The sequence below is a fragment of the Treponema sp. OMZ 906 genome (genome assembly GCF_024181185.1).
GTDB lineage: Bacteria > Spirochaetota > Spirochaetia > Treponematales > Treponemataceae > Treponema.
On the sequence record NZ_CP051196.1, the window covers coordinates 2,652,889 to 2,768,231 of the forward strand.

At 44.3% G+C, this 115,343-nt stretch carries 91 protein-coding genes, 3 tRNA genes and 1 pseudogene (2 of these 95 only partly in view); 48 read left to right on the forward strand and 47 right to left on the reverse strand.

Annotated elements, in window-relative coordinates; translation table 11 throughout:
• The 7 genes from E4N69_RS11990 to E4N69_RS12020 all read right to left on the reverse strand — a co-directional run.
• Positions 1 to 1,772: the 5' portion of a helicase-related protein gene (locus tag E4N69_RS11990; protein ID WP_253823973.1), read on the reverse strand. The gene continues 976 nt to the left of window position 1, outside the view; only the first 1,772 of its 2,748 coding nucleotides appear in the window; its start codon is at positions 1,770 to 1,772; its stop codon lies off the left edge, out of view.
• Positions 1,773 to 1,814: 42 nt separating this feature from the next.
• Positions 1,815 to 3,101: a UDP-N-acetylglucosamine 1-carboxyvinyltransferase gene (gene murA / locus E4N69_RS11995; protein WP_162664538.1), complete on the reverse strand. Its 1,287-nt coding sequence runs from the start codon at positions 3,099 to 3,101 to the stop codon at positions 1,815 to 1,817.
• A gap of 144 nt (positions 3,102 to 3,245) precedes the next feature.
• Positions 3,246 to 3,509 carry a hypothetical protein gene (locus tag E4N69_RS12000; RefSeq protein ID WP_044013914.1) on the reverse strand — a complete coding sequence of 88 codons (264 nt, stop codon included), beginning with the start codon at positions 3,507 to 3,509 and terminating at the stop codon, positions 3,246 to 3,248.
• A 15-nt stretch (positions 3,510 to 3,524) separates the two neighbouring features.
• Positions 3,525 to 4,118: a hypothetical protein gene (locus E4N69_RS12005; RefSeq protein ID WP_253823974.1), complete on the reverse strand. Its 594-nt coding sequence runs from the start codon at positions 4,116 to 4,118 to the stop codon at positions 3,525 to 3,527.
• 60 nt (positions 4,119 to 4,178) lie between these two features.
• Positions 4,179 to 6,158, reverse strand: coding sequence for a flagellar filament capping protein FliD (fliD, locus tag E4N69_RS12010; protein WP_253823975.1), 1,980 nt, complete (start codon positions 6,156 to 6,158; stop codon positions 4,179 to 4,181).
• A 288-nt stretch (positions 6,159 to 6,446) separates the two neighbouring features.
• On the reverse strand, positions 6,447 to 7,304 hold the full coding sequence (locus tag E4N69_RS12015; protein ID WP_162664541.1) for a flagellin N-terminal helical domain-containing protein: 858 nt from the start codon (positions 7,302 to 7,304) through the stop codon (positions 6,447 to 6,449).
• Between the two features lie 281 nt (positions 7,305 to 7,585).
• On the reverse strand, positions 7,586 to 8,446 hold the full coding sequence (locus E4N69_RS12020) for a flagellin N-terminal helical domain-containing protein (RefSeq protein WP_162664542.1): 861 nt from the start codon (positions 8,444 to 8,446) through the stop codon (positions 7,586 to 7,588).
• Between the two features lie 396 nt (positions 8,447 to 8,842).
• Here E4N69_RS12020 and E4N69_RS12025 point away from each other — a divergent pair, with 396 nt between their 5' ends.
• From E4N69_RS12025 to E4N69_RS12055, 7 genes are all read left to right on the forward strand, one after another.
• Entirely contained in the window at positions 8,843 to 9,949 is a 1,107-nt protein-coding gene (locus E4N69_RS12025) for a tyrosine-protein phosphatase (protein WP_253714612.1), read from the forward strand.
• 24 nt (positions 9,950 to 9,973) lie between these two features.
• The gene (locus E4N69_RS12030; RefSeq protein WP_253823976.1) at positions 9,974 to 12,868 is read left to right on the forward strand and encodes a VCBS repeat-containing protein; all 2,895 of its coding nucleotides are present in this window, start codon (positions 9,974 to 9,976) and stop codon (positions 12,866 to 12,868) included.
• 250 nt (positions 12,869 to 13,118) lie between these two features.
• Positions 13,119 to 14,753, forward strand: a complete 1,635-nt coding sequence (gene groL, locus E4N69_RS12035) for a chaperonin GroEL (protein ID WP_162664545.1) — start codon at positions 13,119 to 13,121, stop codon at positions 14,751 to 14,753.
• Between the two features lie 317 nt (positions 14,754 to 15,070).
• The gene (gene hcp, locus E4N69_RS12040) at positions 15,071 to 16,702 is read left to right on the forward strand and encodes a hydroxylamine reductase (RefSeq protein WP_253823977.1); all 1,632 of its coding nucleotides are present in this window, start codon (positions 15,071 to 15,073) and stop codon (positions 16,700 to 16,702) included.
• 221 nt (positions 16,703 to 16,923) lie between these two features.
• Entirely contained in the window at positions 16,924 to 17,190 is a 267-nt protein-coding gene (locus tag E4N69_RS12045) for an RNA-binding regulator (protein ID WP_253823978.1), read from the forward strand.
• Positions 17,191 to 17,396: 206 nt separating this feature from the next.
• Positions 17,397 to 18,548 (forward strand): tetratricopeptide repeat protein, encoded by a 1,152-nt coding sequence (locus E4N69_RS12050; RefSeq protein WP_253823979.1) that lies wholly within the window; start codon positions 17,397 to 17,399, stop codon positions 18,546 to 18,548.
• A gap of 181 nt (positions 18,549 to 18,729) precedes the next feature.
• Entirely contained in the window at positions 18,730 to 19,254 is a 525-nt protein-coding gene (locus E4N69_RS12055; RefSeq protein WP_162664597.1) for a hypothetical protein, read from the forward strand.
• Positions 19,255 to 19,401: 147 nt separating this feature from the next.
• Here E4N69_RS12055 and pta read toward each other — a convergent pair whose 3' ends face one another.
• Positions 19,402 to 20,409, reverse strand: coding sequence for a phosphate acetyltransferase (gene pta / locus E4N69_RS12060; RefSeq protein WP_253714617.1), 1,008 nt, complete (start codon positions 20,407 to 20,409; stop codon positions 19,402 to 19,404).
• A 108-nt stretch (positions 20,410 to 20,517) separates the two neighbouring features.
• Here pta and trxB point away from each other — a divergent pair, with 108 nt between their 5' ends.
• The 3 genes from trxB to thyX are packed head-to-tail and all read left to right on the forward strand — an operon-like array spanning position 20,518 to position 24,007.
• Complete coding sequence (trxB, locus tag E4N69_RS12065; RefSeq protein ID WP_253823980.1) at positions 20,518 to 21,444, forward strand: thioredoxin-disulfide reductase; 927 nt, start codon at positions 20,518 to 20,520, stop codon at positions 21,442 to 21,444.
• A 5-nt stretch (positions 21,445 to 21,449) separates the two neighbouring features.
• A complete protein-coding gene (locus tag E4N69_RS12070) occupies positions 21,450 to 23,138 on the forward strand; it encodes a glycoside hydrolase family 3 protein (RefSeq protein ID WP_253823981.1) in 1,689 nt (562 codons plus the stop codon).
• A 32-nt stretch (positions 23,139 to 23,170) separates the two neighbouring features.
• Positions 23,171 to 24,007 carry an FAD-dependent thymidylate synthase gene (gene thyX, locus E4N69_RS12075; RefSeq protein WP_253823982.1) on the forward strand — a complete coding sequence of 279 codons (837 nt, stop codon included), beginning with the start codon at positions 23,171 to 23,173 and terminating at the stop codon, positions 24,005 to 24,007.
• A gap of 185 nt (positions 24,008 to 24,192) precedes the next feature.
• Here the strand turns inward: thyX and E4N69_RS12080 are convergent, their stop codons facing one another.
• The 9 genes from E4N69_RS12080 to coaD form a co-directional block, all read right to left on the reverse strand.
• Positions 24,193 to 25,029, reverse strand: a complete 837-nt coding sequence (locus tag E4N69_RS12080; RefSeq protein WP_253823983.1) for an SPOR domain-containing protein — start codon at positions 25,027 to 25,029, stop codon at positions 24,193 to 24,195.
• Positions 25,030 to 25,037: 8 nt separating this feature from the next.
• Positions 25,038 to 25,670, reverse strand: a complete 633-nt coding sequence (gene coaE, locus E4N69_RS12085; protein ID WP_253823984.1) for a dephospho-CoA kinase — start codon at positions 25,668 to 25,670, stop codon at positions 25,038 to 25,040.
• 6 nt (positions 25,671 to 25,676) lie between these two features.
• Positions 25,677 to 29,744 (reverse strand): FlgD immunoglobulin-like domain containing protein, encoded by a 4,068-nt coding sequence (locus E4N69_RS12090; RefSeq protein ID WP_253823985.1) that lies wholly within the window; start codon positions 29,742 to 29,744, stop codon positions 25,677 to 25,679.
• Positions 29,745 to 29,819: 75 nt separating this feature from the next.
• A complete protein-coding gene (locus E4N69_RS12095) occupies positions 29,820 to 30,977 on the reverse strand; it encodes a peptidoglycan DD-metalloendopeptidase family protein (protein WP_253823986.1) in 1,158 nt (385 codons plus the stop codon).
• A gap of 54 nt (positions 30,978 to 31,031) precedes the next feature.
• On the reverse strand, positions 31,032 to 32,540 hold the full coding sequence (locus E4N69_RS12100; RefSeq protein ID WP_253714624.1) for a flotillin family protein: 1,509 nt from the start codon (positions 32,538 to 32,540) through the stop codon (positions 31,032 to 31,034).
• Positions 32,541 to 32,575: 35 nt separating this feature from the next.
• Positions 32,576 to 33,904, reverse strand: coding sequence for a branched-chain amino acid transport system II carrier protein (gene brnQ, locus E4N69_RS12105; protein WP_253823987.1), 1,329 nt, complete (start codon positions 33,902 to 33,904; stop codon positions 32,576 to 32,578).
• Between the two features lie 23 nt (positions 33,905 to 33,927).
• Positions 33,928 to 35,592 carry a formate--tetrahydrofolate ligase gene (locus tag E4N69_RS12110; protein WP_253823988.1) on the reverse strand — a complete coding sequence of 555 codons (1,665 nt, stop codon included), beginning with the start codon at positions 35,590 to 35,592 and terminating at the stop codon, positions 33,928 to 33,930.
• A 353-nt stretch (positions 35,593 to 35,945) separates the two neighbouring features.
• Positions 35,946 to 36,998, reverse strand: coding sequence for an IS110 family RNA-guided transposase (locus E4N69_RS12115; protein ID WP_253823989.1), 1,053 nt, complete (start codon positions 36,996 to 36,998; stop codon positions 35,946 to 35,948).
• A gap of 301 nt (positions 36,999 to 37,299) precedes the next feature.
• On the reverse strand, positions 37,300 to 37,785 hold the full coding sequence (gene coaD / locus E4N69_RS12120; protein ID WP_162664606.1) for a pantetheine-phosphate adenylyltransferase: 486 nt from the start codon (positions 37,783 to 37,785) through the stop codon (positions 37,300 to 37,302).
• A 232-nt stretch (positions 37,786 to 38,017) separates the two neighbouring features.
• Here coaD and E4N69_RS12125 point away from each other — a divergent pair, with 232 nt between their 5' ends.
• Positions 38,018 to 39,052 (forward strand): hypothetical protein, encoded by a 1,035-nt coding sequence (locus tag E4N69_RS12125; RefSeq protein ID WP_253823990.1) that lies wholly within the window; start codon positions 38,018 to 38,020, stop codon positions 39,050 to 39,052.
• Positions 39,053 to 39,060: 8 nt separating this feature from the next.
• Here the strand turns inward: E4N69_RS12125 and E4N69_RS12130 are convergent, their stop codons facing one another.
• A complete protein-coding gene (locus E4N69_RS12130; protein WP_253714628.1) occupies positions 39,061 to 40,092 on the reverse strand; it encodes a PTS sugar transporter subunit IIC in 1,032 nt (343 codons plus the stop codon).
• 470 nt (positions 40,093 to 40,562) lie between these two features.
• Between E4N69_RS12130 and E4N69_RS12135 the strand changes: the two genes are divergently transcribed.
• Complete coding sequence (locus E4N69_RS12135) at positions 40,563 to 42,293, forward strand: malolactic enzyme (RefSeq protein WP_253823991.1); 1,731 nt, start codon at positions 40,563 to 40,565, stop codon at positions 42,291 to 42,293.
• Between the two features lie 172 nt (positions 42,294 to 42,465).
• On the opposite strand, the gene E4N69_RS12140 is transcribed toward E4N69_RS12135, so the two are convergent.
• From E4N69_RS12140 to E4N69_RS12170, 7 genes are all read right to left on the reverse strand, one after another.
• Entirely contained in the window at positions 42,466 to 43,215 is a 750-nt protein-coding gene (locus E4N69_RS12140; RefSeq protein WP_253823992.1) for a YfcE family phosphodiesterase, read from the reverse strand.
• On the reverse strand, positions 43,212 to 44,096 hold the full coding sequence (locus E4N69_RS12145; protein WP_253823993.1) for a hypothetical protein: 885 nt from the start codon (positions 44,094 to 44,096) through the stop codon (positions 43,212 to 43,214). Before E4N69_RS12145 ends, E4N69_RS12140 begins: the two co-directional genes overlap by 4 nt.
• Positions 44,097 to 44,113: 17 nt before the next feature.
• Positions 44,114 to 45,046: an ABC transporter permease gene (locus E4N69_RS12150; protein ID WP_253714631.1), complete on the reverse strand. Its 933-nt coding sequence runs from the start codon at positions 45,044 to 45,046 to the stop codon at positions 44,114 to 44,116.
• A gap of 182 nt (positions 45,047 to 45,228) precedes the next feature.
• Positions 45,229 to 46,092: a hypothetical protein gene (locus E4N69_RS12155; RefSeq protein ID WP_253823994.1), complete on the reverse strand. Its 864-nt coding sequence runs from the start codon at positions 46,090 to 46,092 to the stop codon at positions 45,229 to 45,231.
• A gap of 102 nt (positions 46,093 to 46,194) precedes the next feature.
• Positions 46,195 to 46,764, reverse strand: coding sequence for a hypothetical protein (locus E4N69_RS12160; RefSeq protein ID WP_253823995.1), 570 nt, complete (start codon positions 46,762 to 46,764; stop codon positions 46,195 to 46,197).
• Positions 46,765 to 46,830: 66 nt separating this feature from the next.
• Entirely contained in the window at positions 46,831 to 47,796 is a 966-nt protein-coding gene (locus E4N69_RS12165; protein WP_253823996.1) for a DUF5018 domain-containing protein, read from the reverse strand.
• A 102-nt stretch (positions 47,797 to 47,898) separates the two neighbouring features.
• The gene (locus tag E4N69_RS12170; protein WP_253823997.1) at positions 47,899 to 49,080 is read right to left on the reverse strand and encodes a cadherin-like beta sandwich domain-containing protein; all 1,182 of its coding nucleotides are present in this window, start codon (positions 49,078 to 49,080) and stop codon (positions 47,899 to 47,901) included.
• Between the two features lie 128 nt (positions 49,081 to 49,208).
• On the opposite strand from E4N69_RS12170, the gene E4N69_RS12175 reads away from it, so the two are divergent.
• The 10 genes and pseudogenes from E4N69_RS12175 (at position 49,209) to E4N69_RS12220 (ending at position 57,238) form a co-directional block, all read left to right on the forward strand.
• Entirely contained in the window at positions 49,209 to 49,424 is a 216-nt protein-coding gene (locus tag E4N69_RS12175) for a hypothetical protein (RefSeq protein WP_253714634.1), read from the forward strand.
• A 63-nt stretch (positions 49,425 to 49,487) separates the two neighbouring features.
• Positions 49,488 to 49,725 (forward strand): annotated as a pseudogene (locus E4N69_RS12180) (hypothetical protein); the annotation flags it as partial.
• A gap of 378 nt (positions 49,726 to 50,103) precedes the next feature.
• Positions 50,104 to 50,325: a hypothetical protein gene (locus E4N69_RS12185; RefSeq protein ID WP_253714635.1), complete on the forward strand. Its 222-nt coding sequence runs from the start codon at positions 50,104 to 50,106 to the stop codon at positions 50,323 to 50,325.
• 96 nt (positions 50,326 to 50,421) lie between these two features.
• A complete protein-coding gene (locus E4N69_RS12190; protein ID WP_253714636.1) occupies positions 50,422 to 50,976 on the forward strand; it encodes a MotA/TolQ/ExbB proton channel family protein in 555 nt (184 codons plus the stop codon).
• Positions 50,969 to 51,373, forward strand: a complete 405-nt coding sequence (locus E4N69_RS12195) for an ExbD/TolR family protein (RefSeq protein ID WP_253823998.1) — start codon at positions 50,969 to 50,971, stop codon at positions 51,371 to 51,373. The genes E4N69_RS12190 and E4N69_RS12195 overlap by 8 nt, the downstream gene beginning before the upstream one ends.
• Positions 51,357 to 52,031 carry an energy transducer TonB gene (locus E4N69_RS12200; RefSeq protein ID WP_253823999.1) on the forward strand — a complete coding sequence of 225 codons (675 nt, stop codon included), beginning with the start codon at positions 51,357 to 51,359 and terminating at the stop codon, positions 52,029 to 52,031. Before E4N69_RS12195 ends, E4N69_RS12200 begins: the two co-directional genes overlap by 17 nt.
• Before the next feature lie 178 nt (positions 52,032 to 52,209).
• Positions 52,210 to 54,261: a TonB-dependent receptor plug domain-containing protein gene (locus tag E4N69_RS12205; protein ID WP_253824000.1), complete on the forward strand. Its 2,052-nt coding sequence runs from the start codon at positions 52,210 to 52,212 to the stop codon at positions 54,259 to 54,261.
• A 38-nt stretch (positions 54,262 to 54,299) separates the two neighbouring features.
• Positions 54,300 to 55,316: a hypothetical protein gene (locus E4N69_RS12210; RefSeq protein WP_253824001.1), complete on the forward strand. Its 1,017-nt coding sequence runs from the start codon at positions 54,300 to 54,302 to the stop codon at positions 55,314 to 55,316.
• Between the two features lie 18 nt (positions 55,317 to 55,334).
• Entirely contained in the window at positions 55,335 to 55,994 is a 660-nt protein-coding gene (locus tag E4N69_RS12215) for a hypothetical protein (protein ID WP_253824002.1), read from the forward strand.
• A 146-nt stretch (positions 55,995 to 56,140) separates the two neighbouring features.
• Positions 56,141 to 57,238 carry a formylglycine-generating enzyme family protein gene (locus E4N69_RS12220; RefSeq protein ID WP_253824003.1) on the forward strand — a complete coding sequence of 366 codons (1,098 nt, stop codon included), beginning with the start codon at positions 56,141 to 56,143 and terminating at the stop codon, positions 57,236 to 57,238.
• 1 nt (position 57,239) lies between these two features.
• Here the strand turns inward: E4N69_RS12220 and E4N69_RS12225 are convergent, their stop codons facing one another.
• Positions 57,240 to 58,097, reverse strand: coding sequence for an ABC transporter permease (locus tag E4N69_RS12225; protein WP_253824004.1), 858 nt, complete (start codon positions 58,095 to 58,097; stop codon positions 57,240 to 57,242).
• 14 nt (positions 58,098 to 58,111) lie between these two features.
• A complete protein-coding gene (locus tag E4N69_RS12230; protein WP_162664611.1) occupies positions 58,112 to 59,233 on the reverse strand; it encodes an ABC transporter ATP-binding protein in 1,122 nt (373 codons plus the stop codon).
• A 175-nt stretch (positions 59,234 to 59,408) separates the two neighbouring features.
• Between E4N69_RS12230 and E4N69_RS12235 the strand changes: the two genes are divergently transcribed.
• Together E4N69_RS12235 and E4N69_RS12240 are read left to right on the forward strand one after the other, a co-directional pair.
• Entirely contained in the window at positions 59,409 to 60,599 is a 1,191-nt protein-coding gene (locus E4N69_RS12235; RefSeq protein WP_253824005.1) for a THUMP domain-containing class I SAM-dependent RNA methyltransferase, read from the forward strand.
• 11 nt (positions 60,600 to 60,610) lie between these two features.
• Positions 60,611 to 61,621 (forward strand): permease, encoded by a 1,011-nt coding sequence (locus E4N69_RS12240; RefSeq protein ID WP_253824006.1) that lies wholly within the window; start codon positions 60,611 to 60,613, stop codon positions 61,619 to 61,621.
• A gap of 536 nt (positions 61,622 to 62,157) precedes the next feature.
• On the opposite strand, the gene E4N69_RS12245 is transcribed toward E4N69_RS12240, so the two are convergent.
• Positions 62,158 to 63,450, reverse strand: coding sequence for a type II restriction enzyme (locus E4N69_RS12245; protein ID WP_253824007.1), 1,293 nt, complete (start codon positions 63,448 to 63,450; stop codon positions 62,158 to 62,160).
• Complete coding sequence (locus E4N69_RS12250; RefSeq protein WP_253824008.1) at positions 63,440 to 64,279, reverse strand: DNA adenine methylase; 840 nt, start codon at positions 64,277 to 64,279, stop codon at positions 63,440 to 63,442. Before E4N69_RS12250 ends, E4N69_RS12245 begins: the two co-directional genes overlap by 11 nt.
• 240 nt (positions 64,280 to 64,519) lie before the next feature.
• Here E4N69_RS12250 and E4N69_RS12255 point away from each other — a divergent pair.
• The 7 genes from E4N69_RS12255 to E4N69_RS12285 all read left to right on the forward strand — a co-directional run bounded on the left by E4N69_RS12255 (position 64,520) and on the right by E4N69_RS12285 (position 69,570).
• Positions 64,520 to 64,594, forward strand: a tRNA-Asp gene (locus E4N69_RS12255).
• A 64-nt stretch (positions 64,595 to 64,658) separates the two neighbouring features.
• Positions 64,659 to 64,730: transfer RNA gene (locus E4N69_RS12260), tRNA-Pro, on the forward strand.
• A 106-nt stretch (positions 64,731 to 64,836) separates the two neighbouring features.
• Complete coding sequence (locus E4N69_RS12265) at positions 64,837 to 65,859, forward strand: omptin family outer membrane protease (RefSeq protein ID WP_253824009.1); 1,023 nt, start codon at positions 64,837 to 64,839, stop codon at positions 65,857 to 65,859.
• 2 nt (positions 65,860 to 65,861) lie between these two features.
• The gene (gene rpoN / locus E4N69_RS12270) at positions 65,862 to 67,355 is read left to right on the forward strand and encodes an RNA polymerase factor sigma-54 (RefSeq protein WP_253824010.1); all 1,494 of its coding nucleotides are present in this window, start codon (positions 65,862 to 65,864) and stop codon (positions 67,353 to 67,355) included.
• Positions 67,356 to 67,503: 148 nt separating this feature from the next.
• The gene (locus E4N69_RS12275; RefSeq protein ID WP_253824011.1) at positions 67,504 to 68,373 is read left to right on the forward strand and encodes a hypothetical protein; all 870 of its coding nucleotides are present in this window, start codon (positions 67,504 to 67,506) and stop codon (positions 68,371 to 68,373) included.
• Between the two features lie 79 nt (positions 68,374 to 68,452).
• The gene (locus tag E4N69_RS12280; protein ID WP_162664616.1) at positions 68,453 to 69,103 is read left to right on the forward strand and encodes a master DNA invertase Mpi family serine-type recombinase; all 651 of its coding nucleotides are present in this window, start codon (positions 68,453 to 68,455) and stop codon (positions 69,101 to 69,103) included.
• A 152-nt stretch (positions 69,104 to 69,255) separates the two neighbouring features.
• Positions 69,256 to 69,570, forward strand: a complete 315-nt coding sequence (locus tag E4N69_RS12285) for a hypothetical protein (protein WP_253714651.1) — start codon at positions 69,256 to 69,258, stop codon at positions 69,568 to 69,570.
• Here the strand turns inward: E4N69_RS12285 and E4N69_RS12290 are convergent.
• Together E4N69_RS12290 and E4N69_RS12295 are read right to left on the reverse strand one after the other, a co-directional pair.
• Positions 69,556 to 73,173 carry an Eco57I restriction-modification methylase domain-containing protein gene (locus E4N69_RS12290; RefSeq protein WP_253824012.1) on the reverse strand — a complete coding sequence of 1,206 codons (3,618 nt, stop codon included), beginning with the start codon at positions 73,171 to 73,173 and terminating at the stop codon, positions 69,556 to 69,558. The two genes, E4N69_RS12285 and E4N69_RS12290, sit on opposite strands and share 15 nt — an antisense overlap.
• Before the next feature lie 18 nt (positions 73,174 to 73,191).
• A complete protein-coding gene (locus E4N69_RS12295) occupies positions 73,192 to 76,773 on the reverse strand; it encodes a helicase-related protein (protein WP_253824013.1) in 3,582 nt (1,193 codons plus the stop codon).
• Between the two features lie 164 nt (positions 76,774 to 76,937).
• On the opposite strand from E4N69_RS12295, the gene E4N69_RS12300 reads away from it, so the two are divergent.
• Positions 76,938 to 77,993 (forward strand): lipoprotein TP_1001-related protein, encoded by a 1,056-nt coding sequence (locus E4N69_RS12300; RefSeq protein WP_253824014.1) that lies wholly within the window; start codon positions 76,938 to 76,940, stop codon positions 77,991 to 77,993.
• A 45-nt stretch (positions 77,994 to 78,038) separates the two neighbouring features.
• Here the strand turns inward: E4N69_RS12300 and ychF are convergent, their stop codons facing one another.
• Positions 78,039 to 79,145, reverse strand: a complete 1,107-nt coding sequence (ychF, locus tag E4N69_RS12305) for a redox-regulated ATPase YchF (protein WP_162664620.1) — start codon at positions 79,143 to 79,145, stop codon at positions 78,039 to 78,041.
• A 318-nt stretch (positions 79,146 to 79,463) separates the two neighbouring features.
• On the opposite strand from ychF, the gene dinB reads away from it, so the two are divergent.
• A complete protein-coding gene (dinB, locus tag E4N69_RS12310) occupies positions 79,464 to 80,630 on the forward strand; it encodes a DNA polymerase IV (RefSeq protein ID WP_253824902.1) in 1,167 nt (388 codons plus the stop codon).
• 134 nt (positions 80,631 to 80,764) lie between these two features.
• Here the strand turns inward: dinB and E4N69_RS12315 are convergent, their stop codons facing one another.
• Both E4N69_RS12315 and E4N69_RS12320 read right to left on the reverse strand, forming a co-directional pair.
• A complete protein-coding gene (locus tag E4N69_RS12315; protein WP_253714656.1) occupies positions 80,765 to 81,235 on the reverse strand; it encodes a hypothetical protein in 471 nt (156 codons plus the stop codon).
• A gap of 328 nt (positions 81,236 to 81,563) precedes the next feature.
• On the reverse strand, positions 81,564 to 82,007 hold the full coding sequence (locus E4N69_RS12320) for an Hsp20/alpha crystallin family protein (RefSeq protein ID WP_162664622.1): 444 nt from the start codon (positions 82,005 to 82,007) through the stop codon (positions 81,564 to 81,566).
• Positions 82,008 to 82,511: 504 nt separating this feature from the next.
• Here E4N69_RS12320 and E4N69_RS12325 point away from each other — a divergent pair.
• A complete protein-coding gene (locus E4N69_RS12325) occupies positions 82,512 to 83,681 on the forward strand; it encodes a type III PLP-dependent enzyme (protein ID WP_162664623.1) in 1,170 nt (389 codons plus the stop codon).
• Between the two features lie 52 nt (positions 83,682 to 83,733).
• Here E4N69_RS12325 and E4N69_RS12330 read toward each other — a convergent pair whose 3' ends face one another.
• Positions 83,734 to 84,159: a flavodoxin gene (locus E4N69_RS12330; protein ID WP_162664624.1), complete on the reverse strand. Its 426-nt coding sequence runs from the start codon at positions 84,157 to 84,159 to the stop codon at positions 83,734 to 83,736.
• A gap of 51 nt (positions 84,160 to 84,210) precedes the next feature.
• A complete protein-coding gene (locus tag E4N69_RS12335; RefSeq protein WP_253824015.1) occupies positions 84,211 to 84,795 on the reverse strand; it encodes a DUF3793 family protein in 585 nt (194 codons plus the stop codon).
• Between the two features lie 263 nt (positions 84,796 to 85,058).
• Between E4N69_RS12335 and E4N69_RS12340 the strand changes: the two genes are divergently transcribed.
• The 6 genes from E4N69_RS12340 to E4N69_RS12365 all read left to right on the forward strand — a co-directional run bounded on the left by E4N69_RS12340 (position 85,059) and on the right by E4N69_RS12365 (position 91,355).
• Positions 85,059 to 85,496, forward strand: coding sequence for a GAF domain-containing protein (locus E4N69_RS12340; protein WP_253824016.1), 438 nt, complete (start codon positions 85,059 to 85,061; stop codon positions 85,494 to 85,496).
• Between the two features lie 67 nt (positions 85,497 to 85,563).
• A complete protein-coding gene (locus tag E4N69_RS12345) occupies positions 85,564 to 87,012 on the forward strand; it encodes a TolC family protein (protein ID WP_253824017.1) in 1,449 nt (482 codons plus the stop codon).
• Between the two features lie 25 nt (positions 87,013 to 87,037).
• Complete coding sequence (locus E4N69_RS12350; protein ID WP_162664628.1) at positions 87,038 to 88,036, forward strand: efflux RND transporter periplasmic adaptor subunit; 999 nt, start codon at positions 87,038 to 87,040, stop codon at positions 88,034 to 88,036.
• Positions 88,037 to 88,058: 22 nt separating this feature from the next.
• Entirely contained in the window at positions 88,059 to 88,808 is a 750-nt protein-coding gene (locus tag E4N69_RS12355) for an ABC transporter ATP-binding protein (RefSeq protein ID WP_253824903.1), read from the forward strand.
• Complete coding sequence (locus tag E4N69_RS12360) at positions 88,801 to 90,024, forward strand: ABC transporter permease (protein ID WP_253714661.1); 1,224 nt, start codon at positions 88,801 to 88,803, stop codon at positions 90,022 to 90,024. The genes E4N69_RS12355 and E4N69_RS12360 overlap by 8 nt, the downstream gene beginning before the upstream one ends.
• Positions 90,025 to 90,131: 107 nt before the next feature.
• Positions 90,132 to 91,355 (forward strand): ABC transporter permease, encoded by a 1,224-nt coding sequence (locus E4N69_RS12365; protein ID WP_253824018.1) that lies wholly within the window; start codon positions 90,132 to 90,134, stop codon positions 91,353 to 91,355.
• 2 nt (positions 91,356 to 91,357) lie between these two features.
• On the opposite strand, the gene E4N69_RS12370 is transcribed toward E4N69_RS12365, so the two are convergent.
• A complete protein-coding gene (locus E4N69_RS12370; RefSeq protein ID WP_253824019.1) occupies positions 91,358 to 93,487 on the reverse strand; it encodes a methyl-accepting chemotaxis protein in 2,130 nt (709 codons plus the stop codon).
• Positions 93,488 to 93,696: 209 nt separating this feature from the next.
• On the opposite strand from E4N69_RS12370, the gene gltX reads away from it, so the two are divergent.
• The 3 genes from gltX to E4N69_RS12385 all read left to right on the forward strand — a co-directional run bounded on the left by gltX (position 93,697) and on the right by E4N69_RS12385 (position 97,763).
• Positions 93,697 to 95,229, forward strand: a complete 1,533-nt coding sequence (gltX, locus tag E4N69_RS12375) for a glutamate--tRNA ligase (RefSeq protein WP_253824020.1) — start codon at positions 93,697 to 93,699, stop codon at positions 95,227 to 95,229.
• Positions 95,230 to 95,297: 68 nt separating this feature from the next.
• Positions 95,298 to 96,650: a glycine--tRNA ligase gene (locus E4N69_RS12380; protein WP_253824021.1), complete on the forward strand. Its 1,353-nt coding sequence runs from the start codon at positions 95,298 to 95,300 to the stop codon at positions 96,648 to 96,650.
• 90 nt (positions 96,651 to 96,740) lie between these two features.
• Positions 96,741 to 97,763 carry a CDP-alcohol phosphatidyltransferase family protein gene (locus E4N69_RS12385; RefSeq protein WP_253824022.1) on the forward strand — a complete coding sequence of 341 codons (1,023 nt, stop codon included), beginning with the start codon at positions 96,741 to 96,743 and terminating at the stop codon, positions 97,761 to 97,763.
• Here the strand turns inward: E4N69_RS12385 and E4N69_RS12390 are convergent.
• The 3 genes from E4N69_RS12390 to E4N69_RS12400 form a co-directional block, all read right to left on the reverse strand.
• Entirely contained in the window at positions 97,723 to 98,478 is a 756-nt protein-coding gene (locus tag E4N69_RS12390; RefSeq protein ID WP_253824023.1) for a glycerophosphodiester phosphodiesterase, read from the reverse strand. The two genes, E4N69_RS12385 and E4N69_RS12390, sit on opposite strands and share 41 nt — an antisense overlap.
• Positions 98,479 to 98,554: 76 nt before the next feature.
• Complete coding sequence (locus E4N69_RS12395; protein ID WP_253824024.1) at positions 98,555 to 100,063, reverse strand: NAD(P)H-hydrate epimerase; 1,509 nt, start codon at positions 100,061 to 100,063, stop codon at positions 98,555 to 98,557.
• 92 nt (positions 100,064 to 100,155) lie between these two features.
• Positions 100,156 to 101,691, reverse strand: a complete 1,536-nt coding sequence (locus E4N69_RS12400; RefSeq protein WP_253714667.1) for a DUF5312 family protein — start codon at positions 101,689 to 101,691, stop codon at positions 100,156 to 100,158.
• A gap of 179 nt (positions 101,692 to 101,870) precedes the next feature.
• Here E4N69_RS12400 and E4N69_RS12405 point away from each other — a divergent pair, with 179 nt between their 5' ends.
• The gene (locus E4N69_RS12405) at positions 101,871 to 103,238 is read left to right on the forward strand and encodes an ATP-dependent 6-phosphofructokinase (protein ID WP_253714668.1); all 1,368 of its coding nucleotides are present in this window, start codon (positions 101,871 to 101,873) and stop codon (positions 103,236 to 103,238) included.
• Positions 103,239 to 103,387: 149 nt separating this feature from the next.
• Here E4N69_RS12405 and E4N69_RS12410 read toward each other — a convergent pair whose 3' ends face one another.
• From E4N69_RS12410 to E4N69_RS12420, 3 genes are all read right to left on the reverse strand, one after another.
• Positions 103,388 to 104,893: an IMP dehydrogenase gene (locus E4N69_RS12410; protein ID WP_162664643.1), complete on the reverse strand. Its 1,506-nt coding sequence runs from the start codon at positions 104,891 to 104,893 to the stop codon at positions 103,388 to 103,390.
• A 313-nt stretch (positions 104,894 to 105,206) separates the two neighbouring features.
• Positions 105,207 to 105,764, reverse strand: coding sequence for an STAS domain-containing protein (locus E4N69_RS12415; protein WP_162664644.1), 558 nt, complete (start codon positions 105,762 to 105,764; stop codon positions 105,207 to 105,209).
• A gap of 82 nt (positions 105,765 to 105,846) precedes the next feature.
• Positions 105,847 to 106,563 (reverse strand): SDR family NAD(P)-dependent oxidoreductase, encoded by a 717-nt coding sequence (locus tag E4N69_RS12420; RefSeq protein WP_162664645.1) that lies wholly within the window; start codon positions 106,561 to 106,563, stop codon positions 105,847 to 105,849.
• A gap of 106 nt (positions 106,564 to 106,669) precedes the next feature.
• Here E4N69_RS12420 and E4N69_RS12425 point away from each other — a divergent pair, with 106 nt between their 5' ends.
• Positions 106,670 to 107,470 carry an RNA methyltransferase gene (locus E4N69_RS12425; RefSeq protein WP_253824025.1) on the forward strand — a complete coding sequence of 267 codons (801 nt, stop codon included), beginning with the start codon at positions 106,670 to 106,672 and terminating at the stop codon, positions 107,468 to 107,470.
• On the opposite strand, the gene E4N69_RS12430 is transcribed toward E4N69_RS12425, so the two are convergent.
• A complete protein-coding gene (locus tag E4N69_RS12430; RefSeq protein ID WP_212565719.1) occupies positions 107,397 to 108,530 on the reverse strand; it encodes a sigma 54-interacting transcriptional regulator in 1,134 nt (377 codons plus the stop codon). The genes E4N69_RS12425 and E4N69_RS12430 overlap by 74 nt on opposite strands.
• A gap of 22 nt (positions 108,531 to 108,552) precedes the next feature.
• A tRNA-Sec gene (locus E4N69_RS12435) sits at positions 108,553 to 108,641 on the reverse strand.
• Positions 108,642 to 108,941: 300 nt separating this feature from the next.
• Between E4N69_RS12435 and E4N69_RS12440 the strand changes: the two genes are divergently transcribed.
• A complete protein-coding gene (locus E4N69_RS12440) occupies positions 108,942 to 109,841 on the forward strand; it encodes a Fic family protein (protein ID WP_253824026.1) in 900 nt (299 codons plus the stop codon).
• Positions 109,842 to 109,903: 62 nt separating this feature from the next.
• On the opposite strand, the gene E4N69_RS12445 is transcribed toward E4N69_RS12440, so the two are convergent.
• Complete coding sequence (locus E4N69_RS12445) at positions 109,904 to 110,887, reverse strand: M28 family peptidase (RefSeq protein WP_253824027.1); 984 nt, start codon at positions 110,885 to 110,887, stop codon at positions 109,904 to 109,906.
• Between the two features lie 18 nt (positions 110,888 to 110,905).
• The gene (pepF, locus tag E4N69_RS12450; protein ID WP_253824028.1) at positions 110,906 to 112,738 is read right to left on the reverse strand and encodes an oligoendopeptidase F; all 1,833 of its coding nucleotides are present in this window, start codon (positions 112,736 to 112,738) and stop codon (positions 110,906 to 110,908) included.
• A gap of 23 nt (positions 112,739 to 112,761) precedes the next feature.
• Between pepF and E4N69_RS12455 the strand changes: the two genes are divergently transcribed.
• Together E4N69_RS12455 and E4N69_RS12460 are read left to right on the forward strand one after the other, a co-directional pair.
• A complete protein-coding gene (locus tag E4N69_RS12455) occupies positions 112,762 to 115,017 on the forward strand; it encodes an MFS transporter (RefSeq protein WP_371922388.1) in 2,256 nt (751 codons plus the stop codon).
• A gap of 12 nt (positions 115,018 to 115,029) precedes the next feature.
• Positions 115,030 to 115,343 carry the 5' portion of a hypothetical protein gene (locus E4N69_RS12460; RefSeq protein WP_253824030.1) on the forward strand. 1,282 nt of this gene lie beyond the right edge of the window, so the window shows 314 of its 1,596 coding nt (coding positions 1-314); its start codon is at positions 115,030 to 115,032; its stop codon lies beyond the right edge, outside the window.

Consider the following 115,343-nt stretch of genomic DNA (forward strand, 5'->3'; position numbering starts at 1 on the left):
TGATGCTCCTTATACATACAGGAACCCGGATGGATGGAAATCTTTTCGGTGGTAAGGCTGCGGTACACATCCCGCCCCTGCGCAGCGCACACAAATTGGATCATGCCGCGGGCAACCGCCGTCAAATAATCTGCCGGTTTTCCGCCGGAGAGGATCGGCACGCCCATATCGGAGACAATCAGCTCCAGCTGCTCTTTGATGTTGGCAATTTCCGCCATAATCCGCTCGTCGAGGTAAAAGCGGTCGCAAAACTTCTTTTGGTTTTCCGCTTGCATGTACTGCCGGTAGACCTTGAGGAAGGACACAAAGTCTCCGAGCGGATCGCGGAATGCTGCATGAGCTTTTCTCGCTTCAAGCTCTTGTCCGTCGGGAAAGAGGAAGGGGCTGCGCGCCGATAAAAAGCCCGCGGCAATCAATACATCCTCAATCGATTCGGGATAATAGAGTACCGCCTCTACAATCATACGGGATTGACGCGGGCTAAGCGGGAAGAGGCACATCATCTGCCCGATTTTACTCAGGCTGTTATCGCTCTCCAACGCGCCGAGCATATTGAGCGTATCCACCGCACCGATAATGCCCTTCTTGCCGGGCGGGGAAATAAAATCGAAGTTCGCAAAGTCGTAGATACCCAGCTCCGCCATCCGCATCACCACCTCCGAGAGGTCGGTGCGGTAAATTTCTTCCGTGGTGTACATAACGCGGGTTTCAAAATCCTTGCGGGTGTAGAGGCGGTAGCATACCCCTTCCTGCGTCCGCCCGGCGCGTCCCCGCCGTTGATTACACGAAGCCTTCGACACCGGCGCTTCGTCCAAGCTTGAGGTGTAGGTGAAGGGATTGTAAAAATTCAGCTTTGACAAGCCTGAGTCGATGACGGCGGCAATATCATTGATAGTGATAGAGGTTTCGGCAATATTTGTTGCGATAACAATCTTCTTTTTCCCGAACGGCGGGGACTTAAACACCCGCTCCTGCTCTTCCTTGCTCAAGCGCCCGTACAGCGGCAGCGGATAGAGCTTGCGGAACCACGACTCATGCGAGAGCCGCTCGATACAGTTCTTAATCGCTCGTTCACCGGGGAGGAACACAAGGATTGCTCCGGGGCGACCCTCGCTTAAAATCCGCCCGACAATCACCGCGATTTTATCGAGCAGTGCGGTTTCGGCGGCAAGCGTTTCCGTAGAGGCGGTGATGGCAGGAGGATCAAAGATGAGCGTAACCGGATAGGTCATCGCATCGATTTTAATAACCGGACACTCGTTAAAATACATCGAAAACATATCGGTGTTGATAGTTGCCGACGAGATAATCACCTTAAAATCATGCCGCTCCTGCAAAATCCGCTTGAGCAGCCCAAGGATAAAATCGATATTCAAACTGCGCTCATGCGCCTCATCTACCATAATAACGGAATACTTGCTAAGCCATGGGTCGAGCTTAAGCTCCTGCAAGAGAATCCCGTCGGTCATAATCTTTATCTTAGTGCTCGGCGAGGTATGATCTTCAAACCGCATCTTGTAGCCAACCGTATCGCCGAGCGGAACCTTCAGCTGATGTGCAATAAATTCGCTGACGGAAAGAGCTGCAATCCGCCGCGGCTGGGTAACGCCGATCATACCGGTTTGCGTATAGCCCGCCTCGTGTAAAATCACCGGCAGCTGGGTCGTTTTCCCCGATCCGGTAGGGCTTTCAACGACAATAACCTGATGGCGTTCCAAGCTCTCTAAAATACGTGCCTTTTGTTCATAAACAGGCAGCTGTGTATACTTCATAATCGGGGAAAGTATAGCAAAGGTACCATTTGTATGCAATTGTTATACGCAGACCGGCTTTCGCTCGATGTGTACGCCGAGCGCCCTGAACCGGTCAACGAGGTGTTCATAGCCGCGTTCGATTTGGTACACATTCCGGATGAGGCTTTCGCCGCGGGCACAGCAGGCAGCAATGACGAGTGCCATTCCCGCACGCACATCGGGAGAAACCAGCTCCGAACCGTGCAAAGTGCTTGGGCCGGTAACAACAGCACGGTGCGGGTCGCAAAGCGTAATGCGGGCACCCATGCCGATAAGTTTGTCGACGAAAAACATACGAGATTCAAACATCTTTTCGTGGATAAGCACCGTGCCATCCACCTGCGTAGCGATAACAGCCATTATGCTGGTAAGATCTGCAGGAAACCCCGGCCACGGTGCGTCATCGATTTTTGGAATCATGCCGCCGAGGTCACAGTTTACTTTTAAGCTCTGTTGTGCAGGAACGGTAAGACTTGTTCCGTCGATTTCCCAACGGATACCCAGCTTGTTAAATGCAAGTTTTATCGGCCGCATATCAGGCGGGTTGATATCGGTGATGGTAAGCGAGCCGTGTGTTACCGCCGCAAGCCCGATAAACGAGCCAACTTCCATGTAATCGGCACCAATGCGATATTCAGCGCCGTGCAGCTGCCGCACACCATGTATGGTCAGAATATTTGAGCCGATACCGCTAATCTTTGCCCCCATCGCGTTCAACAGCTTGCAGAGGTCTTGAATATGCGGCTCGCTTGCCGCGTTGGTGATAACGGTTTCGCCCTCGGCGGTTACTGCAGCCATCACCGCGTTTTCGGTCGCGGTTACGGATGCTTCATCCAAAAAGATATCCTGCCCGATAAGCTTATTTGCCGTAAATAAAAAGTGCCCGTTTATTTTTACCTGCGCGCCTAGTTCAGTTAGCGCTAAAAAGTGTGTATCCAACCGCCGCCGCCCGATAACGTCGCCGCCGGGCGGAGTCATCATAACTTTTCCATAGCGAGCCAGCAGCGGGCCGGCAAACAAAATGGAAGCTCGTATTTTTTGAGCCAGAGGCACCGGGACTTCATAATCGGTTACGGTTTTTAATTGCAGCGTATATTCATTTTGAGTAAGTTTAACAATTGTCCCACCGAACGATTTAAAGATTTCGAACATCACGGAAACATCCTCAATTTCGGGGATATTCTTTAACGTAACAGGCTGATCAGTAAGAACGGCGGCAGCGATACAGGGGAGCGCGGCATTTTTATTTCCGCTTGCTTTAACAGTACCCTTTACGGGAAAACCGCCTTCGATATAATATTCATCCATGGTCTGCTCCAAACCTAACAAGGCTTTACTAAAAAAAGTCTTTTAGAAATACCCCGATATTACTCACATTCATCGTCCGACAGCAATACCGCTTCCAACAGTAGATCTTAGAAATATGTTGCACTTTCAGCGTTTCTTATCTTTCTAAAGCGGCAGAGCGGCAGAATCAATCAAATGCTGTATTTTTTCTTTTAATGCAAGACGAATAGGCAACACAGGGTAATCCGGTTTATCGATAAGCTGTACGAAGAGTTGTTTTTGACCGATAGGATTAACTTCAATTAAAAAGTCTATTTTCCCTTTTTGTTCTCTTTCCAGAATATTGTAAACAGCGGTAGCCTCAAATTCTTCCCGATAATAGATGAGAGAATTCTTTTTTTCAATATCGATAATATCTTCTACAAGCACTACTTTCCTCTCCATCTAATTTAGGGTTAATGATACCCCATTTATCAAAGTTTTGACAAGAGGAGCCAATTCATATTCTGCTAAATCACCAACTTGAATAATATCTTTTTCTTCAATACTCGATACGATATCGCGCAATAGCGCTGTTATTTCTTTCTGATACTCATGGACTGATTTCCCTTCAATTTGTATATCGAAAGGGAGTTCCGTTACATCAGATAAAAGTAATGACCGGTACAGTTCATTCAATTTTTCTGAAAACACTCCAAGCAATTTAAGTGCCTGCATATCTTTCCCTGTTTGCATATATACAGGAATCTGCTCAAAGTCATCTGCACATTTTGACAACTCTTGCGTCAAACCTTTCATGTAATTACGAATTTCCGCTCCGGAGAATGTTGAAAGTTCAATAGTGATATCTGCATCGACGGGCTGTTTAAATAGCAAATCAAGCTCATGGGAACTCAACTCTTTCCCATCAACCGCTACTTGTACGATTGTCTCATGTTCACGACAACAGGCCTCCTCAATACTGCCTAATACCTCGCCAACGGTCTTTTCATTTTCCAGTGTGTATGAAAGTTCTTCGCCATTAATTTTTATTATCATTTATAGCCATACTCCTCGACTATCATCTTCCCGGCAACCATATGAATAATTCACTGTATCCTAGTTGTCAGAACTGCCTTTATTTTGTCTACTGAAATTATTGATCATATCCGACTGTTTTTGCAAATTCCGTAAAGCCCCATCCATATTCCCATATTTTTGCCGTAACTCCAGCTCTTTTTTTTCAAGCGCCTTGTCGTACCGTGCAATTTTATCCTTACTCGTTTTAATTTGAGCTGCCAGTCCATTTGCCCGGGTAGAAAAAATTCCACCCCGCTGAACGTATGGATCTATCTGTTTAAACACCTGAAACGCAACACCATCATCAATTAGCACATCATTATCGGTATCATATCCGAAAAGGTAACGGACATCTTCCATCGAATCTTTTAAGGCTTCATCAAGTTTCTTTTCATCGATTTCCAAATATCCGCGAAGCCGCGCTTCGTTAAGGCCTGAGCTTACGTCAGACTTTGTCGATATGCCGATCTGAGATAACGTCCTTATCGGGGTATCGGCGTTCTTTCGATAGACATTTGCAACAATCTGGCGTAGATTATTCTTTAAAGAAGACAGCGTCGTATCTCCGAAAAGAGCACCAAGGTTTTCTTTCGCCGTTTTGCGTTCGTCATCAGTAAAATATTCGATCTCGTCGATAACGTTCTGCTGATTACTCGTTACGATATTGATTTCCGCCAAAAGCCGATTGTACTTTGCAACAAATTCAATGATGGCGTTCTTTGCTGCTTCCATGTCGGGTTTAATACTGATACTTTCTTTTTTATCCGTTTTATCCTCAAGCTTTAATGTTACGCCCGGAATAAGATCGTCAATCTTATTTGTACTCCGTTTTACAGGAATACCTTCAAACGTAAGCACTGCTTCTTGCGCCTGTGAAACGGGATTAACCGGTATGTATTCACCGGTCGCTTTAGGGTCATATACTTTGATCTGAGCTATCGATACGGTCTTATCGGTGTTGTTATTGTGCACGGCGATGCCGGTAATATCGCCGTATTCGCTCAGGGGGATACTGAAGGTTTGAAGTTCGGTCGTATCAGCCAATGCAGGTAACGGAATAAGCGTTCCACGCGGTGAAACTAAAGACAGCACACCGTAGTCTTCCACAGGTGCAGTAGGTTTTGTATTAAGTCCGAGCGTTTCAGACGCAATACCTGAATCACTCGGCGCATTGGTTACGGTTACCCCCTTATACGACACGGAACCAACTTGCCCGTAAATAGCTTCTTCGCTTGAGAGAGGAGTGGCCCCGGATGCGGAAAGCGGAGCGGCCGCCTCAGCGTCGCTTTGCAAAGATACAGTGTATTCCAACACATAGTGTTGCGAACTGCGTACCGGGTTTGAAAACGCAATACGTTCCGTTGTTTGGGCGGGGATTACCGCCTCCGTTTTTTCGGCGTCAACGGCAGGACGGTCATTTTTTTTTATCAGCCCGGTTTCAAGCGCAAAGGATAGTGCGTCATCGGAAAATTCCAGTTTATTAGCTTCCCCTGTCAGCTGTGATTCAAAAAGTAGCGAAATGGCACTGGGCGAAGTCTTTATTTCCGAAATCCTGATAATATCTTTCCCTTTTTTATTAACAGCATCGATAAAACTCCGGTATTTTCCACCTTGCCAATTTAGTGAAAATTTTTTTTCACCGACGGTAAAGGTGTATACACCTTTTGGAACTTGAAAGTCTTTCGATACCTCTTGTGATAAAAAAGAATCCGCTTGTGCAATTTGATTGATGGATATTTTAAAAGTTTGTTCGCGGGCATCTCGCGATGCGGTTGCCGTTATTGCCCGTTCATTAGAAGAAGTAACAGTCTTTTCTATAAAAGGATTATTAAATGAATAGAGCTCCCGCGTTTTTTCACGAATTTCGGTAGAAAACTGGTTTATCTTTCGCCAAATAGCATTTTGCTGTTCGTATTTTTTTAAATCTTCAGCAGCTGAATCGCGCGGGGCACGCTCTTTTTTCATCAGCGTTTCAATGAGATTATCATATTTACCGGCTCCTATGCCGGGAATATTCATATCGGACACTTCAACCCCTTTACCGTTAAGCCGGATAAACCTTTTCCATTACATTTTCGGCTGTAATAGCTATAATCTTTACGAAGTCAAATTAGTTACGTGATCTGCAAAATAAATTTACGGATTCCAACCGTTTGAAGATTTTTAGATAAAAAAAAGGAAGAAGAAGGGCGCGGCTTCTTCTTCCTTTTAAATCATGGGGAAAAGAGATAACATCCAGAAATCTCTTTTACTCAAACCTTCACTGTTGATTTAGGTTTGCGTATTCTCTCCCAATTCTCCTGAGCGCTATTGAAGGAGGCGGATAACCGATTGGGGTTGTGTGTTCGCCTGTGCAAGCATTGCCGTACCTGACTGCATCAAGATCTGATTCTTGGTGTACTCAACGATCTGCTTTGCCATATCAGCATCGCGGATACGTGATTCAGCAGCCTGCAGGTTTTCAGCAGCAATTGCAACACCATTGTATGCAAGTTCAAAACGGTTCTGGTATGCACCGAGGTCTGCTCTCTGCTTGTTAATCTGCTTCAATGCATTGTCGATAGTACCGATTGCCATATTAGCACCTTCTACAGAGGAGATGGTGATCATATCGCCTTCGCCGCCCTGCATACCGCCGGTAAGACCGAGAGCCAAAGCTGTCATCGTACCAACAAAGAGCTTTTCAGACTGATCCATGTTTGCACCGACATGCAACTGCAACTGATTGTCAGCAGCCTCTCTTGCGAAGCGTCCGGTAAGCAGGTTCATACCATTAAACTGAGCATGGCTTGCAATGCGGTCTACTTCATCCACAAGTTGAGAAACTTCAACCTGAATTTGCATGCGGTCTTCTGCGGAGTAAATACCGTTAGCAGCCTGAACTGCTAACTCGCGTAAGCGCTGCATGATATCGGTGGTTTCAGCTAAATACCCTTCTGTTGCTTGGATAAAGGAAACACCGTTCTGTATGTTCTGGCCTGCTTGATTTAAACCGCGGATCTGGCTTCTCATTTTTTCGGAAACTGCAAGACCGGAAGCATCATCACCTGCGCGGTTAATGCGCATACCGCTGGAAAGCTTTTCTATGTCTTTTACGATTCTGGTTTCGACGATGCCTGTGTTGCGCTGTGAATACATAGCGCTCATGTTGTGGTTAATAATCATATAACCCTCCTTGAAGTCTACATCCGGCATCCATGCCGGGAATGGTCACTGTATAAAAACGTCACGGAAATTGGTTGCGCCTTTCCTCTCTGTTTTTTACACAGTATTATTGGCTTTCGATGTACCAACCGAAGACCAATAATACTGCTATACAGGGCTTCTTAAGGGTGTTTTTCAAAGATCATGTTAACGGGACACCGGAAGTATCCCGCCGGTTCTCGTTATTACGTTAGCTAGTATACTCCCTTGTCGAAAAAAAGACAAGAGAGTTACAGCCAAAATTAACGCAATAATGAGAGTACAAGCTGGGTATTGGAATTCGCCTGCGCCAACATTGCCGTACCGGACTGGTTGAGTATTTGATTTCTCGTATACTCGACCATCTGCTTTGCCATATCGGCATCGCGGATGCGTGATTCGGATGCTTGCAAATTCTCTGCAGCAATGTCTATTCCGACAACGGCCATTTCCAGTCTGTTCTGGTATGCGCCGAGGTCTGCCCGCTGCTTGTTGATTTTCTTTAACGCCTCATCGATTGTACCGATGCTGTGGTTCGCATCCTCCGCAGTTTCGATGGTCATCGTACGGTTATCGCTCAAATCGCGTACGCCGAGGGCATGCGCAGTCATGGTACCGATGTACACGCGGATACGCTGATCCATGTTAGCCCCGATATGGAACCACATCGAGCCTGTTACGGCATTTTCTCCGCCCTCACGCGCAAAGCGTCCGGTCAGCATATTCATGCCGTTAAATTGAGCGGAACTCGCAATGCGATCGACTTCGGCAACAAGCTGAGAAACTTCGACCTGAATTTGCATACGGTCTTCCGCAGAATAGATACCGTTTGATGCCTGTACCGCGAGTTCGCGGATACGCTGCATAATGTCGGTCGTTTCCTGTAGATACGCTTCGGCAACTTGAATAAAGCTGATTCCGTTCGATGCGTTTGCCGAAGCTTGGTTTAAACCTCGGATTTGAGCGCGCATTTTTTCGGAAACCGCAAGTCCGGAAGCATCATCGCCTGCGCGATTGATGCGCATACCGCTGGACAGCTTTTCGATGTCCTTACCGATACGTACATCGGTAACACCCAATGTACGCTGTGCAAACATTGCACTCATGTTGTGGTTGATAACCATAGCATTTCCTCCATGAAATGTGGTGTTGAAAAGCATCCGTGCTTTTCAGGAAAAATAGAGAATCTCTAAAAACCTTACCCGGTTTTTAGAGATTCCGAATAGAATATCTCCATATCTTTTATCGGCGGTATAAGCTGAAAACTTTAGTCTTTGTACAAATTTTTTTTAATTTAGTGAAATCAACAACCCCGACGCAGAGCGTTCGTGGAACAACCGCCATCCGTGGCAGAAAAGATACGTTGATCATTTATTCCAGCGTAGCGACAAGGCAAAGGCATCGCATATTTTCAAAAGTCCTTGTTTATCACCCTATTAGCATATATACTACTATCAAATATATTAAAGAAACGAAGCTTCTGTAGTTTTCTGCACGAGGCTTTAATGTTGGGAGGTTTTATGATTCACAAACGTTTTATGCATCTATCAATTGCATTATTGTTCAGCCTTTCCGTGCTGATGTCATGCGCTACTACGGGCGGCGCACGTGCGCAAGAACCGGTCTATGAGCCGCTGCAAGGAACCGTTTCGTCGGTTGACAAGTACGGCAATCTTACAACGGACATTACCGAAGCTGCATTAAAAGAAAAAGGCTACGAGCTCGGCGATGTATTGCTTGCAAAACTTGGTGACAAGACCGTAACGGCTCCCTTTGTTGCAACTTACAGCGACGTTAACAGAGGAGATTACCTGATTAGGATTTCACATGGATTCACTGCTATCGCAATGAGCTACGATAACTGCAGCGGCAAAACCGGCGCAGTCGAGGGAACTCCGGTAACGCTGGCACTTTCCCAAAAAGGTGCATATTTACAGGAATATGAGATGCGCCACTTGGTTAAATCCGAGAAACGTGAAGATTATGCTTCCGACGCAATATTCGCAAACTTCCGTGCCGTTCAAGCGGGTTCCATTGCAGCCAATCGGCTGTACAGAGGATGCAATCCGGTACTCGGCGATGCCCGCGCTCCGTATGCCGCTAAGCTCGTCGAAGAGGCAAAAATCGTAACCGTTATCAATCTTGCAGACAGTGCCGAAAGTATGGCGCCCCATCTTGCTGCAGCGCCTTACTATGAGCGGTTGGTAAAAAACGGACAGGTTATCACTCTTAATATGGGAATTGACTTTAGCGACCCTGCATTTATCGCGAAGCTAAAGGATGGACTGATCTTTATGGGACAGCACAAGGGGCCGTTCTATGTCCATTGCAATGAAGGAAAAGACCGCGCAGGTATGGTTGCCGCTGTTCTGGAAGCCTTGATGGGCGCCACAGTGCAGCAGGTCGCCGACGACTATATGCTGTCATACATGAATTACTTTAACGTCAAGAAAACCGATGCGCGGTATCCGGTTATTGCGAAGATTATCACCGATATGTTCGTAAAGATGAACGGCGGCAAAGCTGTTACCGATGCTAATTTAAAAGCCGTTGCGGAAACCTATCTGACTAAGACCGTTGGGCTGACTGCCCAGCAAATCAGCGCACTCAAACAAAAACTACAATAATGAATTAAAGAATAAGGAATTCCTATGGATACCGGCGATTTAAATACCAATGAACACATTCACCCAGCAGAAGGACACGATATGCCGCCCGCTCCGGACATCGATATGGAAACAAGTCCGGACGCTACGGTAAGCGGTACTGTCGAAATACCGCCTGATACGCAGACCATTGAAAACGCTGATACGGCAGAGCGGCAGACGGCGGCACAGGACACCGATACGATACATGCCCCTCCGCATCCGCCCACGAAAAAAAAGCGGAAGAAAAGCGGATTTTTCAAAAAAGCCGGTATCTTCCTCCTTGTCCTTATTTTGATTATTCTCATTCCGCTTGCAGGGTTAATCGGATATTCATTGATAAACCGGACGAATCCTGCGCGGCATATTGCCGACGGATATTATGCTGCGGTTACTATTCGCTCTGCAAGCGATACGCTGCAAAAAGGACTGTACCTCAGCGCCGTCGATTCGCTTCTTTCTTCTCCCGAAACGGCAGCTTTACAGGGGAATCTCCGTGCATTGCGGTCTAACACAACGCTCCAATCCGACTGGTTTAAGCGGCTGTTGAACGTTCCTATTAATATCGCTGTTTATGAGGGCGATAATGCAGCGCTTGTTGCGGATATCGGCGTCCGTTCCGCTGCGGTTCAGCTGCTGCCTCTTATTACCGCCGTAAAACCGGAACTGCTTGACTCAGTGCCAAACCTTTCGAAAACTGAATTTAACATAAACGGCGATACGCAAAAAGGCTTTCTTTTTGAGCTAACTAAAGATCAGACACTATACGTCTGTCTTTATAAAAATCTTATTGTCGCCGCAACCTCGAAAGACTTGCTCTATTCCTGTTTAGCCGAAAACTCCGAAGCAAGCGGTAAACGACTGACTGCACTGCTGCGTGCCCCAAACCGCGGAGCAGTCAGCGTATATGCGGAACCGTCGTATTTTCTTTCCGGTATTGCTGCAAAGCGAGATATCGTCGGGAATATGGTACGCGAACTTGCATTCCCCGAACCGGCGGCACTCGACGTCAACTTTGATGAAAACACGGTTTCTTTTCATAGCATCATCAATTGGATTTCGGAACAAAGCGAAGTAAGTACGATACTGCAACGTCGCTCGACACTACCGGCTATTCTATCCCGCCTGCCGGAGGGAACAGCCTATTTAACACTACTCAATCTCGGCGATCCTCAATTCCTCTACGAAAATACCAAAGCTTTTTTTCCTCCGGAGCTTACAAAGACATTCAATTCAACGAATAAAAATAGTAAGTTCTTTTTTAACAAAGATTTGAACCAGCTTGTTTTTGAATGGGTGGGCAGTGAAATCGGCGTATTCGCTCATCGGGATTCTCAAACACCTGTTTTCTTCCTTTCATTAAAAGATGAGGCAAAGTGCCGCCATCTGCTGGAAGATCTGTTTAATACGATATTCATCGATCGCAGTACCGCTGCAGTGGTTGATGACAACCGTATCCCGCGTATTGTATTCCCCTCGTGGCTGTTGGGACTGCTGCGTGCTTTCCACATCGACTTGCCGGAACCATTTTATATGATACAAGATGGTTATTTATATCTCTCTAATAGTGCAGAAGCACTCGGTATGTGCAAAAAGGAAACCGACACAGGTAAACTCTTGGTAAAAACCGATGAATGGAAGAAAATTGCAAAGGCCGTTTCCGCCGAAACGTCTTTTTTAGTATACTATTCTCTGGATCGGAGTATCCCGTTCTTCTTGGAACAAAATACACTGCTTAAAACCGCCTTTAAGAATTACGGTAAAGGCATATTATCGCTTCGTTTTGCGGCCGGACGTCAAGTCCATTTGGATTTCTATACGCAAAAAACCGATGCACGTAAATTGGAAGAAATTCCTTCCTTCCCGCGTTCTCTTTCACAGCGACCGGAAACCGATATTATCTGTGCAAAGACTGCGGACAATATTCCCTACGTCTTTTGGACAAACAGCTCAAATGTGCAGAGTATGAATCTTTTAAATGGCAGCGAATCAACACTTTCACTTGATGGAAAGGCGGGAATTGCCGCCGAAATAAAACACTCAAAGCTTCAATCACTGTGGGCGGTTTCGGCTCGCGGTTCTATCTATCGGACAAACGAAAACTTGGAACCCTTTGCAGGCTATCCCGTATTGACGGCAGAAAAACTCCTTCCTAACCCGGTTGCTTTTAACGGCAGCATAGCGGTACCGCTTTCTTCCGACTCGGCACTACTCCTTGCCAGTACAACCGATAATTGGTCTACTTCCGACACAATGAATGCAAAACTGCGGGCTGCCCCTGTTATATTTAAAGACGGTATTGCAGCGCTTCCGCGCTCGTTTGAAAGCAGTTTGTACCTGTTCAATAAAGAAGGAAAAATCGTTGAAGGGTATCCCATTGAACTTGAAGGGATCTTTGCTGCAGCGCCGGTATTCTTTGAAGAAACAAAAGGAAACTATGCCGCTGCTTTTGTAAGTGAAGACGGTCGGTTTTCTATCCGCAGCTTGTCGAAGGATTATGCGGAGACCGCTTCGTGTGATCTTAATACCGTGTGTAAGGCGGATTTGGCGTATTCTGCATCGTTGCGAGCGTTCTTTGTCGTTTCGCAAGACGGACATCTGTTTAAATTCAACACTGAAGGCGCGATAACGGACTCGTTACCGTTAAAGACAGGTACTGCGGATGATTACCGTATCACATTGCTCGATGTAACCGGTGACGGAAAAGATGAGATATTTATTTCGGGAGGAGGAAACGCTCTTTACGGATATACCTCCGGATTGGCTCCGCTGGACGGCTTTCCGCTCGCCGGTACGGGCACCCCATATTTACTCGACATTGATGGAGATTCGATTCCTGAACTGATTACGCATGGTATCGATTCAAAAGTCCATGCATATCGAGGCGCGGCACTCAGGTAAAGCCAATTTGCATATAACAAGGCATTCCTAAAATTCAGCGGGCAGCTCTAAAAACTCGGGTAGATTTTTAGAACTGTCCGTTTATTTTATAACTGGTTTCTTAAATCACTTGCCGGTTTATCTTTTTTTTTGTATTTTACTATCATATCTTTTTGAACGTTTACGAGTTTTTTGACACAGTGAGCGTTCTATCGTTAAAAACTACAGTACGTAGCATAATTTCAGTTATAATGATGAAGGAGTTCATAAGATGGCAAAACAACTGCTGTTTAATGAAGAAGCACGGAAAAAGCTGCTTTCCGGTGTTGAACAAATTTCAAGTGCGGTAAAAGTTACATTAGGCCCCAAAGGTCGCAATGTCTTACTCGATAAGAGTTTCGGCGCTCCGACCGTTACCAAAGACGGTGTTTCGGTTGCCCGTGAAGTTGAATTGGAAGATCCGTTTGAGAATATGGGAGCGCAGCTCTTAAAAGAAGTTGCCACAAAAACCAACGATGTTGCCGGTGACGGAACCACAACCGCGACTGTTTTGGCTTATTCTATGGTACGCGAAGGCTTAAAAGCCGTTGCCGCCGGTATGACCCCGCTTGAATTAAAGCGCGGTATGGATAAGGCTGTCGCAATCGCCGTAGACGACATTCAGAAAAACGCAAAAGAAATTAAGGGTTCCGAAGAAGTTGCTCATGTTGCTTCCGTTTCCGCGAACAACGATCAGGAAATCGGTAAAATCCTTGCCGATGCCATTGCCCGCGTAGGAAAAGACGGCGTTATCGATGTTGGTGAAGCGCAGACGATGGAAACCGTTACCGAATATGTTGAAGGTATGCAGTTTGACCGCGGCTATATTTCTTCCTATTTCGTAACCGACCGTGACCGCATGGAGACCGTGTACGACAATCCGTATATTTTAATTCACGACAAGACCATTTCTACGATGAAAGACCTGCTACCTTTGTTGGAAAAAGTTGCACAGTCCGGCCGCCCGCTTTTGATTATCGCTGAAGATGTTGAAGGCGAAGCATTGGCAACCTTAGTTGTAAACAGCCTCCGCGGCGCCTTAAAGACCTGTGCGGTAAAGGCTCCCGGTTTCGGCGACCGCCGCAAGGAAATGCTCGAAGATATCGCTATTTTGACCGGCGGACAGGTTATCTCCGAAGAATTGGGCTTAAAGCTGGAGACAGCCGATATCAGCCAACTCGGTCAGGCCAAGAGCGTTAAAATCGATAAAGAGAACACCACTATTATCGACGGTGCAGGTGAGAAAAAGCACATCAACGATCGCGTTGCCCAGATTAAGAAGCAAATTGAAAATTCTTCTTCCGAATACGACACCGAAAAGCTCAAGGAGCGCCTTGCAAAACTTGCAGGCGGTGTTGCGGTTATTAAGATCGGCGCCGTTACCGAAGTTGAGATGAAGGAAAAGAAGCACCGCGTAGAGGATGCCTTGAATGCAACCCGTGCCGCTATCGAAGAAGGTATTGTACCGGGCGGCGGTCTTGCGTTGATTCAGGCTGCGGACGCGCTCAACAAGGCTGATCTTTCCAAGCTGACCGAAGATGAAAAAATCGGCTTTAAGATTGTAAAACGTGCACTTGAAGAGCCAATCCGCCAGATTGCGGAAAATGCCGGTGTCGACGGTGCTGTCGTTGCAGAAAAAGCAAAAGAGAAGCGTGGTATCGGCTTTGACGCTGCAAAAATGGAATGGGTAGATATGATGAAGGTCGGAATTATCGACCCTGCCAAGGTAACCCGCTCTGCATTGCAAAACGCAGCTTCCATTGCGAGCCTCCTGCTGACCACCGAGTGTGCTATCACTAACCTCCCTGAAAAGCACGCTCCGGCGGCTCCCGCTCCCGACATGGGCGGTATGGGCGGAATGTATTAATCAGCACCCCCGACGCAGCGTGTAGACGAAGAGCGTAGACGAACATCATCGGGGGATTAAACTCTCCGCACACATCAATTCTGTGCATAACACAAAGGCTTACGTACGAAAGTGCGTAAGCCTTTTTTTTTATTTCTATAAATTAAAATATCGGCCATCCGTAACCAATGTTACCGATCGGCATGACGCCTTACGATACAATGACTCCAGAGTATGGGATTAAAGTCGAGATTGTTGTAGACGGTCTGTAAAAAGCCGAAATTACAGAAGCTTACCTTTAATCCGTGTCATTCAGAATTTCACACAAGGAGTTATGTATGGATTCGATGTTTTGTTTTCAATGTCAGGAGACGTTTAAGAATACCGGCTGTATAAAAGTCGGTGTTTGCGGAAAGAATCCCGTTGTCGCAGGACTACAGGATTTCCTTATCTGGGCAACAAAGAAACTCTCCATTGTTACCACCTCTATGCGCGAGCATGGGATGAAGGTGACAAAAGAGGTGAACCACCTTGTAACTACTAATCTCTTTGTTACAATTACCAATGCTAACTTTGATCCCGATGCGATTGAGAAAAAGAATACGCTTACCCTCGAAACAATTGCAGCTTTGCGAAAAGAAGCAAAACTTGAAGCGGACGCCGAAATCGATGCTCTTATCGGTGCCGATACCTCTGCACGGCTTGCAAAGGCGTTGACAATCGGCATTTTACAAACCAAGGATGAAGATAAGCGGGCTCTTAAAGAGTTGATTATCTACGGGCTTAAAGGACTTTGTGCGTATATGAAGCACGCCAATATCCTAAAGCATGAGAATGAAGAAGTCGATGTGTTTATCCAAAAAACGCTTTCCGTATTAATCGACGAAGCGCTTTCCGTTGATGAGTTGGTTGCGCTCACACTGAAAACGGGAGAATTCGGTGTAGAGGGAATGGCTTTACTGGACAGTGCCAATAGCGGAACCTACGGCAACCCCGAAATGACGGAGGTTTCTATCGGGGTACGGAAGAATCCCGGTATATTGGTTTCCGGTCATGATCTGCGCGATATTGAAATGCTCCTTGAGCAAACCGAAGGCCAAGACGTAGACGTTTATACACATTCCGAAATGCTTCCCGCGCATTATTATCCCAAGCTCAAAAAGTACAAGCATCTGGCAGGAAACTACGGCGGTTCATGGGCACGCCAAACTTCCGACTTTGCGAGTTTTAACGGCCCCATCCTAATGACAACCAACTGTATCATTCCGACGAAAGCCTCCTACGTAACAAGAATGTACACGACAAATGCGGCAGGACATCCCGGCTGTGTACATATCGAAGCCGATAAGGACGGACACAAGGATTTCTCCGCTATTATTGCACAAGCGAAAACGTGTCCGCCGCCTCAAGAAATAGAAACAGGGAAAATCATTGGCGGTTTTGCCCATGCACAAGTGTTTGCCCTCGCCGATAAAGTTGTCGAAGCGGTGAAGAGCGGTGCTATTAAAAAATTTATCGTTATGGGCGGCTGCGACGGACGGCAGGGAGCGCGGTCATATTATACCGACTTCGCGAAAGCCCTTCCGAAAGATACGGTTATTTTAACGGCGGGTTGCGCTAAGTATCGCTATAACAAGCTTAATCTCGGCGATATAAACGGTATACCGCGTGTATTGGATGCAGGACAGTGTAACGACAGCTACTCACTCGCGCTCATTGCCTTAAAGCTTAAGGAGATTTTCGGATTGAACGATATCAACGATTTACCGATTATCTTCAATATCGCGTGGTATGAACAAAAGGCCGTTATTGTTCTTTTAGCGCTTTTATCCCTCGGGGTAAAAAATATCCACCTCGGTCCGACGCTCCCGGGCTTCCTATCAAAAAATGTAGCGGGAGTCTTGGTTAGCAAGTTTGGCCTTGCGGGAATTACTTCTGTGGACGAAGACCTCAAACGCTTTTTTGCATAATACAAAGGCTTACACTAAAAACGGTGTAAGCCTTTTTTTATGTATGCATTGGTTAGTTGACCGTTTATCGTAACTGTGTTACAGTAGTTTATCTACGTGATCGTTGTTTCTGTTAATGATAGAGCCGAAAGTTCAGCTTACATAATCAAATAAAGGTCTCATAGAAATTGTTTCCGTATGGATTCAATATTTAGTACCGCAAAAGGTAAAAGGATTTGAGTATGGCTCAGAAAATCTATGTAGGAAATTTAAACTACGCAACCACGGAAGAAGGTTTGTCAACCTTGTTTGGAACTTACGGCGAAGTCGTTTCGGCAGTCGTAATTAAAGACAAGTTCACCAACCGTTCAAAGGGTTTCGGATTTGTTGAAATGGCTGATGAAGGAGCAGCGCAGAATGCTATCGCAGAATTAAACGAAAAGGAATTCGAAGGGCGTCGTCTCCGCGTTAATGTTGCTCAGGAGAAACCCCGCCGTACCTATCCCTAATCGATTTATATACAGGATAGAAAGTATCTCTAATTAGAGATTTCTTAATTGCTGCCGATACAACGGCAGCAGCATAAAACGGCAACGGTGCGTTCCACATCGCTGCCGTTCATTATTCATAATAAAAATTAATCAACATCCCCGTTTCGTCCTTTTCAGATACACTTTGCCGTGGAGTCTGCTATTATATAGAAAGGAGCCGAGCAATGTATAATTATAACATTCAATTTTTTCGAAATCGGATTGCCACCCCAATCGCTATGCCGAAGTGTAAGGCGTGGCGAACCGTGCTTATTTTTTCAATTATGAGTATCGCGTTTTTTTATTGCGTTTTATGCAGCACCTCATGCGCTTCGGTACAAACGGATATTCGTTATTCCGGTGATGCAGGCGCTATGCGCGAAAAGACACTTGAAACGCTTGAGGCCACTATTGTTTCGCAGAGGATACAATATAGTTCTGAACAAGTTAAACGAATACAAGCAGATATTGAAGCCTTGTTGCGGGAACCTTCTACCGATTCTTCATATTTGGCACGGCTATATGCTTTTTCTGCAGACGTATACTTATTACAACGGCAACCTAACGAAGCGCGTAAGCAGTTAGCTGCGGCCAAGCAACAAAATGAATATGATGAATATGTGCAATTGGTTTCAGCTCGTCTTATTTCCGATCCGGAAAAACGGAGAGCATATTTGGAAGAGCGACTCGTACAAAATCCTACCTATTATCGGCTGAAGGCGGAGCTCGGAGGACTTTATTTCGCAGCACAGGATTATCGGAATGCACTCGCAGCCTTTGACGCTTCTCTTTCATTTTTACCCGAAGGGTACCGACAGCTTTACGGCAAACAGCGAGAGCAGAGTTTACAGCTCTATACAATAGACGGAGCTTCCATTCGGAAATCTTCTGAAAAGATATTACAAACTCCTCAACTTTCATTAGTAGAAATGGCAACGCTTACGCAAGATTCTACGAATGCACTGGATTTTATAACCGGTACGGCGGAATGGAAACCACCGCTACTCGCCGAATATCTGCAAAAAGATGGGTGGTACCATCCGGAGCGTAATGTTTTGAAGGATCTTGCGTCGAAAAAAGATGCCGCACTGTTTTTATGGCACTTGATTGTCGGTAATGATGAAAGTCGGTTGAAGAGATACACGCGCTATTATACCAGTAAACGGCGGCTCCCCATCCCCGATGTGATGATGGACGGGGTTTATTTTGACGCGATAGTCGGTACGGTAGAAGAAGACGTCGTGCCGCTTACAGACGGCAAAAACTTTGAACCCAACAAACCGGTTAGCGGCATGGAGTTTTATCGCTGGCTTTTAAAAGCTGATGCCCTCCGCTGAATACCAGGGCGGTCGAATCAGAAACTTCTTATATCTTTTCTCTTAGAACCATCGCTTTCTGTGACAGTTCTAACTCGACTGCCCGTCTTTCCTAAAAAAGTACAAAATTTCATTTAAAAAAATTGTACACAAAAAGAAGATAGACTGGTTTTTTATTATTTTTTCGGTTATACTGAAAACCATGGAAGCCATGGATATTTTAAAGCCGCTTTTAGAAAAAGGACTGTTAAAGGAAAGCCTTACTTTGGCAGAAAGCGAAGGTAAAGAACTAAGCAAAATTAGCCATGAAGGGCTTAATTTTGTAACAGCCTCTATATTAGCTGATGTCCCATCTGTTGAAAAGACCGAACTGATTAGAAAAACCGGCGCTTTTTTCTCTGCCGAGGATTATTGCAATTTATTAAATGAAAAGGTATTTACCATTCACCCCGTAACTCGCGACCGGTTAAAAGATCAGGGGGTATTATTAACTGATGAAAATATGAAGCAATACTATGCATGGTATAATATTTTTGACATTGCCTTCCCGTGGCTTCCATTATCGGTATTTGAAGACCTGGTAGTTTATCTACGGGATGAAAAGAGGCTTGTTTTAGATAAAGAAACGCGAGAGCTAGTAAAAGAAAATTTTCTAAATTCCAAACGCTACTCCGAACGGGAGCTAGATCGTTTATTCGAATCACCTATCTTTGATAATGAATTTTAATCCGGGTAGCGGTATAAACACATCAGATGCTATTCTACGATATTGATGTAGTAGCCATCTGATGTGGAAATCCTTCTCCTAAAATCGATATTTCCCGACTCAGAGCGTTGGGGGCGTAAACCATCTGCACGAACGGGCAGCTCAGATTTATTTTTTACCAGCCTGTACGAGTGTTACCACTGCCGTTACAATAATATCTTCGGTCGAACAGCCACGGGATAGATCCGATAAGGGTTTTGCGAATCCCTGCATAAAGGGGCCATAAGCATCGGCTTTTGCAAAGCGCTGAACCAACTTATATCCGATATTTCCGGAATTAAGCTCGGGGAATATCAACGTATTTACCTTATCGCGGATAGGGCTACCGGGCGCTTTTCTATCAGTGACTTCCGGTATGAGTGCGGCATCAAGTTGCAACTCACCGTCATAGCAGAAATTTACCTTTCGCTCATCCAACAACTTAACAGCTTCACGTACTTTAATGAGGCTCTCATCTTTATCGCCGCCTGAACCCTTCGTCGAATATGAAAGAAGCGCAACAACAGGCTCATGCCCGACAAAAGCACGATAACTTTCAGCAGCCGCAGTTGCGATATCCGCTAACTGTTCGGCGGTGGGGTTAGGAATAACTGCGGAATCCGAGAAAATCAATACCCCGTTCGTTCCCCATTCGGTACTTTTGGTATCCACGATAAAGCAAGAGGAGGCGGTCTTAACCCCTTTCTTTACTCCGACAATGGTAAGTCCTGCACGCAGTACATTTGCCGTTGTATTCTCCGCACCGGCAACCATTGCATCGGCTTTATCCTGTGCCAGCATCATTGCCGCAAACCGTAAGGGATCGTGCATCTCCTTTTTTGCTTCTTCAGGGGTCATTCCCTTAGCCTTCCGCTTTTCGTATAACGCTGCAGCAAAATCTTCCGTCCATTCGGAATGCTCCGGATCGATAATAGTAAACCCATTGGTTAACACACCTAACTTTTTACAAGCCCCCTCGACCTCAGCCTTCTTTCCAACTAAAAATAATTCCGCGGGAATCTGCATATCAACCAGCGCACGAGCCGCACGTAGGGTACGAGATTCCGTCGCTTCAGGCAAAACCAAGCGATTGTGATATTCTTTCGCTTTGTCTTTCATTATTTGAACAAACCGCATAATAAACCTCCAAGTCACAAATGTAGGCTCGAGTGTACTATTTTACCGCCTTTTCTGCAAGGCGCGCGTTCAATTGACCAAGAGTTTCTTTTTTCGTACATTATAACAGTGAATACAAATTATGACATTATCGTTATCGGTGCCGGCGCGGCGGGTATGGCTGCGGCGCAATATGCGTGCCGATCAAACTTAAAAGTATTGGTGCTGGAAGAAAAAGCGCCGGGCGGACAGGCTGTTTTAATCGATTCGCTCGAAAATTATCCCGGATACGCGGAACCGGTTAACGGCTTCGACTTTGCTGAAAATATGCGTAAACAAGCGATAGGCTTCGGTGCAGAGTTTGCGTCCGATAAGGCGGAAGCCGTTACAAAAAACGGAGATAAAACTTTTACCGTGCGAACCGCCGGGACAACCTACACGGCGCTTGCCGTCATCCTTGCGACGGGGGCGGAGCATCGCAGCCTCGGTGTAAAGGGAGAAAAAGAACTGCAAGGCAAAGGTGTTTCGTACTGCGCTACCTGCGACGGCCCCTTCTTTCGGAACAAACATATCGTTGTAGTCGGCGGAGGGGATGCCGCTTGCGATGAAGCGCTCTTTCTTGCCAATCTGACGGATACCGTTACGATGGTGCACCGCCGTGACACCTTCCGTGCGCAAAAAGTGCTCGTTACCCGAACATTGAACAATCCTCATATAACCGCGGTATTTGATACGACCGTCACGGAGATTAAAGGAACCGATAAGGTAACGGACGTTGTACTGCGGAACGTAAAAACGCAGGAGGAGCGGGAACTTGCCTGTGATGCAGTCTTCTTTTTTGTCGGCATGAATCCCAGAACGGAATTATTCCCCGACGCAACAAAGGATGCAACAGGATATATCGTTACCGATGAGGATATGCGTACCTCTATCGAAGGGCTTTATGCGGCGGGCGATGTGCGCGCAAAGTCTTTCCGGCAGGTAGTTACCGCAGTTGCGGACGGCGCGATTGCCGCTCATACGGCTGCAGCTTACATCGATACCCTGCGCAGTTAACCGCTTTGCATCGTAAACATCTTTTTGCCGCAGTCCTATTCGGCGTCGCGCTGCTGGTAGTACCGCAGTTCAACACTCAACTGAATGCTCAAACTCAAGTCGCCGGTCTTAAACCCCTGCCTGACTTTTACGACCCCGTACCCGCCGCGGAACTGGCCGGCCGGATTACGGAGGCAATGACCGACGAAGAGCTGCTGTCCCAAACGTTCATGTTCGGATGGGCGGGGCAGGCGCCGACCGACCTTTTAATGAGCTGGATTACCGAGCGGAGTCTCGGCAGTATCAAAATATTCGGCTGGAATACTGAGGACAGCGTTGAACTTGCGAAGGCAATCAGCCTTTTACAAAAAAAAGCCAATAGTACCCGCTTCCGTATCCCGCTCTTTGTTGCAACCGATCAGGAAGGCGGCTGGATACGCCACGTTAAAGGACGTACGTCGGAAACACCAGGCAATCTCGCCATCGGCGCCTCCGGTTATCCGATAGACGCCTACTACGAAGGTTTTTATATTGCCCGAGAGCTTTCAGCGCTTGGCATCAATCTCAATTTTGCACCGACGGTAGACCTCTATACCAACCATGAATCTTCCATTATAGGGCCGCGCTCCTTCGGACAATCGCCGGAGGCGGCGGGAATTTTAGCACGCGCCTTTGTGCAGGGGAGTAAAAAAGCAGGCGTACTGACAACCGCCAAGCATTTTCCCGGACATGGAGACACCGCGCTTGACAGCCACGGCAAGCTACCGAGTATTGCCATCTCCAAAGAGACCTTTTACAACCGCGAACTGGTTCCGTTTCAGTACCTTATCGAAGCGGAGGTACCGGCAATTATGACCGGACATTTACACTTTCCCGCCGTATCCGAACACGGAGAGCCTGCCTCATTCTCTCAGTATTTACTGCAAACCGTGCTGCGCGGCCAGCTCGGGTTTAAAGGTTTGGTTATCACCGACGATATGATGATGCACGGAGCCATCCGCTATGCCGGTACGGTTGCCAAAGCAGTACAACTTGCGCTTGAGGCCGGAAACGATATTATCGAATCTTCTACCACGCCGCGCCTCTACGATGCATTTTGGACGGAAAATTTACAGCGGATGCAAACCAACGAAGCATTCAGGCTGCGAGTTAAAGATGCGGCGCGCAGAATTATCGAAACCAAACTCCGGTATTTTAAAAACGGCAATGCGGTACCGCTGTATCCCGATGTGTATGCTATTCCCGAAAAACTGCCCGATGCCGAAGGACAGGCATTCTTTCTTTCTCTTGCCGCACGGGCGATTACCGTTGTTCGCGGCAAATACATTCCGTATACAATAAAACCGGGCGAAAAGATATTACTTGCCGGTTCGTATTCCGCTTTTTTACAGGCAGGCTTAAAACGCTTTCCCGCCGCCAAAACGAGTAATCTGTCGGACGGCATTTTTACCAAGGCGGCTGCAAGTGATACTGTCATCTTCTGCCTTGCAAACGATTCATCGCTCCAAGTATTACAGCAGCTCTATAAAGCCTATCCTAACAAACGATATATTATTTTCTCCTGCCTTTCGCCGGTGTTTCTATCCGGTATCCCGGAGATACCCACGGCGATTGCTCTTTACAGCTACGCGCCGGTCTCGTTTACCGCGGGTTTCGGAGCATTGCTCGGCGATTTTAAACCGCAGGGGCATCTCCCGCTTGACGGTATCAATTAAGTACGCAACAGAAAAATACCGATATATGAGATATGGCTCATTGTATTGTTCCCACAGCGGAAGAAATTCTTGATAAAGAATATAAGGTGTTGGACAAAGGCTTTGTCCGGTTGGTTGATTATCTCGGCGGAGATGCGCGTATTGTACAAGCGGCACGGGTGTCGTATGGAGATGGCACGAAAAGCGTTCGCGAAGATGCGGGGCTGATTGATTACCTGTTACGGCATCAGCATACGTCCCCATTTGAGCAGGTTGTGCTGACCTTCCATATAAAAATGCCGATTTTTGTTGCGCGGCAATGGGTGCGACACCGTACGGCACGGCTCAACGAAATTTCCGGGCGGTATTCGATTATGCGGGATGAATGTTATCTGCCTGCGTCCGAGGATATCGCGTTCCAAAGTACGGATAACCGGCAGGGACGTATGAGCGAACCCGCTCCGCTTGAGGTGAGAACCCAGATACGGGATACCCTGCAGGCACAGCAGGAGACCGCCTATCGTGAATACAGTGCCCTTATCGATACAAAACTGGCGCGGGAACTTGCCCGTATCAATTTACCCCTTTCAGCATACACGGAAATGTATTGGCAAATCGATTTACACAACCTCTTTCACTTCTTAAAGCTCCGTTGTGATAGCCATGCTCAAAAGGAAATCCGTGATTACGCCTTTGTGCTGCTGGAGATTTGCCGAAGCGTGGCTCCACTTGCAACAAAATCTTTTGAAAAGCATATCTTAACCGGTGTGCATCTTTCCGGCTCCGAATTGGAAGCCGTGCGCAATCTGCTGCAAGGCAAAGAAAGTGGGCTTAAAGGCAAAGAGCTCGAGCGCTTTGAAGAGAAAATCCGTTCTGGCGAACAGTTATAAGAGAAACAGGATAATCGCATTAGACTATTTTTTTAATCTTGTAGGATAAACGCCCCCTGCGCAGAGCGCTAGGGTATTAACTCCTCCACACATGAATAAAGAGGCGCTTTTGATATAAAAAGAAAAAGGGAGCCGGTTTTACTTACAAACGCGGCTCCCTTTCCTCACTTACCCTATAGTTGTATTTAATTATTCTTCTTTACCTTCTCTTCCGTAACATAGCTTTTTTCGAAACCTTCAATTTTCTTGATACTATTCAGCCAATAATTTGCTTCGGTGTTATTGGTAAATGGGCCGACTCTTACACGGTGTGTTAATCCGGAAGGTGTCTCTTTAGTAAAGATTTCGACCTTCATGTGCTGCGCAGCAAGTTTATCCCGTGCACGTTCAGCGTTAATCCTGCTTGCAAGTGAAGCGGTCTGAACCCAGTAGAGAGTCTGAACCTGCGGTGCAGCTGGCTTAACTGATGTTTTCGCCTTAGGCTTAACGGTAACTGAAGCACCTGATTTTGTAGATTTTTTTTCTTCTACAGGTTTCGGCTGATTTTGCACTGCTGCTGCTATCTGCGGCTGCGCGGAGGCATCTTCTCTTTTTGCAGGGGCAGGTCGCTCCTCCGACTGTTCCGGAGCGGTATCAATACCGATCTGTTCCGCTAATTCTTTCGGCAAGCCGGAGACATCGGCATCACCCGCCTGTACGGTTAAATCGGAAACGTCAATCCCGTTTGTTTGGGCGCTCTGCCCATCAGTCGAAATGATATTTAGATTATTCAGATTGATAATATTCCCGGCAGCAGCGGGTGCATTTCTATCTAATCCCGCGACCCTATCAGGCTCTCGCGCCCATGCATCAGGATCTACATTAAGAGCATTCCCAGATGCTTCATACGGAATAGTTTCACCTCCGCCCTGCGCCGATGCGCTATTTCGAGACGGTGAATATAAAAACAGTGCAATACCGAAAATAATCAATACGAATAAGCTTACCGAAAGGATAACCCATAAGATTTTCTTTTGTTCCATAGCTGTCCTCAAAAACCCTTTTCGCGCAGCACACGCTCGATTTTTTTCCGTAGAGACTGCACGGAACGAGCGTTTACCACGCTTACAATATCGGCATTTTGCGAAAGGTATTGAGCAAAGAAATCTCTTTGCTGCAAAAAACGGGTAATTAACCGGCAAAGTGGAATAGCATCTCGTCTTTTACCCCTTATAAGCCTGATAAAGAACGGCGCTTTAATGTAAAGGATAAACGAACATTCCGGCGTTAGGGAGGTCTTATGCAGCGTCGGTGCGTTAAGGACAATCGGCCTATTCGGCTGCTCGGTTAAAGCAGTATTAATAATATTTCGGATACGTGCTTCAATTTTGGGAAGAATAAACGCCTCGTGTTCCGCCAGCAAAGGCGGTTCCGAAAAAAGTAGAATACTCAAGGCCTTTCTATCCAATGAACCGTTCTGCCCCCGCAGCTGCAAATCTCGTTTTTCGGCATAAGGAGCAAAACGGGCTATCACAGCCTCGCTTTGTTCCTGCAAAACCTCATGAGTAACTTTATCGGCATCGATAACGATACATCCTTTTTCTTTAAGGAAATCTGCAACAAGATTTTTCCCCGCGCAGGACTGTCCTGCGAGTCCGATAAGGTTAGCTATCTTTTGTGGCATTCATTCTTACTTAATCAAGATAAATTCGACGCGACGGTTTTTCCACCAATTATCCCGATCCGAAAGCGATGCAATCGGCTTTGTACCACCGATACCAACTGACGACAGTCGACCGCGCGCAACGCCTTTTTCAATTAAGAACCTACGGACAGCATCGGCACGCGCTCCCGAAAGCGGAATAAGATCTTCTCTTTCTTCGCGTTCCGTTCCGCTTGTATTATTTGCATGCCCTTCAACCTGTACCTTATATTCAGGGAATTTGTTCAAAATCTCTGCGATACGGGTTAACACCTTGATATTCCGATCAACAACGTTTTGTTCAAGTTCATTAAAGTCGGCAGCGTTTTTTCTAAAGATAATAGAAGGAACTGCAATCTTCAATTTATCGCCATCACGGATAACCAACACATCAATCGGGATATAGCCTTTCACAACGGAGATCTGCCCGACTTCATCGGTTACGGTAAAGGTATACGGGTAGTCGGTAGCTGATTGTACGGTTTCGCCTTTTAACGAGCGGCCATCCCAAATAATTTGCTCGGTTATCTTATCTTTTCCACCGGTACTCCAGAACAGCTTATTGCCAGTATCTTCCGGTTCACGGATTTCAAATGACCATTGTTTTAATGGTGTATCCGACTTTGCAGACAGGTTAATAAAGAGTTCGTCTTCGTTGCCGTCGTTATCGGGACTAAAATATTTGGGTGCCATTGTAACACCAAGTACAGGAGCTTTTGTCGAAGAAACAAACGGAGCGGTACTGACAACCAGTTCATCGCCTTTCGTATACAAGAGAGAAAGCTCTGCAATAAAAGTACCAGCCGCAACCCTACCTGTATCAGATTTACCGTCCCATTGAAGGGAAGAAGCAAAGGCATTACCTTTTTCCGACGACCATGTCTTTACCGGGGTAGCAATGCTGTTATCTGCCGATTTTATTGCAATCGACCATGCAGCAAGGCCATCTTTAAGCGTCGTATGAACAGTCAAAGTTTGCGTATCTTTTATTCCGTCTCCGTTAGGCGAAAATGCCGGTAATTCCGCAGTGATATATGCCTTAGGCACACGCGAATCAATCACAATATTATCAAGAAACTTGATTGTCCTGTTACCGGCAAGGTCTTGCGCAAAAATAGTATAGCGGTAAGTTCCGTCGGGTACTTTATTTCCGGAAGTATCGGTTCCGTCCCACACAAAATCGGTAGCCTGTCCTTCCCATGCGAAGTTCCGCATCTCCCTATTACCGGATCCGGTAATACTACCCGTCCACAAGTTTTCTACAGAAGCCCTTTGTGTTACGGGTAAATTCGGACGTTTTGCCGTACTATCCGTCGAGAATACCAAATAAGGCGCAGAAATTTCTACTTCGGGATATTTTGTATCAAGCATAATTTCGGGAAGAGTCGATTTTGCCGTCTGCCCGTTGGTGAGTGTTACGTCGATAGCGGCAGAGTATGAACCGTCTGCACAGAGTCGACCTTTTGTATCCCCCGTATCTGCAATACCATCCCAACTGATTGATGCTGGAGGCACGCCATTCCCTGCAAGCGTTTTTACGGCGGCGCCTGTTGTATCGTAGATTCCGAAAGTATAGGATGCGGCAGCGGTATTCGACTTCAGTTTTGGTGAAAATACAATGGTATCCTGCACACCGTCTTTATTCGGTGAGAATGCCAACATATTTGCGGATAAGATAACATTCGCCTTTTCGGTATTCAGCTCGACTGAAACGGGCTCCGAATATCCGGTATTACCGGCATCATTTTTACCTACTAAGCGATAGGCGTACTTTCCATCCGCAAGCAGGGCGCCGGAATTGTCCCGTCCATCCCAAGCAAAATTCGCAGCATTATCTTTTGTAATTGCGAAACTGCGTACCGGCTTACCACTCATATTTCCGGCGGCGTCAAGCGCATAAATTTCTGCTGCCCAAGTATCGCCGGCGCTCATTTGCTGTGTAAAGGTAACCGTATCAAGCTTTCCGTCTCCGTCCGGTGAGAAAATAGCGGTCGAAGCCGTTACCGTTGCCTTAGGAGCGGTAACATTGAGGGCAAAAACAGGCGAGGTTTCGCTCGGTGCATATCCGTTTATATACTGGGCGGAAAGCACTGCTTTATAATTGCCTTCCGGCAACACCTTTCCGCTTTTATTTTTCCCGTCAAAGGTGATGGGAGCGATGCGGGCATCGGTTATCGTATGCACCGTTGTTCCTTTTGCATTTTGAATATCGATTTTCCATTCCTGTAAGCCTGTTTGAACAGGGATTGTCGGTGAGAAGGTGATAGTATCCTTCACACCGTCCCCATTCGGGGAAAAGGCATTAGCGCTGATGGAAATACCGACTGAAGGTTTAATAGTGTCTACGATGATATTGGGGACAGACTGTGATGCGCTGTTTCCTGCGCGGTCGGTAGCGGCAATTTTATAGGTGTAAATACCGTCAGGCACGAACTCACCTGCATTGTTTTTTCCGTCCCAAAGGAAGTCGGAAGGCGCCGCCTTTACGATATCAGCAGTGCGCACAACCTTATTTCCGGCATCGGTAACGGTTACCGTCCACTTATCTTCAACGGAACCACTTTGCTTGATAAGGAACGTATCCTTATTTCCATCTCCGTCAGGGCTGAAAATCAACGCATTTTGTCCGGTAGGAAGCGTAACGGTAATCATCGGTGGCGTATTATCAACCACCACGGCATACCGTTCGGTTTTTGCCGTGTTATTATTATCGTCGGAAGCCGTAAGCGTAAAATAGTAGGTTCCATCTGGCGCTACCGAACCGGAGTCAAGCATACCGTCCCACCGCAGTGTTTTCGGTATTTCAACGCCGGACTTTGGTTTCGTCAGCAGTTTCAAGAATGATTTTCCGCTCAGCTGTGGACGAGCTTCTTTATTTGCGATTGTGCGGACATGCTCTCCTTTTTCATTCTCAAAAACACATTCCCATGACATCACATAGCGTTCATCAGTAATTGATAACGGAATTTCTAGTACATCTTGCACGCCGTCGTTATTGGGAGAAATATATTTAGTCTCAGGATAACTAATACTAATAACAGGTGCAGCCGTATCGGTTTTCCCAACTTTCGCATTTACCCCTGCACCGATTACCCAGATATTATTATATAAAGGTTTAACGGCGACCTGTGGGGTAATATCGCTTTGCTCCCATGCATTCATCTCGTTCGCATCTTTTGATTTAATTTTAATTGTACAAGCAAGACCGAATGAGGGTATATAAGTTTGCCGGTGATTCAGTGTTTCAACCAGATTAAAGTTCCAACCGGTTTTAAAGGTAACCATGTCGGCAAACTTCATATGCAACCCTGCATCAAAAACAACGTTTTGGAATGTCGGAAAAGACAGATCAAAAGCCATACCAAGCTTAAAGTTTTTCACCGAAATAAAAGTGGTTGCGAAACCGACACGTGGCGTAAACATACCGGTAAAACCGCTTGTATTCGCCATCCCCTTAATACCGCCCCTACCGGCGTTGTATGGTTTACCCATTCCGGTAATTGAAGCGCCGACTTTTGAATCCTTCGCAAATCCGAGGTCACCAAACCGATACAGTACACCGATGTCGGCGCCGACACCCCAACCGGTACCGACAATACCATAGAGCCCGATACCAAGCGCCAGCTTATCCGTTAAATCCTTTGAATACGAAAGCCGCATCGAAGCGGCGGTACCCCATTGCAGTGAAGCAAACGACGAATTAAAAAAATGAACATCGGCAGCAATCACGCCCCACCGAGCGGGATATAAGAAATCGATATTTGCCAAATGCCCCTTCCATCCAAAATCACCGGCAGTACCTTTATTAAACCCGATAACAGCGGCATAAGAAAGATCAAAAATGACCCGCTGTTCATACGCCGAAAGGGCAGGGTTTGTTGCCAACTCGGCAGGATTCCCATCTCCGAACGGTCCTCCGGTTGCGCTTGTCTGACCACCCAGTAAATCGGGAGAAAAGAACGTATTAGCAGATTCCCCTCCAATAGGCGGGTTATAAGCAAACAAGAATGTATATGTACACAATAATGCACATAAAGAGAACACAATTCGTTTCACAAAAGCCTCCTCAATAGGATACCTTCAAAAACTTCAACTATTAGAGATATCCGCATGTTGTTTAGTAATAATTACCTATTTTAAAACGGAGAAGGGATTGATCAATCTCCCATTTTTATAAATAGACAAATGTAAATGAGGCCCCGTAGAATATCCGGTATTACCGACCGCCCCCACGGCCGCACCCTGTGTAACATACTGCCCTCGCTTTACATAAATCGCAGATAAATGACCGTAAAGAGACTGATAGCCTCTATCATGAGTAATAATGATATAATTACCAAAAATACGATTAAACCCCGTTTCGGCAATCCTTCCGTCGAGTGTTGCCTTAACGGATGTCCCTATCGGTGCTGCCAAATCAACGCCTGAATGAAAACTTCGTACCCCTGTAAAGGGATCGCTCCGGTATCCAAACGGTGAGGTAAGTCTACCGCGTATCGGATAGATAAATAGTTCACCAAGCGCTTTCCGCAGCTCAAAAGACGAAAGCGCCGCACCGGGAATAAAAAGCTTTTGTCCGACGGACAGGGTTTCCTGCGTTAAATCGTTCGCATCGAGCAAAACGGTAACGCTTACGTTATGCGCAGCAGCGATGCCCGCAAGGGTTTCGTTCTTTTTAACCGTGTACAAAAGACCGTCCGTCGAAGGTACCCGTAATACCTGCCCGGCACTGATTCGACGGGCGTTATCGATGTTATTTACCGACAACAGCGTTCCGAAATTCCGTAATCCGGCCCGGGAAGCAATACCGCTGACAGTATCTCCCTTTCTCACCGTATAATCTTTAAACGTTACCGCCGAAACATAACCATCTGAAGCAGGCACAGCTCCTTGATCGGTAAAGGTTTCCTGTTCGGGGAAAATATATGAATGCAGCGCACGCCCAAACGAAGGCTCCTCACCAAAGCTCAATGTACGGATGGAATAAGCACCGGCACCACCGCGCAACAGCGGAAGCGCTAACACTGCATATAGAATACTGAAAACCAGCAAAAAAGGCAAAGGATTAAACCGTATACGCGGTATAGCCCTGTTAGAAGCGGTCCGCGGTTTTGTATACGGTACCTCCCCTCCGCTAAAACCGGAGAAAAAACGCATATCGGCCACAACCGCTGCCTGCTGCGCCTGTCTTCCTATATATTCATTTCTATGCTTTACCTGAACGGCAAATGACATCGGATCGCTTTGCAACAAGTCCATATCGGACGCATGATACGTTATTATATCCATAGTTACACTATCGGCAAAAAACCGGAAGACAAAAGACCTCTAATTTCTCAACCATTATTCTTTTGGCTGATTATCCGATTGCGGCGTATCGGCAGCTCCCGTCTGTCCGGACACAGCGGATAGTTTTCCGCCCAAAAAACCCGCAAGCAACGATTTTACATTGAAACCGGCAGCCTCGCTCGTACCGTCAAAAATTTGATTTGCAGTCCCGATAATATCCTTCATAAGCTTGGTATTATTTCCATCGCCGTACATTACAATTTTTTCTACCTTTGCAAGCGGTTCGGCAAGATTTTTTGCAACAGCCGGCAACGCATTAAAGTACATTTCCAAAACAGCCGCCTCCCCCATCTTCTTCATGGCTTCGGCTTTTTTATCAATACCTTCGGCTTCACTCAAAACCTTCGCCTTCATACCCTCGGCCTCGGCAAGGGCAGTCAGTTTTATGGCTTCCGCTTCGGCTTCTCCTTTTGCACGGATACCTGCCGCTTCCTGCTCCGCAATATACCGGTCAGCATCTGCCTTTGCCTTAAACGCCTCAGCCTGTTGCTTTTGTTCATACGCTGCGGCTTCCGCTTCTTTTTTACGGGTATAAAGGTTTGCGTCCGCCTTTTGTTCGGCTGCAAATTTATCCGCTTCAGCCTTTTTCTTAATCTGGGCATCAAGAGATTGCTCCATCGCCTCGGCTTCTCTCTGCTTGAGAATTATAACTTGTTCTTGTTTAGCGATCTCGGCCTTTATGGTGTTTTCTTCGATTGTTTTACGTTGCTCCTGCTCTTGGATTTTCCCTGCCGCAGCCGCTTCGGCTTCCTTGGAATCGCTCAGTTTTTTTAATTCTGCTTTTTTAATCGTTAGCTGATTTTCCCGTTCCGCAATTTCCTGATCGGCTCTAACCTTCGCTTCATTCGCCTTGCTGTTTGCATTCGCTTGAGCCATTGCAATATCCCGTTCCGCCTCCGCGCGGGCAATTTGCGCGGTTTTTCTGATTTGTTCGATATTATCAATACCGAGATTAGTGATCACCGATTCGCTATCCGTAAAATTTTGCACATTGAATGAAATAATATCGAGACCCATCGACGCTAAATCAGGTTCCGCATTGTTTTTTACCAATTCAGCAAATTTTTGTCGGTCATTTACCATTTCCTGTAAACTCATTTTTCCGACAATTTCGCGCATATTACCTTCAAGTACCTCACGGGCAATAGCGCCGATATTTTCAGACGGCAAATTCAGAAAATTCTTTGTTGCGTGCTCAAGCTTTTCCCTCTCTGTTGATATTTTAATATTAACAATAGCATCCACCATAATATTGATATAATCCGCAGTCGGCACCGACGATGAGGTTTTAACATCTATCGGAATAAGCCCCAATGCAAGCGAATCTTTTCGTTCAAAAAACGGAATTCGTATACCCGCTCGACCGATTAAAAAGCGTTTTTGTTTTTTTAATCCTGATATGATAATCGCTTCATCAGGCGCAGCTTTTACATACCCTGTAAGGACGATGATAATAAGAGCCAATACAAAACATCCAAGTGCGATATATATACCGATAGTCATAAACACCCCCTTTTCTATCTTTTACCTTGAGATATTTAGGAATCCTTCTTTTTTCCGCCAAGCAGTCCGAATAAGAACGCACCGATGATTGCCGGAATAAGCCACGCAATACCGATACTTGAAAGCGGAAGCTTTTGTAACAGCGCAGCCAAACCACCGAAGGAGACGGGCTTTGCGCCGAACAGGCCGAGAAAATCGTTGACAATACCTTCTGTCGAGGCAAATGCCTGCAAACAGCTAACTAAAAGCGTACCGACCGTTCCGCCGACGTAGTAGTACCGATTGGGGATATAGTCATCCAAAAGATTCATAACCGTTAAAAGGATACAAACCGGATACAACGCTTCCAAGAGCGGTACCGAATAGCGGATGATATTTTCTACTCCATAATTAGCAAGCCAGCAGCTGAATACCGACACGACAATGACAATTGCTTCATAAGAGACCTTATTATGGAATAATTTTTTAAAAAAATGTCCTGCGGTGGCGGTTAAACCGATTGCGGTGGTAATACAGGCAAACGCAATCGAAATCGACAAAATAACCGTTCCGACATTACCCCATAAACTCGCACAAATATTGATGAGAAGCGCAGTGCGGCTGATGCTTTTTGGAAATACCATCGAAGCGGAAGCGCCGGCATGCAGTAATCCGCCGTATACCAGCAAGAGCCCTGCCGCAGCGATTAATCCGGCAGAAAGATTGATCTTTAACAGCGATTTTTTGTCAGAGTATCCCCGTTCCTTGATATTATTGATGATAATCGTTGCAAACAGCATAGCCGCAAGCGCGTCCATCGTCTGATATCCTTCCAGAAATCCCTTTAGAAAGAAATTCTGCGGAGGAGGATTTTCCAGCGACCCGAGCGGAGCGATAAAGGCACGGATAACAATAGCCGCAAGCACAATGATAAGCACCGGCGTTAAATATTTACCGATAGTATCGATTACTTTCGATGGTTTTATCGAAAATATCAACACAATCGTAAAGAATACGATGGAACTGACAACGGGACTTATCGACGCGCTAAACGGAAGTACGCCAATCTCATACGTTGTTGCGGCTGTCCGCGGCAGCGCTAATAGCGGCCCGATACCCAGCATAATAACGGTACCGAATACATCGGCAAAAACGGGATGAACCTTACCGGCAAAGTGCTGTACATCGCCGCCTGCCTTTCCCATTGCAAAAATACCCAAAATCGGAATACAAATACCTGTAATAGAGAATGCGATAAACGTAATAAACCATTTGCTGCCGGTCATAAACCCGAGCAGCGGCGGAAAGATAAGATTTCCGGCGCCAAAAAACATTGCAAAGAGTGCAAAGCCGACAATGATACAGTCTCTAAAGCCTTTCTTCATAGCAGGCCCCCTAATATAGTAATTTATGCTAATCCGTCAATATAACCGTTTACAAGATCTATGCGAAGTGCCTGAGGTTCTTTTGGTAGCCCCGGCATCCGCATCATATCGCCCATAACGGCCACAATCATTTCGGCGCCATTGTTTACAATAACTTCGCAGACAGTCATACCGAACTGTTCCGGAACGCCAAGCTTTTTGGGATCGTCGGAAAAAGAATACTGCGTTTTTGCGATACATACCGGATAGGAATCGACGCCCCAGGTACTAATCCGCTTTAGCATTTTTTCCGCATCGGCAGAGTAAGCAACATTTTTGGCGCCGTACACCTGTTTGCATATTTTTTCTATTTTAGTCTTGATATCATCGCTATCCTGATATGTAAACGTAAGCGGCTTCGACGGTTCCGTTTCGATCAACCCTACAACGGTACGGGCAAAATTCGTTGCTCCTCCACCTCCATCGGAAAAGGCGCTGTTTACGGCAAACGGTACTCCGATATTCCGACAGTATGCACGAAGACACTCGATTTCTTCTTCGGTATCGTAATCGTATTTATTCAATACCACCAACACCGTCTGTCCGAACTTACGCAAATTTTCAACATGCTTATCCATATTCTTAAATCCATGGACGAACGTCTCTTTATTGGGCTTGGACAGCTCCGCTTCTTGAACGCCGCCGTGCAGTTTAAGCCCGCCGGTGGTAACGACAAGCACAGTTAAAGCAGGCGAAAGTCCCGCCTTGCGGCATTTAATATCAAAGAATTTTTCAGCGCCTAAATCGGCTCCAAATCCCGCTTCGGTAATAACATAGTCGCCGTAGGTAAGCGCTATTTCGGTCGCAATAACGGAATTGCAGCCGTGCGCGATGTTTGCAAACGGACCGCCGTGTACAAATGCCGGAGTGTTTTCAGTGGTTTGTACCAAATTCGGATTAATCGCATTTTTAAGCAGTACGGTAATTGCTCCGGCGACACCGAGGTCTTTAACCGTAAACGGCGTATTGTCCGGTCGGTAGCCTAGGATAATCTTTTCTATGCGGCGGCGTAAATCGTCGATGTCGGAAGCGAAGCACAAAATAGCCATAATTTCCGAAGCGGCGGTTATGTCAAATCCCGATTCGGCAGGAACACCGTTTCCTTCACCAAGGCCGGTAACAATTGAACGGAGCGCACGGTCATTGACATCGAGCACCCGTTTCCAAATTACCTTTTTTAAACCCTGCGGCGTATTCTGCGTTCTAAACACATAGTTATCCAGCAGTGCGCTGATCATGTTGTGCGCGGAGGTAATGGCGTGAAAGTCGCCGGTAAAGTGTAAATTGATTTCTTCCATTGGAAGCACTTGTGCATAACCGCCGCCTGCCGCCCCGCCCTTCATCCCAAAGCAGGGACCGAGCGAAGGCTCGCGCAGCGCCAACACCGCATTTTCCCCGATTCTCTGTAAGCCGAGCGCCAAACCGATAGAAACCGTTGTCTTCCCGATCCCCGCTTTTGTCGGCGTCATAGAGGTAACGAGGATAAGCTTATGCTCTTTTACACGGGAAGGCATAATAGCGGTATACGGAACCTTCGCCATATAAAACCCATACGGAATTACGGCAGAAGAATCTATATGGAGTTCTGATGCAATTTCTTGTATCGGTTTAAGAGGAGTCTCGCGTGCTATCTGGATATCGGTTTTCATTGGCCGAGTGTACAATAATCGTATGAAAAAAACAAGGCAACGTCCTTTTGAAATATACGGTGCATCTACTGCGTTGTCGCATCATCAAAAGTGTACCTCCATGTACACTTTTGATGGCGAGAGTTTCGGGCGCTGCTGAAACATCGCTGCTGGTTAATGCGTGCGGCATCCGTGCCGCTACTGAAAATCCTCAACGTTTCAGAACGGACAGAGATGTCCGGGGTTATAAGCAGCAGCGAGTTTGCCTTCGCAAACTCTCCTATGTTTTTTGTCAAGTAGAAAAGCAAAACTTTTTAGTTTTTTCTCTGCTTGACCGCTCCCGTCCCTGTAATCCCTTGTTTCACACGCCTGGTTTATCCCGCTTGTAAGTCGGGGAAAGGCAGTTCTTGATATACCATCTGTTTATTCTTCATTACTAAATACAACAATTTTGCCATCTTTCGTGCTATCGCCGTTATCGATATCTTCTTTCCTTTCCCATGCTCCGTCATATAAAAGTATTTTGCCTTTAACGCTCCCCCGTGCTTACTCCGTACTATAGCCCATGCCGCCTGATATAATAACGCCCGTACAATCCTATTTCCCTTCTTCGTTATATGCCCATATCGGTTTATTGCCCCCGAACAATCTACCCGCGGCACTAAGCCCAGATAATTTGCTACTTCATCTCCATTGTTAAAGCGCTTTCCATCTCCGACATAAGCCGTAAAAGCAAGCGCTGTCTTATCTCCGACCCCCGGTATTGTTTGCAGCCGTTCGATATCTTTATCCGCCTTACATTCCTTTGTTATCGTCTGCTCCAACTCTTTTATTTGTGCCTCCAATAGAGTAAGCCTTTCACACACCCGCTGTGCCTGCCCTGATTCATACCCAAAAAGCTGCGGAAGTTCCTTTTGCCGATTTGCATCCGTTTGCAAATTACTCCTTTTCATCGTCGTTATTCCGCACTGTAAGAATAACGCGTGCAGTCGGTTGATCTCTTGTGTCCGGTCGTCTTTTAATGTCTTGCACTCTTTTGTTAGTTTGCGGCGATAGTATTCCTTCTCTGTCGGCACATCCACTATCGGTAAATCTTCCTTTTCATATATCTTAACCAACCGTGCAAGCTTTAATGCATCTTCTTTATCCGTCTTCTTCGTGCTAGAATAAATAATCGATAACTGTGAGGCATCTAAGATTACTACCGTGCAGCCGATCACTCTCATCTCTTTTTCCATCACAAACGCAAGACTATTTACTTCCATTGCGACAATATCTTCCGCTTTCAATTTCGCGTACAGTTTTGATCTTCCTGCCTTTGTTGTTTCTCCTCCTGATCTTCCAACTTTTCCTTTCTGATCAAAGTAACACATTTCATACGTTTCTTTGCTCAAATCCAATCCGATCCATCTTCCAGTCCCTTGCATACGACACTCCTTGTGTTATAAAATAGGGAACAGGGAGCTTTTACCGGTTTGCAGTTCACCGTAACTCCTATTCGCGGTACGCACCTACGAGGTGCGGCCGCTCTTTGATTTACGGCAGCAGGTTTAGGTTAATCTCGTAGCCGAGGTTCGTCTTTATTCAAGATTTCCTCACGTTTTGCGTCAACCTGCTGCCTGCCCCCTTATCCCGTCGGATAAGGGTACCACATTTCCCGGCAATTAAAAACATATCATCTCGTAGCCAAAGAATGAACACGGATGTTCATTCTTTGGCTATTCTCCGCTATTTTTTGGGTGAAAATTTCTTTTTCAGCATCGCTTCTACAATCGGCGGCACCATAGTCGATACATCACCGCCGAAAGCCGCAAGCTCCTTAATTGAACTGGATCGCAGCACAAAAAATTTAGGATCAGGCACCAAAAATAGCGTTTCGATCTGCGGGTTCAAGCTCTTGTTCATCATTGCCAAATCGAATTCATATAAAAAGTCATTATCATTCCTGACGCCGCGGATCAGAACATCCGCTTTAATTTTTTTTGCATAATCGACAATCAGCGAATCCCACAGATGTACGGAAACATTATTCCACCGAGAAACTAGCTGCTGGATAACATCCAATCGTTCTTCGCCGGAAAAACAATAATTCTTATTTTTATTTACAGCAATAACAACATGAATTTCGGGAAAAAGCTTTTGCGCCCGCTCGATAATATTTAAATGTCCGAAAGTAGGAGGATCAAATGAACCTGCAAAGACAGCTTTTACCATACTGAAGCATATTCCTTTATTTTATAACGATAGAACACCGCAAAAAGCTCAAGGCCAATTTTTAATGGTGCTCGATATTCTATTGTATCGCATAAAAAAGTAAACCGCAAATAGTTTTTGTGTCGTAAATAGCTTTTGGCACTACAAATAGTTTTTGCTTCGGTGCAGTCACCCTGGTATCTGTCAAGAAAATGTTTGGCAGAATCCGGATTTTGTGTTATACTGATTTCGTATGACTTATGCATCTTTGTCTGCAACGCTCTCAATGCCATACACACCCGAAGATGGAAGCAATTCAGCCGATATTGTAGTATTCGATAAAGACGAATACGCCGTAATCGACCAGATCTTAAAAAGCTTACAAGCTTATGCTCCCGGGGTACTGAGCAACATTGCAAACTGTATTACAACATTAGAACAAGTGGCCATGGCTGTCTCCCGTTATCCTTCGATACAACGCAGCACTGTTCTTGCAGGAGAACACCGATCGACAGAAACATTAATAGACACACTCTGCAGCAGCGCCCCTTCCTCACGCTTGCTCACTTTACCGACAAAGGTTATTCTCGGTAAAAGCTTTCTTATTGCAAAATTTCAGACATTTTCCGCACTCACCAAAATAGCGATGAACGCTTTTTTTGAAGAAAAAGATATCCAAGCGCTGCGACGAATTACATTGCGCTCTATGTTTGCACTCATGGTCGAGGATGTGTATACAATGCTCCTTGATAATGCCGATCTTCAGCATGAAACACGAAAAGAAATAGCGGAATTATTGACGGAATTATGGGAGCATCGACTGGACGAACACTCATCATCCTTTGCCCCTGTTTTGCACAAGGTTTGGGCAGCGCGGAATAAACTTGCACCGAACTTCGGTTCCATGCTTGGCGTAAGTGAACTCTTTTTGCTTTCTATGGAGCTGGATGAATCGTGGGAACGGTTTATGATTGCAAAATTGGCAGACCCTGAAATCGGCCAAGCATTGGAAGAATTCTTATTCGGTATCTCTTATGAAAAGATCAATTTTATCCGCAATATTTTGAAGGAACGAAAAGTTTCTGCCCTCAGCAGAGACGAAGCATATAATCTACTCGGCTTCAAAAGAGAATTTCCGAGTGATGATCCGCGCGGCTTCTATGCTTCTTTTATTGACCGGAAAAACAACGCCGAATCGCGCCGGAGACTCCAAGTCCCCGGCCCCAAGCGAACACTCGAAGACCTCTACATCCAATTTATTTTTGAAGAAGGCTTAAGCGATACATAATACGGCTGTTACAGCGCAAGTTTTAAATCGCCGTCTTTAATCCATCCGATTTTCCGCAACGGCACGGTAAAAAGAATTGTGAGTACGGCGGGAGCGATAATGTGCAGCAACAAGATAGAAAGGTAGATGCTTGCGGTGCTGTGCCCGGTTCCACTCATCGCTGTCAATGCGCCGATTTGGCCGACTAATCCGCAAGTTCCCATACCGGAGCCGATAGGGGTATTTTCCATTTTTAACAGCATCGTCGAAACCGGCCCCAATACGGCGGATGCGGCAATCGGCGGTATCCATATTCGGGGATTCTTAATAATATTCGGCATGTGGAGCATACTGGTACCGATACCGACTGCAAAGCTGCCGCCAAATCCGTTATCACGATAGCTCATCACCGCAAAGCCGATCATCTGAGCGCAGCATCCCGCCGCAGCCGCGCCTCCTGCAAGCCCCGAAAGAGAGAGCATCATACAGAGCGCGGCGCTACTGATCGGCAGCGTAAGAATGATCCCAACCAATACCGCAAGGCAGATACCCATCAGGAACGGACGCAGAGTTGTCGCTGTCATAATAACACCGCCGAGCCAATTCATACATGCAGACATATACGGCCCGAAAAAGACGGCTATTACGCTTCCGGAAAGAATGGTTACCATTGGCGTCACAATGAGGTCGATCTTTGTTTCTTTTGAAACCAGTTTCCCCAGCTCGGTACCGACAATGGCCGAAATAAAAGCGCCGACTGCACCGCCGAACATATTACCGGCATACCCGACAATAGAGGCGGAGAACAAGACAAAGGTGTGTGCTTTAAGCGAGTGCGCAACGGCAATACCGATGGCGGCTCCCGTCATATCGCGGCATATCGGCCAAATGGTGTCGGTCAAAAAGGTAATATGCAGCTGCTGCCCTACGGTTCTCAGGATTGTTCCGACAAGCAAGGATGAAAAAAGTCCCATTGCCATTGCGCTCATTGCATCAATAAAATACCGCTTACCGGAAATCTCTATATCTTTCTTTTTTAAGAAAAACTGTAATTTGTTCATATCAAGACAAATCTCCCTTATTCGTGCGGAGAGTTTAATCCCCTGCACTATTTTTTACAAGAAGGAACCTCTAAAAACTTCCGTTTTTAGAAGTTTTCCTTAGATTTAGATTGCGATGTTTTTTTGATAAGTCATAACAATGTAAAGACTTATCAAAAAAGACTCGTCGGGTATCTCTAAAAATCTAACCGAGTTTTTAGAGATACCCAAAACTCAAAAATGCTGATGCTTCTTACTCTGAAGTGAAAGCATTCAGAATGTATATCCGTTCAATAAATGCGATGTTCACATATCGTGCTATTTGTACGATTTAGAACTCGTAGACCTATTCGGAAACGCAGTTATCGAATAGATCGATTATAACGAAACTTATTACAGAAGAAAAAAATTAAGCATAATAATACAAAAATAAAAAAGTTGAGACAATAGACAAAAAAATTGATTGATTAAGCTAGAAAATTTATAACAACATGATAAACTGTGTATCGGTACTAAAAGTACATTTGAGAGTTTCCATTGAGATTTGGAAGGATATCCGCAATCCTGCAAACGGACAGTATGGAGGAACCTTTATGGAAAAATATGGGTATGACATTATCCATGATGCGTTTTTGAACAAGGGAACAGCATTTTCTGCCGAAGAAAGAAAAAAATATCATCTGGAAGGGCTGCTTCCGCCGTGTATTGACGATATTGAAACACAGGCAAATAGAATTTACCGGCAGATGGAGCGAAAAAATTCCGGCATAGAAAAAAGAAGATTTCTTATGGATGTCTTCAATCACAACCGGCGACTTTTCTATTATGTATTTCATGAACACATTGCTGAACTAATGCCGATTGTTTATGATCCGGTTATTGCAGAAAGTATTGAGCAGTACAGCGAACAGTTTGTCGATACACAAGGTGCAGCGTTTTTGTCGATTGATGCTCCGGAGCAAATCGAAGAGACGCTTCGGCATGCCGCAGGCGGAAGACACATCAGACTTATCGTTGCGACGGATGCGGAAGGAATTCTCGGTATCGGCGACTGGGGGACAAATGGCGTTGACATCTCCGTGGGTAAACTGATGGTCTATACTGCGGCCGCAGGAATTGATCCGCAAACGGTATTGCCGGTTGTACTGGATTGCGGAACAAACAGGCAAACACTGCTTGATGACCCGCTCTATCTCGGAAATCACCACAAGAGAATATACGGCGACAGATATTACCGCTTCATCGATCGATTTGTAACAGCGGCGGAAAAATTGTTTCCTGATTTATATCTCCACTTTGAAGATTTCGGCAGATCGAACGCCGCAAAGGTTTTGCAAACATACCAGAAGACTTTTCCCGTATTCAATGATGACTGCCAAGGAACCGGTATCATTACGCTTGCGGGAATCCTCGGCGCTATGAAAATCAACGGGCAAAAGCTTACGGATCAGGTATATCTGTGCTTTGGAGCAGGAACTGCCGGAGCCGGAATTACCGATCGTATTTTTAGAGAAATGGTTGCCCAAGGGCTTTCTGAAGACGAAGCTCGCAGTCATTTTTATATGGTTGATAAGCAAGGACTTTTGTTCGATGATATGGACGATCTAACGCCAGAGCAAAAACCGTTTGCGCGAAAACGTCGCGAATTTTCCGATGCGGCAAGTCTCACCTCGCTTACAAAAGCGGTGATGGCAATTCGTCCGACGATTCTAGTAGGAACATCAACAACACCGGGAACCTTTACGGAAGAGATTGTCCGCGCTATGGCATCATGGTGCGAACACCCGATTATTTTCCCGCTCAGTAACCCAACGGAACTGGCGGAAGCTACGGCTTCGGATTTGATTCATTGGTCGGACGGCCGCGCCATGGTGGCAACCGGAATTCCTGCCGATCCGGTAGAATACAAGGGCGTTACATACACAATCGGACAGGCGAACAATGCACTGATTTATCCGGGATTGGGCTTAGGCAGTATCGCGGTAAATTCAAAACTCGTAACCGATGAAATGATTTCTGCAGCCGCCCACTCGCTTGGTGCATTTATCGAAACCGGTAAACCGGGCGCGGCGGTTTTGCCACCGGTAGCACGGCTAACGGAATTTTCCGAAGCGGTTGCCGTCGCGGTTGCTTCGTGTGCCGTTCGTCAAAAATTAAACCGTGTTGCAACGGATAATGTAGAAAAAACGGTCAAAGACTGTATCTGGAAACCGGAATATTAAAATAGGAGAAAGGCAAGGCTGATACAAGTGCGGCTTATACGAGCACACGGGAGTGGTTAATACCCCGACGCTTGCGTCGGGGTATGTTGATCCGTGCGGAGAAGATAATCTCTGACACTCTCCATCGAGGGTCCTTTTTTGGAACAGCTCCGTGTTGATTCATGCCCAAGGACTAATCCCCTGCACTCTGGCGTATCGGGATAGGATAGACCGCGTGTGCGGAGGCAGAAAAAGCACCGTCGGATTCCCGTATCAGCTGATAAAATTGCACCTTGCTGAATAACCCCGTCACTGAACTGTCTCCGGTGGCTGTATCTTCAGGGCTTCCCGCTTGCCCTGTGCGGAGCGATAAAAGCGCAAAGCCTCCGTAGGATTTACCGCGGGGACGCAAAGGGCTGCCGGGATTGATTGCCGTAACGCTGCCAAAAGTTTCGATACTTTGTATATGTGTGTGTCCGTGTACGGCGATTGTGCAGCCGAGGCTTTCAGCTGTCATGCTCAGTTTACGCCCGTCAAGCTCAACATGGTGCAAATGTCCGTGCGCCAATAAAATATGCTGCCCTGCGATCGTCTTTTGCTGATATACCGGCAGCCCGAATGGCTTCGGGTTTTCGCTGTCGGGAAAAATCGGCGGATAGAGCTGGCTGTCGCAATTTCCTTGTGCCATAATAATAACCGGTGGAACGGTTATCAGGCCGGTGGTAGCTTCGCGCACAACGGTTATGATATCCTGAGCGCCGTCTCCGGCAAAAAGGCAAGCTTGGCATTCCTCGCTAAAATTCGATAGAATCCACTGCACTGCATCCACTGCTCCGTGCGTGTCGGAAAGCAGCAGAATGGAAGCGGTATCCGCTTTCTGCAGCCGGTTACAGAAAGCCCCGTCCGCAATAACGCCATTCTCGCAGCAGGTAAAACGGTTCATTGTTTTTCCCCTACGGCGCTCATTTCCAGTTCTTCGCTATCTGCCCGCCCGCCGGTCGAAGGCGACGTCAAAATAAGATAATTATATGAACGGATATTCAGTTCAGGGTCTTTATAGGGCTGCAGCACATACGGTATACCGCCCCATGCCGCTATTCCCTGCCTTTTTAATACGTCGACCGTTGTTGCAACTGCCCGCGCAAACCGCGGGAACGGCTCCTGTTCCGGCAACTCATCGATTTGTTCTACAGCGGTTACGGCACAGAGCACCAGCGTCTGTACATCATGTGCGGGGATATCCACCGCCCTGTCGGCCTTTGCAAACGAGTCGGGCAGTTCAAAGTCCACAACGACATCGCTGTAGGCTTCGAGCGGCAAAATCTCTTCTACCGGCAACAGGGAAAAAATATGCAAGTCAGGGTATTTTTCTTTAGCGATACGCAGTATGCGGGCGCCGCCTTCGGGAATGCCGATAGAAATGAGCGCTTCAACAGGTTGTGCCGCAAGCCGTTCGGTGATCATCGAAAGCCGCGGCTGTTTTGTCTTAGCGGTCATATCGCTGTAGCTTAAAATATGCAGATTTGCCTTTAGGCTCTCCGAATCATAGATTTTCGAAAGATAAGTAAAAAGGTCTGAATATTGATAAAAATCCTTTCCCAGCACAAAGAGAAGTCTATGGTTCAATTCTTTTTTTTGATGAGATTGCCCGTATGAACCGCTTTTCTCGCCGCAGGAAACAGCAAAGGCGATTATGGCAGCAATTAAAATTATGAAACCGGTACGGATAATAGTTTGCCTCAAGAAGCGGCGCAATGCCCCCTCGCTCCGCAGATATGCGGGATGCACTGCAACCGGGGAGGATATCTCAGTATTTTTTCTCATAATCAAATCCGCAGCATTTAATTTGAGGCTGCGATTCCTTTTAAAAAATTACGCAAAATAAAAGCAATCAACATTGTCCCTAAAATCATGATAAGGGAAAGCGCGTTGATCACCGGCGAAATACCGTACCGCACCATCGAAAAAACATAGAGCGGCAGCGTTGTAGAACCGGGGCCTGACACAAAAAAAGTAATTACAAAGTCTTCAAGCGACAGGGTAACCGACATAAAAAAACCGGATAAAATGGCCGGGAAAATCGCCGGGATCACCACTTTAAATAAGGTCTGCCGCTCCGTTGCACCGAGGTCGTGTGCGGCTTCGACAATTGAAAAATCGAATTCTTCAAGGCGTGCGAGTACCAGCAAAAACACAAAGGGCAAACAGAAGGTAATATGTGCAATAATAATTGAAAGAAAGCCGAGCGGTATGTTGATTGCCGAAAAGAAAATCAGCGTAGACATACCGATAACAACTTCCGGCAGCACCATCGGAAGAATACTTACCGCTTGCACATACCCTCTACCCCGGAACCGGTACCACTGTACACCGAGCCCTGCAAAGGTACCAATAACAACGGAACAAAATGCGGAAACAAAGGCAATAAGTATGCTGTGCCAAAATGAAGTCCATAATTTTTCGGATTCCAAGAAAAGTGCGGCATACCATTTGAGCGAAAAGCCCGACCATACAATCGCCTTGCCTTCGTTAAAAGAAAACACTGCGATAATCGCAAGAGGTAAAAACAAAAACAGCAGCACAAAGGTCAATACCGTAGAAGAAAACCAAGAGCTATTAAGATTCTTATAGGCACGACGGGCATGACGCGCCGGTTCGGAATCCCGCTTGCTTTTCCCGAATTTTTGAATCAACCGCCGATACGGGCTTTTTACCGGACTATGACGGTACGGAACCGGTAATTGCTGTTGAATATCTTGCGGTATATCAGACATGCTCACTCCTCGTAATTGCGATTGTGCTACCTCGGAAAGTGGATTATAAGAGATGCAGTGCGTTTTGTCAATTTTTAGTGTTTTTACATCGCTGCATGGACAGCTTGCTCGCAAAAATACAAAGGGAGCCTCGCAAAATTCGGCAGAATTTTAAGAGACTCCCTTCAAGCAGATGATGAATTTTAAGATTCCTCCGGCTTTTTAAAACCTTTCCCATCATCGGGAGCCCAAATATAATCGGCGCCTTTTTCCATCTCGTCACTGGGAGCATTCTCCATCGCGTTTACGACTAGTTTACAGGTGACTTTACCGTCCGCACCGAGCTTAAACGTTAGGGTATTCCTTGCGTTTTTCTTTTTCCGTCCAAAATCCTCTTTACGATATGTTCTGCAAATCCATTCGGTTCCGGACACTTTCTCCCATTGTATGTTTGTATATACTGCGCTCATCGCCTGAGAATAGCTGGACAATTTTTCTTGGTCGTAAACAACACATATATCATAAAAATGATGATCAAAATCAAGCTTCCCGAAGTACGAACCACAAAATTTCTTTATTGTTTCGGCATCGGAAGGATCTACCGCCGGCGTTTCATATTCGACCTTTATATACACTGTATATATTTGTGACGAACCGTCTTCGGCAACAACTTTATACGCTCTGTCTTTAATAAACAACTCTTCCATTACATCGCTTTGTTGTTCTGCCGTACCTTTATACAGTTTTGCTTTTGGGCTTACCGTAAAACTTGCCTTAAATTTTTTCTTCCCCTTTTTTACAGGATCTGTCTGTTTATATGCAGCTTCGGGTACCGTTATGCGTACTGAGTGTGATGCCTCATCTATGATGCCGACGATATCCGCACTCAGCCACTCGTTATTGCTTTGTTTAAATACAAACGATGTAAGATTCTTCTCTGAAGATTTTACAACTTTTTCTACTGATTTGTTGCCAGTCAAATTGTCACAGCCGCTTAGTAGGATTGCCGCAACTGCAATGCAAACAACTATACTAATAGCTGTATATTTTTTTATATCCACTTTCATTCAATAATCTCCTATAAAAAATAAGGCCGCAGTTATTTTTGCCTTGCTTATTACCTTACATTCTCATCTGCAGAGATATACCGTACAGATGAGAAAATCCACTTAGATACTCTTAGGCTCAAGCATTTTGGGAGCAGAAGAATCGGCTTTATCGTATACATAAGCTTTTTTACCGCCTTCTATAATCTCTTCAACCATTTTACCTTTTATAAAAGAACCCGATTTTTGCTTCATCGGCACAACATACTGCCAGAGTTTAATGCCGTCACTGTCTTTTACAAATTTTAAAACAACTCTTCTGCCGTCCTGAGTATAATCATAATTGTCGGCATGGTACGAAAAGCATATCCATGTATCTGAGTTTTTAGCCCACCGTACGTTCGTATAACTAAAACTCATAACGGTTGAGTAGGATATAAGTCCGTTCTCTCCGATTTTAATACAGTTATCTTTTTTATTGTTCCAATAACAGCCGTATAATTTCTCAACTTCAGCTTTTTGAACCGCCGGTAAAGCGGATAACTCGTTGTCACTGATATCATCCGGCACAAACTTCTCGGCATAACCGGCAGGTGTTTTTGATTTTTCATTATCTGCAGGGGTACGACACCCGGCGAGAACAATGGAAAGTATCGATATACATATCAAGGCAACCAGTCTGTTGTTTTTCATTTTTCCTCCTTATTACCGACGGCACGAATAAACTATCGCTTAAACCTTACTGCGAAAATGCTATGTTTATTTTAATGCCGGCTCAAACATTTTGGGCGACTTCTTAGGCTCTTTATCATACGTAGCTTTATCATAGGTGTAATATGTTCCACCGCTTTCTTCAAACTTATCGGGATCTTTGCCTTTTACATATGGTCCATACGTCCCATTCATCGCCACAATCGTATCCCAAAGCCATATCGTACCGTCGTTATCTTTCATAAATGTAAAGACAATTCTTTTCGTTTCGAAATCTTCGTCATTTTCACCATACGAAAAACATACCCATGTCGAAGGCGAAGCATTGCTCCAGCGCAGGTTCGTAAAGCCCATACTCATGCGCTTACTATTTGAATACACGGCAAGTCTGCCTGCATTAATTGCAGGACACTCATTTCTTGTGCCGTCGCCTGCCCAATAATAGCCGTATAAACTCTTAATTTCCTTTTGCTGATCCGGTGTCAGCTCGGAGAATTCTTTTTCGGTAATTCCTTCGGGGACATCCGGTTTTGCAGGAGCAACTGTAACTCGTACTGTGTATATTTGTGTGGATCCATTTTCAGCTGTTATCGTGTAACTTACAGGATTGGAAAAATCGTTTTCCGTTTTACCGCTTTCTTGCGCTTTTCCATTTACAGATGCTTTTGCACCGTCGCTCAAAAGAAACCGGGCTTTTAATTTTGTGATATCAATACCGTTCGGCAGTATCACACCTATCGTTTTAGAAAGTTCGTCGATCGTACCAAGCGCCCCTGGCTCTGTAAAGCTTTTATTATCCTCCTTTAAAAACAGGAATGTAAGAATCCTCTTTTCGGCAGATTTCGGCTGCTCACCCGGCTTTTGCGGATTATTAGGTTTTTGCTGTTCGGTAGGCTTTTTCTGTTCGGTTGCTCCCCCATTGGCCTGGTTACAGCCTACAAAAACAATGAGCAGCATACTCATACAAACAGCTGCGGCAAAAAACTTTTTTGCACTTTTAGACATAGTTTTCATTTTGAAACTCCTTATAGTTTTAGTTAGCATAGGCTAACTATATTCGATGGCATATTACTTTTATAATTTTATACAAGCCTTTTTTTGATAATGCCAAGCTTTTTACATAGGATTTGCTTTTTTATATCCGCATTCCGGAGTCCAGACAAAATCGGTCGTCTGTTTTGTTGCTGTCACAGGTCTTCCCATAATAGCCCCCGTTACCTTAATGACACCACCAGTTTCTTCAATAAAAGTATAATTGGATTTACCGAACATACCTTTAACTTTGGGTTTGTTTTTTGTATATGCCGTACAGGTGTACTTGCCGTCGGCCATTTTTTCCCATTCCATGTTTTGGTAATACATGCTCATCTGCGATGAATAGAGGGTAATTTTATCCCATGCCAGCACTATCATAACCTCGCCTAATCCCGGTATCACACCCTTATACGAGCCGAAATATTTTTCCACTTCTGTTTTGGGAGCTTGCTCTAAGTCGACTTCTACAACGGCAGTGTATGTGAGTGTGCCACCGTCACTCGCTTTGGCTACAATCGTCGCGCCCCATGATTTTTCCGTCGTAGTGCCATCTACTATCTCCGAAAAATCAACAGGTGTCATTCCATTTTCTAATTTCGTATCTTTAACAAACAACTCTACATCCGGAGAAGTCCCAAAAGACGGCTTAAGTGTTTTAAGAGACTCTTCCGTTGTCCCTACAGGGAGTTTTATTATAATTACACCCCGCCCTCCTAAGAAACCACAATAAGCAGCGGTTACATCACCGGGAAGCTGCGTATTATCCATTTGTTTAAAGCCGAATGTACGAATTCTTATTTCGACATATACTTTGACAGTGTATTCTTGCGTTGTTCCGTCTTCCGCTTTTACGGTAAGTTTTACGCCATCTGTAATATTGGAAAAATCGTTTACGGTTTCGCCGCTTTTCTGTTCGACCGTACCGATAAAGAGCTTTGCTTTGTCGCTTATTTTGAAGGAAGCTTTCAGTTTTGTTTTATCTGTTCCTGCAGGAACTTCTATCGTTACGCTATAATTTTTTTCGTTAACGCGTCCTTTTACGTCTTTGCTCAATCCGACATCGGCATTGTTTGCTTTTTCCAATTTAAACTCTAACAGCTGTTTTTTGGAAGACTTTTGCGAGTTGCTAGGATTATTAGGGTTTTGCTGTTCGGTCGCCCCCCCCCCATTTAGCTGGTTACAACCCGCAAAACAGACGAGCAGCATACCCATGCAAGCAGCTGCAGCAAAAAACTTTTTTGCACTTTTAGACATAGTTTTCATTTTGAAACTCCTTATGATTTTAGTTAGTTTAAGCTAACTAGTAAAGGAAGTATAACATTTTTGCGGTTTTATGCAAGTTCTTTTTTTGATAAAGAGCAAAAAAATTTTTATTCGTGCGGAGGGCATATATGTTAGTAAATACGCGTGAACGAGGTGCACGGTACGACGGAAGAAAGGTCGGCATTGCTGAAGGCAAATCGTTCGGCCTTGTTGAAGGGGAGGCTCACGGCTCCCGCCAAAAAGCGCTTGAAACGGCAAAGACAATGCTTGCTATGGGCTATCCGCTTGGCGATATTTGCAAAATTGTCGGACTCTCGCAAGAAGAAGTAAAAGCAATTAACTAAGAATTGCGCCATTTTTCAAGCCATTTTCCTCCAAAAGTCGCATAAGGACTGTAGGAGGTATGAATGACTAGAAAACCCTTTGAAGAACTTACCTTTGCTGATGACTTTATGTTTTGTAAAGTCATGGAACACGAATCGCTGTGCCGGCCGTTTCTTGAAATGCTCTTTAGTGCACAGATCGATAAAATCACGTATCTTTCGTCTCAGAATACGGTTACGACCAATTCAGGCGCAAAAACCGTCCGTCTTGATGTACTGGTAAAAGATGAAGACGGTACATCCTACGACATTGAAATGTGTTTTTCGATAGACGTCCGTGTCTATCGGAAAACACGAGTTTTGCCATTCGGCAAAACATCGCTGCTGCTAGAACCAGCGGCATCCATGCCGCTGCTGAACCAGACTTTTCGAAAAAAGCCTTTCCGTTAGCCTTTTGCAAATAGGCCGAGTAGATGCTAGGAGCGTACAAAAAACACCCGCAGGCGTACTTGCTGTACGCCGAGGACTGTTTTTTGTTAAGCGACAACGCAGATACCCGCATATTTGCAAAAGATACGAAAAAGATTATATTGAGAATGCAAAGGCATTTAAAAGAACAGACAATCAAGAGTTACAAGGTTTTTTATAGTATGTGAAAACAGGTAAAGCAACAACCGATTACACAAGGAGGATCGAGCAGATGATACAGACGGTAAAACACAACGAATTAGCACGGAAAGAATACCACATATTACCCATAGCCCTGATGGATGCCTTTGATGAAGGTAAAAACCTCGGTCTCACCGAAGGCTCCCGTCAAGCAAAGCTTGAAACAGCAAAAACGATGCTTGCTATGGGCTATCCGCTTGGTGATATTTGCAAAATTGTCGGACTCTCGCAAGAAGAAGTAAAAGCTTTATAAATTGGGGTGCCTCCTTTCCGTACGAATGCTTCTTGTGTCGGGGGTATTGATTTATGCTGGGATTTTTTGTAAAAAATCGGCAGGTATAATAAATATATGAAATTGATTGAATTTATTAATTTAGGCGGGCCTCTCAACTGGGTACTTGCTGCTATCTTGTGCTTTTGTTTTTGCCAATGCCTTGAACGCAGCATATATTTTTTTCAAACGCGCAAGGGTTCTAAAAACGATGTGCTTAAACGATTGCAAGCAAAAGCAGCAACACTTTCCGAGCTTCCGAAAACGCAGCAACAAAAAGAACTTATCAAAGAAAGCACGCTTCTCTATTATGAAATGAACCGAGGACTTTGGCTGCTCAATGTTATCAGTGCGGTGTCGCCGTCGATAGGCTTGTTGGGTACTGTTACCGGACTTATCGGTTCGTTCTCAAAGATGGCGGAGGTAGGCGCCGCAGTAAATATTCAAGATTTATCGGGCGGTATTTGGGAAGCAATGCTTACGACTGCATTCGGGATGATCATTTCGATTCCCGCGCTGTTGTGTTACCGTATGTTTAAACGTATTATCGAAAAGCGTATGATGCTCATTGAGCTGTATGGTGAAGAGTACGAAGAAGCAGCGCCGCAAAACAGGGAGCGCAGTGATGCATAAACTCGATTTTTTATCCAGCCGCGAGGAAGAACTGGTTGTAAACATCACATCACTTATCGACGTCATTTTTATTTTGCTCATTTTTTTTATGGTGTCTACTCAATTTAAAAGAAGCTCCTTGCCGCTCGATTTACCGCAGAGTGAAGACACAATGCAAGAACAGGACACTACAAAAGTCCTCGCTGTTACTGCAAATGCAATAGAATTGGACGGGAGTACTATTACACTTGAAACCCTGCAAGCCACACTTGCCGCCCTTTATGAACAGAATCCCGAACTTGCACTCTCGCTGGAATGCGAGCGAACCGTCGATTTTGAACGCATTGTGCAGATACTGACAAAAATACAGGCGGCAGGAATCAGCCGCATTGGAATTGTGCATGACCCGCTGGATTAGCTCCGCGCTGTGTACGATGACGCTTGTTGGCGTATTGTTTTGTTTACCTGTGTGGAACATTCGAAGCGCTGCAGCGGCATCGAATGTTTCCAATACGGCGATGTCGGAAGTGCATATCGTCAAACGGCTTTCAAAGAAAGCGCCGCCTGTCGTACAAAAAACCGTACAGCCTAAAAAAGTGCCGACAATTCCGGCATCGTCCGCCGAACCGGTTCCCGTACCGGAGCCGGCTGAGGTTCCGAACGAACCAGCTGAAATACCTACCGAAGAAACGCCCGATGATACTTCGGCGTCCGATATCGGCGAAAGTGAATCAAACAATACCGCTGCTGTTACAGGCGCTGAAGATTCATTTTCCCATACGCAGGATGCGAAAGCGGTTGCAACATATAAATCTTATGCGCTTGGTCGCATCGCTTCAAAAAAAACGTATCCGTATACCGCACGTTCAAACGGTTTTGAAGGAAGAGTACGCGTACGCATTGTCATCAATCCTGACGGTACACTTGCCCAAACGGACATCCTTGAACCGTCCGAATACGAAATTTTAAACAAAGCATGTCTTACCGCCATCAAAAAAGCATCGCCTTTTAAAAAAATGGAAAGCGGTATGAGTGCGATGACCCTTTCTTTTGTCATGGATTTTTCTTTAAACTAAATGCAGGGGGGGGCTAAACAAGCATGTTGCTCTGCGCGCGTTTTATCTTTTGACCGATTTAATTACACATTATCTATTACCAATTGTAAATGTAAAATGAGAATCACCCCTATTGCATAAAAATAAAATTTCATTTAAACTATAAGTTAGTCAATGTTAACTAAAAATGGGTAGAAATTTGAAAAGATGTATTATTTTCTGCATTGTATGTTTTTCCCTATCGCTTTTGTTTGCACAGGAAACGGAAGACGATGTCATTACGGTGAGTGCAGATAAGATTGAACAACAAATCGACGAGTCTGTCGAACAAAAGCGTACAATTACAAATGAAGACATACGGAAATCCGGCGCCAAGACAGTGGGTGATGCTTTAAAAACGTTGCCCGATGTTACGGTAAGTGCCGCTACGGCGGGCAATGCCAATGAGTCCGTAACGATGCAGGGACTGGGTAACGGGTATGTAAAAATCATGATAGACGGGGTGAGCGTTTCAACCGATATATCCGGTGCAACGCCGATTTTTCAGATTCCCGTTGAAAACATAGAGCGCATCGAAGTTATCAAGGGTGCGGATTCTGTTTTATACGGAAGCGAGGCAATGGGAGGGGTTATCAATATCATAACAAAGCGCGAAGAGCCTGATTCCGGAGAAAATAATTCTGAAGCAGAAAATGCGAAAAAACAAAAGAAAACGAAAGTTAAAATCGCCGGCAGCGTTACCGAAGAAATCGGTTTTATGCCGCTAATATTAGGATGGAAAAACTATACAGCGGGTAATCTTTCCATTACAAGTAAACATATTTCAAATATATTGATCGGAAGTTTCGATTATAATCCCGGTAAACAACGGCCTGTACACGATGCGCTTGCCGGAAAAATCACGTATTACGAAAACCCTAAAAAATTACAAGGTTTTGTCCGTAATACATTTACATGGAAAGACACGTGGGGTTCCGTCGGTGTATACGGATTGTACACAGGTTCGAAGCAGGTAAGCAATTTCACAAAAACAGGGTTTGACAAAGGCTCCGATCTGACTTATGCATCTCAACGCGGAGAGCTAGGCATTACGGGAAAATATATTAACAGTGAAAAGTTTTATCTTGACAGCTTTATTGTCGGAAAATTATACGTTTTGGATACCATCTATAATGTCAAAGCGGGTGTTCATTCATCTTCAAAACGGACACATTCCAATGCCCTTGATGCCGAGTTTGATATACGTGCGCACTGGTTACCGAATTCCATCAACGATTTGACATTCGGTGTAAATGCAGCACTTACATCTATGAGCGGAACAGCCTTTGCAAAACGGAAGTATGCATTGGAAACAGCATTGTTTGTACAGGATGTGATTTCGCTTTTTGACGGAAAACTGACGCTTGTCCCCGGCGCCCGTTTTACCGTTGCTCCGGGTATTCAGGGAAGCAGCACTATCTATATGGGAACGCCTAAATTCAGTGTGAAATACAACCCAGTCAAAACCACCACACTGAGGTTCAGCTACGGAATGGGGTATAAAATTCCGTCTTTAAAAGAAAAATACTGGATTTTCCGGCATAACTATGCGCCCGGCTTAGGAAATTTTATTCTTTACGGGAATCCGAAACTTGTTCCCGAAAAATCCCACAGCTTTAATATCGGACTTGAGCAGAATGTAAAAAATCTTTTTACCTTTTCCATCGGAGGCTACTTCAACTACATCCTCGATTTGATTGACAGTGTTGTTATCGACCGCTTATCTTCACCGCAAATCCGTGAGTATCGAAATGTAGATAAAGCGATGACATACGGCGGTGATTTTTCGGCAGGGACGGAATTGGACAGATTTAAAATAAAAATCGGGTATGCCTATACGGGGGCAAAGTTCTTCGATGCACCTACTGCCCGCTGGGAAGACCTTGCCCTGCGCGTTAATCATCGAGTAACTGCGTATACGTCATACCGTATTCCCGTTATCGAAACGGAAATCAGTCTCAGTATGCAATGGAATTCACCGCAGCTTTTGACGGAAAAAAGTGCGTACTATACACCGGACTACCTTATGGTCGGCTTGGATATTTCAAAGAAATTTTTAGATGAAAAACTGGAAATTTATGCCGCTTTGGACAATATGCTTAACAATATCCACTTTATAAAGGGAACAAACAAAGAGACACAAAAACAGTATTACGGCCTTACCGATGGTATTGTCTTGCGTGTCGGAGGAAAATATACGTTCAGAAACTAAAAAAATCAAAACTTTTGCGAAAGTTTTAGGAGGTTTTTATGAAAAACATACATCGTTTTTTTCGAGAGGGAGTTTGCTTGGCCGTATTGCCGGCACTTGCCTTGTTACTTGTTTCCTGCGGGCAAGGTAGCCAGAATCTTAAGGAGTATGATATTTCCGAAATTTACGGATATACGTTTTACGGAAATATCACCGCTTCAAGCGGCACTACCTTAAAACCGTCGCTTATTTTATACAATGACGAACGGGCGGATTGGAATATGAGTGTAAGCAAAGAAAGCAAAATGAATGCCGTTTCGTTCTATTATTATGCCGAAAAAAAAGGGGTAAATAGATACACGCTTTATTGGTTCGGAGGCGGAGATTCTGCAGCGGCAATGAATCACGACAAATCAAAAGCTGCAATGACCGTTCAGCTCGGCATAAATTCTTTGAACGAAGTGGTTGTTTTACTTACCGGTGACAAACTTACCGAGATCGGGGCAATGCAAAATACACGCGTACCTATGACAAAGCAAACAGGAATTCCACGCAATACCGATGCCCCTACAATAGCATTTGATCCGAATATTAAAGACGAACCGGTTATTGAAGTGCCAAGCGGTGCGAACGCGGACAATTGGGGCGGGAATGCTTCATATACCGGAACGTTCGACTATTTGGTCGGGTTGGGCGGAAATGTAACAAGAGGACACGGTACATGCGGAATAAATTCCGACGGTACTCCGATTACTCCGGAAATCGGTATTACACCGGATGGTACGCATACGGTAAAACTTACAATGCACCGGTTTGCCTATGATTCGAACATGACGATCGAACCTTATACTGTTCCCGGCGTGCAGGTATTTAAAAACGGAAGTGAGTATTATCTGAAATATGATGCGCCTACTCCCGACCACGGCATTCCTGCGACTAAAGCCGATGGAACAACCATCAGATTAAAGCAGCTATCGGTTCGCGGAATACTTAAAGACGGAAAACTGGAGTTGCGAGTTTCGTTTTTACCGGGCGTAATGCCTTTGCCTATTATTGAAAGATTTAGAAGTAATTAACATCTATAGGAGGTTTTTATGAAAAAGATGTTTTTTGTTATGGCGGTTTTAACAGCCGTATGTATCGGATTCGCAGGCTGTAATCAGCCGAATTCCCCGAAAACCAATAACGGGGGGGGGGGGGGGGGCAATAAGCCTATCCTGCCCGGAAACTACACCGTCCAATCGGACTTGAGCTGTGTTGCGCCTCTAATGAAGCTTGACATGGCAAAAGGGAATCCGGAGAAAGGGGATAAACCTATACTAAAAGGGACTCGGGCTACCGTCGACAGCGACGGAAACGTGATGCTCACCGTGCAATTTATAAAGTCGGGTGTACATGTCGGTACGCTGCCTGAAGTAAACACGTTTATCGACCCGCGCAATTCGAAGCCCGGCTACTACGATATGGCCGGTAACAAACAGAATGCAGTATACACTCTCAGCAAAGCCGGCGATACTGCTACTCCTCCAGAAAGTGATCCGGATCATGCTGCCGGAGTTCAGTACGTTACCTCAATGTCGTTCCCTGCAAGCAAAGGAAAATCGGAATACTTTTTGTGGATTTACATCAACTCCAGCTTTATGGGCGCGCAGTTCAGCGATGGAAAAGGCACGGCAGGTCCGAATGAACCTAATGAGCACTCAAAGTATGCCGGTAAACTTACCGTAGATTGGTCTACGCTTACAAAAGAATAGTGCATTTGCAGTATTTTGGGCGCCGCTAAAAACGCAAGTTTTAGAGGTGTTCTACTGTTTGTAATACTGACGGCCTAATTTAAACTCACAGGGGATGTCCTGAAAGCAACCGACTTTTAAGACCTCCCCATTTACTATGAAGAATTATGAAAGACAATAAAAATTATAAACATTTTATAGCTTTGTTGACGGTGCTCACCGCTCCGTTAATATTCGGAGTTTTGACCTCCTGTAAAAACGGTATGACAGAACGAGTACCCGTGAGCGATATAAGCTTTGACGGCAAAACATTTGCAAAAACCTCTTTTACAGAAATCGTCGCAAAAGGCACGAAAGCCGAAATCTTCATGGACGATGATTCAAGCTGGAAGACATATTGCAACGGTGGTGAAGACACTTACATACCCGGACTATATCTTTTGAGAGGAGTATTCCTCAAAGGTAGAAAGGTCAAACTTAGTCCGTTTATGCTTTCGCAGTATGAAGTAACGCAGGAATTATATGAAGCGGTTATGGGACATAACCCGAGTAACTTTAATACCGGCAGCGACCAAAAACTGCGTCCGGTAGAAACGGTTAATTGGTACGATGCAATTGTGTTTTGCAATAAGTTAAGCTTAAAACTGGGACTGAAACCGTATTACCGTATTGAAAATAAAAACATTGATTGGGAAAAGATTCAATACGACGGAATTCCCGATGAGAAAACAGCAAAGGAAGAGCGTGCAGAATGGGACAAGGTTGTTTGTGCTAAAGATAGCAACGGCTTCCGGCTTCCGACGGAAGCTGAGTGGGAATTTGCGGCGCGTGGCGGTAATGTAAAAATCGATGCATGGAAGTATGCATTTGCAGGAACGCAATGTACGCCGCTTGATCCGTCGGGCTTTCATACTAGAAAAACCGATACAAATCTCGACCAATACGGGTGGTATCTCGGCAACAGCGGGCAAAAGACCCATGCCATCGGCACAAAAAAGCCGAATCGTCTCAGACTTTATGATATGTCGGGGAATGTTTCTGAATGGTGCTATGATTGGGCAGCCGCTTTAAACATAACCGAAACAATAGAAGAAGATCCGCACGGTGGGCCGCGTCCTACTACCGTTGAAGAACCTGCACGGGTTGACCGCGGCGGCTCCTTCCGCAACGAAGCATACAACTGCACGGTTTCCCGCAACGATTGGTACTACCCGTACCGCCGCGCCAATTATCTTGGCATCCGGCTCGCACGTAGTTTAAACTGAACTATTTTGCGGCTTGCTTTTCTTGCTTAAAGCTGGCGTACATCATCCACAGGACACCGGCAGCGCTAACGGCGGTAATAAGCACCGAAAAGGCTGAGGCGAGCGGCCAATTGCGTATCTTCGTTACCTGATCGACAATCAGATTACCGATCATATAAGAATCCTTACCGCCGACAAGGAGCGGTACGGTATAAGAGCCGAATACCGGAATAAAGGTAAAGATAACGGCGGTTAGGATTCCGGCACGGATATTCGGCAGCATGACCTTAAAGATAGCCTCTGTTTTAGTAGCGCCGAGATCGCGTGCCGCTTCCAACAGCGAAAAGTCAAACTTGTCGATTGCCGAAAAAATCGGAAAAATCGCATACGGGATAAACATGTATACCAGCACGAGTATCACCGCCTGCCGGTTATATAAAAACGGAATGCTTTCCGTAATGAGGTGCAGTTTTTTTAAAAGCCCATTGAGGAAGCCTTGAGTACCGAGTATCGAAATCCATGCATTAATTCTAATCAATGAGTTTGTCCAAAAAGGAATGATAATCAAAAACAAAAAGAACAGCTGATGCTTACTCCGTGCAATTGCATATCCGGCGGGAAGCGCCAGTAGGATGCAAATCAGCGTTACCGCAATACTGACACAGAGCGTCCGCACAAATAATAGCCCGTAGCTTGCGGTAAAAAGCTGTATATATGCGCTGAACGTGAAATGCCGTACAACTCCGCCGTATAATCCTTTTTGAAGAAAACTATACACGCCGATGATGAGAAGTGGCAGCACAAAAAAGACGGTAAACCATGCTGCCATCGGAAAGGTATACAAAAAGGCGTACCGCCGCCGGGAATGATCTTGTACCATAGTCTTATATACCTTTATGTTAAATCTTCGACGATGTAGCCGTCATTGGCCGCCCACGAAACATATACCGTATCCTTCCACTCGATTTCCGGCCCGTCTTCAAGATAATTTTGATGCTGCTTAAAAACTTGTACCACCGTACCGCATTCCAACTTTACAAAAAACTTAGACTGAAAACCGGAATACACCGGTTCTTCAACTTCCCCGCGGAAAACATTCAATTCCTTTGTCAAAGAAGACGGCTTTTCCAACGAGATGCGGATTTTTTCCGGCCGCACGGTAAAGCATACCGGCTGCCCCACTTCGGTTTTATCGTAGTCGGTAATTTTAACCAAAGTTCCCAGCGCCGGTGTGTCAAGCGTAACCATAAAGCCGTCCGTATGCGGCTCGCACGCAACCACGGTTGCATCAAAGAGGTTTGTTTCGCCGATAAATTTTGCGACAAAAGCTGTAGCTGGCTGTTCGTAGATTTCATACGGACTACCGATTTGCAGCACCTTCCCTTGATTCATCACTGCAATACGGTCGGAAACGGACAGCGCTTCGCTTTGATCATGCGTTACAAAAATAAAGGTAATGCCGATTTGGTCGTGCAGTTTATCAAGCTCAATTAAAAGATTTGCCCGTAACTTTGCGTCCAATGCGGAAAGCGGTTCATCCAAGAGCAGCACCCGCGGTTCATTAATCAGCGCACGGGCAATGGCAACCCGCTGCTTCTGCCCGCCGGAAAGCTGGGACGGCTTTTTGTAGATATGCGCATCGAGCTGCACCAAATGCAGATATTCTTTAACCTGCCGATCAATTTCTTCCTGCGGGCGTTTGCGAATCCTAAGCGGAAAGGCAACGTTTTCATACACTGACAGGTGCGGAAAAAGCGCATAGGTTTGAAAAACGGTATTCGATTGCCGTTTGTGAGCTTCTATGCCGACAATATTTAGCCCATCAAAGGTTATAATCCCCGAATCCGGCTGTTCAAATCCGGCAATAATGCGCAGCAGCGTTGTTTTTCCGCAGCCGGAAGGCCCCAACAGCGAAAAAAACTCCCCGCGCTTAATGTGGATAACCGCATTATCCACTGCATGAAAATCACCAAATGTTTTTGACACATTTTCGATTGAAATTTCGCACCCTTTCACTGACGCATCGCGCCCCCTTCAGCTTGTTATAGGGCACCTCTAAAAAACGTTTAGCCGATAAGCGAACTTTTAGAGATGACCTACTATATTTGAAACATTTAGCGGTTTATGTCAATATATAAATTTGTTCGTTCCTCCAATTGTATAAAGCAAAAAAAATCGATATAGTCCTTTCATGCTTGAATTTTTAGCGCTTTGCGCAGTCGGCGCCGAGCCGATCCTTTCAAATGAATTAAAACTGTTAGACTTTAAACCGGTTAACCGATTGCCGGGGCGTGTTTTTTTTACCCCTACGCTGAAGGAGCCGGAAGTTGTAAGCATCATGCGTGCAAACTTTTATCTCCGCACTGCGGACAGGCTCTATCTCGTCCTGAAAGAATTTGCCGCTGATAACTTCGATACGTTGTATGACACCGTTGCCGCGGTGGATTGGCAGCGTTTTTTTTCCAAAGATTCCAAGATAACGGTAGACAAGGTGAGAACCTTTAAGAGTAAACTCGCTTCCGAACATGCAGTGCAGCGAGCTGTTCATAAGGCGGTATGTACCGCGCTCTGTTCCGCATGGAAGATGGATGTATTACCGGAAACGGGGAAGGAGTACAGCATACGCATATATATAGAACATAACCGCGTGTATCTGCTGCTCGACCTTTCGGGAGAGCCGCTGCACCGGCGGGGATACCGCTTAAGCGGAGGCACCGCGCCGATGAGAGAAACGCTGGCGGCTGTTTTGTTGCAGTGTATGCAATGGAAACGGAAGCTGCCGCTGCACGACGCTTTTTGCGGGTCGGGTACCATCCCGATTGAAGCGGTGTGGTATGCCTATAATATTCCGCCCGGAATCGGCCGCAGCTTTGCCTTTGAAACCTTTGCCTGCTATTCGTCTAAAAAAGACCGGCAGCTTATTGAAGAAGAACGCCGGCGCGGTACGCTCAATATCCGCACGGATTGCTTGGTACGGGTGAGCGGTTCCGACAACGATCCGGAGGCGGTGCGGCTTGCGCAAGCCAATGCAGAGCGTGCCTGTATGCTTGCAGGTAAAGCGCTGCAGCGGATTGGAAAAGATAACCGTATCCCGCGCCCCGAATTTATCCAAGCTGATTTTAGCGAGTTGGCTGCGCCGTATCCCGAAGGAGTACTCCTGTCCAATCCGCCTTACGGAGATCGCCTCGGCGATGAACAGGACGCAATCGCACTCTACGAGAAAATGACGGCCATTCCGCACGAGTTTGACAACTGGCGCTTAGGTTTTATTACCGATAAACCTGCTTTTGCGGACATATTCCTGCGTGCAGGCATTACGCTCAAAAAGCGGCCGTTAAAGAGCGGCAACCTCGACACCTGCCTGTATTATTACGGGTTGTAGAAAGGTTTTATATGCAGGCATTTTTTTCTACCATACATACCGTTTTTACCGGCATCGTGTTGCAAGCGGTGCCGTTCATGCTGCTGGGAGCGCTTTTGTCCTCGACGCTATACGCTTTTGTTCCCGACCGACTGCTGATCAAGATTTTTCCTAAAAAATACGGGATCGGCTTTTTAACGGCGCTCTTTGCCGGAGCGTTGTTCCCCGTCTGCGAATGTGCTGCCGTTCCATTGATGCGCAGCCTCATTAAAAAAGGTGTCGCGATGCCTATCGCGGTTACTTTTATGCTTGCTTCCCCCATCGTCAACCCTATTTCGATTGTTTCGACCCTGTACGCTTTCCCGCAACAACCAGCCGTAACGTTCTATCGGCTGTGCTTCGGGCTGACAATTGCCTTCGGTATAGGATTGATATTGCTGTTCTACCCTGAAGAAAAATACTTAAAGGAAGATTTTGATAGGGAACCGGCAGCGCAGCCGCACATCTTTGGCGGCGTGGATGTGGATACAGCGTTTCGCCTTGCAACAGGCAGAACAAGTGCGCAGAACAGTCGCGACGGCCCTCCATCAGACAATTTCGGCGACACCGCTGCAGAAAGCAAACTGCAATGGCTGCAAGCAAAAGTATACGCCCTATTGATGCACACCTGTTCGGAATTTTTTACCACAGGACCCTTTTTAATCCTCGGTGCGTTTATCACCGCGCTGATACGCGCGGCTGTGCCTCAGGAATTGTTCAGCATAACAAGCGGCAGTGCGGCAGGTTCGCTCCTTGTGATGATGTTTTTCGCCTTTGTATTTTCCGCTTGCTCCACCTCCGATGCTTTTATCGCCCGCAGCTTTTTAAACAGATTTCCCTCCGGTTCAATTCTCGGTTTTTTAGTATACGGCCCGATGATGGATATAAAAAATTTGTTTATGCTGTTATCTTTGTTTAAAAAGCGGTTTGTGATAGAACTTACCCTTATTATCACGGCAATCAATTTTATCGGGATTTCATTGTTAATGCGATTGGTTTTATGATTAAAGAAGCTTCGGAGAACTTTGGATAAAACCGCTCAGTTTTCATTTAAAACCACATCTTTTCAGCTTTAAAATCTCTGAAAAGGGCAAGAATTGATTTCTCTGGATTATAGGTCTCGTGAACCCGCAAAAAATATGAACCAAAGCGAACTACTTTTTCTGTCTTACAGGAGACGTTTAATTATAAGCATCTATACGGCTCACTAAAATACTTAAATTAAAACTTATGAATCTGAAACTTGATTGCATCGCAAGCCGTTTGGAAATGGCCCAGTTTGCCCTCCTCGACAGTTTTGACAATAACTTTGTGGTCCATCAGGGTGTGCTGGAGTCGCGCGTAAAGGGGTTTTCCCAAAAGCATCAGGATATAAATAATAAATATGGATACCGGCATTTTGAGAACATAATGGACAAGATTTATAAGCACCATGATATTGGGACTCGTTTAATGGTTTATGGCATGTAGGACACATTGACTTAATACCTCCGCCCTTTAATATAAGGAACAAAGAATAAAACGGCAAGTTTCATGTCGTTTATGAAATCAGTCCAAACATCCAATTAATCCACCCACTGACAGTCGAAGCCCGCCTAAGATATGTGCTTTCAGATTCTATGTTATAAAGATCAGAGGATTTCATAATTTTAACAATGGTAGTCCGATCAGGGAGACTCCCGTATTGTTGGCAAAATGAGAATACATTAAAGAATATTCTATGTTGAAGGATGCATCTACATAAAGCAAGTTGCCGTTTTTTGTAATTAAGCCGCATTATTCTTCGTCCGTATTTCGTCAAATAATATATTGGTTTTTTCCCATTGTATTTTTTTTCGATAAGTCCTAAATAGCGGCCTGCATCCGTATAATAGTTAGTTTGTCTGATATCAAAAGCATACTTCTCTGTAACTGCATCCCGGCTAAGCTCTTGATGAGATAATAATTCGCACATATTAATTACACGTTCAAACGAATCCGCTTGGGGAAATGAAATTTCAGGTTCCGGCACAACTTGTGATATCTGAGCAGCTTCTTCTATCAAGTCAGACATTTCAATAGAGGTATCTTCAATGGCATAGTTTTTATGTTTAATTAAAACGAGAGAATTATAAATAGCTGAATTTTGAAACTCATATTCATACAAGCGGTATATTCCATTTGAATATACCAAAAATATCGGCTTTACCTTTTTAGAAAGACGACTTTCCCATACCCTATATGGATAATATAACTGCCGAATAAGAAAATCAGCAGATAAGTCACGTTTTGCTTCAATGAGAGCTAACGATGCTATCCCTTCAAAAGCCGCATCTATTTCAATTTGAGAATTATTGATCTGCATATTAAAAAAAGTCCCGGTTCTTGAATTAAGTATATCAAAGTTAAACCTACCCGATCCCATTCGTCCTGATACTGTCGGATACAGTGTTTCTTCATTAAGGAAGTCGGCAAACATTCCTGATGCTAATGCACAGTTGATAGCAACGTTTTCACTGGGCACTTCATTAGCATCAAGACTTTGAATATGCGTTGGTAAAGTCGCTCGGATAATTGTATCATTACGCGATTCAAACAATTGATATGCCTTAAAATTTGAAATAACATAATCCCGACGAGAAACGGGAAGAATTGCAAGATGATTATTTGAAAAAACAAGCGGTAAGTTTATGTGATGATCAAACTTAACCATAAGACGCGGCTCACGGAATTCTTTAATCTGATCTGCAGAAATAATATATTGTCCACATGCCCCAATTCGATTCAATATATCATATTTTATAAACAGTGCTTCCCATGCGATATCGTTTTGTGTTTTCTGCTTAGGATTCATAATTTCTTACTACCACTTCATCAACCTGACCTCGTCCTGTTGCATCGGAATTAATAGCTCTTTTTGCTTTTACGATAGTTAGGTTATAATTACCATATTGCGCTTTAATAAAATCCGTAGCCGAATTTGATAACATAAATTTAATTTTACGCCGGTTTAAATCATCGCAGCACTCCCGCAGCCGAATTTGCTCGTCTTCATTAAACCCTCCGCGAGAATATCCCGTAAAATTAGCAGTATCGGAAACAGGATGATAAGGAGGATCTAAATAGACAAACGCTCCAGAGGGAATATTTTTTAACACTTCTGCATAATCACAGCACGAAAAGGTAATTTCGGCTTCCCGTAAATAATTGCTTACCGCCCGAAGGGTAGGTGCATTTATAATATTAGGCGCTTTATAATAACCAAACGGCGCATTAAATTCACCAGCGTTATTAACTCTGAAAAGGCCATTATAACAGGTTTTATTTAAGTAAATAATTCTCGCGGCTTTTTCTACGCGAGATAGGTTGGCATACTTAGCTCTATCCCGATCCCAATCACGAATCCGATAAAAGTATTCTGCTTCATTTTTATGTTTTTCTAACTCTAGTATGAGGTTCTCAACATCATCGTGGATAACCTCATACATTTGTATTAAATCGTGATTAATATCATTTACGATCGCTTTTTTCGGTTGCTTCCAAAACAGCATTGCTCCCCCACCTAAAAACGGTTCACAATAAATTGTAAATCGCTCCGGGACCAAGGGGGTTAAAGCAGGAAGGAGTTGTCTTTTGCCACCAACCCATTTTACGACCGGCATCACCAGCTTATTTTTTGCCATTTATTCTATACCTTTTTACTAAAAAGAGCCATATTATGTATGGTGTTTCTTGCCCTATGCTCTATCATAGATCATTATTATATCCTATTTTTTCAGTTTTATAACATTTTCAAGCTTTTATGTGAAGCATACAACCTCTTGAGCTAGAAATGTTTCCAATGTGCTTACCTTCTTACCCTGATTTTTTGCAATTTTTCTCTTGACTTTTTATTTAAATGGGTATATTATTACCGCCATTACGGGGGCGTAGCGAAGCTGGTTTATCGCGCTGGCCTGTCACGCCGGAGATCGCGGGTTCGAGCCCCGTCGCTCCCGAAGAAGCTCACCGCGCAAGTGGTGAGCTTTTATTTTTATAATCGTTAAGATATAATCACACAAACGGGCAGTAGCGCAGGGGTAGCGCGCTTGGTTCGGGACCAAGAAGTCGGGGGTTCAAATCCCCCCTGCCCGATCTCTCCTAAAGTTGAAAAAGCAAAAAAATTTATCAGCAGCATTCCATTTGAGATATTGAGTAGATTACAAATTAAGACTATAGTTCCGCTATGCGGCCGTGTCGCTTGTTTTCAATATTTTTTATCATTTTTTTCCTCTTACCACCAATACTTTTAGCCCAAGACGCAAAGCCTCTCGATACTGCTGACAAGACAAAAAAATTTCCGGTAAGCGGATTTATCGCATTTTCGTTCAACACCATGATTGCCGAAAGCCGCGAGTATGTGTGCCGTTATGATGCCATTCTAAGTGATCTAAAATGGCCGCTTACACCTTCGGCTTCTTATACGATTCACGGCGGCGTATATTTCCCGAAAGGGATTCATCTTGAAGGGAATATTTCATTTATGCAGTCGATGGCTACCGCACCCATGACCGATTCGGACTTTGAGGGGATTCTGACGACTCCTCCGCAGACGGGAATAACCAAATTTTCCAAACATAACTGTACAATTATTAACGGGCTAAGCTGGATGGCAAAACTCGGTTTACAGTTGCCGATGCCGCAATCAGCAGCAATGAGGAGCGCCGGTATTGCAGTGACAGTAGAACCGATGCTCAGTTTTTACTACTCAACAATCAGCTGGCATTCTTACGGCGGCTATCTGCAATATGCAGAAAAAAAGTTTGACGGAACGTATGAACCGTGGAGTCCGGCATTACCTAGGATGCCGCATATAGGATCGGCAATATCATACCGTCAACAAGTAATGATGCCCGCAATAGGAGTCGGTTTTGAAGCAACGCTCCCTCATAAACTAACGCTTTTATCGGATTTTCACCTTACTGCCGATATTACAGCTTTCGCAGAAGATATCCACCATGCTGCTAATATGCGATATATTGACATTCTGGGCGGCGGATGGGCAATGCACGGTAATCTCCGGTTACATTGGAACTGCTTGCCGTTCCTTTTAGTATTCATTAATCTTTTTTATCAGTATTGTATAACAATGGAAGGTAGTAGTATTATTTATAATGACATCACCTCAACTAAGCCAAGCTCCTATACACCGCCCAATTCCGCAGGCACGTCTTTACGCGGTTGTACTTGCTCGATCGGGTGTGCCTTCCGGATAGGCCGGTAACCATGCAGCAGATGGGGCAAACGCTCGGGCAACGGCTTGAGCAGCGGATGAGTCAAAGTCAAATCCAATCGCTGGATATATTGGCAATGCCGACCGTCGAACTTCGAGAAAGAATTGCGGAAGAGCTTGCCGAAAATCCTGCCTTAGAGCTTGTCCACGGAACACAACAAATACCTCCTACATCAACAGATCAGACAAAACTGCTCGAACGGAAAGAACCGTACTACCGCAACGACCGAACATCGTCAGCCTTTTCGACGGAAGCAAGCGACGTATTCCAGACTTTCTTAGAAAATATTCCGGCGCCTCAGCAGCAGAGCTTACAAAGTCACCTTTTGGAACAACTATTTATCCACAAGCTGGATCCGCTCACTCTCTCTTTTGCCGAACGAATTATTGGAAATTTAACGAATGACGGTTTCCATGTCGTTCCGCTAAACAAACTTTTTAAAGAGGAGCTCTCTAAAAATAAAGGCGAAAAAAGCATTGCTTTTACACGGCATAAAATATGTCATGCATTATCGATTATTCGACAGCTTGACCCTATTGGATGCGCAACGCAGGATTTTAAGCAAGCACTTTTAGTTCAAGCAAAGATATTATTCCACAAGAAGACCAAAATCGACCCTGTTTATGCTTATACTATCGATATTTTAGCAAATCATTTCGCTTATCTGGAAAAAGCTCGTCCATATTCACTCGCCCGTGCCGTCAATGAAGATCCGGCAATTCCTTATAAACTAACCCAAGAGAATGCGGAAGATATTTTGTCTCTAATCGCCTCACTTAATCCTTTCCCGGGAAGGGGTCTCACCACAGATATAACACCTGATGAGTATATTGTTCCGACAGCCACCATCGAACGAGATAACCAAGAGTTCAGTATAAAAATAAATGATTTTGAAGTGCCGCTTCTTACCATCTCGCCTGAATTTCAGAACTTAATAAGCCATACGAAAGATACCACCGATAAAACCTATATAAAGGAGCAAATTCAAAAAGCGAAAGCTTTTATCGGAAGTTTAAACCAGCGAGAAAGAACAATTGTCGATGTACTGCGTAAAATTGTTTCGGCTCAAGAAGCTTTCTTCTTAACCGGTGATAAGAGGCAGCTGCTTCCACTGACTCAGCAACAGATAGCAAGAGAACTGGATATCCACGAATCTACTGTATCAAGGGCTGTCGCGGGGAAATATGTACAGTGCCAGTGGGGTACTTTTGAAATTCGATACTTTTTTACCAATTCGGTAGCGGTACAGCCTCAAATTTCTTCGAAATCCAATACTTTCGTATCAACCGGTATCCCCTCAACACGAGAAGGGGTAAAAGATTGTATTAAAGAGATACTGATCGAACAAAGTGCAAAAGGCTCAAAGATTTCAGATCAACAAATTTCCGCCCTATTGCAGGAGAAATATGGGGTTTCCATTGCTCGCCGTACCGTTGCAAAATACAGGAAAGAACTTGACATCGGTTCGTCATATAATAGAGCCTAATGGTTCAATCCAATTCTTGACAATTTTCTGTTTTTTACGCTCTAATGATGTTTACACAATAGAAAGGCTCTACGAAACAACTTTTTTAGAGGTTTCTCTAATTTGCAAAAACATGTTGCAATCTATCTCTTTCAAGCGAGGCTCATGTATGAAACTAAATCGTATTGTTTTTTTCAGCTATCTTATATTTTTCAGTTCTTTTCTTTTTGGTCAGACGGAAAATACGGCTATGCCAGACCCCAACAATCCCGATTGCATTTATGAGAAAGCACAACTGGGAAAATTCGTTATCCACATGGCAAAAATTACGACGCCATCCAAGGGTTCGGCTCCGGCAGTTGAAGTGCTGTTTAATCCCGATTTCCAATGGGAACCCTGTCTTCCTGATGACGGTTGGGGGAAGGCGAATAAAACATATCGTTACCATGAAGACGAAGTTCCCGGCACTGCCGTTTTTTTCAGCATCACTAATAAGCTGAATGATGTAACCTATTACCGCATAGAAGGCGTTCATCCTTTTGAGTTGCCTTTGTATGATGATCCAACTGAAGCGGAGATGCTCAAACGTTTTATCTTCTTTAAATTTACAGCTTATGCAGCAAAAGGCGGATATTTTGAAAATTATCTTAACAATTTAATGTGGGCAGTTGATACCAACACAAAATTACTTTACGCGTATGGAATGCCAAGCGATTATAAAAAAATAATCGGAAATAATTATATTCCGCAAAACTGGCTTCCGTACGAAACACATCCGAATACTGCCGATTCAAAATTGAAATTTTACGAGTACGATCCCATCGGTTTTATTTCTCTTGAAAAAGATTATGATTTTTTAGGTGTAAAAACGAATGTACATTTATACAATTGGTGGAACGAATCCGTCGGAGCCGGTTCTTCTATGAAAACAGTAAAACAAAAGCGCTTTATGCCGCGCATTTCAGATGAGGCACTCGAAGACTGGAGCATTCGCGATGCAGCAAAGCCGGTACGCTCACCGTACAGGCGACCGTCTTAAGGGAGCCATACATATATTACATCCAATTAAAATGAAAACTGATATACTGGCGTTTATATTACTTGATTGGAGAAGCAGTATGACATACGGGTATATCAGAGTAAGTACGGATAAGCAGACGATTGAAAATCAGAAATTTGAAATTACCAATTTTTGTAAACAGGAAAAATTGAGTGTAGATGGCTGGATTGAAGAAACTATTAGTGGAACAAGAAATTATGATAAGCGTAAGCTCGGGGAGCTTTTAAGGATAATCAAAAAAGATGATTTAATCATTTGCGCTGAGCTTTCTCGTCTTGGACGTAATTTGTTTATGATTATGGAAATCCTCAACATTTGTATGAAAAAAGAATGTAGGGTCTGGACGATTAAAGACAACTATCGGCTCGGCGATGACATACAGAGTAAGGTGTTGGCATTTGCGTTTGGTTTGAGTGCAGAAATAGAACGGAATTTGATTAGCCAACGGACGAAAGAGGCGTTAAAACTGCGAAAAGCAGAAGGAGTAATATTAGGAAGAAAAACAGGATCAAGAAATGTTCATCTCAATAAAAAATGTTTGCAAAACCATAACTTTATTTTAAGACAATATAATAACGGTGTAAGTATTCCGATAATTGCCGAAATAATTGGTGTTGCAAAAGGTACGCTATATCGCTATTTAGCTTATACTGAAATTAGATTGCCGGAAAAAAAAGAAAATGATACATGGATACGAGGTATTTATTAGACCTAAAATATCCTCAATTTTTGAAGACGGATATTAAAGCACGATATCAAGGATATACGTTCTTTTTTAAGGAGGGATTTTGTTGGACTGACATTAATACAACTTTTTTAAAATGCAGACTGAAAACAAAGAGTATAAATGACGTAAAAAGTATGAGTATGTATGGACTACTTGATACTGTTCCGGAATATTTTATTATCAGTGTTATTAATTCAACTTTTATGAGCAATTATGTAGATGTTTTTATAAATAATACACAAACATTTCAAATCAATGATGCAAGACAAATTCCTCTTATAATTCCAAATAATAAACAGTTATTACAGTTCAAGTATATCTATGAGAAAGCAATTGAAATAAAAAGAAACCAGTTTTTATCCGGGCTATCTGTATACGCTTCTGATAAGATGTTAATTCCTATTCAACAACAACTTGATAAACTAGTTGAAGAATTATATTGCATATAAAGTATTAATGAATGTATTAATCTGCTTTTCAATTTCTTCGAGAGCGTTATTTTCCTCAAAGGATATACCAGATACCACGGACTTCTTTAAGTCTATAGCTTCCTGAAAGGTTTTAGATATTATTTTTAAACTTTCTTTAGTCGGTATAATAATAGGAATCTGCCTGATATCGTTTATTTGAATATTCACAGTGCAATTTATAAATTCTCGATAATAATCGAATATAAAGTCGGAGTTCAAGACACATACAAGATAATAATTCGGAATATTTTCTAATAAAGTACTTAATGACATTGAGCCGACATCATTGACCGACGCAGATTTCATTTTAACTTTGAGTAATCTTGCTTTAGGATTTAGAACATTATTCCAACAAAATCCCTCCTTAAAATTAAACTGAGGATTTCTAACGACGGGCATTCCGACACCTTTTTTGCCTGAATTAGTCTTCAAAAATTGGACATTTTCTTTAGACCAAGCAATTGCAAAAGGTGTTTCCAAGTACCAGCGATTTCCATCTTTATCACCTTTGTCGTATAGAACATAGAAGGGCTTTTTTGTATCAATCCCATTTTCTTTTTCATCATCCGTGAGTTTTTCTACATCTGCAATTTCCTCCTCCTCAATGAGTTTATAAATATAACCTTGTCCAAAAATATCACGCCCATATTTTTCTTTTATGGAATCAAATTTTTCTGCTATTTCACTTTCAGAAAGACTTGTTAAATATTCTTTAGGATTTATATTGCCTAATTCTTTTGCCAATAGTGGTTCAGCCTTCATCGCTGCTATTAACTTTTTAGGTCTGCCATCTATAACAGTGTCAGCCCATTTTGAATTTTTTCGTATAGCAATATATTTACCATTGTTTCCAGTAGCAAGCCCTTGACCGCCTTCTGTCAGACATCCAAGAAGCGCGATATCACCAGGTTTTAAACTTTCGCGATATTTTTTCAATTCAACTGCATTTTCTGCAATCTTTTTACTGGTCTCGATTTTATTCCACCATTGATCATAAAGCTCCTTTACTTTGGCTCCATATAATTGCCAGATTTTTAAGTTTTTCTCTGTAGGTTTAAAAATTACCATATTTTGGGTGTTTCTATATATTTCTTGCAGAACGGGTGCAAATATTATTGGCTTGTGTAGATTTTCAGATCCGTCAATAAATTTAATAGTATTTGATTTTTCGAACTGAGTATTCGAAATTTGAATAATACACGTATCAACAAGAACTGTCTCAAATGGATTTGCGGTATCAAAGATATATTGAATATTTTTATCAAGAATTAAATTGCGCATATTTCGCTTTGTTTGAGTTGTCCAGAAAGTTTTTGGAATAATATAGTTCAATGAACCATTGTTTTTGGTAAGCTCTAGCCCTTTAAATGTAAAAAGATTGTATGTGTCATCGTTGAATCCGAATTCTGCCTCATACATTTTTTTTGCTTCTGCGGGAATATCTTTTGTCGATATATACGGAGGATTCCCTATAACGATATCGAAGCCGTCTTTTATATCAAACATCCATTCCTTGTCAAAAAACGGACTAACAGTAGTTTGATCATACGGATTCCATGCCGCAAGTTGCCTGGCTTCTTCTTGATTATATATCCTGTCTTTTGCGAGTAAGTCTGCTAAAGATTTCCGTAATTTTTTATCTTCTTCTCTGCATTCAGCTTTTGCTTTTGCTGTAGCCGCATTAAAATGTGCATGACGTACTTTTTTAATATCTTGTTTTATTTTGTTAATTTCGGGATCTTCAAACAAGGCAGATTGTTCGCTTTGCTTTTTGCTGATTAATGTATTTGCCGCAACGAATTTAGTTTCAAGGTTCGGCAGCGGATCAAAGCCGTAGTTAGCTGCTATGCTATTATTTTTTTCCTGTTCGCAAATAAGACTTATAAAGAATCTGAGCTTACAAATTTGCACGGCAATCGGCTGGATATCAACTCCGTACAGACAGTTTTCAATTAATGAAAGTTTCAGTTGATAAACCGACTTTTCATCGTCTTTTGTACCGCCGCACTTTTGAATGATTTGCACCATTCGATGAAGAGCGCCCATAGGAAAGGCTCCGGAACCGCAGGCAGGATCCAATATTTTGATGTTTTTAACTGCTATTATGATCGCTTCTTTATTGCATTCGTTATATGAATCGATATTGTTGTCAAAAAGAATCTTTGTCTGGTCATCTGTCATACCTTTTACATTTTGTAAAAGGTATGTTTTGAGCGATTCATCAACCATAAAATCGACAATTTCGCGAGGCGTATAAAACGAACCGGAACCTTTTCTGGCCGTTTTGCTCGTTTCGGGATTATATGTACCTAAGAGGTTTTCAAATACTTTACCGAGCAATTCAGGATCAAGGGCGATCTGCACATTACTCGGAGTATTTTCTTCTACAGTGAAATTATATCGGTTAAGAATATGGATAAGCCCCTCATGTCCTCCGTCATCTTCTTGCCAAAACAGATGATTCGGTATAAACGCCATCCAATACGGCTCACGACTGAATCCGTCCCTCAATACTTCTATATTCTTTTGTTTATTCTCATCATCTTTAAGCGCATCCAGGCATTCGAATAAACCGCCGTTTAAAAAAGGAACCGATTTAAAATGGTCAATGATTTCTTTATTCGTTTTTTTAAAGAAAGTTTTTTTACAGTTATCACGGTAATAATTCTTTACTCCGAATTGTTTATTAAAGCTTTTGCTTTTATCATCCGCAAAAGCACGGTCTTCTATCTTTCTATTTAAAGTTGCAAAGAAAAGATTTTGAATAATCGCATTGTAGTAATTGCCTGATTTTTTATTATTCGGATTAAAGTCGGTAAGGATACTTTTCAATTCGTTAATGTCAAAAATCCAGGATGGGATCAGTTCTTTTTGCTTAATAAACCAAACGAACATCAGCCGCGTGATAAGGCGTATAAGATTTATTTCGTTGTTATCCCCTGATTGTTTAACATTAAAACCGCCTTTTGTATTTTTTGTCGTCTCTCCGATTGGGAATGTAACAAGTTTTAAAGCCCATTCATACCAGTTAAAGAGTGCTTTATAAAACTCTTTACTCAGCGCTTCCACACTAAATGCATTCAGCATATCATCAACAGTTATAGCAGCACCCTCGTCGGCTTTTTTTGCCAGCTTCTGGAAACGTTCTGCGATAGTTCGGCAAGGATGTTCTGTTCCGCACAGATAAGTATACCGCTTTGCGCTGGTGCTGGTTTTAAGAGTTTCTGCTCGGTGCACAAAACTTACCCGCCACTCATTCAAATTATCAGCAAAATGGAAAAAGATCAGAGCAGATGTATTATCTTCCATGATTGTACGAATACAGTTTTGAATACTAACTCGGTTGCGTTTTAAGTGTACCGAAGACTGCACTGTTACATCGGCAAATGTTATGAAAAAGGTACCTGAAACTTGCGCTATGATTGAAGCTTGTAAAATAGTCTGTTTATCGGATTCTGCTAAAGCAATTGGCGCTGTTTTTCGCAAATCTTTTGCCGTTTTGAAAATAGGAAGGATTATCTCTTCATATATCGTATCTTTTCCGGGATAAGCTTGTTCAAAAATAGTGCGAAAGTCTGTCATAGTGTGTTCCTCTTCTCGTTATTCCGTGATAAGCGCTGTTGAAAGCGCAGCATTTGTGTCAGTTCTTGTATTATTTTGTCGTGCTAATTGATAGAGTTCTCTAATGGCTACGGTATTGTCGTAAAAACCATTATCGAATAATGAGGGTGATTGAAAATTCGTTTTTAATACTTTTTTTGCTAATGTCGAATTATGATGCATAAGCGCCTCTGAAATTACATCGAGCATAGTGCGCAATTCAGTGGAGTTAATGCTTGTGTATAATCCTTGGATTTTACTTCGTGCTTGCGTTATCTCTTTATTCTGTTTGCTTTTTCTTTCTCTAATAATCAATGCTGCATTTTGTTTATCTTTTTCATAGCATTCCATAATTGCTTCCTGGAGATCCTTTAGTGTGTCTCTATTTATATTGGTCTGTGCGGTATCAAATTGTATAAGCGGTTTTAATGCCTCAAAAAACTCCAGTTGACTCACTTGTTTTATTGCTTCATTTTTAGAAGCAAGATACAAGAAAGATTGTGTAGTAGTTTTCCGGTCAGTATGCCCATGTACAGCAGAAAAAGAACCGTGTTCTCCTGCTTTTATGGAAGAAATAGCGAGATCGTTTATGGCTTTTAGCCGAGTGTATTCTTCCGGTTGCTCTTTTTGGAATACTTGCAATTCTGCAATAAACGGCATGATTGGAGATTCTTCATCATCAGCTGTTTCGTATATTACCGGATCAAAATGTCTTACTTCTTCTTTTGTTGAATAAATTTGAGCATCTTCCCCGAATAATTCATGAAATGCTTGCAATTTTATATATGTTCTATTTTTAATATTGATTTGTGCATCGCCTAATGTAGAAGGATAAAAATTATAATTCCATATCGTTTTTGCGTCAGTACCGATACGGTTAATTCGTCCAAGCCGTTGCATAAGACGCGTCGCATTCCACGGAGAATCATAATTGAGAATTGAATTCGCACGGTGCAGGTTTACACCTTCTGAAAGGACATCGGTTGTAATAAGTATCTGGTAGTCGTCGCGTTTTTCTCCTTTGTAATTTGCATCAAAATTTGCAGCAATAACATCTTTCATAACCTCACGATTCGCCGCAGTAATTGAAAGGACATTACACTGTGGTATCGGCATTTCGTCTAATTTTTGAACCAATGCGCTTTGTGTTGCAATACATTCGGTAAAAATAATTAACTTTCGGTTTTTATTTCTGCTTTTTTTTAGAAACTGATTTGCGGTTTCATAAATAAACGTACTCATTTTAGGATCAGAGGTTTGGATATCCCACTGTGCACATAACTTTTTGATAAGAAATAAATCATTACGCAACAAGGTAATATAGCTTTCATCAAAATCATCCCTTTTATATTCTCGATTGCTGCCTGTGTCATCATGCCCGGAATATTTTTTGTTTGCTTTTTTTGCTTTATCTGCAAGCATATCAAGACACTGTTCAAATTCATCATTGCTTTTAATAGCATTATTGCCGAGTTCTTTATTCACATCTAAATCGGGACAAATAAAAATACGATTTACTTCCCACATCTTAATCATGTTTTCCGTGTAACGGGAGAGGTTATGGAGTGATTCTTTAAAGGCCGCTTGGCTGCTTTCAAGGCGTTTAACAAGTAACATTTCCATCAGCTGAGCTAATCGTTCTGCCGTATTACTTACCGTTAAATTTTTTACTTCGTATAACACACGATGTTTTTCGTTTTTCAGAAATTCAATTGCTCTGTAACGGTAATAACCGAGCCCGTCTTTTCCTGCTTCGGTACCGAGCGAAAGGATTTGATTTCCCGATTCGTCTGTATCGATACAGCTGACTTGTGGGGCAATAATATTTATCGTACTATTAAAAAGATTTCCCAGTTCGCCTTTCATTTCATAAGGAATAGCGATCGGTTTATTTATTTTAGGGAACGTTAAATTTTGGGTATTCATGTCATCCTGATAATATTTTTCAATGTCCGTTCTTGTTCGTCTGATTATCAGCGGTTCAACAATATGTTTGCGTATATCTCCATTATCTGCGATAAGATTTTGTTTATCCTGATTTAATTCATCCGGTGTCTTCTGAATTTTTATCCCATTCACAAGTTTATACCGTTGAATATATTGCTTGTAACGGTCTTGCTTTTCCTTAAAGTAGCGCTCAAGATCATTTCCGAATCCGCCGAGGTTACACAGGGTTGCATTTTTATGTTCGCGCTGGAACAAATAAATCTGATTCCGTAAATCATACGGAGCATTATTTTGCGGAGTCGCCGAAAGAAGCATTACATAAGGTTGAGGCTGTATGCTTCCTATTAAGTCATCAAGTTTTTGGTACATGAGAGTATTGTTGTTCCTAAAGCGATGACTTTCATCAACGACAATCATGCCGTATTGTTGTTTTTTAAATACTAAATCAAAATCATTTCCATCAACATAGCCATCGCTTTCGCCGCCGTCATCAAGGCGCCCGATTGTAGTAAGATTGATAAGCGGTTTGATTTTTTTACCGGGTAATTCATTTTTATCAAAATAGTTGATCGAATCAATCCAGCTCTGATAAATGGCAGGAGGAGTGATAATTAACACCGGATGCGTAAAGTTCGTTTCTAAAAGATGCCGCTTTACAATCATCAATGCAGTAAATGTTTTTCCAAGCCCGACAACATCGGCAAGGATAAACCCGTGATGCCGCTTCATAATTGAAAAGCCTTGGTTCACTGCGTGATTTTGATAGATAAGCTGTTTGAAGTCTTCGTCATGGGGTATATACGCATCGGGGGAGATTTTACCGTCGCCGTTTATTACTTCATCAAATTGATCAATCAAAAACTTTATATAGGTTTGATAGGGAGAAAGTACGGTATACGGCGGTTCATGTTGAAGTTTAGTTGTATCTCCCATTTTTTCAGTTTCTATCCCTATCTCCGATTTCTTTAAGACCTCCTCCAAAAACGCTCGTGTCCAATCGGATGCTAATGCCCATTTTTCATTGAACCATGTAGTATGCCCTTTTGAAAGATTTATCCCGTCCGGCTTTGCTGAAATTATTTGTGTATGTGTTTCAAGGTAATTCAGTTCGGAATTTTCTTGTAAGCCTTTTTGAGTAAAATTGCTGCTGCCGATAATCCCGTATGCACTGCCAGTTCCGTACAAAATATAACACTTGGAATGGAAAAACTGTCGCTTATCATCCTCGCTTACACCGCGAAAAATGCGTATCTCTATTTTCGGGTCATTGAGGCCTTCATGCTGTTCTTTGCAAAAATCCAGTAAAAGCTGTACAGCGGGGCTGTATTCGGATTTTACCTTTAAATCGGCAAGATCGGTTTTGATAAAATCCTGCGGATAGTCGGCATCCTTATATTTGACATCGGCGCTGTACTGTGCAAAAAGATACGGATCTTTCCCGATAAGAATCCGCACACGCGTATCTGCCGACCGCTCTAAGAATGCGCGAAGTTCTGCCGCAATCAGCTGTGTTCCCGGAATGTCCCAGTACCCTGTTGCAATGTCGATATGGGTAATGCCGGGTATGGTGATGAGTTTTTTAAGCGTATCAACAAGTTTTAAGTTTTCGGAATTATCAATCAATGTACTGTGCATGGGTATAACCCTCTTCCTCGAACAAAAGTATACCATAAATTTACCCTATAAGAAAATTTTTCACACTTTTTCAAAAATATTTCCCTTTTCCTCAAAATCCTTAGCCAAAAAGCTGTGCGTGTCGCATATAAAGATTAGTTTACAGATACCTAGGAGGTTAAACGATGAAAAAACTCTTTTTTCTTGTATCAATTATCTGCGCGTTGTGCGGAGCAGGGTGTGCAGGTTTTTCCAAGCAGCCGATTTTTACCGAGATTATCGGAGAAGAAGCCGAACCTGTCAAAATAGTCAAAACCGCACGGATGGAAAACAATGCCGTGCAGATGTTCTTTTCCGGTACGGCGGAATTTCTTTCGGCGGAAATTTTTATACCCGAAACGGGCGAAACGCAGGTGTGCAGTGTCGAACCTATGGATATCCCCGACGGCTTTACCGATTCCGAAGGACAATCCGGTAAGGTAGATACCTACACCGCCTTTGCGCTTACTCCAACAGCCCCGATCGGAATCGGCGCTCCTTTTGTACTGCGCGGTTCCGTATCGGATACAAAGCACAGCGTTCTCGATTTTGCGCTGCCGTTTGAGGGAGCCAATACGCGCCCTGCAAAACTGCGGATAACCGAAATTCGCCCGTTGTACAGCAGTAAACCGAAAAGCGAATTTATTGAGTTCATCGTAATGGAAAGCGGGAACCTTTCCGGTATCACTATCACGAATGTCGGGGATAAGCAAAACCCGCATTATCACTTTCCCGCCGCAGAAGTTTCCGCAGGAGAGACCATCGTATACCACTGGCGTTCCGTCGAAGAAGGTATCCGCGATGAACTTACCGCTAAAATTATTTCAGGCGGAACGCAATCATGCCCTGCTGCACGTGATTTTTGGGGACCGTATACGAGCATTCCCAAACGGAACGCCAATGTGATTCTGATAAAAACCGGAACTGACGGTGATATTCAAGATGCCATTCTCTACTGTACCGAAAAAGAATTTGCCAAGCGAGGCGCAGCTCCTGCATGGAACGATGAAGAACTGGTACAAGCAGCGGAAGCAGCCGTTGCAAGCGGCGTATGGCGAGGCGGCGCTGTCTTAAAGTCAGCCGTTATCGCGCCGATAACCGCCTCAAAATCGTTAGTACGCGATGCAAAGTCCGGCGTCAATAAAGCCGAAAGCTGGACACTCCGCGATTCAAAAAAGGTTACAATGGGGAAACCGTATTAACGCACCAAAGATATAGAAACTTCAATACAATTGTTTACAAAGGAGTTATACGTTAAATTTGAAGAACATAATATCCCCATCTTGAACGACGTATTCCTTACCTTCTTGGCGATAGCGGCCGGCTTCTTTGATTTTTTGTTCCGAACCGTATTTCAAGAAGTCTTCAAAACTGTAGACTTCCGCCTTGATAAAGCCTCGTTCAAAGTCGCTGTGGATAACACCGGCTGCTTTGGGGGCGGTATCTCCTGCGTGGATAGTCCATGCGCGGCATTCGTCTTTTCCGGCGGTAAAGAAGGTGCGCAGCCCGATTAAATGATATGCTGCATGGGCAAGAACCGATAAGCCTGAAACCTTGAGCCCGATCTCTTCCAAAAAGGCGGCTCGTTCTTCTGCATCGTCGATATCGGCAAGCTCTGCTTCAAACTTTCCGCAGATAACGACGGTTTCAGCTCCTTCTTGTGCGGCGATTTTTTTAACCGTTTCGATGTAAGCATTCCCATTTTTTATTCCGTCTTCATCGACATTGCAAACATACAGTTGAGGCTTCATCGTAATCAGATGTGTGTCGTACATCACAGCTTGCTCTTCATCTGTTAGATCGGCATTACGTGCACCCTTTCCGTCCTGCAGTAACGGCTTGATTTTCGCAATAGCGCTCATCGCAATCGCCGCTTCTTTCTGCATATCTTTACCCATACGGGTTGCTTTCTCCGCTCGTTCTGCTCGTTTTTCCAGCGATGCAAGATCGGCAAGCGCGAGCTCGATATTGATGGTTTCGATATCCGATGCGGGATCAATTTTATTGTTTACGTGAACGATGTCGGGATCGTCAAAGCAGCGTACGACATGTGCGATAACGCCTACCTCGCGAATATGAGAAAGAAACTGGTTGCCGAGTCCTTCGCCTTTTGAAGCACCCTTTACAAGTCCTGCAATATCGACAAACTCAACTGTTGCCGGAACAGTCTTTTTCGGTTCAAAAAATTTTGACAGTTTTGTGAGCCGTTCGTCAGGGAGATCGACGATACCGACATTGGGATTAATAGTGCAGAACGGATAGTTTGCCGCCTCTGCCGGTGCCCGGGTCAATGCAGAAAAGATGGTGGATTTACCGACATTCGGCAGCCCGACAATACCACAGTTTATAGCCATAGGAGAACCCCTTTAATCAATCATGTTCAATTAAATAGAAAGATAGTTAAACCTTCCTTAAAATTCAACAGCCGAACAAAATATCAATTTTGGAGACTGTTGAATTCGTGCGCGCAACGCGCATACGTCAATAATCGACGTTTGTGTAAGCAAACTCGACGTGTTTTTAAGCGATACCATTTGTACCGCTTAAAATAAACCATCCTTAAACTGAAACAGTTCCAATTCTCTTTTATTGGATTGTATACCGAAGCGCCCGAAAAGTCAAAGGAACCATCGTCTTGCAGATTGATATCAGTTGAATATACTGAATATACGATGATTCATAATCCGGTATTTTTTCATGTTGATTTGGATGCTTTTTTTGCCTCAGTAGAACAGCTCGACAATCCGGCATATCGCGGAAAGCCGGTTATTGTCGGCGGGCTTGGTAAGCGAGGTGTTGTCTCGACGGCTTCGTATGAGGCGCGAAAGTTCGGTGTGCATTCCGCGATGCCGATGGCCCGCGCACGAGCCCTGTGTCCGAATGGTATCTTTATAAAAACACGAATGCAGCGATATTATGAAAAATCGAAAGAGATTATGACGATTTTTAAAAACTTCAGTCCCGATATACAGCAGCTGTCCGTCGATGAAGCGTTTCTGGACATGAGCGGTACGGAAAAAATATTCGGCGATACTGCAACGGCTGCCCGGCTTTTAAAGAACTCTGTCTTTGCGCAAACAGGTTTGCGGGTTTCCGTAGGGGCGGCTTCTAATAAATACATTGCGAAGATCGCTTCGGGGCAATCGAAACCGGACGGTTTATTGGTTGTGCCGCCGGGCGAAGAAGCTCAGTTTATGCAGTCGCTGCGTTTAAGCGATGTATGGGGTATCGGCAGTAAAACACGGACGCGGCTTGCCGAATCCGGACTGACGACTATTGCCGAGATTCTCAAGCAACAGGAATCTGTTTTGCAGCTGATTATCGGGAATGCTGCGGGTACGTTTCTGTATCAAGCAGTTCGCGGAGATATGGCGCATGTTTTTAACGAAGAGCACAAAAGCCATTCCATCAGTACGGAACGTACATTTGAAACCGATCTGCATGAAAGAGATGAAATCTCCGATGTGCTGTTCCTGCTGAGCGCGGAGCTGATGTGCCGTATCCTTGATGAACGCATCCAAAGCCGTACTGTGCATATTAAAATACGGTATGCAGATTTTACCACCGTCTCGGCGCAGCAGAGCGGAGCATTGATTAACGATTCTGCGGATTTATACGGACGGGTTCAGAAGCTATTCTTTTCCCGATTCGATCCGGCGCTGTCCGTCCGGCTCATCGGGATTGGGGTAGACATCGGCAGCGACAACAACCAACTGGAGCTTTTTGCTTCCGAAAAGGCGGCAAAAAAGCGTAAACTTGAAGAGGCGGTTTTGGATATTTCAAAGAAAAATAAAGACGTCAAAATTGTGCAAGCACGATTGCTCCCGCCGGTGGAGTAGACAGATAGTATTATTTTCTCTCTAAATCCTCCACACACTCGGCAACACATATACCATAACATCGGACATGGGGACAGGCAGTTCAAAACGAATAATGGCAGTACCGCATCGAGCAATAACGAATCAAACTTTCGTTAATATTCTCCGGGATGGATGATCACAGAAAATAGCTCTTTACCGTTTTTATCTGTATAGATGTAAATCAATGTAACCTTATCTTTTCTTATTTGATAGATCATCTGATTTGTTTTTAGCTTTTCCTTTAACATACCTTCGGCTGTTTTCTCCACTATTGCCCAAGTCTGTTTATCCATGTCTTCATATACACCGCCAGAAAAGAGATAGGTATAGGCAAGTGCATGCTGATCTTCCTTGTATTCAAGCTTTGTTAGAGTAGTCGCTTCATCAACCTCTATGGGGCATTGCTTTGTTACCCCTTCCGCCATAGCGTGATATATCCTGGCATTCTTATGTGTGTCTTCAGAAGCTGCATGAGGTTCCTTTTTAGATGCACTGCCCATTGTCTGGCAAGAGAAGAGGCAAACTAAACACGCAGTTACGAGGAATCCTAATGCGATTCGTTTCGCATTTCTAAGTAATTTCATATATAATCTCCCCTATAAAGGATTTCAACATTTCCGCCGCCCTCTATCATGGGGAAAAATGTACCACAGTTTCCTGTTTATGAAAAGATAAGGAGATTTTTTAGGGAGGTGGATAATATTGAGAATTTCCATATTTTTTGTACAATAAGTCTAATCAAATGTATAAAAAAAGAACCATGTAATGCGAAAATGCAGCTTAATACAATGTTGAACGGTACCCACACATAGGCTGCATAAAAAAAGCCCTCTGCATAATGACTATACAGAGAGCTTTTTAGTTAGTTTCCGATGCCTCGGTCAATCTTAATTCCGATTGATCGGGAACCCCTTAGTTTGATTTTATGGCAATCTGCCGACGGGGAGCAAGCTCCTTACGCGGTATGGTGACGGTCAACACACCGTTTTTAAAGGACGCTTCAACCTTATCTTGATCAATATCCTCAGGTAGCGTAAACCGTCTGACAAAGTGCCGCTGTGTGCGTTCGCGGATCAGGAATTGTTCGCCATTCGGTTTTTCTTCCTTCTCTTTTGTTTCTTCGTGGTTGGAAGCAACAGTCAAAACACGTTCTTTTAAGTGAATGGTAACGTCCTTCTCCGTATAACCGGGAAGATCGATATCCATAATATAGGCGCCGCTTGTTTCGCGCACATCAACAGTCGGATAGCTTGCATTTGCCAACGGACTGAAAACGCCGAAATGAGGGCTGTCGTGATTTAATGAGTCAAGAACAGAGTCCGCAAATAAGGGATTAAAAATGCTTAATGAGTTCATAGTTTTCCTCCAAAAGGCTTACAAGTTAGGGTTTTTAGAAAACCCTCGAAGTTTTTCAACTTCAGTAATTATATAGCAACAAGCGTGCCAAGTTATACAATATACCTAATAAGAGAATCGGATGAAAAAAGGCTGTTTTGACCGAATAATTCCGCTTATACGGCTTTTTTATAACTTAAAGTGAGCGTTTATCGGCGTTTTTTAAATAGCTTCAATGGCAAAATCCGACTGTGTAAGGTGTTTACGTCCCGTTTACCGGTATGATGTGTCATTTTATATACCATATTGAGTCAATTTTTCCAACACAAAGCAAAATATGTGTCATTATGAAACATATTTTGCTTTTATCATAACTATTACTATTTTTTCTATTTAAAAATCGGGAAATCGGTTATACTATCTTTTATTCAATTATTGACAGATAAAAACGATATGTTTACAGTGATATTCTTTACAGCAAAAAAAAGCTGTACGAATATCCCATAGACGCATCCGGAGGCGGACATGAACGTAACCGATTATATGAGTGAAAGCGACTGGAAAAAGCTGGTGCAATTTTCCGAAAAACTCGAAACTCCCTGTGTTGTTATCAATTTGGATCGCATTAAAAAAAATTACCTTGAATTAAAAAAGTTATTTTCCCCCGCAGATATTTACTATGCAGTGAAAGCAAATCCCCATGAAGAAATTTTAAAGCTCCTAATCGATTTAGGAGCCAATTTCGATATCGCCTCACGCTACGAGCTTAATAAAATCCTCGCTTTGGGAATCACTCCGGATCGTCTCAGCTATGGGAATACGATTAAAAAAGCAAAAGACATTGCCTATTTTTATGAAAAAGGTATCCGGCTGTTCGTTACCGACAGTAAAGAAGATTTAAAAAATATTGCAAAATATGCTCCTCAATCGCATATCTATGTCCGCATCTTGGTTGAAAACACCAATAGTGCCGACTGGCCGCTTTCCCGTAAGTTCGGCTGCCACCCCGATATGGCGTATGATCTCTGCATTTTGGCGAAAGAACTCGGCCTTATTCCTTACGGGATTTCATTCCATGTCGGCAGTCAGCAACGGGATATCGGACAATGGGACGATGCTATTGCAAAAACAAAGTATCTGATGAGTTCTCTTGAAGAAGAAGAAGATATCGAGCTCAAGATGATCAATATGGGAGGCGGTTTTCCTGCCCCGTATGTGGTGCCGACCAATGAACTTTCGGAATACGCAAGTGAAATTAACCGCTATCTTGACGACGATTTCGGCGATGAGCGGCCGCGTATTATCCTTGAACCGGGAAGATCTATGGTGGGCGATGCAGGAGTTCTCGTTACTGAGGTTATTACTGTTTCAAGGAAAAACAATACCGCTTTGCAGCGCTGGGTTTATGTCGACGCCGGTGTGTTTAACGGATTAGTGGAAACGCTGAACGAGAGCATCAAATATCCTATCGTTACCTCGAAGGATTCTAATTGCAGCAAGCGCGGGGAGGTTATTCTCGCTGGGCCAACTTGCGACAGCATGGATATTATGTATGAAAAATATAAATACCAGCTTCCGATCAATCTAAAACCGGGCGATAGGGTATACTTTCTTAGCGCCGGTGCGTATACGGCGACTTATGCATCTGTAGAATTTAACGGCTTTCCACCGCTTAAAACCTATATTATAAAATAAAAAAACGGCACAAAGATAACATCTTTGTGCCGTTCATTACCGTATCTTACGGTTATTTCGCGAACCGTTCGCCGAATTCCTTGCACTTTTTCTGTGCTTCTTCATCGGGATCGTCATAGGCAATGAGGCCTTCTTCAAACACATCGGCTCCGTCTCGCTTTGCGCGTTCTACCCATGTCTGCATCCATTCACCGTCTGCCCATTCGTAAGAACCGAACAGTGCAATTTTGCGACCTGAAAGTTTATTTTCGATAGAAGCAAAGAACGGTTCAAATTCATCCGGTTCAAGTTCCTCAGAACCCATCGCAGGGCAGCCAAAAGCGATTTTGTCATAGCTATCCAATTTATCCGCACTGAACTGCGAAACAGGGAATAATTCAGCCTGTGCTCCGCCGGCTTTCAGTCCATCCATAATACAATGAGCCATTTTTTCGGTATGACCGGTTCCGCTCCAAAATACTACTGCAACTTTTGCCATAGCAAACTCCTTATAAAGTGTGATGAGAATAATAGAAGTATTATTCTGTCATTAAGCGGCACAAACAATCTCAAAGATCGTCATGCCGCTTTTTATCTGTAAAGCAAAACGCTCTTTACATTCCGTATACTGATGGAATACTTGTAATGCCTGTTCGGGATTGCTGTATACTTTCCAATACCCGCAAAACAGACAATTTTGTCCGCCCGTTTTTACATACTGCATTACATCGTCGGCAGGATACCCTAAAAAAAGTCCGATCTCGTGCGGAAAGCTTTTTTCTTGCTCTCTGCTCCGTGTTCCTATAAAATCAGACATCCGCTCTTTTAACCGCATGATAATTGCATCGAGCCCATATTCCGGCAGATACCCGAAATATCGTAGCGCCACTGCCACTTGAGGCTGAAAACAAAGGCAAGTAAGCAAATCCTTCCGATATACTAATACTTGGGTGCGATTTTCGCATACGCAAAGCGGCGTAAAATATATCCCTTGCTCATTCAACATTTCATTATAAGTATCGCACCATTGGATATCGGTACTTGGAAACGACACAAGGTTCGCCGGTTTAATTCCTGCCAGACAGGGAGCCGCATGACGGGCAAGGGCTGCTTCAACGTAAGCGTGCGGTAACATGTTTCTATTATGAGCATAGAACTTGAAAAATGTCAACTGCGAATAACTGGAATTTTCGGGCAAATGCATCAGGCCGTTTTTTTAACAGTCTCCTGATTTTGCGATTTATATTTATCCGTCTGATGTGTTCGCCCTATATACTTAAATATTATACTTGACAATATATTATATTATAAATAGTATTATAACGTTTAAAGAAACACCACGGGCAACATTAAAAACGGATTGTTGATCTTAGTTAAAGATAAAAGTAGGAGCGAAAGATGAAAGAAAAATTAGCTCAATATCGTGCATTAATCGAAAGCGAAACCGATGTTATTGCGGTAATGGCAAATACCAGCGCGTTTATCATGGAAAATATTTCCGGCTTAAATTGGGCAGGTTTTTATCAAATGAAAGGTGATGAATTGGTACTGGGGCCATTTCAAGGCCGACCTGCTTGCTATCGAATTGGTTATGGAAAAGGTGTTTGCGGACATTGTGCGGTCAGTCGAAAAACGATCATGGTACCCGATGTACACGCTTTTCCCGGGCACATTGCCTGCGATGCGGCAAGTAAAAGTGAACTGGTTGTACCGATTATTCACAACGGTATTTTATTCGGTGTAATTGATCTCGATGCTCCCGAATACGATCATTTTACCGATACCGACAAGCACTTTATCGAGGCTATCGCCGAGATATTTTCCCAAAAATTGTAGAAGGGGACTTCTAAGAGTCTCGTTTTTTTACGTGCTCAAAATAGTCTGCAAGGAGTAATTCACCTTTATGAAAAAGATTGCTTGTATAACGGTATGGTTATCCGCGGCTTTTGTTCTTTTTGCTCAAACGGAAACAGGGGTGGCTCAAGATTCGGTATACCAAAAACTCTTACAGTACCGTGTTGAACATGACAGCAATTACCGGCAGCTGCAAATGCAGGCGGATATTGCAGCCAACAAAGCAGAAAAAGCAAAAACCGAATCGTTAGTAACAATGGAAGTCGGCAGCGGCAATACGCAGCTTGTTCTTAACACCGATGCAGACAAACGAGGGGTTACAACTGCACCGTATGCAAATATCGCATTACCTTCGTACAATAACACGGGCATAAAACTCAGTGTGCCGTATAGTAAAGTAGGGCAGCGGCAAGAAACCGGCGCCGAGGTTTCTGTGTCTACCGATATCTATTCCAAAAATGCAGAAGCGAAAAAATATACGCTTAACCTTGCGCAATCCGCGGCAGATCAAGCGCGGCGGGCAAAAGAAGAAGGTTTGGCGCTTGCCGAAAAACAGTTTTTGCAGGATATCCAGCGGCTTTTGGACGATTATACAACACTCCTTGATAAAGAACTGAGCGAAGTAAAAGCTGAGATTCAATATAATCAAACAAAGGCACAAGGCTATGCCGACAGTTCTACAAAAATGCGTACGGCCAATTTAGAGCTGCTGGGTGCAAAACGGGAACATCAGAATGCGGATTTTAACTTTTCGGCGTCATACCATGTTTTTGCAGAAAGCTGCGGTCTTACAACCGATGAAAAACCTCAAATGTTTTTAACGTCGCTATGGGATTCCATCCCCATACAAAAGGCCGCGGATATTGAACAGTATCCTCAAGCTGCTTATAAAAAACTTGTTGAAGCGGAGCAACAGCATACGCAAAATGCAGCGAAACGGGATATTGAACTGTCTCCGTTTTCCATCGGTGCAGATGCCGGTTATAAATTGCGTAATACGAAAATCGGCAATGCCTCCGCAAAAAATGAGCATTCCGTCTTAGGCGGATTGAGTGTGCAATTCCCCGGCGGAAAGGCGTATACCGGTGTTGAAGTTCCGCTTGCGGATCCTAAAAGTACAGCGCTTAAACTTTCGTTTAGTTGGAATCCTTTTTCAATTCAGTATCGGAAACTCGATAAAAAAAATGCCGAACTTGAAGATGCGATTGAACGGCTTAAAATTGAAGATGCAAAGGAACAGTATCAAAAACAGCTCCATACCAATAAAACAGCGAAGGAGCAGATGATATGGCAGCAAACGGCGACAGCGGATGAATTAAGCATCTATAAGCAAAACGCCGATGACCATGCCCAATGGTACCGCAACGGTGTTATCAGCAAGGTGGAAAGCCTGCAAGCAGAACTTGAGTATAAAAAAGCGGAAGTCCGCTATGCAAAGGCTAAAACAGCCGTTATGATTTTCAATATCGATACGGCGCTGCTGTTTGAAAAGCGGTAACTAAACTACTAATTTGGAGGACACGATGAGTATCAATAAACAGCCGCTGACAGCACGGCAGCGGAAATCGAAGAAAACGAGAATTATTGTTATTGTATGCATAGCGGCGTTGGTAGGCAGCTGGTATATTTTTATGAAGCCTAAAAGCACAAAAACAGGTGATTTGCCACCTTTGACGGTAAAAAAGGAAATCGAACACAATCAAATTGAGGTGTCCGGTTATATCGAAGCGGCACAAACGCAGGTTTTGGAGGCACCCGGCGAGGGGTTTATCGAACAGGTGCTGGTAAAAGAAGGCGACAGAGTAAAAAAAGGCGCACTCTTGTTTGCGCTTGATACCGACAAACAGAGTTATGCTGTTGCAGAACATGCTTTTGCGATAAAACGGGAGCAAATTAATGGAGCCTCGCAAAAGCTGAGCTTGATGGAGCAAGAACAGCGGCTTTTGGAAAAACAGCTCGCCGACCGTAAGGTGTATGCCAAATTTGACGGCATCGTTGCTGCCTTAAAAATTACGCAGGGGCAATACGCCAAGGCAAAAGATACCTTCGGCACACTGATTGACCGCAGTTTTCTTAAAGCCACGGTCGAAATTGCCGAAAGCGATGCGTCTCGCCTTGCAGTCGGACAAAAAGTTGATATGACATTTCCCGCCGAACCGGATATTAAAGTGCAGGCGGAGGTTATTTCTTATCCGGCAATCGCACGCCTAACCAGCCTTGGGCGGACGGTTGTCGATACGCTGATCCGGCTGGATAATCCGCCGGAGAAAATTCTTCCCGGTTATTCTTTTAATGGAATCATCGTAACGGGCGCCGACTCCGAAGCGCTTATAGTAGAGCAAGACGCCATCCGTTATGTGGAAGGGAAGCCGTTTGTCGATAAAGTTGTTGGCAATACCACACAGGAAATTGCAGTAACCGTCGAACCGTATATTAAAGGCTTTGTGAAGATTCTCTCCGGCGTGCAAGAAAACGATGTGTTGAAAAATCAAGCAAAACTGAACAACGATAGAGATTTCTAGGAGACGTGTAGTGAAAACAGGGATGATTGTCTCCCTTGATTCAGTGGTAAAAACCTTTTTTATGGGAGAAAACGAAGTACATGCCTTGCGCAGCGTCTCGTTCGATATACCGGAAGGGAGCTTTGTTTCGCTTATGGGGCCATCCGGTTCAGGTAAAACGACGTGTATGAATATGATCGGCTGCCTTGACCGCCCGACGGCAGGCGCCATCTATGTTGACGGAGAAAACACTGCCGAAATGAGCGAAAAAGATTTGGCGTTTTTGCGGAATAGAACGATTGGGTTTGTCTTTCAGCAGTATTTTCTTCTGCCCACGCTTACCATTCTCGAAAACGTGATGCTGCCGCTTCGGTATCAGGGGCTGCCTGCCTCTGAACGGAAGAAACTTGCTGCCGAAGAGCTGGACAAAGTGGGTTTAAGCAACCGCCTCAAACACCGTCCGAGCGAGCTGTCGGGCGGACAAAAACAGCGTGTCGCCATTGCCCGCGCCCTTGTAACCCGTCCTAAACTGATTCTTGCCGACGAGCCGACCGGAGCGCTCGATTCCGAAACGGGTCAGTCCGTACTCGATCTTTTTTTTGACATAAACCGGCAAGGTACGGCGGTCATTATTGTTACCCATGATCCTGACATCGGTGCAATGGCGCCGCGCTCCATTCACCTTAAAGACGGAAAAATCATCTCCGACACGGCGGGCATACCGGATATGGAAGCACGTGCGGCGAATACGGGAACGTATACATCGGACACTACGGACGGCGCCCATGTTTGAAGACATCCTTTCAGCATTGCAGAACTTCCGGCACAATAAGATGCGCACGCTCCTTTCGCTTTTAGGGATTATGATTGGTGTATGCTCGGTTGTTATTACGATGAATTTAAGCCGTTCGCTGGAGGCAAGCGTTGCTTTGGTGTTTAAGGATTTCAGCAGTTCGATAGTAGCCGTGTGGCCTTCGTCGTGGCGGAATTCTGCGATTACTTTTAACGACCGCTATGCTGATATGCTGAAAAAAAAGATACCGCAGATAAAACGCGTTTTTTGGTTTGATTCGTTTAATGCCGCGGTCATGCGCGGCCGCCTGAACGCCGGCACGAAGGAATGTTTCGGTGTAGAATACGGGTACATGGAAGCACAGAAATGGCATCTTGAATACGGCACAGGGTTTACCGCTTCGGATTTTATGAGCGGTGCGCAGAAGGTTATTATTGGGGAAGATATTGCCAAAGGCCTATTTCCGGAAGGAAGCGCCGTAGGTAAAACGCTGACGCTGTCGGTAGACAATGGGAATGATGCGCCGCTCCTTTTTACGTGTACGGTTATCGGCGTGCTTAAAACAAAACAGACGACGGTAGGGCAGATGCAGCGGTTTGTATTGATACCGCATTCATTTATAAGGCTGCAGTTCGGCCGAAAGGAAGCTGACTCGGTTGATGTTGAATTGTACGACACCGTAATGGATATCGAAGCTGTTGAAGAGGCGATTAAAGCAGCCTCCGACGAATATGCAAACAGTAAAAATACGGTACGGATATGGTCGGCGCAGTCGATGCAAAAACAGGTTCAGAGCAGTCTTGCGATGATTGCCGCCGTGCTGTCCGGTATTGCAGGGCTTTCACTGTTGATAGGCGGTGTCGGTATTATGAATATCATGCTCGTAACGGTTGCGGAGCGGCGGCAGGAAATCGGCATCCGTAAAGCAATCGGCGCTACGACGGGAGCAATCCTTTCGCAGTTCTTGACGGAATCGGCAGCCATCAGCATTGTCGGCGGAGGCATCGGTCTTGCAGCAGGTTTTTTAATCAGCCTTGTTGCCGTTACGCCGATTTTATCTCAGTTTTCAGACGGAAGTGACGTTGTATTATCGTTCAATATGCGGGGAGCGTTGCTGGCGTTTTTAATTTCCGCAGGAGCAGGTATTTTCTTCGGGCTGTACCCTGCATGGCAGGCCGGCAAACTCGACCCCGTCAAGGCGCTGGAAGAAACGTAAACACGGTACTTCCATGTACCGTGTTTACGTCCTGTTTTGCGCTTATGCAAAACAGGTTACTGCTGTATATCACCGACATCCATGTCGGTACTGATTAAGGAATAATTATGTTGGAAGATTTTATCAATGCGTTCGGCAATTTCCGCAGTAAAAAATTGCGGACGATACTATCTCTTTTAGGTATTGCAATCGGCGTTACCGTTGTGACGGTTATCAGCAATATCGGAAGCTCTATGAAGGTAAGCATGGCGAAGTTATTCAATCTTGATACGATGAATATGATTCAAATTGAGCCTCGCTGGGATTTTGATAAACAAAAGTATCATATCAAGCTGACTGAAAAATACCGTAACGCATTAGAGAAAAATGTACCGCTCGTAAAAGACGTATTTTATTCAGGCCTTTTCAACGCAACGGTTTCACATAATTCGTTTTATCTGAAAAATCAGCGGATAGTCGGTATTGAATACGGTGCGCTTGAAGCAAACGGGTACGAATGGTCTTATGGGAAAAGCTTTAGTCTTGATGATTTTGCAAATCGCCGGCATAAAATTATTCTGGTTGAAGATGAAGCAAAGGTGCTATTCCCCGAAGGAAACGCTATCGGGAAAAGAGTTACGCTTACCGTTCCGTATAATCAGGGGCGCCAGTTTATTCCATTTTCGTTTGAGGTATGCGGTGTTGTAAAGCCGCGCAATCGGTTTTCCAGTATCGGTTCTTTTATGGTGCCACGTTCATTTGTTACAGAGGATATGGGTATCGGTAAAAATGATTCCGATCTCGCTTCGGTGCAGATTTACGATCCGGCATATATTGACAAAGCAACGGCGCAGATAAAGGCGTTTTCCGATTCGTTTGCAAAAGCTGAAAACACCTTATGGACGTTTTCGGAAAAAGATATACTGAATCAAATCAATTCGCAAATCGCTCTTATCAGCGTGGTGCTTACCGTGATTGCGGTTATGTCGCTTCTGGTCGGCGGCGTTAACATTATGAATATTATGCTGGTTACCGTAACGGAACGAAAAAAGGAAATCGGAATCCGCAAGGCACTCGGTGCAAGCGAAGCGGTAATACGCAATCAATTTTTAGTTGAGTCCGCGACGTTGAGTTTGACGGGCGGGATATTCGGTATGCTGCTTGGCGGAGGGCTTAGCATGCTTTTGGTACAAACGGTTTTTAAGTCTGACAACTTCAAGATGGTCTTTAGCCCGAATATTAGCGGTTCAGTTATTGCATTTGCCGTGTCCATAACCATCGGTATTTTCTTCGGTCTCCGCCCTGCAGTTAAAGCCGCGCGGCTTGATCCGGTTAAAGCCTTGGCGGATTAAGGCTATATCCGGAACTTCCCCACCTCTTGCGCAAGATGATCAATACTGGTTTTATTTTGCTCTGTAATAGAAACAACCTCTTCTACAGCATCGGTTATTTGCTCTGCGCCGGAGGCTATTTCGGTCATACTGTCGGTTGTTTCCCGTGTAATTTCCGCCAATTTTTGCATCTCTTCGGCAATTTGCTTACCGCCTTCAAGCATTTCTATGGAAGCGGTGCTTACATCTTTCGTCACCTTATTGATAGTCTCGATAGCCGATAAAACTTGCGTACCGTTTTCTTCCTGTTCCCGCATAAGGTCTACAATCGAATCTTCTTTCTCCGAAATGTTACTGATAAGTCCATAAACATCGGTAAAAGTTTTCTCTGCTTGTATACCCGCCTCTGAAACTTGCGCGATAATTTCGGTTGATTCTTTTATAACCGCGCCGATCTGTTTTCCCTGCATATTGGATTCTTCGGCTAGTTTTCTAATTTCGTCGGCAACGACGGCAAATCCTTTGCCCGATTCTCCGGCATGGGCAGCTTCAATTGCGGCGTTCATCGCCAAAAGATTTGTTTGGCTGGCGATATTTTGAATGACCTGACTCGCTTCCAGCAGCGCTTCCGATCGTTCCGCAATCTTCTTGACAAACTCATTTGCTGCCCGTGCCCCGTCTGTTCCCGCTTTCATTTGACCGTATACGGTTTTAATCAATTCATCATTTTGTGAAAGTATTTTATTAATACGAAGCATATTTTCCGCAGTGCGTGTTATTAACGCCGAAGACTGCGTAATACTTTCCGACTGCCTTGCAATCCCTTCAACAAGCAGGTTTAATTTTCCTTGAATCTGCTCACCGGCTGCAGCTGTTTCCGTTACACCGGCTGCTTGCATTAACGCTTTTTCCTTTACCGTTGCGGCATTGCTACTTATTTGTTTTACCGCGGCAGCCGTTTCTTCCATATTGCTTGATAAGTCGGAACCGATCGCCGTCATTTTATCGGCTTCTTCTTTTAAAACGGTCAACATAGTGTGGGTATGTTCTATCGCCATATTCAAATTTGTCATAAGCCGCCCGATTTCGTTATTACGTTTTACCGCCACGCGATCGGTAAGATCTCCCGCCGCAATTTTTTCAAACATAGATTCAAGTCTCGCAAAATACCGCTTTAGTGCACGGGCAGCGATAATCGCCAATGTGAAATATATAACAAACATCAACAGCCCGATGAGAATCATAATTCTGACCAGCGCATAAAACAACGAAAGGATTTCCCTTTGTTCCACAATGACAATAAGCTTCCATCTTAATTCGGGAAACGGAAAGATATAAGCTTTTCTCTGTTTTCCGTCCAATGTAATAAAAACGGAACCTTCCTTTTTTTGAGTGATTTTCGCGAAAGCGGCATCGACATCACTTAGGTTCTTAGAAATGAATGCACTATGGGCTGCATCCGCTAAAATCATCCCGTCATCTTGCACGAGCATACAGTATCCCGTATTCCCTATTTTGACACTGCTGATAAATGATGTTAAATCAGACAAATTAATATCAACACCGACACATCCTAATAATGTACCGTTACCGTCTTTTATAGCCTTTGCGACCGCTACGACAGGAGTACCATCTGTAGCAATATATACCGGTGTGATAACTATAGCTCCATTTGCTTCGGCGGCTTGTTTATACCATGATCTTTGGCGAGGATCATACCCTAGCTCGTCTTCCCCAGACCATGAAGTTGCAATCCCTCCCCATCGAGTCCCCATATAGACATCTTGGAATTCGGAGAAGCTTTCCTCTATAGCTTTAAACAACGTTACAAGCTCCTGTTCCGTTTTTCCAGTATGCGTATATATTCTTCCCGATTTTTGTGCTTCTATCGTATAATTATAAATAGTATCATCGGCTCCTCGTACAGCAGGATGCGAAGCAAGCATGGTAACAACATTCTCACCCTTTTGCATGAGGAGGTTGATCGATTTCTCAACGTTGAAAAATTGCTGAGCGGTAAACTCGTTAAACAATGCAGTATTTCTTTTGTAAAGTTCATAACCGACAACTGCACTAATAAAACCGATAATCGAAATGATCGTTATAGTGATCGCACGTAAAAGTCTAAAACGAATTGAAAGTGCTTTTTTCATTATGGTGTCTCCAATTGCTAATTGGTAATGGTAACTAATACATTTATTAATATGATCTCTGAATAATTCCTTATATTATATACTATAGTTAACAAATCCGTCAACTTGCTCAGGCAACGTTGCTGGCAGAACCATACACTTGCTCAAAAAGATAAAACTTTCTATAATAGTGAACTATCATTTTCTTAAAAAGTGATTAGGAGAAAAATATGGAAACCCGAAGCCGTTATGCCCCGTCTCCGACAGGATTTCAGCACATTGGCGGAGTACGTACCGCGTTATTTAATTATCTTTTTTCCCGCGCGACCGGCGGAAAATTCATCTTGCGTATAGAAGATACCGACCAAACCCGCTATGCCGCCGAATATGAAACAAATCTTTACGATACCCTTGACTGGCTTGGAATTGACTGGGATGAAGGCGGCCCCCGCGGCGGTCCGTATGCCCCCTATATTCAGTCTCAACGTTCCGAATTATACCGCGAGTATGCGGATAAACTCGTCAAAAGCGGTCATGCCTATTATTGTTTTTGCGATGAAGAACGGCTCGAACGCATCAGAAAAATTCAAACCATGAATAAAATGCCTCCGGGATATGACCGGCACTGCCGCAATTTAACGCAGGAAGAAATCGATGCGAATATCGCAGCGGGAAAGCCCTATGTTATCCGCCTCAAGGTGCCGCTTGAAGGAACAACGGTATTCCACGATGTCCTTCTCGGTACAATCGAGTGGAAAAACGAAGACATCAACCCCGATCCCATCTTGCTGAAAAGCGACGGCTTCCCCACCTATCATTTGGCGAACGTTGTCGATGATCACTTAATGAAGATTACGCATGTTATGCGTGCGCAGGAATGGGTACCCTCAACGCCGATGCATGTTATTATGTATAAAGCGTTCGGCTGGGAACATCCCGATTTTTGCCATTTGCCGATGGTTATGGGGAATGACGGGCATAAGCTTTCTAAACGGCATGGTGCGACCAGCTGTAACGAATTCCGCAACAACGGCTATTTAAAAGAAGCGATTATCAACTATGTTGCGATGCTCGGTTGCTCTTATGAGGAAGGGCGGGATATGTTCTCTCTTAAAGAACTGGGAGAACGCTTTAATCCCGAACACATCAACAAGGCTCCGGCGATTTTCGACTATAAAAAGTTGGAATGGTTTAACGGGCAGTATATGCGGCTTAAAACCGATGAAGAACTCTTTGAGTTAACATGGCCGTTTATTGCGAACTCCGGTATCTTCGGTGAGCAGGATCAAAAAGCTCGTGAAGCAGCCGGATTACGTTTTGCCGACCAGGCGCTGCTTAAACCTACCGATGAACAAAAGGCAATGCTGATGAAGGTGATGCCGTTGATTAAAGAACGCCTCCACTTTTTAACGGAAGCCCCGCAAATGGTGCGCTTCCTCTTCGAAGAGCCGGCAGTTCCGCCTGCAGAAGAGATTATCCCCAAAAAGTTGGATGCAGAAAAGACGCGGGCTGTGCTGGAGAAAGCAAAAACCGTATTACCCTCAATTGCAAACCTTGATGAACACGCTGCAAGCGAGGTGTTCCGCGCGGAAGCAGAAGCGACGGGCGTTAAATTGGGCGACTTTATGATGCCGATGCGTATGGCAATTACCGGCAGCCGCGTAAGTCCGCCGCTAGTCGGTTCGATACAGATCTTAGGTATAGATCGTTCTATTGCCCGCATCGAAAAAACTTTGAAAGAACGGTTTAACTTCGGCTGCTGATATGGCGCAGCCTCGTTAACCGCGAGTTCCGGCAGATGCCTTTAATAACCAAACGAGGAGTTTACAGTATGGAAGATCACGCAATTTCAATGGAAAAAATCGTCAGCCTATGCAAAAGGCGCGGCTTTGTGTTTCAGTCTTCTGAAATTTACGGAGGACAGAACGGGGCATGGGATTACGGTCCGCTCGGTGTTGAATTAAAAAACAATATCGCCCGCGCATGGTGGAAGGAAATGACCCAGCTGCACAACTCAATTGTCGGTATCGACGCAGCTATTTTGATGCACCCGCGCGTGTGGGAAGCATCGGGACATGTGGAAAACTTTACCGATCCGCTGGTTGACTGTAAGAAGTGTAAAGCACGCTTCCGTGCCGACCAGATTGATCAGAACAAGTTAGCAAAAAAAGAATGTCCCGACTGCGGCGGCGAGCTTACCGATGTGCGAAAGTTCAATTTAATGTTTAAAACCCATATCGGGCCGACAGATGATAACAGCAACCTCATCTACTTACGCCCCGAAACCGCACAGGGTATCTACGTGAACTATAAAAACGTTGCGCAAGCCAACCGTATGAAAATCCCTTTCGGTATTGCGCAGATCGGTAAGGCATTCAGAAACGAAATTGTAACGAAAAACTTTATCTTCCGTACCTGCGAGTTTGAGCAGATGGAAATGCAGTTTTTTGTAAAACCCGGTACCGACGACGAATGGTTCAACTACTGGCGTGAACAGCGGTGGGCGTTCTACAAAAAACACGGTGTCCGCATGGATAAGTTGCGCTGGCATCAGCATGGCCCGGATGAGCTTGCTCACTATGCAAAAGACGCCTACGATATTGAATATGAATTCCCGATGGGCTTTAAAGAGCTTGAAGGCGTACACAACCGCACCAATTTTGACCTGACCCGCCATACCGAATATTCCGGTAAGGATATGCAGTATATTGATCAGGATAACGGCAACGAACGGTATATTCCGTACATCATCGAAACCTCAGCCGGTTTAACCCGCAACCTCTTAATGTTCCTCTGCGATGCGTACGAAGAGCAAAAAGTTGCCGACAAAGGCAATGATGACGATTGGCGAACCGTGTTGCATTTCCATCCGGTTATTGCGCCGATTACCGTAGCAGTGTTACCTTTGATGAAAAAAGACGGCCTTGCGGAGCTTGCACAGGATATTCAAGCGGAATTACGTGAAGACTTCTGTACCGACTATGACCAATCAGGAGCAATCGGTAAACGATACCGCCGCCAAGATGAAGCGGGAACTCCATTCTGCGTTACCGTCGATTATGACAGCAAAGAAGACGGAACCGTTACCTTACGCTTCCGCGATTCTATGGAACAGGTGCGCATTCCCCGTGCCGAACTTGCAAACCGAATTAGAACAGAAATAAAAAATTATACAAGAGCGTAGGCAATATTTTCCCGTATAATGCAGACGTACAGCATAACCAGCAGCACGAGTGTTATACGGGAAGCAACACTCTCTTACGCGGAGTTTTCTATGGCTAAAAAATATTCATATAGTGCAGAAGATCAATCTATTCTGTCGCCGATATTATATAAGTTTTTCGTTAATCCCTTGGTAGCAATTTTACCTTATCGTGTACCGGCAAATTTTATTACATTTTCATCCTTTCTTTGTATTATTACTGCTTTTTGTGTTGCAGTACATGGATACTATGTCGGAAGGTACGGGCACTGGTGGCTTATTCCAGTACTTGCACTGATTTATCTGACCGGCGATTGTGCCGATGGAAAGCAAGCCCGAAAAACAGGCACCGGTTCACCGCTTGGTGAATATTTTGACCATTTTTTAGACTGTTTTGTGACCGGTCTTTTAATGGGTATTCTGATGATATCTTTCAAGGTAACAAAACCGGCTCTCATTACAATAGGTTTCTTTAATCTATATGCCGGGCAAATCGGAAGTTTCTGGGAACGCTATAAGCGGCGGGTAATGTGCTTTGGAAAACTCGGATCCAATGAAGGAATCATTGCAATCGGTTTGACATCGTGGCTTATGTCAATACCGTCGATCCACGCGGCAGCAGACACAGTTCTCCTTTTCAATATAACAGGTGGAGAAGCTCTGATTATTACTATTATGACGGGAACAGCAATCTCCGCAATTCATTCAATTGTCCGATCTCGCGCAATTTCTGCCCGCCTCATTGCACATTTAATACTATCGTTCGCCGTTACCTACACAGCTGCCTATCTCTTTGGGAATAAGAATATAGTATATATCACGGGTGTGGTAAGTTTCTATAATGTATTTTTCCTTTCTTCGCTTTTAGCAGCAACCAACCTTGATAGCCGAGAATGCTTGCCGGATGTTATCATCCCTCTTTCATTCATATTATTCTTTTTGATCCCGAATTATACTTCACTTATTCAGCATATACAAATTGTATATTTGGTAGTGCGGGTTGCGATAAAATTTATCTCGTTTGTCAGAATAAACCGGCAGTATTGGTATTGGATTAATCCGCCGCCGGATGAAGATCTTTCAGCAACGCGGTAATCCGATCGGGGTAGTCAGTAATAAGACTGTCTACCCCCATTTCAATCAGCTGCCGGTAATCGCACTGAATGCTGCCGAACCATGGATTGATGCGGATACCAGCCCGGTGCAAAGCCCCAACCAGTTCAGGCGTTACACAATAAGCTGATGGGTGATAACATTCGATACCGAGGTTCCGCACATACTGCTCAGGATGAATTTGCCAACTGTCTACCAATAATCCGCACGTTACCGCCGAATCGATCTTCTTCATCCGCAGTACGCTTTCGTGATTAAAAGACGACACAATACAGCGATTAATCAGTTTGTACTCCTTCATCAGCTGATATACAACTTCTTCAATTCCTTCATAGACAAAGACACCTGTCTTTAATTCGATATTCGAAATGATGTGTGGCTGTTCCGCAATATATTCAAAATATTCTCGCAATGAAGGGATCGGAGCAAAATCTATCGTTTCAGGATGCGGCTTTGCGGCATTCAGCGCTTTTAACTCATGGTATGTTTTTTGTCCGACTAATCCCGTACCGTCAGTCGTGCGGTCAACTGCTTCATCGTGAATAATAACCGCTTCACCATCTTTTGAAAGATGCACATCAAACTCTATCCCGTCACAGCCGGCTTCCACCGCTTTCCGAAAGGCAAGCATGGTGTTTTCAGGGTACCGGCTGCGGAATCCCCTGTGCGCAATATTAAGCATTGTTTTTTCCATCATAACGGGATTATAGCACAGAGGGGGCAATGATGTACACTTTTTAAGGTGAGCATGACTATAGGTTGTTCTATTTTTCCTATTTCAGCCTACCGGTAGCTTGTGCAAGTGCACTCGCCGTTAAACCGTAGTCGGAAGTATACAATAGTTTTGCAGCCTCGGCATGAGCAAGGCTCGCGGTATACGCAGCCTCCAGAGATGGATATCCTTGAGCCGCTAATGCGGTAATCATCCCGCTCAAGACATCGCCAGCCCCCGCTTTGGCGAGCGCATTGGTTCCAAGCGGGTTCACAAATACTTGGTTTCCGCAGCCAATCAGCGGATAAGCGCCTTTCAATACTATGACTGCCTGAGGAAAAGCGCCGCAAAACAGCCGCAAATATTCAAACCGGTGCTCCTGTATTTCGACGACACTTACCTGTGCGAGTCCGCTATTTGCAAGCAGACTTTGGAACTCCTTTGGATGCGGCGTTAAAATAGGTGCTTTGAAAAGCGACAGCAGTGTAGGCAGTTTGGGGTTATGCAGTATATCGGCATCAAGAATGAGCGGACGTTCCCGAACGAGCTCTTGTGAAAGGAAGCCGAGCGCCCGAGCCTGTGTATCGGAATTTCGCCCTAATCCGGAGCCGACCATTGATGCCGAAAAGTTTTCGGGCAGCTGTAACGTATACATAAAATCGAATGGAGCGGCAGGTACAGGCTCTCCGAACACGGTAACCAAACCGATTCCGAAGTGAAGAGCAGCTGAAGCAGCAAGCATACAAGCGCCGGTTTTTTCACCACAGAAAAAAAGGCCGTGTCCGTAGCTCATCTTGTGGGTATTTTGCACGCTGCGGTGAGGCAGCTTCATATCCTCTACCGATAAGAGAAAGGTGCCGGTCTCACCTTCGTAGCAGCGCCGCGGCAGGCCGAGATTACAAACATAAATAGCCCCGGTATAATCCTTCGCAGCGTCGGCATAGAGTGCTGTTTTTAGCGCGCCCATCGTACAGGTTTCGTCGGCGCGGAACGCAACAGGCGATGGGATGCCGAACTCATTTAAACCGCTCGGAATATCACAGGCAATTTTATAGCCCTGTACCGCATTCATCCGCTCAATCAAAGCGCTCATTTCGCTATCGAGGCTGCCGCGGATTCCCGTACCGAACACCGCATCAACAAGTACATCGCAATGCTCCTGTAACATGTCCGTTATCGGTATGCCAAGCAGACTAAGCCGATCTTGCTGTAATTTGCACAAGGGGGATTTCGGCTCTTTTACTAAGACAACGCGAACAAGACAAAAATCGGCGAGAATCCGTGCAAGAGCATACCCGTCACCGCCGTTATCACCCGAACCGCAGACAATCTGTACAAGCGGTAATTCTGCCTGTGGAAGTTTTATGTGCGAAGACGGTAAAACCAAAGCATTGTTCTGCCTCGAACGTCCCTGTATATTTTGTGGGTACAATAAACGTGATGAAAGAAGATTTCGAATACGTTCAACCATGCCGCAGGCAGCATGCTCCATCAGTACACCGTTTTTTAAATTAAAGGCATCTTCCGCCCGCTTATCCAGCTCTCGTACCGAGTCAAATATCTTTTCCATCAAAAAAGCCTCTCAAAAAGACGTTAGGTTATTCATCACATGAGAACTGCGGAATTAAAGCGGCAGATGAGGATTGTATTTCTGAGTCGTTTCTAATCTTCTTTCTTTAAGACCACTTGTTCCAACATGATAAAGTTATAAATTTTTGTATAGACAGCGGTCATCCATTCCCGTATCGGCTTGTCGGAATGCTGTTCAATTTCCTTCCAATTTTGCAGTAAATCTCGATGGGGTTTATCATAGTCGGCAATACAATTCTTTATAGCATTTCCAAGCGTCATAATATTTTTAATAGCAACTTTAAGCAGTTTAAGAGCAGCTTCGTTAACGGTATCCAAGTGTTTTTGCACTTGACGACCGGCTTCTTTTTCCCGCTCCATTCGCGACAACAGCGTGCGGAATTTAACCCCCATTTCGGAAACCTCTGACAGTTTTTCGTCAAACTCCAAAAGCTTAGTCGAAATATGCATCAAATTGTGGTAGCTTTCGGAATATTCGGCAGAAAGCACCTGCTGTGTCCATTGCCCACGTACTAAAATTAAATCGGATAGAGCCCGGATATCACTTTTAAAGTACTCGACTAAAAACGATTTAAGGTAGTTCATTGCATCAGCATAGATATAACCTTCAAGTCCCCGTTTTTCAAATGCTGCATTGGAACGCGGATTATAGTTTTTAGTACCTGACGAAATCACATTTCCGAATACACGCTGCACGAGCATTGCTACCTGAGAATTCTTTTGCTCCATAACAATGTCTCTTAACGTATTATCAATCGACCGTTCTATTTGCTTAAGATAATCATCGGTTACCTTTTCGGTGAAGGGACTGATTTCGACCGTGTAGGCAGTATCTTTTGTAATATGCTGAATAATTTTTTCTAAGATATGGGAACGACGGACATCGTTTAAAAGGCTCAGATGCTTTTTCCACAGAGGAGCATTAACCGGCTGTACATTCTTGTATGCGGTAATAATTGCGAAAAGCTTCTCCCAATTTGCATCAAGCGAAAGTCCGTTTAGCACAACGATAAAATCTTTTAATTCATCTTTAAGGTACTCGCCGTTAACAGTGGCAAAGTTTGGCGTATAAGAAAATTTGTCTTCCGGCAAAGCGGGATCGAATTTTTTTAAAAAGAAATAATAATCAAACAGCACAAAGTGGATAAATTCATTGAGCTGCCGATACTGTGTATCAATCTCGTCTATCTTCTTGCCGTCAAACTCACGCATAAAGGCATCAAATTCTTTCTGTACCTGAATACTCAATTCTTTTTGATTGGTCGTTTTTGCACGTTCCTTGATGACTTCAGGCGTCAGTTTTTCCCGTATTTGATGCTGTCGTTTTGACAAATTTTGCTCTACGGTGATACTCTTGAGAACCTTTGACGAGGCGGCACTTGCAAGGAGAGCCCGTGCAGGACCGACAATTTTATACAGCTCAAAAAAGAAACGCGCCATCTGCGGTTGGAGTTCTTCCGAAGAAGGTTTATACCACTTACTGAATTTATTTTTTGAAATTTCCTTTGCCAACGCTTTTAAATGTCGTTTCTTTATCGCCTCTGCATCATCCCGTGGAAAAAAAAGCTGTAATATACGTGTAAGAAAAGATTCTTTTTTCTGTGCCATAGATATACCTATAATGAATAAAATCCGCAAATCTGTCAATCAAAAAAAATTTTTTATCCCTTTCAAACCCTGCAAATTTATGATAGTGTAGGAGAGGTTATCATCGATAATTACAGAAAGATAAAACTACGGCTCCCTTGCCTTGGAGTTTGATACTGTCGATATAACGGAGGTACAGCATGCGCTATAATGAAGAATTTAATTTTACCATTGATACACTCGGTCCCTGTAAAATACCTTCTCCTATTCACCTTTCAAACGTAATCGGCGACAGTATTGCAAATTACGTTACCAATGACGATTTTATTCGCTTCCGGTTGGAATCTAAGGTCGGAGAGCAGTACGGGCCATTCAAACGCGAACAGCTTATCGAGAAAGCAGGTCCGCGGGAAAAAATATTCTTTAATCCGAGTCATGTCCATGCAGGCATTATCACATGTGGAGGATTATGCCCCGGCCTTAATGATGTGATCCGATCGGTCGTACGCTGTTTGTGGGGACGTTACGGCGTTAAGCGAATCAGCGGCATTCGCTTCGGATTTAAAGGCCTTTTACCGGACTACCATTTCGATGTTATGCCCTTAAACCCGACGGTTGTCGATGCATGTCATAAAACAGGAGGAACAATCCTCGGCACTTCACGAGGCGGAGGTACCCGCGTTGTCGAAATCGTAGACGGAATCGAGCGGCTCAATTTGAATATCCTTTTTGTCATCGGAGGCGATGGAACACAAAAAGGCGCTTTAGAAATTGCAAAGGAAATTGAACGACGCGACCTGTGTATCTCCGTTGTCGGCATCCCGAAAACCGTTGATAACGACCTGTCGTTTATTCAAAAGTCCTTCGGCTTCGACACGGCAGTTGTAAAAGCCTCTGAAGCAGTTGCTGCCGCCCGTATGGAAGCACAGTCCCAAATCAACGGTATCGGATTAGTCAAGCTGATGGGACGAGAATCGGGATTTATTGCGACGCACACGGCTATTGCAAGCCATGAGGTCGACTTTGTACTTATCCCCGAAATTCCTTTCGATATGCGAGGTGAAAACGGTTTTTTAAAGCATTTGGAAGACCGCTTAGCCCAAAGTCATTACACAGTTATTGTTGTTGCAGAAGGAGCCGGTCAAGACTTAATGCAAAGCAAAAATGAAACCGACGATTCAGGCAATAAGCGTCTTTCCGATATTGGCGTATTCTTAAAAGAGCAAATCGATGCTTATTTTAAGTCAAAATCCATTCATATCAACTTGAAGTATATCGATCCGAGCTATCAAATCCGGTCAGCGCCGGCAGCGCCGGTTGACTCTATTTACTGTGAACGGCTTGGGAATAATGCGGTACATGCCGCTATGGCGGGAAAGACAAAGTTGATTGTCGGTCTTATGTATAATAAGTTTGTTCATTTGCCGATCAATGTCGTCGTCCGTTCTCGCAACTATGTCGAACCGGACGGCTCGCTCTGGCGCGACACCCTCGATGCGACAGGTCAGCCGCCTCTAATGAAAAACAAGACTCACGATGACCACAATAAACATACATCTGCTCATTAGTCGAACAAGCATAAACGCGGTAGCGTAGTTAAATTTAAGGGAACCATCCAGAGACTGTTTTGCAATCCTCCTCAGCGGATATAATGCATCTTTACCCTTACAGAAAAGATCGATAGGATTTCAGTCTTTGGACTATCCATCGCTTTTATTTAGTGTATAGAGGAACGAACATCCTTCAATACAACATCGTGAGAACCGCCTTCGATAATACTGGAAGGAGAGACCAATGTTATTTTGGCATTCTGTTGCAGCTCAGGAATGGTGAGGACACCACAATTACACATCGTAGAACGTACCTTATAGAGTGTTGTTTTAACACCGTCATGCAATGAGCCCGCATAGGGAACATAGGAATCCACGCCCTCTTCAAATGCGAGTTTACTGTCTCCGCCGGAATCGTAACGCTGCCAGTTTCGTGCCCGCGATGAGCCTTCGCCCCAATATTCTTTCATATAACTGCCGTTTACCAGTATTTTATTTGTCGGACTTTCATCAAAACGAGCAAAGTAGCGCCCTAACATACAGAAATCGCTGCCCATTGCAAGCGCCATTGTAATATGATGATCATACACAATACCGCCGTCAGAACAGATAGGAATATAGACACCTGTTTTCTTAAAATAGTTATCGCGAGCTTTGGCAACCTCGATAAGTGCCGTCGCCTGCCCTCGGCCTATGCCCTTGGTTTCGCGGGTAATGCAGATGGAGCCTCCACCAATCCCCACTTTGACAAAATCGGCACCGGCCTCCGCCAAAAAAATAAATCCATCTTCGTCAACGACATTGCCGGCTCCGATGGGAATTTTATCTCCGTATTGTTTTTTTACAAAGTTAATAGTACGCTTTTGCCATTCCGAAAAGCCGTCGGAAGAGTCTATACATAAAACGTCAGCGCCTGCAGCCACCAACGCAGGAACACGCTGCTCATAATCACGAGTATTAAGCCCCGCCCCAACCAAATAACGCTTTTTTTCGTCGAGTAGCTCATTCGGGTGCTCTTTTTTGCTTTCATAGTCCTTACGGAACACAAAAGCCACAAGTTTTCCTTCTGAATCAAGGACGGGAAGGGAATTGAGCTTATACTCCCAAATAATATCATTTGCTTCTTTTAAGGTAACACCTTCACCGGCATAATGGATCTTTTCAATCGGCGTCATAAATTTCGCAACGATTAAATCCCGTGCCATCCTACTTGGGCGATAATCACGGCCGGTAATAACACCAAGCAACTTCCCATGTGCAGTACCGTCATCAGTAACAGCAACTGTCGTATGCCCCGTTTTCTCCTTTAAACGCAACACGTCTTCCAAAGTATTTTCAGGCTTTAAGTTTGAATCGCTTTCTACAAAGCCCGCTTTATAGTCCTTAACAGCAGCAACCATTGCAGCCTGTTTTTCTATACTCTGTGAACAGAAAATAAAGGATAACCCACCCTCTTTTGCAAGAGAAATTGCCATACCATCATTGGAAACCGACTGCATAATTGCCGAAACTAACGGAATATTGAGCGTATACAACGGTTTTTTCCCTGTAGAAAATCGGGTAAGCGGCGTGTGCAGATTGATATTCTGTGGATTATGCTCAATACCAGTATAGCGAGGAATTAACAGATATTCATTAAACGTATGCGACGGTTCTTCATAATAGTATGCCATAATTTCTCCTTACGGTTACATCATATTTTAGGAATCTTTTTTTATCAAGTATTAATTCGGCACCGATTATTCACAACTTACTCACCAACATAACAGATTATCCACAAGTTATTAGCAATATCATTCTATTATTTTCTCTTTTTTTTAACCGATATAAACAGACACCCTTTTACATTAAAAGGGCATAAACCTTTTACACATAAAACTTTATACAGCAAAAACAATATAAATGATATAATAAAGGGCAAGAAATGCAGATATATAGTTTACAAGATATCCACAACTTCTACACAAGTAATAATATTATCGAATATCAACCAAGCGAAACCTGTGCGTTATTATCAATCGCCAAAATAGTCTTACATTCGGAGCAGCGGAAGCGACCTGGACGAGGCGCCTTTAATTTCTTTGCACAGATAGGACACGAAAAAATTTTGGGGAAGAGATTAACCTGAGAAGTAATATTTGCTCCTTTATTTTTAAAGAATTCAATAGCTGTTTCTAAGGAATCATGGATAGTAAAGAAAGTTGCAAAACCGAGCAGTTGAAACACTTCATATACTTTCGGCTGAAGACTTAACAATACAATATCACCGCCCTTCCCTTTTACAGCCTTTAGGAAAGCAGTAAAAGAGCCTATCCCCGTAGAAGAAACATAATCCAAATGGGCACAGTTAAAAATAATCTGAATATATCCTGCATCAATAAGGGTTGTAACTCTTTTTTGAAAGAAGGTTGAATTATACGTATCGACATATCCTGACAGAATGATCACGATACATTTTTCAAGCCCTTCTACCTTTTGTAGTTGTATTTTAAGGCTTTTGTCTTTTTCGTTATCGAAACTCTGAATTATTTCTGCGTCATTCATATGCCAATCCTTTGTCAAATCTATCCTTGTTATGAAGTAAAAATTATATCTATATTCATATCCCTATTCAAGGGACTCAGCCCTAAAACGACGACCACCCTTTATCAACCGGTAGTATAACCCCATTATAAGCGCACTCTTTTAATAAAAAGAGCGCAGCATCCGTAATTGTAGTCGGATTAATCAATTCACCATCAGGATTTTTTTTCGCCCATATCGCCCGAGTATTCTCCGACAATAAACCGCTATCGGTAAAACCCGGGCAAACGGCATTTGCTGTAATACCATATTGAGCATATTCCATACTCACGGATTTTACAAGTGATATAAGGCCTGTTTTTGCCGCCCCATATACGGCATTTGTTCTAAAACCTCGTAAAACTTGAGTTTCCGTACCGCCAAACAGCAAAATACGCCCCCAAAGCCGTTCTTTCATACCAGCTAAAGCCGATGAAACCAGTATACCAGGCAGTGTAAGGTTTGCATATACTGTTGCACTCCATTCCTGAGCAGAAGTCATATCAAGCGGTTTTTGCAAAAACGGACCGTAAGCGACGCACAGAATATCGGCAGCATTGGCATATTTGCACAGCTCCCCCACATAGGAGGCTTTTTGCAAATCACAGATAAAACAGGCTACATTTCCTTGGCAGCAAAGACTTGCAACACGTTTTGAATTGCTCTGTCCCTGCATCACAACAGAAACAGATTCTTGTAAAAGCGATTGCGCTAAGCAGTATCCAATTCCACTTGTCCCGCCGACGACCAATGCGCTTTTACCTTGCAGCACATTATCCATAGCGTATTCCTTCCATACGGTTTATTAGGCAGTCCCCACGCTTACTTTTTTCATTATACTCCGAAGTACTTGACATAGCAAGCGTTCTCTACACAAAATAATTACCATGAGTACTTCAACCTCACAAGAACGGCTTCCGATTGCAGTTATTCTCTGCCGCCCTGAAATAAGCCGTAACATCGGCGCTGTTTGCAGATCAATGGCCAACAATAATTGTTCCGATTTACGTATTATAGGAAACAAAAAAGATTATGATGAAGAAGAGATCCTCCGGTTAGCCATCCATGCCGGAACAATATGGCAGCAAGCCCGTTTTTTTGAACCTTCAATTATGGGATTAAAAGCATCAGTTGCCGATTGCTGCATTGTCGCCGGAACAACACGGCGCATAGGAGAAAAGCGCAAATCATGGGGCATGACACCGGAGGATTTCGCTTCGTTTTCTTTCAATACGGCAGAAGGACTTACCGGCCTTGTATTCGGCAATGAACGAACCGGGCTTACCGATGAGGAATTAAATGTTTGCTCGGTTGCCATCAATATCCCTTCAGCCCCCGATTTTCCATCGCTTAACCTTTCGCATGCCGTGCAAATCGTCTGCTATACGCTATTCCGCGCCTATAGTCCCCGAAAATACGGCTATGAGCGTATCCCTTATACGCGGGTTACCTCAACCTCAGAACATATCAACGACTGTTTATGTAAAATGGGTCTTTTTAAACATGCAGGGAAAGAAGATAACATTCGTTTTTTTCAGGAGATAATTGCAAGAGCGGGATTATCCGCCCGGGAAGCGCGGTATTTGGAAGAACTTTTTCAAAAGCTATGCTATGTTAAATGTCGAAATGCTGAGGGAACAGTACAGGAGATGCCTTTGCTGCAAACACCGCCCGTTCCAAACAATTAAAAAGTTCACGGACATTCCCCGGCCAATTATACTTACACAGCAGAGACAGAGCCTCCCGTGATAAGTGTTTTCTCGTTTGTTTTAAATAATTATATGCCAGCACTCCGATATCTTCTTTATGCTGACGCAGCGGGGGAACGATAAGATGGGCAACATCAAGACGATAAAAAAGATCTAATCGGAAGAGTCCCTGATCTACCATTTCTTGCAGATCACAATTTGTCGCACAAATCAATCTAAAATCAGAAGAGTACTTTTGAGTGCCTCCCAGTTTATAATATTCGTGTGTTTCAAGAACCCGTAAGAGTTTTGCTTGCAAATTCAGTGTAAGATTTTCTATTTCATCAAAAAATAATGTTCCTTGATCTGCCTCTGAAAAGAGACCTTCCTTATCGATTGCTCCGGTATAAGCTCCTTTACACGAACCAAACAATAAACTCTCTGCGAGATCTTCCGCAATGCAAGTAGTATTTATCGGTAAATATCTACCGGGACGATTTTTAGAATAGTAATGAATGAGCGAAGCAACGACTTCTTTACCTGAACCGCTTTCTCCGTACAGCAATACATGAGAATTTTGCTGTGCTGTCTGTAAAATAAAGTTCCGTATCATTTGAATTTCGATACTCTGCCCCTGCAATTTCGTATAGAGCGGAGCCGTTACCGGATCTATATCGTACATATCGATTATTCGGATAATTTTTCCTTCAAGCGTATTTTGAATAGTATTGTGTAATATATTGAATTCATAAGGAATAGAAAAACATCCTAATATCATATTTGTTGCAAAAGCGGCCTTTTCTACAAAATTACAATGCTGATGTGATAATAAAAAGATAGGTAAAATGGGATATTGCCCGTAAATTTCTTTGAGTATATTCGGCGGATACTCGCCCCCTGCTTCAAAATCAAATAACAGAAAATCGTAGGCTTTTTCTTCTAAGCAAGGTAGGACAGCCCGATTGTCCAATATATAGTCTATAGACCAAACTTTTTTAGACACACAAGCGAGTTTTTCGGCATCTGTCGAAAATGCTGCAACAAACAAAACACTTAGCACAGCCACACCTACAACAGAAAACCGGAAGAGGCAGGAATCGAACCTGCCGTTGCGAATTATGCAACCAACGGTTTTGAAGACCGCGAAGACCACCAGATCCCATCAGCTTCCATTAATAAGAGAAATTATGATTTAGTATAAAGTGAAAGTTTCTTTTAAGCAACCCTACTGCTTTTAATTTTAACGCTATCAAGAGGAAAATTTTCCGGTTTTTTATCTTTTTAGGATTATTATGCTTTACTTATTTGATCTCTAGTGTTCCGTCTTAAACATGACAAATATTTCACTCCCCGCAAAGGGATATTAGAATCGCCGCATGAATAAACTTGAGTGATGAACGGCCAAATATAATCAAATTTAAGCATACAAAGATTGTTTATATATTGCCGATACTATGTTAAAATAGTACCAATGAGCAAGATAACATACCTATCCGTTAAAGAAACTGCAAAACGCTGGCACATGAGTGAACGGAGTGTAAGGAATTACTGCTTACAGGGTAGAATTGTGGGGGCGCTTTTAGAAGGGAACACATGGAATGTCCCTTCTGATGCAGAAAAGCCCCATCGAAAAATTCGCCATACGGCAAAAAAAGATACGCTCTTATCATTCCTTAAACGTGAAAAAGAAACCGGATTGAAAGGCGGAATTTATCACAAAATTCAGATTGACCTTACGTATAATTCAAATCACATAGAAGGTTCAAAACTTACACACGACCAAACTCGATTCATTTTTGAAACAAAAACGCTTGGTGTTACAAATGAAGTTGTTAAAGTTGATGATATTATTGAAACGGTAAATCATTTTCATTGTATTGATGTAATCATAGAAGGTGCGCATACGAAGCTTTCGGAAAGTTTCATAAAACAGCTTCATTATATCCTAAAATCCGGAACAACCGACAGTCAAAAAACATGGTTTAAGGTTGGGGACTACAAAACGCTGGAAAATGAAGTGGGTGGAGATGCAACGACAAAACCTGCGGATGTTGCAGCAGCGATGAAATCATTATTAATGGAATACAATGCAAAATCGGAAATCACTCTTGATGATGTGTTGGATTTTCATGTCCGATTTGAAGCGATTCATCCGTTCCAAGATGGTAATGGCCGTATCGGAAGATTGATACTGTTCAAGGAATGTCTTAAGCATAACATTGTCCCGTTTATCATCACTGAAGAACTAAAGCTTTACTACTACAGAGGAATTAAAAATTGGAAAAATGAACGCGGATTTTTAAGAGATACGTGTCTTACCGCACAGGATATAATGAAGCAATGTTTGGATTATTTCGGTATTGTGTATTGAAAAACCGCCCCGGAAATGATCACCTAAGATTCATTACCAAAAGTCGGCGTATTAGAGTTCTTTTATCCGGCCGCTTCTTTCACACCCGCCAGATACCGAAGCATTTTATCTACTAGGATAAAAGCTTGCGGCGTCAGTGTTTCGAGGCTGTCCTGTGGGGTGTGCATCCGCTGCCATGTCTGCGGAATGACGGCGGCAAGCGGCGAATCAGGCGGAACGTGTGCATTGGTGATGATACACCGTTGAAGCGCTTGAGCGGCGCTTTCGTTGGCGGATATTTCCGCAGCGGCCGACCTATGACATCCGGCGGAATGCACGTTACCCGATAGGGGCGTTCCAGCCGAGTGCGGCATATACCGCATCAGCAGCTCAGCTTCCGCCCTCGGCAATACGGTGATGACCTGTGCGGTTAATCCAGCGGAAATAAGCCCTGCGTTGTCGCTGTAGGCGGTCGGCAGCGAAAGCCAGCGCCCCCTGCACGCGGCGTCGGCATAGATGCGGCAGCGCCGATGCAGAGCGGAAAGCACCGCCGTTTTCCGTGTATCCCTGCCGTATATTCCGGACTCGGAAAGGATGAGCGTATCTCCGCTGCCGCACATATCAAACACAAAGATGTCATCCTGCTGCATTGAAAGGGCACGCAGGCCTTGCCCCAAACGGTACGCGCCTTGGTTTTTAATACCATCCGCCCCCGCTTCTTCGCCGTCGGTAAAGATGATGCGGATATTATGCGCATCCCGTTTATGCAGCAGCGTTTGGGCAAACAGCAGCAGCTGTATGCAGGCGGCGGAATTATCGTTTGCGCCCTGTGTACCGGCGGCGCGGTCATAGTGCGCTATCAGCGTTTTCATCTTAAAGCGGGGATTGTACGCAGATTGCCGGTAGGTAATAACAATGTGAGTTTTATCTTGAAGAGTAACGGTACGGTAGGGAATTCCTTGCGCTGCCAACCGTTCCGTTATAAAGGCGCGCCGGTCTGCCGCCGGTTCTAAAAAAGCGCTGAAAAAAGGCGGAGCGATAATCGCTTGAGCTTGTTCAAGAGTCACGGCGGCAGAGCAATCGGGTTATAAAGCGGCTAAGGCTTTTTCAAGCTCGCTTACTAAATGCGCAAAGTGCTTGCAGGCTGCTTCAACCGGTTCGGGAGAAGCCATATCGACACCGGCAATCCGCAGCGACTCGATGGGATAGCGGGAACCGCCGGAGGTTAAAAACTTAAAGTAATCCTCCCGCTCCGTTTTTCCGCCCGAACATACCCGTTCTGCAAGGGCAAGCGATGCGGAAATTCCGGTTGCATATTTGTACACATAGAACGAATTGTAAAAATGCGGGATACGCAAGCCTTCAAGATCGCTGCATTCCTCAAAGTGCATCGCGGGACCGAAGTAAGCGGTCAGCAGTTTGCGATATTCGCTGCGAAGGTTCTCGATGGTAAGCGGCGTTCCCTCTTCGACCAACTTATGCGTGATATGTTCATATTCGGCAAACATCGTCTGGCGATACAGCGTTGCAAGAATATCACTTACACGAATACTCAGAAGGTATGCCCGCATTTTGGGATCGCTCGTGTTTTTCAGCATGGAGCGGAACAACAGCTCCTCGTTAAAGGTTGACGCTACCTCCGCTTCGAAAATCGTGTAGTTGTAGCTTAAAAACGGATTGTTTCGCACTGAATACCACGAGTGCACGGAATGCCCGCCTTCATGCACAAGGGTGAACACATCCCGGATAACGTCTTCTTTATAGTTGACCATGATATACGGATCGCCTTCAAAGCAGCCCCACGAAAAAGCGCCCGAACGCTTGCCTTTATTTTCGTACCGGTCAACCCAGCCGTTCAAAAGGCCGTTCCTCAGCGTCGTTACGTATTCGTCTCCGAGCGGCTGTAACGCTTCGGTAATCATATCGACGGCTTCGTTATACGGGGTATGCCGCCGCACTTCGCCGACTAACGGAACGTACACATCGTAGTGCCGCAGCTCGTCAAGCTTGAGCGATTTTTGCATAAGTTCATAAAAATGATGCAGCGGCTCCAAATTTTTGCGGATTGTCCGAATAAGGTTGTCGTATACTTCCGTCGACACCTTATCGGGATAGAGCGCCTGTTCACGGGCGGAACCGTATCCGCGGATGCGGGCGAGCGCAATATCCTGCTGTACCTGACCGGTGTACAAAGATGCTATCGTATTTTTGTACGTGTCGAACGTGCCGTAAAATTGCATATACGCTTGCTTGCGGATATTCCGGTCGGGATTGATTAAGAACTGTGAATATGAAGATTGAGTAAGTTCTTTCGCTCCGTCAGGAGTTTCAATTGAACCGAAACGGAAGTCTACATTCGTAAGCGTCGAGAAGCTGCGGCGTTCGACATCCTGCGATTCGGCTAAAAGCGACAGAAGCTTTTCTTCTTTCTCGCTCAATGTATGAGCTTTTAATCTGATCAGTTTTTCGATAAAGACTTTGTACGGAGCAAAAGCAGCTCCGGTCTTTCCGGCAGGATCGAGCCAGCCGCGGATAGTCTGTTCGGGAATATCCAGCAAAGCGGGAATAAACCAACTTGTTTCGGAAGAAAGTTCCGTGTCGGCCATCATCGCGAGGGAAACCCGTTCGATGTTTTTAGGATCGCTTTCATCTACCGACTTCATCAAAAAGGCATAATGGCTTGTCTTTTCCGAAATACGGGACGCCGCTTCCACAGCCTGTAAACAGCCGAGTACTGTTTCGGCAGTCAGTTTTTCAGGTGAAGCAAAGGCGGTTTTGTAGGTTAATACGCGGTCTTTTGCGGCGGTAATGTCTTTCAGTGAGGCATTCCAGTCCGCATCATTTGTAAAAAGTTTGCTTAAATCCCATTGGTCGCTTTTTGCGACCTCCGAGCGGAGGGGTACCGTTGAGTTTTTCATACGTTCACTATACAATATGGCCGATGAATGAGCAACTGTCGGCCTATAAAATTAAACAAGGGCGGCGAATCTACGACATTTACAATATCTTCAATTCTTTTTCTTTTGCGCTTGTTACCGGCAATACGGTTACTCTTTATGCGCTCTTTTTAAAAGCTAACACAACGGTAGTCGGTTTACTGACTGCGTTTATGTATCTTTCGTTTTTTGCCATTCCGCTTGGTAAATTGATGGTGATGCGTTTCAGCATTATGCAGACATTCGGCAGTACATGGCTTTTGCGTACCGCCTCGCTGCTGCCGCTGCTTGCCATCCCCTTTCTTGTCTCTGCGGGACACGATCAGTATGCGCTCTATTGCCTATTGCTTGCGGTAGGGCTGTTCAATTTTTTCCGCGGCGTCGGGATGATTGCCAATAATCCCGTTATCAGAATCCTTGCGCCCGGGAAAGACCGCAGCTCGTATATCGTGCGTCTTTCCTTAATCAACAATCTTGCAGCATTACTCGCCACTGTTTTGCTGGCGTGGCTTTTACGGAGAGATCCTTCGGTACATAGCTATCACCTTGCCAGCATGATCGGCATACTGCTCGGTTTTATCGCCTCTATCCTGCTGTTTAGAATACCGGAACCTCAGTCCGCAAAGCCGAACCGTCAAAAGCGGAAAGACAATACTACCCCGCGCCAAGGCTCCACTTTTTTGAGGCACATTCGTGATGCCTTTAAAGATGCAAACTTTAGACGGTTCGTGTTGGCGTTCTTTATTATCAGTCTCGGTATTGCAATGATTCGTCCATTTATCATCGTGTATGCAAAAGAGGTTTACAGTAGACGCGACAGCGCTGCGACCATTTTATCCGTATACTCACTTGTAGGCGCTCTCAGCGTCGGGCTTTTAATGCATCTGATTATCGACCGCATCGGCGCAAAACCGATCTTTATCATTTTCAGCGCAATCAGCGCCCTTTCGTTAATACCGGCTTTCTTTGCACCGGGACTTGCAAGCGCCGGAATAGTCAGTACCGTTTTTCTCATCTTATTTACGATGATCAGCAATGTCGGTTTTGTCGGGCAGGACAATTCGTCGCAAGCATATTTCTTCGCAATGGTGCCGGAAGAGGCACTGATGGATTTAAGTATGCTCTATTACTTTATCCTTGCGATTACCGGCGGCGCTGGTTCCATCCTCGGCGGAACGATACTCGACCTTTTGCGTGTGCAAGGGTTTTCCTACCTGCAATCGTATCAAATATTTTTCTTGATAGTTATCGCCATTATCGCAATCGGTATCGTATTTCAGCGCAAACTCTTGAACCTCGGCAGTTACCGCGTGTTTGAAACGCTTGCCGTGCTCTTTTCTCCCCGCGATATGAAGGCGCTCAACCTTCTGCACAAATTAGACCGGAGCGAGACCATCGAAACCGAAGAGAAAATCCTCAACGAACTCGGCGAAATTGCTTCATCGGTATCCTGCGATCAGCTGCTGCATTACCTTGAATCTCCGCGGTTTACGATTCGGATGAACGCATTACGGGCGCTCTATTCGATGAATACTATCAATGCAAAAGTACGCGATGTAGTGTTGAAAGAGCTTGAACAGGGTGCGTTTACCACAGCGCCGCTCGCCGCACGGATACTCGCCAAATTCAATGTGCAGCAGGCGGTTACCCCGTTACGGGCAGCGCTCGACAGCGACGACTACTATCTTGCCGGAGAAGCGATGGTCGCCCTTGCCCGGCTGAACGACAGCTACAGCCAGCCGAAAATCGGCACCATCCTTTCGCAAGCGGAAAACCCCGCGCTGATACTGAAAGGGATACGTGCGCTGGAGCTTTTTAATGCAGATAATTCCCCTATGTTTATTCTGGATATTCTCCGCAGGGACACCGTTCCACCCTATATCGAAAACGAAGCGCTACTTGCACTCGCATCTTTAATGGGTATCCAAAACGACTTTTATTATATGTTCGAAAAATACCGGAACGAAAAACAATCGCCGTCTATTCTTTTCATCGATATACTCGATGAAATCTTTGAAACGAAAAAAACGAGCGATCCCGTGCTGAAAAAGACTGTCATCGATTTTATTCAAGACTACCAATACGATGAAGCCTTTGTACACTGGCTCATCGGATTCGGTAAAAACAAATTGGGCATACGGTCGGCCCTGCTCGTGGCCGTCGCCCTTGATATCGGCTTAATTCATCGGGAAGCATTCCGCTTCTTTTTGTCGTTTTGGGCTATCTCGTTATTCAAAAAACCGGAACTTGCGGAGCGGTAGAAGAAAACAATTATGACATTCAAAGAAAGAATGAGCGAAATTACGCAGAGTATACGGGCAGCAGCTGTCAGTTCTCCGTCCGTATTCTTTTTTGTATTAGCAGCGGGTATATCGCAGCTCTTTTATAAATATATTCCGAATGCGATACACTTGAATTTTCTGTTTTCGTTTTCGGTCGTTTTGCTATGCAATGACAAGATAAAAGCAGCGACAGCCCGTACAAAACTGACGATCTTCTGCGGTCAAATTGCTGTCCTCACCGCAATGTATCTTACCGGTCTTTTAACCCTCAATAAAAACATTGATTTGGTGTATCTATCGTTAAT

Excerpts from the sequence above, each read along its gene's own strand:
- murA (WP_162664538.1), bottom strand. The coding sequence starts at position 3,101 with ATGGATGAATATTATATCGAAGGCGGTTTTCCCGTAAAGGGTACTGTT.
- E4N69_RS12005 (WP_253823974.1), bottom strand. The coding sequence starts at position 4,118 with ATGATAATAAAAATTAATGGCGAAGAACTTTCATACACACTGGAAAAT.
- fliD (WP_253823975.1), bottom strand. The coding sequence starts at position 6,158 with ATGAATATTCCCGGCATAGGAGCCGGTAAATATGATAATCTCATTGAA.
- E4N69_RS12015 (WP_162664541.1), bottom strand. The coding sequence starts at position 7,304 with ATGATTATTAACCACAACATGAGCGCTATGTATTCACAGCGCAACACA.
- E4N69_RS12020 (WP_162664542.1), bottom strand. The coding sequence starts at position 8,446 with ATGGTTATCAACCACAACATGAGTGCAATGTTTGCACAGCGTACATTG.
- E4N69_RS12025 (WP_253714612.1), top strand. The coding sequence starts at position 8,843 with ATGATTCACAAACGTTTTATGCATCTATCAATTGCATTATTGTTCAGC.
- E4N69_RS12030 (WP_253823976.1), top strand. The coding sequence starts at position 9,974 with ATGGATACCGGCGATTTAAATACCAATGAACACATTCACCCAGCAGAA.
- groL (WP_162664545.1), top strand. The coding sequence starts at position 13,119 with ATGGCAAAACAACTGCTGTTTAATGAAGAAGCACGGAAAAAGCTGCTT.
- hcp (WP_253823977.1), top strand. The coding sequence starts at position 15,071 with ATGGATTCGATGTTTTGTTTTCAATGTCAGGAGACGTTTAAGAATACC.
- E4N69_RS12045 (WP_253823978.1), top strand. The coding sequence starts at position 16,924 with ATGGCTCAGAAAATCTATGTAGGAAATTTAAACTACGCAACCACGGAA.
- E4N69_RS12050 (WP_253823979.1), top strand. The coding sequence starts at position 17,397 with ATGTATAATTATAACATTCAATTTTTTCGAAATCGGATTGCCACCCCA.
- E4N69_RS12055 (WP_162664597.1), top strand. The coding sequence starts at position 18,730 with ATGGAAGCCATGGATATTTTAAAGCCGCTTTTAGAAAAAGGACTGTTA.
- pta (WP_253714617.1), bottom strand. The coding sequence starts at position 20,409 with ATGCGGTTTGTTCAAATAATGAAAGACAAAGCGAAAGAATATCACAAT.
- thyX (WP_253823982.1), top strand. The coding sequence starts at position 23,171 with ATGGCTCATTGTATTGTTCCCACAGCGGAAGAAATTCTTGATAAAGAA.
- E4N69_RS12080 (WP_253823983.1), bottom strand. The coding sequence starts at position 25,029 with ATGGAACAAAAGAAAATCTTATGGGTTATCCTTTCGGTAAGCTTATTC.
- coaE (WP_253823984.1), bottom strand. The coding sequence starts at position 25,670 with ATGCCACAAAAGATAGCTAACCTTATCGGACTCGCAGGACAGTCCTGC.
- E4N69_RS12095 (WP_253823986.1), bottom strand. The coding sequence starts at position 30,977 with ATGGATATAATAACGTATCATGCGTCCGATATGGACTTGTTGCAAAGC.
- E4N69_RS12100 (WP_253714624.1), bottom strand. The coding sequence starts at position 32,540 with ATGACTATCGGTATATATATCGCACTTGGATGTTTTGTATTGGCTCTT.
- brnQ (WP_253823987.1), bottom strand. The coding sequence starts at position 33,904 with ATGAAGAAAGGCTTTAGAGACTGTATCATTGTCGGCTTTGCACTCTTT.
- E4N69_RS12110 (WP_253823988.1), bottom strand. The coding sequence starts at position 35,592 with ATGAAAACCGATATCCAGATAGCACGCGAGACTCCTCTTAAACCGATA.
- E4N69_RS12115 (WP_253823989.1), bottom strand. The coding sequence starts at position 36,998 with ATGCAAGGGACTGGAAGATGGATCGGATTGGATTTGAGCAAAGAAACG.
- coaD (WP_162664606.1), bottom strand. The coding sequence starts at position 37,785 with ATGGTAAAAGCTGTCTTTGCAGGTTCATTTGATCCTCCTACTTTCGGA.
- E4N69_RS12125 (WP_253823990.1), top strand. The coding sequence starts at position 38,018 with ATGACTTATGCATCTTTGTCTGCAACGCTCTCAATGCCATACACACCC.
- E4N69_RS12130 (WP_253714628.1), bottom strand. The coding sequence starts at position 40,092 with ATGAACAAATTACAGTTTTTCTTAAAAAAGAAAGATATAGAGATTTCC.
- E4N69_RS12135 (WP_253823991.1), top strand. The coding sequence starts at position 40,563 with ATGATAAACTGTGTATCGGTACTAAAAGTACATTTGAGAGTTTCCATT.
- E4N69_RS12140 (WP_253823992.1), bottom strand. The coding sequence starts at position 43,215 with ATGAACCGTTTTACCTGCTGCGAGAATGGCGTTATTGCGGACGGGGCT.
- E4N69_RS12145 (WP_253823993.1), bottom strand. The coding sequence starts at position 44,096 with ATGAGAAAAAATACTGAGATATCCTCCCCGGTTGCAGTGCATCCCGCA.
- E4N69_RS12150 (WP_253714631.1), bottom strand. The coding sequence starts at position 45,046 with ATGTCTGATATACCGCAAGATATTCAACAGCAATTACCGGTTCCGTAC.
- E4N69_RS12155 (WP_253823994.1), bottom strand. The coding sequence starts at position 46,092 with ATGAAAGTGGATATAAAAAAATATACAGCTATTAGTATAGTTGTTTGC.
- E4N69_RS12160 (WP_253823995.1), bottom strand. The coding sequence starts at position 46,764 with ATGAAAAACAACAGACTGGTTGCCTTGATATGTATATCGATACTTTCC.
- E4N69_RS12165 (WP_253823996.1), bottom strand. The coding sequence starts at position 47,796 with ATGAAAACTATGTCTAAAAGTGCAAAAAAGTTTTTTGCCGCAGCTGTT.
- E4N69_RS12170 (WP_253823997.1), bottom strand. The coding sequence starts at position 49,080 with ATGAAAACTATGTCTAAAAGTGCAAAAAAGTTTTTTGCTGCAGCTGCT.
- E4N69_RS12175 (WP_253714634.1), top strand. The coding sequence starts at position 49,209 with ATGTTAGTAAATACGCGTGAACGAGGTGCACGGTACGACGGAAGAAAG.
- E4N69_RS12185 (WP_253714635.1), top strand. The coding sequence starts at position 50,104 with ATGATACAGACGGTAAAACACAACGAATTAGCACGGAAAGAATACCAC.
- E4N69_RS12190 (WP_253714636.1), top strand. The coding sequence starts at position 50,422 with ATGAAATTGATTGAATTTATTAATTTAGGCGGGCCTCTCAACTGGGTA.
- E4N69_RS12195 (WP_253823998.1), top strand. The coding sequence starts at position 50,969 with ATGCATAAACTCGATTTTTTATCCAGCCGCGAGGAAGAACTGGTTGTA.
- E4N69_RS12200 (WP_253823999.1), top strand. The coding sequence starts at position 51,357 with ATGACCCGCTGGATTAGCTCCGCGCTGTGTACGATGACGCTTGTTGGC.
- E4N69_RS12210 (WP_253824001.1), top strand. The coding sequence starts at position 54,300 with ATGAAAAACATACATCGTTTTTTTCGAGAGGGAGTTTGCTTGGCCGTA.
- E4N69_RS12215 (WP_253824002.1), top strand. The coding sequence starts at position 55,335 with ATGAAAAAGATGTTTTTTGTTATGGCGGTTTTAACAGCCGTATGTATC.
- E4N69_RS12220 (WP_253824003.1), top strand. The coding sequence starts at position 56,141 with ATGAAAGACAATAAAAATTATAAACATTTTATAGCTTTGTTGACGGTG.
- E4N69_RS12225 (WP_253824004.1), bottom strand. The coding sequence starts at position 58,097 with ATGGTACAAGATCATTCCCGGCGGCGGTACGCCTTTTTGTATACCTTT.
- E4N69_RS12235 (WP_253824005.1), top strand. The coding sequence starts at position 59,409 with ATGCTTGAATTTTTAGCGCTTTGCGCAGTCGGCGCCGAGCCGATCCTT.
- E4N69_RS12240 (WP_253824006.1), top strand. The coding sequence starts at position 60,611 with ATGCAGGCATTTTTTTCTACCATACATACCGTTTTTACCGGCATCGTG.
- E4N69_RS12245 (WP_253824007.1), bottom strand. The coding sequence starts at position 63,450 with ATGAATCCTAAGCAGAAAACACAAAACGATATCGCATGGGAAGCACTG.
- E4N69_RS12250 (WP_253824008.1), bottom strand. The coding sequence starts at position 64,279 with ATGGCAAAAAATAAGCTGGTGATGCCGGTCGTAAAATGGGTTGGTGGC.
- rpoN (WP_253824010.1), top strand. The coding sequence starts at position 65,862 with ATGCAGCAGATGGGGCAAACGCTCGGGCAACGGCTTGAGCAGCGGATG.
- E4N69_RS12275 (WP_253824011.1), top strand. The coding sequence starts at position 67,504 with ATGAAACTAAATCGTATTGTTTTTTTCAGCTATCTTATATTTTTCAGT.
- E4N69_RS12280 (WP_162664616.1), top strand. The coding sequence starts at position 68,453 with ATGACATACGGGTATATCAGAGTAAGTACGGATAAGCAGACGATTGAA.
- E4N69_RS12285 (WP_253714651.1), top strand. The coding sequence starts at position 69,256 with ATGAGTATGTATGGACTACTTGATACTGTTCCGGAATATTTTATTATC.
- E4N69_RS12290 (WP_253824012.1), bottom strand. The coding sequence starts at position 73,173 with ATGACAGACTTTCGCACTATTTTTGAACAAGCTTATCCCGGAAAAGAT.
- E4N69_RS12295 (WP_253824013.1), bottom strand. The coding sequence starts at position 76,773 with ATGCACAGTACATTGATTGATAATTCCGAAAACTTAAAACTTGTTGAT.
- E4N69_RS12300 (WP_253824014.1), top strand. The coding sequence starts at position 76,938 with ATGAAAAAACTCTTTTTTCTTGTATCAATTATCTGCGCGTTGTGCGGA.
- ychF (WP_162664620.1), bottom strand. The coding sequence starts at position 79,145 with ATGGCTATAAACTGTGGTATTGTCGGGCTGCCGAATGTCGGTAAATCC.
- dinB (WP_253824902.1), top strand. The coding sequence starts at position 79,464 with ATGATTCATAATCCGGTATTTTTTCATGTTGATTTGGATGCTTTTTTT.
- E4N69_RS12315 (WP_253714656.1), bottom strand. The coding sequence starts at position 81,235 with ATGAAATTACTTAGAAATGCGAAACGAATCGCATTAGGATTCCTCGTA.
- E4N69_RS12320 (WP_162664622.1), bottom strand. The coding sequence starts at position 82,007 with ATGAACTCATTAAGCATTTTTAATCCCTTATTTGCGGACTCTGTTCTT.
- E4N69_RS12325 (WP_162664623.1), top strand. The coding sequence starts at position 82,512 with ATGAACGTAACCGATTATATGAGTGAAAGCGACTGGAAAAAGCTGGTG.
- E4N69_RS12330 (WP_162664624.1), bottom strand. The coding sequence starts at position 84,159 with ATGGCAAAAGTTGCAGTAGTATTTTGGAGCGGAACCGGTCATACCGAA.
- E4N69_RS12335 (WP_253824015.1), bottom strand. The coding sequence starts at position 84,795 with ATGTTACCGCACGCTTACGTTGAAGCAGCCCTTGCCCGTCATGCGGCT.
- E4N69_RS12340 (WP_253824016.1), top strand. The coding sequence starts at position 85,059 with ATGAAAGAAAAATTAGCTCAATATCGTGCATTAATCGAAAGCGAAACC.
- E4N69_RS12345 (WP_253824017.1), top strand. The coding sequence starts at position 85,564 with ATGAAAAAGATTGCTTGTATAACGGTATGGTTATCCGCGGCTTTTGTT.
- E4N69_RS12350 (WP_162664628.1), top strand. The coding sequence starts at position 87,038 with ATGAGTATCAATAAACAGCCGCTGACAGCACGGCAGCGGAAATCGAAG.
- E4N69_RS12355 (WP_253824903.1), top strand. The coding sequence starts at position 88,059 with ATGATTGTCTCCCTTGATTCAGTGGTAAAAACCTTTTTTATGGGAGAA.
- E4N69_RS12360 (WP_253714661.1), top strand. The coding sequence starts at position 88,801 with ATGTTTGAAGACATCCTTTCAGCATTGCAGAACTTCCGGCACAATAAG.
- E4N69_RS12365 (WP_253824018.1), top strand. The coding sequence starts at position 90,132 with ATGTTGGAAGATTTTATCAATGCGTTCGGCAATTTCCGCAGTAAAAAA.
- E4N69_RS12370 (WP_253824019.1), bottom strand. The coding sequence starts at position 93,487 with ATGAAAAAAGCACTTTCAATTCGTTTTAGACTTTTACGTGCGATCACT.
- gltX (WP_253824020.1), top strand. The coding sequence starts at position 93,697 with ATGGAAACCCGAAGCCGTTATGCCCCGTCTCCGACAGGATTTCAGCAC.
- E4N69_RS12380 (WP_253824021.1), top strand. The coding sequence starts at position 95,298 with ATGGAAGATCACGCAATTTCAATGGAAAAAATCGTCAGCCTATGCAAA.
- E4N69_RS12385 (WP_253824022.1), top strand. The coding sequence starts at position 96,741 with ATGGCTAAAAAATATTCATATAGTGCAGAAGATCAATCTATTCTGTCG.
- E4N69_RS12390 (WP_253824023.1), bottom strand. The coding sequence starts at position 98,478 with ATGATGGAAAAAACAATGCTTAATATTGCGCACAGGGGATTCCGCAGC.
- E4N69_RS12395 (WP_253824024.1), bottom strand. The coding sequence starts at position 100,063 with ATGGAAAAGATATTTGACTCGGTACGAGAGCTGGATAAGCGGGCGGAA.
- E4N69_RS12400 (WP_253714667.1), bottom strand. The coding sequence starts at position 101,691 with ATGGCACAGAAAAAAGAATCTTTTCTTACACGTATATTACAGCTTTTT.
- E4N69_RS12405 (WP_253714668.1), top strand. The coding sequence starts at position 101,871 with ATGCGCTATAATGAAGAATTTAATTTTACCATTGATACACTCGGTCCC.
- E4N69_RS12410 (WP_162664643.1), bottom strand. The coding sequence starts at position 104,893 with ATGGCATACTATTATGAAGAACCGTCGCATACGTTTAATGAATATCTG.
- E4N69_RS12415 (WP_162664644.1), bottom strand. The coding sequence starts at position 105,764 with ATGAATGACGCAGAAATAATTCAGAGTTTCGATAACGAAAAAGACAAA.
- E4N69_RS12420 (WP_162664645.1), bottom strand. The coding sequence starts at position 106,563 with ATGGATAATGTGCTGCAAGGTAAAAGCGCATTGGTCGTCGGCGGGACA.
- E4N69_RS12425 (WP_253824025.1), top strand. The coding sequence starts at position 106,670 with ATGAGTACTTCAACCTCACAAGAACGGCTTCCGATTGCAGTTATTCTC.
- E4N69_RS12440 (WP_253824026.1), top strand. The coding sequence starts at position 108,942 with ATGAGCAAGATAACATACCTATCCGTTAAAGAAACTGCAAAACGCTGG.
- pepF (WP_253824028.1), bottom strand. The coding sequence starts at position 112,738 with ATGAAAAACTCAACGGTACCCCTCCGCTCGGAGGTCGCAAAAAGCGAC.
- E4N69_RS12455 (WP_371922388.1), top strand. The coding sequence starts at position 112,762 with ATGAATGAGCAACTGTCGGCCTATAAAATTAAACAAGGGCGGCGAATC.